Below are 111,653 nucleotides of genomic sequence, written 5' to 3' on the forward strand. Positions count from 1 at the left end.
GCGCCCGCCCCGCCCTCCGGCCGCACCCGCCCCCTCCCTCTCCGCACCCGTGCCCACGCCCACCGGAAGGACCCCCGGCCATGGCAGCCCACACCCTCCTCGTCCTCGCCCACCCCCGCGCCGACTCCCTCACCGCCCAGGTGGCCGCCCGGCTGCACGCCCGTCTGAAGGAGGAGGGCGGCACCGTCGACGTACTCGACCTGTACGCCGAGGGGTTCGACCCGGCGCTCCGCCCGGCGGACGAGCCGGACTGGGAGGACCGCGAGAAGGCCTACTCCCCCGAGGTCCGCGCCCACATGGACCGGATCCTGGCCGCCGACGACATCCTGGTCGTCTTCCCGGTGTGGTGGTTCACCCCGCCGGCCGTCCTCAAGGGCTGGATCGACCGGGTCTGGAACTACGGCTTCGCGTACGGCCGCAGCCGCCCCCGGCTGGCGGGGAAGCGGCTGCTCTGGCTGGCCCTGATGGGCGGCACGCCCGAGGAGATCGAACGGCTCGGCATGACGGACGCCCTCCCCCTGATGCTGGTGACCGGCGTCTCCGCCTTCTGCGGCCTTCCGGACGCCTCCCTGCGCGTCCTGCACGGCACCGAACTGTCCGGCGTACCCGCCGAGTTGCGCGGCGCCCGGGTCGCCGAACTGCTCGATGAGGCCGAGCGGACCCTGGCCGAGGAACTCCCCGGCACGACCACCCCCTCACCGCCCACCGCGCACGAGGAGCCGGCCCGATGAACACGACCCTCGCGGAGAACACCGCGACCCCGCCCCGGGCAGGAGTCCGCCAGTGGATCGGCCTCGCCGTCCTCCTCCTGCCCGTCACCCTGATGACCGCCGACCTCGGCGTCCTGTGGCTGGCCACCCCGTACCTCTCGGCCGACCTCCGGCCCAGCGGCGCCCAGCTGCTCTGGATCACGGACATCTACGGCTTCCTCACCGCCGCCACCCTCGTGATCATGGGCACGCTCGGCGACCGGCTCGGCCGGCGCAGGCTCCTCATGGCCGGTTCCGCCGGGTTCCTGCTCGCCTCGCTCCTCGCCGCGTACGCCCCGAACGCGGGGACGCTGATCGCGGCCCGGGCCCTCCTCGGCATCGCCGGGGCGGCCGTCCTGCCCTCCACGCTCGCCCTGATCAGCCACATGTTCGCGGACGCCCGGCAGCGGGCCACGGCCATCGCGATGTGGGTGACCGCCCTCTCGGTCGGGCTGGCGGTCGGACCGGTCGTCGGCGGCGTGCTGCTCGCCTCCTGGTGGTGGGGCTCGGTCTTCCTGATGGGCCTGCCGGTCATGGTGATCGCCCTGGTCACGGCCCCGCTGCTGCTCCCCGAGTACCGCGATCCCGCCCCCGGGCGCCTCGACCCGGCGAGCGTGCTGCTCTTCCTCCTCGCGGTGCTGCCCCTGGTGTACGGCGTCAAGTCGCTCGCCGCGCACGGCACGACGGCCGAGGCGGGGGTCGCGTTCGCTCTGGGGCTGTCCTTCACCGTTCTGTTCGTCCGCCGCCAGAACCGCCTGGAGACCCCTCTCCTCGATCTCCGGCTCTTCAGGAACAGGGCCTTCACCGGGGCGCTGCTCACCCTGCTGCTGGGCATGACCGCGCTGAACGGGGTGGAGTACCTGGTCCCGCAGTACCTCCAGGCGGTCGCCGGACTGCCGCCGCTGGAGGCCGGGCTGTGGCTGCTGCCGGGAGCGGCGGGGCTGATCGCCGGTTCGCAGCTGACCCCCTTCGCGGCACGGCGGGTCCGCCCGGCGTACGTGCTGGCCGGCGGACTCCTGTTCTCGCTGGCCGGGTACGCGGTGATCGCCCTGGCCGAAGGGGTGGTCCCGGCCGCGCTGGGTCTCGCGGTCGTCATGTTCGGCGCGGCCCCGATCAGCGTCCTGGGGACGGCCCTCGCGGTCGGCTCCGCCCCGGCGGAGAAGGCGGGTGCGGCGGCCGCGACCGGCCAGACCGCCTACGACCTGGGGCTGGCCCTGGGCATCGCGGTCACCGGCAGCGTGGCGGTCGCCGTCTACCGGGGCGGGATCCCCGGGGGCGCCCCGGCCGCCGCCCACGAGAGCGTCGGCGCGGCCCTGGCCCTGCCGGACGAGGGGCTGCGGGAGACGGCCCGGGAGGCGTTCACGACGGCGCTCCACTCGGCGTCGGCGCTGAGTGCGGTGTTCGCCCTGGTCACGGCGGCGGTGGTGCTGACTCTGCTCCGCAAGGTCCCCCGGTCCTGAGCCGGGAGCTCGGCTTCGTGAGGCCCCCCGCCCCTGAACCTCCGGGCCCGGGCCTCGCCTCCGCGGGTCTCCCCGGTCCCGGGGCCGCCGGGCCGGGAGACTCAGCCGCAGGTGCCCAGGTCGCCCGGGTCGACTCCGTCGAGACGGGCGGCCAGGGCGTCCAGCCGCTCCCGGAGGTCGCGGATGTCGGCGAGGCCGAGGCCCGTCGCGGCGGCGATCCGGCGTGGCACGTCGCGGGCCCGCTCCTTGAGCGCGGCCCCCTCGGGGGTGGGGCGGACGGTGACGGACCGCTCGTCCTCGGGGCTGCGGCGCCGCTCGACGTAGCCGGCCGCCTCCAGGCGCTTGAGCAGCGGGGACAGGGTGCCGGAGTCGAGCCGGAGGCGCTCCCCGATCCCCTTCACGGGCAGCTCGCCGTGCTCCCAGAGCACCAGCATCGCGAGGTACTGGGGGTAGGTGAGCCCCAGCTCCTTGAGCGCCTCGCGGTAGACGCCGTTGAACGCGCGGGTCGCCGCGTGCAGCGAGAAGCAGATCTGGTGGTCGAGCCGGAGGAAGTCCTCGTCCGGGACGGTGTCGAGCGTCTCCATGGCTCCAGGATACGCGAGGACACCTCATACGCGATTGAGTTGTGCACAACTGAATAGTGCGCTACTAATAGAGGGCCACCGCAGCACACCGCCTCCCGAGGACAGGAACGGACACCATGGACGCGATCTACACCGCCGTCGCCACCGCCAACGGCCGCGAGGGCCGCGCCGTCAGCTCCGACGGCCACATCGACCTCCCCCTCGCCCACCCCCAGGCCCTCGGCGGCAACGGTCAGGGCACCAACCCCGAGCAGCTCTTCGCCGCCGGGTACGCGGCCTGCTTCGCCAGCGCGATGAACCTGGTCGCCCGCCAGGAGAAGATCGACATCTCCGAGGCCTCCATCACCGCCGAGGTCTCCATCGGCAAGGACGCCGCGGACGGCGGCTTCGGCCTCGCCGTCGTGATGCGCGCCGAGTTCCCCGACCACCTCCAGGGCGAGGCCGGCGCGGCCCTCCTCGAGAAGACCCACGCCTTCTGCCCGTACTCCAAGGCGACTCGCGGCAACATCACGGTCGACCTCGTCGTCGAGTAGGTTCCTGTCGCTTCCTGTACGCCCCTGACGGTTCTCCGACCGCCGGGGGCGTTCGCTTGTGAGCTCTTCCGTTGGAGCACGGGGGATTCGTCTGCCGTACGACGGGCAGTCATGGAACGGCCCCCGGGCGGTGGTTCACGGGCGCTCTCCTGTGGGGCGCCCGTCGGCCGGTCCGCCGGGCCGCCGCACGCGCACCCCCACCCGTGCCCCGTACCGACCCGGAGGAGTACTCCCCCATGGCCGACCTCGACCGCCGCCGGTTCCTTCAACTCGCGGGCGGCGCCGCCGCGCTGACCATGCTCTCGGACAGCATCGCGCGCGCCGCCGCCATCCCGGCGCAGGGTTCCACCGGAACGATCCAGGACATCGAGCACATCGTCGTCCTGATGCAGGAGAATCGTTCCTTCGATCACTATTTCGGGGCGATGAAGGGCGTACGTGGCTTCGGCGACCCCCGCCCCGTCACCCTGCCCAGCGGGAAGTCGGTCTGGAACCAGTCGGACGGCGGCAAGGTCACCCTGCCCTTCCGTCCGGAGAGCGCGAAGCTCGGCATGGAGTTCCTCCAGGGCCTCAACCACGACTGGGCGGGCGGCCAGAGCGCCTTCAACAAGGGCAGGTACGACAACTGGGTACCGGCCAAGACCAAGGCCACCATGGCGTACCTCACCCGCGAGGACATCCCCTTCCACTACGCGCTCGCCGACGCGTTCACGATCTGCGACGCCTACCACTGTTCGTTCATCGGCTCGACCGACCCGAACCGCTACTACCTGTGGACCGGCCACACCGGCAACGACGGCACCGGCGGCGGCCCGGTCCTCAACAACGCCGAGGCCGGCTACGGCTGGAAGACCTACCCGGAGCGCCTGGAGGCGGCCGGGGTGTCCTGGAAGATCTACCAGGACATCGGCGACGGGCTGAACGCCGCCGGTTCCTGGGGCTGGATCAACGACGCCTACCGCGGCAACTACGGCGACAACTCGCTCCTGTACTTCCACACCTACCGCAACGCCCAGGCCGGCGACCCGCTGTTCGAGAAGGCCCGCACGGGCACGAACGCCAAGGCCGGCGACGGCCTCTTCGACCGGCTGCGCGCCGACGTCCAGGGCGGCCGGCTGCCGAAGATCTCCTGGATAGCCGCCCCGGAGGCCTTCTCCGAGCACTCCAACTGGCCCGCCAACTACGGCGCCTGGTACATCTCGCAGGTCCTCGACGCGCTGACCTCGAACCCCGACGTGTGGGCCCGTACCGCCCTGTTCATCACCTACGACGAGAACGACGGCTTCTTCGACCACGTCGTCCCGCCCTACGTCCCCGGCTCCGCCGCGCAGGGCCTCTCCACCGTCGCGACCGGCCTCGACCACTTCCCCGGCAAGACCGGCTACGTGGCCGGCCCCTACGGCCTCGGCCCGCGCGTCCCCATGCTGGTCGTCTCGCCCTGGTCCAAGGGCGGCTACACCTGCTCCGAGACCTTCGACCACACCTCGGTCATCCGCTTCATGGAGCAGCGCTTCGGCGTCCGCGAACCCCAGATCTCGCCCTGGCGGCGGACCGTCTGCGGCGACCTGACCTCCGCCTTCGACTTCTCCCGCACGGACCCCTCGGCCGCCGCGCTGCCGCCGACGTCCGGCTACTTCCCGCCGGACAGGAACCGCCACCCCGACTTCCTCGCCACCGCACCGGCGACCGGCACCATGCCCCGCCAGGAACGCGGCGCCAAGCCCACCCGCCCGCTGAAGTACGCCCCGTTCGTGGACGGCGCCGCCGACACCGCGGCCGGCAGGTTCCGCCTCACCTTCGGCGGCGGGCCCTCGGCGGGCGCGCAGTTCTACGTGACCTCGGCCAACCGCACCGACGCGCCCTGGACCTACACGACCGAGGCCGGCAAGACGATCGCGGACACCTGGAACACCACGTACTCGAAGGGCGTCACGGACCTCACGGTCCACGGCCCCAACGGCTTCGTCCGCCGCTTCCGCTCCCCCGGCAAGACGGCCGTCCCCGAGGTCACGGCCCGCCACAACGCCACCGCGGGCACGCTGGACCTGACGTTCACCAACACGGGCGCGACCGCGACGGTGACCCTCGTCAACGCCTACGGCGGCGCCGGGAAGACGCTCTCCGTCGCGAAGGGCGCCACGGTCACCCACAGCGTCGCCGTCTCCGCCGCCCACCACTGGTACGACGTCACCGTCACCTCGTCCGCGAGCACGGACTACGTCCGCCGGCTCGCGGGCCACGTCGAGACCGGCGCGGCGAGCGTCTCGGACCCGGCCATCCTCACGTACTGACGCCCCGGCGGAACCCCCGGCGGCCCGGACGCGCCCCCGCGGCGCGCACGGTCCCCGGGGCCTTCCGGCGGACGGATCCGGTCACCGAGCAGGCCGCCGCACCCGCCCTGATAATCGGAGGTGGGCGATCCCGGCCCGGCCGCCGAGCAGGCCCCGGCGGTCCGCAGGCCCGGGTCCGTCCGGCCGGGAACCGCACGCTGCGAGGTGACTGCCATGAGCCAGCACACACCCACCGGGGGGCGGGGGGACGCCGGTGCCGCACCGGGGAAGGCGCACCGCCACGGAGGGGGCGTCGCCGGCGGCGGCACGGTGTTCGCCGCGGTCCTCCTCACCCTCGCGGGCATCCTCGCCGTCCTCCAGGGCATCGCGGCCATCGCCGAGGACGACGTCTACGCCCGCGTCGGCAGCTACGTCTTCGCGTTCGACCTGACCTCCTGGGGCTGGATCCACCTGATCCTCGGCATCCTCGTCACCCTGACCGGCGTGGGCCTCTTCCAGGGCGCGAACTGGGCCCGGGCGGCGGGCGTCTTCCTGGCCGGCCTCAGCATGATCGCCAACTTCCTCTGGCTGCCGTACCAGCCCTGGTGGGCGATCACCCTCCTGGCGATCGACGTGTTCGTCATCTGGGCCCTGTGCTCCAGCTGGTCGCACAGCGCCGCCGACTGACCGGCCCGGCCCCGCGAGGCGGTCGCGGCACCCCGGGGGGAGCGAGCAGAAAGGGTTCCGATGCCCCGGAAAGCCACCACGGCGCTGCGCGCTGCGCGCGGTGCGACACCTGAGGAGCGCGCGGCGCTCGGCAGGAAGGCGCGGCGCCGCTCGCCGCGGTCCGGCCACGCCGAGTACCGGCCGCCCGCCGACCGGCCCGACCCGCTGACCATCCTGGAGGCGCAGTCGGCGACCCGGGTCCCCGAGCTCGTCCCGATCCGCTACGGCCGCATGATCGAGTCGCCGTTCCGCTTCTACCGCGGCGCGGCCGCGATCATGGCGTCCGACCTGTCCCTCACCCCGCGCTCGGGGCTCACCGCCCAACTCTGCGGGGACGCGCACATGCTGAACTTCCGTCTCCTCGCCTCGCCCGAACGCCAGCTGATGTTCGACATCAACGACTTCGACGAGACGCTCCCGGGCCCCTGGGAGTGGGACGTCAAGCGGCTGTCGGCGAGCTTCGTCATCGCCGCCCGCGCGAACGGCTTCGGCGAGGCCGAACGGGCCCGCATCGTCCGGGACACCGTCCGGTCCTACCGCGAGGCGATGACCCGGTTCGCGGGCATGCGCACCCTCGACGTCTGGTACTCGAAGATCGACTCCGACCGCCTCCAAGCCCTGGGCTCGACCCTGCTCGGCAGGCGCGGCCGGAAGAACCTGGCCCGCGCCATGGCGAAGGCCCGCGGCCGGGACAGCCTCCAGGCCTTCGACCGGCTCACCGAGACGGTGGAGGGGCGGCCCGTGATCGCGGCCGACCCCCCGCTGCTCGTGCCCATGGGCGACCTCCTCCCCGACCTCCAGCGGGCCGCTCTCACCCAGCGGTTCCACGACCTGGTCGGGGAGTACGGCACCACCCTGACCTCGGACCGGCGCACGCTCCTGGCGGACTACCGGCTGACCGACATCGCCCGCAAGGTGGTCGGTGTCGGCAGCGTCGGAACCCGCTGCTGGATCTTCCTGCTCCTCGGCCGGGACGACGAGGACCCGCTCTTCCTCCAGGCCAAGGAGGCGGACACCTCCGTGCTCGCCCCGTACGTGGGCGCGAGCGCGTACCGCAACCAGGGCGAGCGCGTCGTCTCCGGCCAGCGCCTGATGCAGGCCACCAGCGACATCTTCCTGGGCTGGCAGCGCGTCGACGGGATCGACGGGCGCAAGCGCGACTTCTACGTGCGGCAGCTGCGCGACTGGAAGGGCATCGCCGTCCCCGAGCGGATGGGCCCCGGGGACATGCGGGCCTTCGGCGACCTGTGCGGGCTGACGCTGGCACGCGCGCACGCGCGGTCCGGCGACCGCATCGCGATCGCCTCCTACCTGGGCCGCGGCGACTCGTTCGACCGGGCCCTCGCGAGCTTCGCGGAGGCGTACGCCGACCAGAACGAGCGCGACCACCGGGCCCTGGTCGACGCCGTGCGGGCGGGCCGGCTGCCCGCCGAGGAGACCTCCTGACCGAGGCCGGCCGGGATCACGGCGGGGCGGGCGGGCCGCCCCGCTCCCCGCCCCCCGCCTCCAGCCCCCGCAGGCGCCGGCCCTCCTGGACCGCGCCCAGCAGGAACCGGGCCGCGACGCCGATCAGCAGGAAGTTGGCGGTCATCTGTCCGGTGGTCAGCAGCCGGGCGAGCTCGGTGCGCGGGCTGATGTCGCCGAAGCCGACCGTGCTGAACACCGTCATCGTGAAGTAGAGGGCGTCGGTCCGGGTCAGCGTCTCGGTGAAACTCGCGGGCTCGCTGCGCCCCAGCAGGTAGTAGGTGGCGGCGAAGAGGAGCACGAAGAAGGGCAGCGTCGCGGCGACCGCGGCAACGGCCCGGAGACCCGGCCGGGCCGAGTGCATGATGGTGCGCACCTGCCAGGCGATGAGCAGGCCCACCAGGGCGACACCGCCGGCGAGCACCGCCACGGTGGCGGTGCTGAAGGACGAGTCCAGCGGCAGCAGGTAGTAGGCGGCCAGCACCGCCGTCAGCGACAGGACCGCCTGCACGGCGGTCAGCACGGCCGACCGCCGGTCCCCCGGATTGCCGTCCACGTTTCCCCTCTCGGTCGCTCGGAACCCCGTGGCCGTGCCGGACCCGGCCGGCCGGGCGGTGACTGTCCCAGGCGCTCCCGGCCGGGCGCGGCAGGCGCACCGGAGGATCACCGGTCCGGCGGCATCCTCCCCGGCGTGCGGTGGGCCCCGGAGCGGCGCACGCTGGAGGCAGTTCGTCCCGCCGGACCGCGGCCTCACCGAACAGGCGGCAGCGGCCGGTCACGATCGGCAGGAGAGCGGCCATGAAGGACTCCGTGGTGAACCTGGCGGTGGACTATCCGCTGCTGAACATGTTCTGGACCATGCTGATCCTCTTCCTGTGGATCCTCTGGTTCATGCTGCTCTTCCGGGTCATCGCCGACATCTTCCGCGACGACGGGCTCGGCGGCTGGGGCAAGGCGGGATGGACCGCCTTCGTCATCCTGCTGCCGTTCCTGGGCGTGTTCGTGTACCTGATCGCCCGCGGGCGGTCGATGGGCGAGCGCGAGCTGAACCGGGTCCGGCAGAACGAGGAGCAGTTCCGCTCGTACGTACGCGAGACCGCCGGCGGCGGCTCGGGCCATGCGGACGAACTGGCCCGGCTGGCCGACCTGAAGAGCAGCGGCGCGATCACGGAGGCCGAGTTCGCGCAGGCCAAGGCCAAGGTCCTGGCGAGCTGACGGACCGCCGGAGTACGCCGCGGGCCCCGCGCCCGCGGCGTACTCCCGTGCAGGGGGCCGGCGGGCGGGCCGACGTCCCATGGGCCGCCCGGCCGGGGAGCGAGTCCACGCGGCCGACCGCGCGGCGCCGGCGGGCGCCGGCGGCGGCACGGCACCGAGGAGGGCCGTCCATGGCGGAGAACGACGTCCACCCCGCGGACCGCGACGGCGGCGAGCGGCAGCAGCCCCTGGAGGCGGACCGGCTGCGCGACCTGCTCCTCGCCCCGGGCTATCTCAAGGCCCTGGTCTTCTCCGCCGCCATCGGCGTGCCGGTGTCGCTGGTGGCGTTCTGGTTCCTGGTCGCCCTGCACGAGCTGGAGCACCTCATGTGGGCCGACCTGCCCCGGGACCTGGGCTGGGACACCCCGCCGTGGTGGTGGCCGCTGCCGCTGTTCCTGGTCGCGGGGCTCCTCGTCGGGCTGATCGCCCGGCACCTGCCCGGCGGCGGCGGGCAGGTGCCCGCCTCGGGCCTCCACGCCGGCGGGACCTCGCCCGCGATGCTGCCGGGGGTCCTGCTCGCGGCGGCGGTGAGCCTGCCGCTCGGTGCCGTGCTGGGCCCGGAGGCGCCCCTGATCGCGCTGGGCGGCGGTCTCGCCCTGGTGTTCCGGGACCTCGCGCGCGTTCCGGCGACCCCTAAGAGCACCGCGCTGCTCGCCGCGGCCGGTGCCGCGGCCGCGGTCGCGGCGATCTTCGGCAATCCGCTGGTCGCCGCCGTGCTCCTGATGGAGGTGGTGGGGGCCGGCGGTCCGCAGCTGTTCGCCGTGATGCTGCCCGCCCTGCTGTCCAGCGGCGTCGGGGCCCTGGTCTTCACCGGCATCGGGCACTGGACCGGTCTGGAGACGGGGAGCCTGAGCCTCCGGCTGCCGATGCCGTTCCCCCGGCTGGACGTGGCGGACGTGCTCTGGGCGGTGCCCTTCGCGCTCGCCGTCGCCCTCCTGCTGCACCCGGCGCTCGGGGCCGCCCGCCGGGTCGCCTCCTTCGTCTCCGCGGGGGTGGCGACGCGGACCGCGCTGTGCGCCGTGGCGGCCGCGGCCTGCGCGGCGCTCTACACCCTGGCGACCGGCCGCTCCCCGGCGGAGGTGGCGCTGTCGGGCCAGGCGACCCTGGGTCAGCTGGCCACCGATCCGCACGCCTGGGGCGTGGGGGCGCTGATCGCCGTCCTGGCCTTCAAGGGGACCGCGTACGCCCTCTGCCTGGGCAGTCTGCGCGGCGGTCTCGTCTTCCCCGCCCTCTTCCTGGGGGCCGCCGCCGGGGTCCTGCTGGCCCCGCTGCCCGGTCTGGGCCTGGTGCCGGCCATGGCGGCGGGCATGGGGGCCGCCGCGGCCGCGACCCTCCGGCTGCCGGTCAGCAGCGTCGTCCTGGTCTCCCTGCTGCTGGGCGGGACGGAGATGATCCCGGTCGTGATCCTGGCGGCCGTGATCGCCTTCGTCGCCACGGAGCTGCTGCCGAGGCACGAGCCGGCCGGGTGAGGGCGCCGAGGAGGTCCTCCCGGGTGCGGGTGGGCCGGACGCCTGGGCCGTCGAGCCCGCTCCCGCCCCGGCGACCGGCCGCGGCATTCGATGGGGCAAGCAGGTGGTTCATGCGACTCGCTCGACATCGCTCCGACACTTGAGCGTTTTCATCCTATTTCATTCCCACTTGTCCGTAAGGTCGATCGCGTGGCCGAAGGCCGGGTAGGAATGGTGTCCGTTGAGTCGTGGAGGAGTCGGAGCGGCCGTGGTGCTGGGCACCCGGCCCGAAGTGGTGAAGCTGGCCGGGGTGATTCGCGGCCTCGGCACCGACGCACAGGTGGTGCACACCGGACAGCACTACGACGACTCCCTGTCGGGCGGGATCTTCCGCGGCATGGGTCTTCCGGAACCGCACGTGAGGACCGCTCGGGCCGGTGGTCTGCCGCGCGTCGAGCAGATGAGCTCGATGATCGGCCGACTGGGCGAGGTCTTCGCGTGCGCCCGTCCCTCGGTCGTGGTGGTGCAGGGGGACACCAACTCCGCTTCGGCCGGGGCGCAGGCAGCCCACTACCTGGGCATCCAGGTGGTGCACGTGGAGGCCGGACTCCGCTCGTACGACCGGACCATGCCGGAGGAGATCAATCGCCGGGTCATCGGTGTGCTCGCCGACGTGCACTGCGCACCGACCGAAGGCGCCGCGGCGCATCTGCGCGCGGAAGGCGTCGAACCGGACCGCATCCACCTCACCGGGAACACGGTGATCGAGGCCGTCCTCGCCTCGCTGCCCGGCCCCGCCGCCAGGGCCGCGGTGCTGCGGAGGTACGGACTGGGGCCCGGCGGTTTCGTCCTCGCCACCGTCCACCGGCCGGAGAACACCGACGATCCCGAACGGCTCGGCGCGATCCTCGCCGAGCTGGCCGGGCTGGACCTGCCCGTGCTGCTGCCGATGCATCCCCGGACCGGGACCCGGACCTGGCAGTACGGGCTGGAACCGCTCCTGGCGGGGCTGCGCGTCGTCGAGCCGGTCGACCATGCCACCTTCCTCGCACTCGCGCACGAAGCCCGCCTGCTGGTCTCCGACTCCGGCGGGGTCCAGGAGGAGTGCACCGTCCTCAAGAAGCCCCTCGTCGTCGTCCGCAACAACACCGAACGCCCGGAGGCGATCGCCCACGGCTTCGCCGTACTGGCAGCGCCCGGGCCGGAACTCGGCGAGCGTGCCCGCGCGATGCTGAGGGACTCCGGTCTGGCGGCCCGGCTCGCGGCCCGCCCCTCCCCCTTCGGCGACGGGCGGGCCAGCGACCGCATCGTCGCCCTCACCCGCGCCCTCGCCGAACGAGCGGTGCCCCGTACACGCCGGGATTCGGAGCACCCCGCAGTGGCGGCTCCCGGCGTCCGTCCCGCCACTCTGCCCTCGCCGGCCACCGTACCGGCCGGCCCGACTCCCTCTGGAGGAGACCCGTGTACCGACCACCCCACGCAGCAGGTGTCGCCGGTGGAGGCGTCCTCGCCGCCACCGGCAGCAGCGGCGATGCCACTCTCTTCCTCGCCGCACTGAGCGTCCTCGCCCTGGTCCTCGTCGCATCCGGGATCTGGATGGTCCGCGCGGCGAGGAACCGCACGGCGGGCGTCTGACCGCCGAGCGGGCGACAGCCCGTCGCGGGTGGGAGGCGGCCCGGTCCCGCCGGTCCGCCTCCCACCTCCGCGAGACCTCGGCCGCGACCGTGTCCGAAGCCCGCCCCTCAGGGCGCGGCCCCCCAGGAGGGACCCAGGAGATGGGTGATTCCCCGAGCGTCGTGGTCGCCTCCACGACGACGCTCTTCCTCGTGCTCGCCGTCGCGTCCGTCGGCTACCTGGTGGCACTCGTCGTCCCGTTCCTCCGCGGCCGACCGCGGCCGGCGGGGGACGCCTCGCGCTTCGACTGGCACGTCATCGTGCCCTGCCTGAACGAGGCCGCGGTCATCGGCGAGACCCTGACCCGGCTGCGCGAGCTCTTCCCCGGCGCTCACCTGTGGATCGTGGACGACGCCTCCGACGACGACACCGCCTCACTCGTCGCCCGGCACCGGCGGAGCGACCGCCGGATCCATCTCGTCCGCCGCGAACTGCCCGGCGCCCGGACCGGCAAGGGCGACGCGCTGAACGCCGCCTACCGCGCGCTCGTCGCCTCGCTTCCCGCGGGCACGTCCCACGACCGGGTCGTGATCGGGGTCTTCGACGCCGACGGCATCCCCGCGCCCGGATGCCTGGACGTGGTCGCGTCACCCCACCTCCTCGGCGACCCGTCCGTGGACGCGGTCCAGATCGAGGTGCGGATGCGCAACCGGGACGAACGGCGCCCGCTGGCCGACTCGGGCCGCTTCCGGAACCTGATCGCCCGCAGCCTGGTCAGGATGCAGGACATCGAGTTCCGGGCCGCCGTCCCGGCCATCCAGGCCGGCCGCTCCTTCACCGGGACCGTGTCCCTGGGAGGCAACGGCCAGTTCGTACGGCTCGCCGCGCTCCAGGCGCTCGACGACGCACCCGAGCGGGGCGGCCCCTGGCACAACTCGCTGCTCGACGACTACGAACTCGCCCTGCACCTGGCACTCGCCGGCCGCACCGTGGCCTTCACCCGCGACACCTGGGTCGAGCAGGAGGGCCTGTGGAGCGCGCGCCGGCTGCTCGTCCAGCGGACCCGGTGGAGTCAGGGCACGATGCAGTGCGGCCGCCATCTGCGTACCGTGTGGCGGTCACGGCGACTCTCCGTGCCGGGCAGGATGGAGATCACCTACTCCCTTCTCCAGCCCTGGCTACAGCTCCTCGTCAGCCTGGTCTGTCCCGCGCTCCTGGTCGTCGCCGTGGGTCACCTGGCCGGCCGGTCCGGCGGGTCCCTGATCGGAGGGGGGACGACACGAGGGGGACTCCTGCTCGGCTACCTCCTCCTGGCCGTCGTCCAGTTCGGCATGTGGGGACCTCTGTACCGGGCGAAGTGCGAGCAGGGCCAGGGTTTCTGGCGCAGCGCCGGATGGGGTTTCGCCTACACGGCGTACGTCTGGTGCTACTCGCTCGCGACCTGGCGCGCCCTGGGCCGCCACCTGCGGGGACACGGGACGTGGTCCAAGACCCGGCGCAACGCGGAGATCGCCCCTCCCCGGGCGCGCACCACGGCTCCGGACCCCGCCCGGGCCCGCTGACCCGGGCCTCGGCCCGCGCCGGCGGCCGGAGCGACGGCGTCCGTGTCCGCCGGGGCGTCATCGGCGCCGCCCGCCGGGTCCGGCCCGTCGGCCCCCGCACGGCGGCGGGCCGGTGGACCGGCCTCGCTCGCCGCCCCGGCCGCCGGCACCGCGACGGCCATGACCACGGTGAGTCCACCGGCCAGGACGGCGAACACCAGGTGCTTGGTGTTCTCGATCGCCTCACCGTAGACCGCCGTCAGGAACTGCGCCCAGGTCAGCGTCGCCGCGCACAGCACGGTCGCCACGAACGCCCGACGCCGCGGGTCGGCACGACGCCGCCACCACGGAACCGCGACGGCGCCCAGCACCGTGACCAGCGCCAGCATCAGCCCGCCGCCGATGTCGCGCACCAGCGCGCTGAAGAGGGCGAGGCGCGACTCCTGCGCCCCCGGGGGCAGCCCGGCCTCCGGGGGGTACGAGCCGAGGTAGTCCGGGCGTGCGGCTCCGAGGTCGTCGAGGGCGTCGTACGCCACGCGCGCGGTCACGGCCGGATGCGTGACGAGGAAGGACGCGATGGTCCCGTACGTCATCCGGTCCTCGTACGCGGCCCAGCGCGGGTCGCTCTGCGGGGGTTGTGCCACCCACCAGCTCCTGCCCTCGTACCGGGCGAAGTCCGCCGGAAGGCCCAGGTCGACGGCGGCCTCACGGGGGTCGTCGCTGCGCGGAAGGAGACCGACGAAGACCATCTCCGTGGGGTTGATCCTCCGGAACTGCCCGGGCTGCGCCGCGATCTCCCCCACGGCCGCACCGACGATCACCACCGCGGCCAGCGCCGGCGCGATCCGGCCGCGCCATCCGGCCCGCCACCGCCCCAGCGGGACACGGGCGAGCGCGAGGAGGAGCACGAAGGGCACCGCCATGGTCGCCGACTGGGTCTTGGACGCCACCGCGACGACCGCTCCGGCCGTACAGGCGAGGAGGCCGACCAGGCGTGCGGCCGGCTCCCCACCGAGATGGACCGCCCCCGCGAGCGCCCAGACCATCCCCGTCAGCCCCGCCAGCTCACCGTACGGCGACGCCGCGTACCCGGCGAACGTGCTGTCCGCCACCACCAGGAACAGCAGCGCGCACACCACGGACCTCCGCAGGACGCTTCCGCGCAGGGCGGCCGCGAACAGCGCGAAGGCACCCGCGATCAGGACGCAGAACAGCACCGCCAGCGCCCGCAGGTCGAGGACTCCGGGGAGGCCGAGCACGTCGCTCAGCACCTCGGCGGCGCGGAGGAGCCAGTTGCCGCTGCCGGGGTACACCTGGGCGGGGTCGCAACCGTCCCGCGGCGCCCGGGTGTACGTGAAGTGGGCGAACTTCAGCCACTGCTCCACTCCGGGCGGGACGAGCGTCACGACATCCAGGGAGCACATCCTGCGGAACCCGTCGCCGTTGTCGGCCATGCCGACCGGGGAGGGCACGAACAGCCGCACCGCCATCAGCCCGCCCGCGGCGGCACCGGCGCAGAGCGCGAACCGATGACGGAACCCGGGCCGATCACACGCTTTCGTCATGCGGACACTTCAACGGCCGCCGCTGCGGCCTACAAGGACGACACCCCGGACCGGGAAAGTCATACAGAGGCCGGTGGTCGTCGAGGGCCGGGGCAGGGCGGTGGACACCGCGCGGGTGGACCGCGCACGTGCGCGTGGTTCCTGCCGCCGAGGAGGAGGCGTCGCGTCCGCCTGTCCGACGAAGGAGGGGGACGTCACTCATCCCGAGGGCGGAGGCCGCGCGTCCCGAGCTTGCCTAGCCTGACCAGTACCGCGCGAACAGGCCTGTGCAGCCCACTATGCGACACGAGGAGAGCGATCACCATGGCGTCCCCCACCAAGAACTTCGCCGAAGGCGCCGTCCTGTTCGGCATCGGACTCGCACTCCGCCTGTTCACCGAGGATGTCGAGATCCCCGTCCTCACCCTCACCAAGGTGGGTGTCGTGCTGATGGTCGTGGGCGGCATCGAGATCCTCTACGGCGTGTACCGGACCGCGAGCAGCAGGAGCGGGCAGTCCGGCCGCTGACAGCCCCTCGCACGCCGAGCTTCCTTCCCGACCTGGCGACGACGAGGCACTGCCCGGGCGGGGCCCCGGGGGGGTCACTCCGCGAGTCGGATCCGAATGCCCACCGTGCGGTGCTCCGAGCCCTTCAGTCGGCTGCCCAGCAGCCCGACCCGCGCGAGGAGACCGTACTTGCGCTTCATCAGGTCGAGGTAGTGAGCGGTGTCCTGGCCGGCGGGCACGTCGGCGTCACCCGGCACAGCCTCCCCCTTGGGGTTCCCCCGCCAGTCGCAGGGGGCGACGGTCACCCGACCGCTGTTGCGGATGCGTTTGACCTTGCCCGCGTCGGCTGCGCTCCACACGGCCAGGCAGTCCCCGTCCCGCATCACCCACACCGGAGTGGGCACGGCCCGCCCGTCCCGGCGGAACGTCGTGAGGAGTACGTACCTGGATGCCGCCAGCCGCTCAACCAGGCTGCCCGGTAAGGATGCTGAGGAGGATGATGAGGTCGTCACGGGGATAGAGTAACTGGTTAGTCAACTCTGCCGCCGCGAGCCGACGTGGCGTCCGCCCCCACGACGAGGAGCGATACGTGCTGAACTTCGCCTGGGCCGTGCTCGCCGGATTCACCCTGGGCACCCCGGCCGTACCCTTAGGCCTCTCGATCTCCCTCGCCCCGCCCGTCGCGCTCATCGCCGTTCTCCTCGGCGCGGCCGGATGCCTGCTGTCCGCCGTCTTCGCGGCCGGTCGGCTGCGCACCCGATGGCTGATCCGGCGCGCGAGGAGGCGGCCCGACACCGCCGCGCCGCCTGCCGGGAATCGCCGGAACCGGCTCGACGGCCCCGCGGGCCGACGGGCCCGGCGCGTGGTGGACCGGTACGGGGTCATCGGCTTCGGCATCATCGGGCCGGCACTCTTCGGCACCTGGGGATCGGCCCTGCTCGGCACGGCGCTGGGCCTGCCCCGGTGGCCGCTGATCGGCTGGCTCATGGCAGGCGTCACCCTGTGGTGCACCGTCATGCTGCTCGCCTCGGAGGCACTGATCGACGCCCTCGGACTGAGGTGACGACACCCGCCGCGCACCCACCCCGTCCCGGGCCGGGCCGGTCCCGACGCCCCCGCCCCGCCGCGCGAGGAACGCGCGCGGCTTCCGGACGCCAGGCCCCGGGGAGGCCCATGAGGCGCTGTTAGCATGACCCCCATGTCCCGAGCCGAGGCCACGAAGGCACGCATCCTCCGCGCGGCGACCGAGGAGTTCGCGGCGTACGGGATCGCCGGGGCACGCGTCGACCGGATCGCCAAGGCGGCGTCGGCGAACAAGAACCTCATCTACGTCTACTTCTGCAACAAGGACGGGCTCTTCGACGCCGTCTTCGAGGCACACCTCGGGCGGGGCCTCGACGCGGTGCCCTTCACACCCGACGACCTGCCGGACTACGCCGCACGCCTGTTCGACTTCTTCCAGGAGCGCCCCGAGGTGCTCCGCCTGGCGACCTGGCACCGGCTGGAACGCGGGACTGCCGCGGAACGGGACCCCGCCGTCGCCGAGCCGAGCCGCAACGCCAAGCTCGCCTCGCTGGAGGCGGTCCAGAAGGACCGCGGGGACGCACCGGGCTTCGCCCCGGCCACGCTTCTCACCCTCGTCCTGGCCATCGCCTCCGCCTGGAGCCCGACGAACGCCACGAGCATGCCGGCGACGACCGCTGCGACGTCGGACCCGGCGGAGTGCCGGAGAGCGATCGCGGAGGCAGTGCGACGCCTCCTGTGACGGAGGGCCCGCGCGCCGCCCGCAGCGCCCGACGGCCGGTGAGCCGAACGCCGCCGACGAGGACGTGGAAATCGGGCACCGTGTGCGGCGTGTCACACCCAGGGGCCGGGAGATCGCCGTGGGATCATCGAATCGACTTCACATCCGCTTTCCACCCGGACCCCGGCCCCAGCGGGTCCGGATCCGGCGAGGCGCCGGGAACGATCGTCTCGCCCTGCCGGTGTCCGTCGCCCAGCCCAGGCGGAAACACCCCTCCAGGGGGCGTTTCCGCAGGTAAGAACGTTTTTCTTCGGTGGGGCGGGTGGGACTCGAACCCACGGCCGACGGATTATGAGTCCGCTGCTCTAACCGGCTGAGCTACCGCCCCGTTCGGTGAGGCGCGTACATGTGTGCGCGCCGTCTGCCGCAGCATAGCCGCTCATACGATCTCCTGCTCCGGAAGATCGGCTCTGCTCGACCATGAAGACTGCGCCGCGCGCCGCATGGTTCCCCGAGACGCGAAAAAGGACCCCGAAGGGTCCTCTTCCGTTCCGCTCCCCCGACTGGACTCGAACCAGTAACCCTCCGGTTAACAGCCGAATGCTCTGCCAATTGAGCTACAGGGGATCGCGCTCCCCCGACTGGACTCGAACCAGTAACCTGCCGGTTAACAGCCGGCTGCTCTGCCAATTGAGCTACAGGGGATTGCTGCGTTGCACCGAACGTACCCACTCCGGATGCTCCGGGCGGGCGGTTGCTCGCTGCGACACATACATTAGCGCAAGCAGGGGGGTGCTCCGCCAATCGGTATCGCCGCGGCGCCACCAGGGCACCAGCCATGCATCAGCGAAGCTCTCCAGGGAAGGTGGTGGCCATGCGATACAAGCTGACGTTCGTCGTAGGACTCGCCCTCGGTTACGTGGTCGGCACGCGGGCCGGTCGCGAACGCTACGAGCAGATGAAGAAGTCCGCGAAGGAGTTCACGCGGAACCCGGCCGTGCGCAACGCCGCCGAGTCCGCCGCCCAGACCGGGCGGCAGGTCGCGGGCAAGGCGGCGCACGTCGTGGGCGACAAGGTGGGCGACCGGCTGCCGTCCTCGGTGACCGACCGGTTCCACGCGCTCTCCGGGCGCGGCGGGGCCAACGGGAAGGTCGAGGACGACGACTGGGGCACCAGCAACACCTGAACCGCCCCGCGTGCGGCAGAATCAAGTGTCATGGGGATAGTCGCCGGACTCGACAGCTCAGCGGAGTTCACACGCATCGTCGTCTGTGACACGGACACGGGTGCCGTACTGCGGCAGGGATACGCCCCTCACCCGGGCGAACCCAAGGCCGTCGACGTCGACCCGCAGACCTGGCTGCTCTCCCTCGGGGAGGCCGCCGGCGGCGGCATCCTGGAGGGCGTGCAGGCCATCGGGGTCTCCGCGCAGCAGCACGGGCTCGTGCCGCTCGACGCGCAGGGCGGCCTGGTGCGGCCCGCGCTCGTCCGGAACGACAAGCGGGCCCAGGTCGCGGCCGCCGACCTCGTCGAGTCGCTCGGCGGCCGCCAGGCCTGGGCCGAGGCCGTCGGCTCCGTGCCCGGCGCGGGGCAGCCGGTGGCCAAGCTGCGCTGGCTGGCCCGCACCGAACCCGAGCACGCCCGGCGGGTCGCCATGGTCCTCCAGCCGCACGACTGGCTGGTCTGGCAGCTGCTCGGCCGGCCCGCCCGGCGCACCACCGACCGCGGCGCCGCCTCCGGCACCGGCTACTGGTCGGCCCGCACCGGCACCTACCGGCCCGATCTCGTCGAACTGGCCCTCGGCCACCAGGCCGTGCTCCCCGAGGTCCTCGGCCCGGCCGAGGCCGCCGGCACCACGCCCGAAGGGCTCCTCATCTCCGCCGGTACGGGCGAGACGATGGCCGCCGCGCTGGGCCTGGGGCTCGGCGTCGGCGACGCCGTGGTCTCGCTCGGCGCCTCCGGCTCCGTGATGGCCGTCCACCACGAGGCCCTCGCCGACCCCAGCGGCATGATCACCTCCTTCGCGGACGCCACCGGCATGCACCTGCCCGTCGTCCACACCTCCAACGCGGTCCGGGCCCTGCGCGGCACCGCGGAGATGCTCGGCACCGACTCCCTCGACGAGCTGTCCGCGCTCGCCCTGAAGTCGACCCCCGGCGCCTCAGGGCTCGTCCTGCTGCCCTACCTGGAGGGCGAGCGGACCCCGAACCTGCCGAACACCGCGGGCACCCTCAGCGGGCTGCGGCGCGAGTCGATGAAGCCCGAGCACCTGGCGCGGGCGGCGTTCGAGGGCATGCTGTGCGCCCTCACCGACGCCATGGACGTGCTGCGCGGACGCGGGGTCGAGGTGCGCAGGGTGTTCCTGCTCGGCGCCGCCGCCGCGCTTCCGGCGGTGCAGGCGCTCGCGCCCGCGCTGTTCGGCGCGCAGGTCGTCGTCCCCCAGCCCGCCGACTACGCGGCGCTCGGCGCGGCCCGGCAGGCCGCCTGGGCCCTCGGGGTGGCGCGGGGCACCCTGTCGCCGTCCGCTCCTCCGGCCTGGCAGGGCGCCGCCGCGCAGATCCTGGAACCGGGCGACGACCTGCCCGCGGGCCGGGCCGTGCGGCAGCAGTACGTGGCGACCCGGGACCAGCTCCACCCGGGGGCGTTCGGGGCCTGAGACCGGCCGCGGGGCCCGGGCCCCGTTCGTAAAGTCTTCCCCAGGGCTCTCCCCGCACCCCGAAACGGAGTCGTAACGCCCCGGGCGTGCGGGCGATAGTGGAGCCGTGCTCATAAGACTTCTCCGAACCCACCTCGGGCCCTATCGAAAACCCATCACCCTGCTCGTCCTGCTGCAGTTCCTGCAGACCTGCGCGAGCCTCTACCTGCCGACCCTGAACGCGGACATCATCGACAACGGTGTCGTGACCGGGGACACCGGATACATCCTGCGCTTCGGCGCCCTGATGGTCGGCGTCTCCGTCGTCCAGGTCGTCTGCAACATCGGGGCCGTGTTCTACGGCGCGCGCACCGCCTCCGCGCTGGGCCGGGACGTGCGGGCCGCGGTCTTCGACCGCGTGCAGTCGTTCTCCGCCCGGGAGCTGGGGCACTTCGGCGCTCCCTCGCTGATCACCCGGACGACCAACGACGTGCAGCAGATCCAGATGCTGGTCCTCATGGCGTTCACCCTGATGGTCTCCGCGCCGATCATGTGCGTCGGCGGCATCGTGATGGCCCTGGGACAGGACGTGCCGCTCTCCGGCGTCCTGCTCGCCGTGGTGCCCGTCCTCGCGGTCTCGGTCTCCCTGATCGTCCGGCGGATGCGGCCGCTCTTCCGGACGATGCAGGAGCGTCTCGACACGGTGAACCGGGTGCTGCGCGAGCAGATCACCGGCAACCGGGTGATCCGGGCGTTCGTGAAGGACGACTACGAGGAGGAGCGGTTCCGCGGCGCCAACGCCGAGCTGACCGACGTGTCGATGGCGACCGGCCGGCTGATGGCGCTGATGTTCCCGGTCGTCATGACCGTCGTGAACATCTCCAGCGTGGCGGTCGTCTGGTTCGGCGCCCACCGCATCGACAGCGGCGGGATGCAGATCGGCGCGCTGACCGCGTTCCTCGCCTATCTGATGCAGATCGTGATGGCGGTCATGATGGCCACCTTCATGTTCATGATGGTGCCCCGGGCCGAGGTCTGCGCCGAGCGCATCGAGGAGGTCCTCGCGACCGAGTCCAGCGTGGTGCCGCCGGTGAAGCCGGTGACCGTGCTCGACCGGCGGGGGCACCTGGAGGTCCGGAGCGCCGACTTCCGGTACCCCGGCGCGGAGGAGTCCGTCCTCAGGGACGTCCGGCTGGAGGCCCGGCCCGGCGAGACCACCGCGATCATCGGCTCGACCGGCAGCGGCAAGTCCACCCTCCTCGGACTCGTCCCCCGCCTCTTCGACGCCACCGGCGGCGAGGTCCTCGTCGACGGCGTCGACGTCCGCCACCTCGACCCCGACCTCATGGCCCGCACCGTCGGACTCGTCCCCCAGAAGCCCTACCTCTTCTCCGGCACCGTCGCCACCAACCTCCGCTACGGCAAGCCCGACGCCACCGACGAGGAACTCTGGCACGCCCTCGACGTCGCCCAGGCCGCCGACTTCGTGCGGAACCTGGAGGCCGGCCTGAACGCGCCGATCGCCCAGGGCGGCACCAACGTCTCCGGCGGACAGCGCCAGCGGCTCGCCATCGCGCGGACGCTGGTGCAGCGGCCGGAGATCTACCTGTTCGACGACTCGTTCTCCGCGCTCGACTACGAGACGGACGCCCTGCTGCGCGCGGCGCTCGCCCGGGAGACGGCCGACTCGACCGTCGTGATCGTCGCCCAGCGGGTCTCCACGATCCGGGACGCCGACCGGATCGTCGTCCTGGACGAGGGCCGGGTCGTCGGCACCGGACGGCACCGGGAGCTGATGGCGGACAACGAGACGTACCGGGAGATCGTGCTCTCCCAGCTCACCGAGGCGGAGGCAGCCTGATGGCCGGTCCTGGCGGACGCATGATGGCCGGTGGCGGCCCCGACCAGCGGTCGATGGACTTCAAGGGCTCCGGCAAGCGGCTGCTGAGGCAGCTGGCGCCCGAGCGCGGCACGCTCTGGGTGATGCTCCTCGCGGGTGTGCTGTCGGTGGCGGCCTCCGTGGTCGGCCCGAAGATCCTCGGCAGGGCGACCGACCTCGTCTTCGCGGGCGTCGTCGGGCGGCAGATCGAGGGCGGCACCAAGGCGGAGGCCGTCGAGAGGCTGCGGGCCTCGGGCGACTCCGGCATGGCGGACATGCTGAGCGGGGTGGACTTCACGCCGGGGCAGGGGATCGACTTCTCCGCCGTCGGCGAGGTGCTCCTCGTGGTCCTCGGCGTGTACGTGGCGGCGGGCCTGCTGATGCTGGTCTCCACCCGGATGTCGATCAAGGTGATCAACCGGACGGTCTACCGGATGCGGGAGGACGTCCAGACGAAGCTGGCGCGGCTCCCCCTGTCGTACTTCGACAAGGCCAAGCGCGGCGAGGTCCTGTCGCGGGCGACCAACGACATCGACAACATCTCGCAGACCCTCCAGCAGTCGATGGGCCAGCTGATCAACTCGCTGCTCACGATCGTCGGCGTGCTCGCGATGATGTTCTGGATCTCGCCGCTGCTCGCGCTCGTGGCGCTCGTCACGGTGCCGGTGTCGGTCTTCGTCGCGGCGAGGATCGGCAAGCGCTCGCAGCCGCACTTCGTGCAGCAGTGGAAGTCCACCGGCACGCTCAACGCGCACGTGGAGGAGATGTACAGCGGCCACGCCCTGGTGAAGGTGTTCGGCCGGCAGGAGGAGTCCGCGAAGGACTTCCGCGAGCAGAACGAGGCGCTGTACGAGGCCGGGTTCAAGGCGCAGTTCAACAGCGGTGTGATGCAGCCGGTGATGTTCTTCATCTCGAACATCAACTACGTCCTGGTGGCCGTGGTCGGCGGTCTGCGGGTGGCGAGCGGCACGCTCTCCATCGGCGACGTGCAGGCCTTCATCCAGTACTCGCGCCAGTTCTCGATGCCGCTGACGCAGGTCGCGTCGATGGCGAACCTGGTGCAATCCGGTGTGGCCTCCGCCGAGCGGATCTTCGAGCTGCTCGACGCGGAGGAGCAGGAGCCGGACGCGCCGGCCGACCAGCCGGGGACATTCCCGGACCGGGAGACGGCCGATCTCAAGGGGAAGGTCGCCCTGGAGGGCGTCTCCTTCCGCTACGAGGCCGACAAGCCGCTCATCGAGGACCTGTCGCTCACGGTGGAGCCGGGCCAGACGGTCGCGATCGTCGGCCCGACCGGCGCCGGCAAGACGACCCTGGTGAACCTGCTGATGCGGTTCTACGAGGTCACCGGCGGACGGATCACCCTCGACGGGGTGGACATCGCCGGGATGTCCCGGGAGCGGCTGCGGGCCGGGATCGGCATGGTCCTCCAGGACACCTGGCTGTTCGGCGGCACCATCGCGGACAACATCGCCTACGGCGCCACGCGCGCGGTGACCCGGGCGGAGATCGAGGAGGCGGCGCGGGCCGCGCACGCCGACCGCTTCGTCCGCACCCTGCCCGAGGGGTACGACACGGTCATCGACGACGACGGGGCGGGGGTCAGCGCGGGCGAGAAGCAGCTGATCACCATCGCGCGGGCGTTCCTGTCCGATCCGGTGATCCTCGTCCTCGACGAGGCCACCAGCTCGGTCGACACCCGGACCGAGGTCCTCATCCAGAAGGCGATGGCCCGACTGGCCCACGGGCGCACCTCGTTCGTCATCGCGCACCGGCTCTCCACGATCCGGGACGCCGACGTGATCCTGGTGATGGAGAACGGCTCGATCGTCGAACAGGGCACCCACGAGGAGCTGTTGTCGTCCGGCGGGGCGTACGCCCGGCTGTACGCGGCTCAGTTCGCGCAGGCGGTGGCGGAGGTCGACTGAACGGGACGGTGACCCGCGCCGCGTGAGGTGCGGCACGGGTCACGCCCGTCAGGGGGCTCGGCTAGTCAAGGTATCCCCGCAGCTGGTCCGCGTACGCGTGGTCGCGGAGTTTGTTGAGGGTCTTGGACTCGATCTGGCGGATGCGTTCGCGCGTCACGCCGAAGATGCGGCCGATCTCCTCCAGGGTGCGGGGGCGGCCGTCGTCGAGGCCGTAGCGGAGCTGCACGACCTTCCGTTCGCGTTCGCCGAGGGTGGAGAGCACGTCCTCCAGGTGGCGGCGGAGCAGCAGGAAGGCGGCGGACTCCACGGGTGAGGCGGCGTCGCCGTCCTCGATGAGGTCGCCGAGGGCGACGTCGTCCTCCTCGCCGACGGGGGCGTGGAGGGACACGGGCTCCTGGGCCAGGCGGAGCACCTCGCCGACCCGCTCGGGGGGTACGTCCAGCTGGGCGGCGACCTCCTCGGCGGTGGGCTCGTAGCCGCGCTCCTGGAGCATGCGGCGCTGGACGCGGATGACGCGGTTGATGAGTTCGACGACGTGCACGGGGACGCGTATGGTCCGGGCCTGGTCGGCCAGGGCCCGGGACATCGCCTGGCGGATCCACCAGGTGGCGTACGTGGAGAACTTGTAGCCGCGCGCGTAGTCGAACTTCTCGACGGCCCTGATGAGGCCGAGGTTGCCCTCCTGGACGAGGTCCAGCATGGTGAGGCCGCGGCCAACGTACCGCTTGGCGACGGAGACGACGAGGCGGAGGTTGGCCTCGATGAGCTTGCGCTTGGCGATCCTGCCCAGGACGACGATCCGGTCCAGGTCGCCCGCCAACCGGGTGTCCAGGTCCGGGGTGTTGGCGAGTTTCTCCTCGGCGAACAGGCCCGCCTCGACGCGGCGGGCGAGTTCGACCTCCTCCTCGGCGGTGAGGAGCGGGATGCGGCCGATCTCGCGGAGGTACTGGCGGAAGAGGTCGGAGGAGGGCCCGTTGCCGCCGGGATCGGGGCGGCGGCTCTGGGGTGGTGTCTCCGGCTGCTCGTCCGGTGCGGCGGCGGGCGGTTCCTGGGACACGATCCGGGTCTGCACGGCGGGCGACCTCCAGGGGGGTGATCGCTGCCGGTCCGGGGGCGTAAGGCAGCGCGACGACACCGTCACCCAGTGTGGGGTACGACACAGTGAGCCCACGAGGGGCGTGCGGTGACTTTTTGAGACCGTGGCGTGACTGACCGTGCGTCAGAGGGCGGCGGCGCCGTTGTTCCGGAGGGACTGGCCGTACTGGGTGAGGACCCAGAGTTCGTTCTGGACGGCGCCGACCTGCTCGGGGTCGCCCTGGGGGCCGAGGCGGGCCAGGGTGCCCTGGACCTCGCGGATGCGCCGGTCGACGGCGCGGAGCCGGACGGTGACCAGCTGGTCGCCGGCGTAGGCCTCGTCGACGTTCTTGGCGAAGATCGTCTCGACGGCGAGTTCGGTGACGAGGGCACGGACGGTGTCGTTGGGTGCGGCCTCGCGGACGGTGTCGAGGTAGTCGGAGGGGGCTCCGGTGGCGCCGCCGGCGTCCTGGACGCACTGGCGGACGGCCGCGTAGGGCGGGGCGGTGAACTCGTCGACCCCGTAGGCGTCGAAGGCCGGGGAGACGAGTTCGGGGCGCTGGAGCGCGAGCTTGAGGAGTTCGCGCTCGGTGCGGTGGGCGGGGCTGCGCAGGTTGAGCGCGGGTCCGGAGGAGACGGGGGCCCCGGTCGGGGCGGCGGTGTCGTAGCCGCGCTGCGGGGTCTGCTGGGGTGCGGGGTTCTTGCCGCCGCGGTCGCGGGCCCAGCGGGCGAGCTGGGCGACCCGCTTGACGACGAACTGGGTGTCGAGGATGCCGAGCATGCCGGCGAGCTGGACGGCGACCTCGTGCTGGGCACCGATGTTCTTGATGCGGGCGACGACGGGCGCGGCCTCGTCGAGGGCGGCGGCCCGGCCGGCCGGGGTCTCCAGGTCGTAGCGCCGCACGATCTGGCGGAGCGCGAACTCGAACAGCGGGGTGCGGGGCTGGACGAGGTCGGCGACGGCCTCGTCGCCCTTGGCGAGGCGCAGGTCGCAGGGGTCCATGCCGTCGGGGGCGATGGCGATGTACGTCTCGGCGGCGAACTTCTGGTCGTCCTCGAAGGCGCGCAGGGCGGCCTTCTGGCCGGCCGCGTCGCCGTCGAAGGTGAAGATGACGCGGGCCGATCCGTTGTCCATGAGGAGCCGGCGGAGGATCTTGATGTGGTCGCCGCCGAAGGCGGTGCCGCAGGTGGCGATGGCGGTGGTGACGCCGGCGAGGTGGCAGGCCATGACGTCGGTGTAGCCCTCGACGACGACGGCGCGGCTGACCTTGGCGATGTCCTTCTTGGCCAGGTCGATGCCGTAGAGCACCTGGGACTTCTTGTAGATCGGCGTCTCGGGCGTGTTGAGGTACTTGGGGCCGTTGTCGTCGTCGCGGAGCTTGCGCGCGCCGAAGCCGACGATCTCCCCGCCGACGTCCTTGATCGGCCACATCAGACGGCCGCGGAAGCGGTCGATGGGGCCGCGGCGGCCGTCCTGGGAGAGGCCGGAGAGGATCAGCTCCTTGTCGGAGAAGCCCTTGCCGCGGAGGTAGCGGGTGAGGTGGTCCCAGCCGGCCGGGGAGTAGCCGACGCCGAAGTGGGCGGCGGCGGCCTGGTCGAAGCCGCGCTCGGCGAGGAACTTCCGGCCGATCTCGGCTTCGGGCGAGTCGAGTTGCCCGACGTAGAACTGGGCGGCGACCTTGTGCGCCTCGATCAGGCGGATCCGCTCCCCGCGCTGGTGGCCGGGGTTGTAGCCGCCCTCCTCGTACCGCAGGGTGATGCCCGCCTTGGCGGCGAGGCGCTCGACCGTCTCCGAGAAGGAGAGGTGGTCGATCTTCATCACGAAGGCGATGGTGTCGCCGCCCTCCTGGCAGCCGAAGCAGTGGAAGAGTCCCTTGCTGGGGCTGACCTGGAAGGAGGGCGACTTCTCGTCGTGGAAGGGGCAGAGGCCCTTGAGGTTCCCGCCGCCCGCGTTGCGGAGCTGGAGGTACTCGGACACGACGGCGTCGATCGGGACCGCGTCCCGGACCGCCTTCACGTCGTCATCGTTGATCCTGCCTGCCACGCATGAAGTGTACGGGGGTCCGGGGGCGGTCCTCGGAGGGATCCGGGGCCGCCCGGGCGGCGGCGGTCAGACCAGGCTCTCCAGGGGGACGGAGGGGTCGGCCAGGGCCTCGGGATCGACGGCGGTGCGGGCCCGGATGAGCTGCTGGATCGGGTCTGTGACGTCCCACACGTTCACGTTCATCCCGGCGAGGACCCGGCCCTCCTTGAGCCAGAAGGCGATGAACTCGCGCTTGCCGGTGTCGCCGCGGACCACGACCTGGTCGTACGTGCCGGGGGGCGCCCAGCCGGAGTACTCCATGCCCAGGTCGTACTGGTCGGAGAAGAAGTAGGGGACGCGGTCGTAGGAGACGTGCTGCCCGAGCATGGCGCGGGCGGCGGCGGGGCCGCCGTTGAGGGCGTTGGCCCAGTGCTCGACGCGGAGCCGGGTGTGGAGCATCGGGTGGTGGGCGGCGGCCACGTCGCCGGCGGCGAAGACGTCGGGGTCGGAGGTGCGCAGGGACTCGTCGACGGCGATGCCGCCGCCGTCGGCCCGGTCGACCAGGGCGAGCCCGGAGTTCTCGGCGAGGACGGTGCGGGGGGCGGCGCCGATGGCGGCGAGCACCGCGTGGGCCGGGTGCTCCTCGCCGTCGTCGGTGCGGACGGCGAGGACCATGCCGTCCTGGCCGACGATCTCGGTGAGCCGGGCGCCGAAGTGGAAGCGGACGCCGTGGTCGGTGTGCAGGTCGGCGAAGAGCTGGCCCAGCTCGGGGCCGAGGACCCGGTGCAGCGGAGTCGGGTCGGACTCGACGACGGTGACCTCGGCTCCGTAGCCGCGGGCGGCGGCGGCGACCTCCAGGCCGATCCAGCCGGCCCCGGCGATGACCAGGTGGCCGTTGTCGCGGCCGAGGGAGGCGAGGACCTGGCGGAGCCGGTCGGCGTGGGCGAGCCGGCGCAGGTGGTGGACGCCGGCCAGTTCGGTGCCGGGGACGTCGAGGCGGCGGGGCTCGGCGCCGGTGGCGAGGAGCAGTTTGTCGTAGCGGATGACGGTGCCGTCGCCGAGGCGCACGGTGCGGGCCTCCCGGTCGACGGCGGTGACGGCCTGCCCGAGGTGCAGTTCGATGTCGTGGCCCGCGTACCAGGCGGCCTCGTGGACGAAGACGCCGCCGCGTTCCTTCGCGCCGGTCAGGTACCCCTTGGACAGCGGTGGCCGCTCGTAGGGGTGGTCGCGTTCGTCGCCGATGAGGATCACCCGGCCGTTGAACCCCTCGGCTCGCAGGGTCTCCGCCGCTTTGGCCCCTGCCAGGCCCCCGCCGACGATGACAAAGGTCTGATCTGCGTCGACCACGTCGTTTCCTCCTCTTTGCGACCGGTTCCAACCTACGCCCCCGGGCGTTCGTCGGGCCGTACCGCCTCGGGCCGTGCATGCGAGCGTCCCGCACGGACGGTGGTGACGGAAGAGGGCCGACTCCGAGGGGGCCCCGCGCGGGGTCAGCCGTGGTGCGGGTGGAGACGGGCGTGCAGGGCGCGGGCGGAGGCGTCGGTGAGGGAGGCGATCTGGTCGACGATGACGCGTTTGCGCGCCCGGTCGTCGCCCGCCTGGTCGAACAGGGAACGGAACTGCGGTTCGAGTCCGTCGGGGGCGCGGGCGACGAGGGCCTCGGCGAGCTCGGCGACGACGACGCGCTGGTCGGCGCGGAGGGCCTCCTGCTCGGCGCGCTGCATCACGTACCGGTCGGCGACGGCCTTGAGCACCGCGCACTCGTTGCGGGTCGCCCGGGGGACGACCAGTTCGGCGGCGTAGCGGGTGAGGCGGCCGGAGCCGTAGGCCTGGCGGGTGGCGCCCTCGGCGGCGAGCGCGAACCGGCCGATGAGCTGGCTGGTGGCGTCCTTGAGGCGGGCCTGGGCGACGGCCGAGCCGTCGTAGCCGTGCGGCCACCAGTCCTGGTCGACGAGCCGGTCGAGCGCCTCGGCGAGCTCCTGCGGGTCGGTGTCCTCGGGGACGTAGCGGCCGATGGCGACGGCGGCGATGTCGGCGCGCTCGGGCTCGGCGAGGAGGAGGTTGGGGTCGATGTGCCCGGCGTGCAGGCCGTCCTCGAAGTCGTGCACCGAGTAGGCCACGTCGTCGGACCAGTCCATGACCTGGGCCTCGAAGCACTTGCGGTGGCCGGGGGCGCCCTGCCGGATCCAGGCGAAGACGGGCAGGTCGTCCTCGTAGACGCCGAACTTGGACGAGCCGGGGTCGTCGGGGTGCCCGCCGCGGCCCCAGGGGTACTTGGTGGCGGCGTCGAGGGCGGCGCGGGTGAGGTTCAGCCCGACGCTGACGGGCTCTCCGTCGGCGCCCTGCACGAAGCGCTTGGGTTCGATGCGGGTGAGGAGGCGGAGCGATTGGGCGTTGCCCTCGAAGCCGCCGCAGTCCTTGGCCACGTCGTTGAGCGCCTGCTCGCCGTTGTGCCCGAAGGGCGGGTGGCCCATGTCGTGGGAGAGGCAGGCGGCCTCGACGAGGTCGGGGTCGCAGCCGAGGGCGGCCCCGAGCTCCCGGCCGACCTGGGCGCACTCCAGGGAGTGGGTGAGCCGGGTGCGGGGGCTGGCGTCCCAGGCGTGGCCGCGGGTGCCGGGGGTGACGACCTGGGTCTTGCCGGCGAGCCTGCGGAGCGCGGCGGAGTGCAGCACGCGGGCGCGGTCGCGCTGGAAGGCGGTGCGTCCGGGCTGTTTGTCGGACTCGGCCACCCAGCGGTCGGTCGCCGCGGCGTCGTATCCGGGGGTGCCGGGGGTCTCGGCGGTGCCTGCGCGGTCGGTGGGGTCCGGGCTGCCCTCGGTCGCTGTGCTGTGTGCGATGCCTTCCATGCATCGAAGGTAACCGGAGGGGCCGACAGAATCGCTCAGACGGTGGCGAGTTCCCGCTCCCGGGTGGCCGCGCACAGAGCCCGGTCGTAGCGGTGCAGCACCAGGCGGGCGAGGGCCGGGTGGGCGCCGAGGGGTTCGGAGGCGATCCAGGGGGCGTGGGCGGCGGCGCGGCTCGCGAAGAGGCCGGGGGCGGTGAAGCAGGAGGCGACGGCGACCCGGTGGCGGCCCCGGGCGGCGAGGGCGCGGACGGCCTCGGGCACGGTCGGCGCGGCGGCGGAGGCGTACGCGGGGACGACGGGGACGCCGCCGAGGCGCTCGCCGAGGAGGGCGGCGATCCGGCGGAGCTCGGCTCCGGAGCGGGGGTCGCGGGATCCGGCGGAGGCGAGGACGACCCCGGCGGTCCGCGAGGCGCCGTCCTCGGGGGTCCATCCGGCGTGCGCGAGCCGGTCGGCGAGGGCCTCGACGAGCAGCGGGTGGGCGCCGAGCGGCCCGGCCACGCGGGCGCGGAGTCCGGGTGCGGCGGCGAGGGCGGCGGGCAGGTCGTGGCCGACATGGTGGCCGGGCGCGAGGAGCAGGGGGACGAGGACGGCGTCCCGGTCCTCGGCGGCGAGCTCCGCGAGGGCGGTGTCGAGGAGCGGGGTGTTCAGTTCGATGTGCGCGAGGCGGACGTCGAGGCCCGGGCGGAGTTCGCCGACCCGTTCGAGGAGGCGGGCGAGGGTGGCGCGGGCGCGGGGGTCCCGGCTGCCGTGGCCGACGGCGACGAGGACGGGCGCGGCCGGGGCCGTCCCTCCGGGGGCGTGCCGGAGCGGGGCGGCGGCACCGCGGGCGGGCTCGGCGCCGGGTGTGGTGCGGGGCGGCGCGGCTCCGCCGGCGAGCTCCGGGGCGGCACCGCGTACCGTGTCGGCGGGGCGGCCGCGGGTGGGCTGCCGGGTGGCACCGCGGATGGTGCGGGGCGGGGTGGTCATGGATGGGGTCGTCATGGGTGGGGGCACCTCCTGCTCGTCCTTCCGCGGTCGCCGGCCGTACGGACGCACGTGGCCGAGCTGGAGTCCGAGCTGCTCGGTGATGCCGCCGAGCAGCGCGGCGGCGTTGGCGAGGGTGCTGTCCGGCTCCGTCATGCGGCGATCCTGCGGGGTGCAGGTTGCCTGCCCGTTGCACGGGGGTCACGACTGCTCTCCCCGCCCTCACGTCCGCGTTTCGGCGTCCTCACGCGCGCGGTGGGGCGACTGTCAGGTCCGTGCCGCGGCGGTGTTCCGGACGGGTCGCGCCGCGCCCGGTCCGGCGGTCGGCACGGGTCGGCCACACCTACCCCTGCCCCCTTTTCGGATTCCGAATCACGGAATATCTTTTCCGCTATGAGAATGTCCCCGCCCGCTCTCCCCCGGCGCGCCGCCGCCGAGTTCATCGGCACCTGCGCCCTCGTCGCCGTCATCGTCGGCTCCGGGATCCGCGCCGACACCCTGAGCCAGGACACCGGCGTCCGGCTGCTCGCGAACGCCGCCGCCTCCGCCATCGGCCTCGGGCTGCTGATCGCCCTCATCGGTCCGCTCTCCGGCGCCCACTTCAACCCCGTCGTCACCCTCTCCGAGTGGTGGTCGCGGCGCCGCGAGGGGAAGGGCCACGAGGTCCTCGCCTACATCGGCGCCCAGCTCGCCGGGGCCGTGACCGGCGCGCTGCTCGCCGAGACGATGTTCGGGCGGGTGCCCGGCGCCTGGGCCACCGAGTCGCGCTCGGCGCTCCATCTGCTGGTCGGCGAGGCCGTCGCCACCGCCGGGCTGGTCCTCGTCGTCCGGGGCCTGAGCCACATCGGCCGCCCCGGGCTCGCCCCGGTCGCGGTCGCCGGCTACATCGGCGCGGCGATCTGGTTCACCTCCTCCGGGTCCTTCGCCAATCCGGCCGCCACCGTCGGCCGCGCGTTCTCCGACTCCTTCACCGGGATCGCGCCCGGCTCGGTGCCCGCCTTCGCCGCCGCCCAACTGCTCGGCATGCTCCTCGGCATGCTCCTGGCCGGTGTGTTGTACGGAACACAAGGGGCCGCCGCCGAACCGAACGCCCCCGAAGCGCGTCGGACGGTGTGACAGAGCGACACCGAGAACACCCGCCACGGAGGCCCGCATGCCGGCACGGCTCACCCGGTTGATCCCGCGCACCACCCGGGCCCGCCGCCGCACCGTGCAGGCCCTGATGCTGGGCGCCGTCCTCGCCCTGACCCCCGTCACCTGGATGCACACCGCGGCCGCCGGGAAGCTCCGCACCACCGCCGACGTGCCCGCCCGGGACGTCGCCGTCGTCTTCGGCGCCGGACTGTGGAAGGGCCGCCCCACCCCGTACCTCGCACACCGGCTCGACGCGGCCGCCGAGCTGTACCGGACGGGGAAGGTCAGGGTCCTGCTCGTCACCGGCGACAACAGCAGGACCGCGTACGACGAGCCCAGCGCCATGCGCGCGTACCTCACCGAGCGCGGGGTGCCGGACGGCCGGATCGTCAGCGACTACGCGGGCTTCGACACCTGGGACTCCTGTGTCCGGGCCAGGAAGGTCTTCGGCGTCGACCGGGCCGTGCTCGTCACCCAGGACTTCCACATCAAGCGGGCCGTCGCGCTGTGCGGGCGGGCGGGCGTCGACGCGTACGGCGTCGGGGTCCCCGAACCCCACGACGCCACCTGGTACTACGGCACCACCCGGGAGGTGTTCGCCGCCGCCAAGGCCTCCCTCGACGCCGCGCTCCGCCCCGACCCGCACTTCCTCGGGCCCGAGGAGAACGGCGTCACCGAGGCGCTGGCCTCACCGCGGGAGCCGTAGCCGGCGGAGCGCATGGCACCGCGCCCGTAATCGGGGGCGCCGCCCCGCGTAACACGGCCGACCCAGGCTGTCCCCATGTCCGAGGCCACCGCCGTACCCACCCACTGCCCCTACTGCGCCCTCCAGTGCGGCATGTCGCTCCGCGCCACCGGCGCCCCGGAGCGGCCCGCCGAGGTGGTCGACCGGACCGACTTCCCCGTCAACCGGGGGGCGCTCTGCGGCAAGGGCCGCACCGCCCCCGCCGTGCTCTCCACCCGGGTCCGGCTCACCGGGCCGCTGGTCCGCCGCCCCGGCACCGGGGCGCTGGAGCCCGCATCCTGGGAGGAGGCCCTCGCCGCCGTCGCCGACGGGCTGCGCCGGACCCGCGCCGACCACGGTCCCGATGCCGTGGGGGTCTTCGGCGGCGGCGGCCTCACCAACGAGAAGGCCTACACCCTGGGCAAGTTCGCCCGGCTGGTCCTCGGCACCTCGCAGATCGACTACAACGGGCGCTTCTGCATGTCGTCGGCGGCCGCCGCGCACGGCAGGGCGTTCGGGCTCGACCGGGGGCTCCCCTTCCCACTGGAGGACGTCCCGAGGACCGGCTGCGTGATCCTCGTCGGCTCGAACCTGGCCGAGACCATGCCGCCGGCCCTCCGCTACCTCACCGAGCTGAGGGAGAACGGCGGGAAGCTGATCGTCGTCGATCCGCGCCGCACCCGCACCGCCGAGCAGGCCGACCTCCACCTCGCCCCGCGCCCCGGCACCGACCTGGCCCTCGCCCTCGGCCTGCTGCACCTGGTGGTGGCCGGGGGACACGTCGACGAGGAGTTCGTCGCGGCCCGCACCACCGGCTGGGCGGAGGCCCGCGCCGGGGCCATGGCCCACTGGCCCGAGCAGGTCGAACGCCTCACCGGCGTCCCGGTGCCGCTCCTCCGCGAGGCCGTCGCGCTGTTCTGCGACGCGCCCACCGGCATGGTCCTGACCGCGCGCGGCCCCGAGCAGCAGTCCAAGGGCACCGACACCGTCGGCGCCTGGATCAACCTCTGCCTGGCCACCGGCAGGGCCGGCCGGCCGCTCAGCGGCTACGGCTGCCTCACCGGCCAGGGCAACGGCCAGGGCGGCCGCGAGCACGGCCAGAAGGCCGACCAGCTCCCCGGCTACCGCAAGCTCGACGACCCGGCCGCCCGGGCGCACGTCGCCGGGGTCTGGGGCGTGGACCCCGCGACGCTGCCGGGACCGGGGCGGAGCGCGTACGAACTCCTCGACGCCCTCGGCACCGACGTACGGGCCCTGCTCCTGATGGGCTCCAACCCGGTCGTCTCCGCGCCCCGCGCCGCGCACGTCGAGGGGCGGCTGCGCTCGCTCGACTTCCTCGCCGTCGCCGACGTGGTGCTCTCCGAGACCGCGGCCCTCGCCGACGTCGTCCTGCCCGTCACCCAGTGGGCGGAGGAGACCGGCACCATGACCAACCTGGAGGGGCGGGTCCTGCTCCGCCGGCGCGCCCTCACCCCGCCCGCGGGGGTCCGCAGCGACCTGGAGGTGCTGCACGCGCTCGCCGGTCTCCTCGGCTGGGAGAAGGGCTTCCCCGCCGAGCCCGAGGAGGTCTTCGAGGAGCTGCGCCGGGCCTCGGCCGGCGGCCCCGCCGACTACTCGGGCATCAGCTACCGCCGGATCGAGGAGGAGCAGGGCGTCTTCTGGCCCTGCCCGGAGACCGGCCCGGACGGGGGCGGCCACCCGGGCACCCCGCGCCTCTTCCTGGACCGCTTCGCGACTCCCGACGGGCGGGCCCGGTTCGTCCCGGTGGTGCACCGGGCGGCGGCCGAGGAGACGGACGCCGAGTACCCCGTCGTCCTCACCACCGGCCGGGTCGTGTCCCAGTACCAGTCGGGTGCGCAGACCCGGCGGGTCGACGAGCTGAACGCGGCGGCGCCCGGCCCCTTCGTGGAGCTCCACCCCCGGGTCGCCGAGCGGCTCGGCGTGACCGAGGGCGAGCGGGTCGCGGTGGTCTCGCGGCGCGGCCGGGCCGTCGCACCCGCCCGGATCACCACCGCGATCCGGCCGGACACCGTCTTCATGCCGTTCCACTGGGCGGGCGAGGGCCGGGCCAACACCCTGGTGAACCCGGCGCTCGACCCGGTCTCGCGGATGCCCGAGTTCAAGGTCTGCGCGGTCCGGCTCGAACCGCTCTCCCCCGGGGACGCTACGACCGGTCGAACCAGTCGCCGCTCTCGATGACCTCGCCGAGGGGCGCGTCCGGCGCCGCCAGGAACACCCACGCGGACACGCTCGCGCTGTCCCGCGTCCGGACGACGTCCATCGCCACCCGCTCGTACCCGGCGGGCAGCTCCAGCCGGTCGAGCAGGCCGAACAGCTCGCCGTACGCGTCGGGCGCGGGCGTGAGCAGGGTGCCGACCACCCGGCCCCCGGTCGCCGGGACGACGTAGGGGTAGCCGGGTCCGTCGTGCAGGACCGCCCCGTGCAGCACGGCGTCCGCCTCGGTGCCGATCCGGCCGGCGAGGAACCGGTCGTGGTTGTACGCGCCGGGGCGCAGCGTGCCGTACACGAAGAACGGCCGCTCGTCGTGGGCGGGGGCCTCGGGCTCCGCGGCCCCGGAGGTCTCCCGCTCGACCCAGCGCGCGTACCCCTCGCCGGCCCGGGTCACCCGGGTGGCGAGGATCTCGGGGGTCTCGTAGTCGTGCGCGGCGACGAGGTGCGACTCCAGGGCCGGGTAGCGGGCCTCGGTGGTCTTGAACACCACCTCCCACTCCTCGGTGGTCTCGATCGCGCCCCGCCAGTGGTAGACGGAGGTGACGGGCCCGGAGATCTGCGCGCAGGCCGCCAGCCGGGCCTCGACGGCGCCGCGCGCCAGGGCGTCCGCCTTGGCGCGCGCGTCGGTGGTGGTGCGGACGGTGACGATCACGTCTCCACCGTACGGGCGAACTGGGCCGCGTGCAGCCGGGCGTAGGCCCCGCCCGCGGCGAGGAGTTCCTCGTGGCCGCCCTGCTCGGCGATCGAGCCGCCGTCCATCACCAGGATGGTGTCGGCGTCCCGGATCGTGGAGAGCCGGTGGGCGACGACGAAGCTGGTGCGGCCCGCCCGGAGCGAGGCCATCGCCTCCTGCACGAGGCGCTCGGTCCGGGTGTCGACGGAGCTGGTGGCCTCGTCGAGCACGAGGATCGCCGGGTCGGAGAGGAAGGCGCGGGCGAGGGTGACCAGCTGCTTCTCCCCGGCGCTGAGGCCGCCGCCGTCCTCGTCGAGGACGGTGTCGTACCCGGCGGGCAGGGTCCGCACGAACCGGTCGGCGTGCGCGGCCCGGGCCGCCTCGACGATCCGCTCGCGCGAGACCTCGCCGGGCACCCCGTACGCGATGTTGTCGGCGATGGTGCCGCCGAACAGCCAGGTGTCCTGGAGCACCATGCCGATGCCGGAGCGCAGCTCCTCGCGGGTCATGGCGGCGGTGTCGACGCCGTCCACGGTGATCCGGCCGCCGGTCACCTCGTGGAAGCGGAGGAGCAGGTTGACCAGGGTCGTCTTGCCCGCGCCGGTGGGGCCGACGATGGCGACGGTCCGGCCCGGCTCCACGGTGAGGGACAGGTCCTCGATGAGCGGCCTGCCGGGCTCGTAGCGGAAGGCCGCCTTCTCGAAGGAGACCCGGCCCCGGCGCTCCGCGGGCCGCTGCGGCGCGGCCGGGTCCGGGTCCTCCTCCTCGGCGTCGAGGAGGTCGAAGACCCGCTCGGCCGAGGCCACTCCGGACTGGAGGAGGTTGGCCATCGCGGCGACCTGGGTGATGGGGCCGTTGAAGTCGTAGGAGTACTGGATGAAGGCCTGCACGTCCCCGACGGAGAGCGAGCCGCCCGCCACCCGCAGGCCGCCGGCCACGACGATGACCACGTAGTTCAGATTGCCGACGAGGGTCAGCGCGGGCTGGATGAACCCGGACACGAACTGCGCCCGGAAGCTCGCCCGGTACAGCTCCTCGCCCAGCTCGTCGAAGCGGCGCACGGCCTCCTCGCGGCGGCCGAAGACGACGACCTCGGTGTGACCCGTGATCATCTCCTCGACGTGGCCGCCGAGCCGGCCGGTGACGGCCCACTGCTTCACGAACTGCGGCTGCGCGCGCCGCCCCACGAAGCCGGCGACGGCGATCGAGACGGGCATGGTGGCGAGGGCGACGAGGGCCAGGACCGGGGAGACCCAGAACATCATCGCGAGGACGCCGACCAGGGTGAGGAGCGCGCGGCTCATCTGGCTGAAGGCCTGCTGGAGGGTCTGCGTGACGTTGTCGATGTCGTTGGTGGTGCGGGAGAGGACCTCGCCGCGCGGCTGCCGGTCGAAGTAGCCGAGGGGCAGCCTCGCCAGCTTGTGCTGGGCCTCCTCGCGGAGCCGGTGGCCGGCCCGCTGGACGACGGTGGTGGCGATCCGCAGCTGGACCCAGGTGAAGAAGGAGGATCCGGCGACGACCACGGTCGAGAGGGCCAGGAGCCGGCCGACGGCCGGGAAGTCGACCCCGGCGGGGCCGGTGGCCCCGGTGATGACGAGGTCGGTGGCGCGCCCGAGGAGCAGGGGGTTGAGGACGGTGAGGAGGACGCCCGTGGCGCCGGCGGCGAACAGGCCGACGAGGCGGGCGCGGTCGGGGGCGAGGGTGCGGAGCAGGCGGAGCCCGGAGGAGCGGAAGGAGAGGGAGCGTTCGAGGCCGGGCGAGGCGGGCAGACCGGGGCCGCGCTGCGGGGCGGCGGGGCCGACGCGGGCGGGTGCGGCGCCGGCGGTCGTGTTCTTCGTGGGGCGGCTCTCCGTGGCGGTGCTCATGCGGCTTCCTCCTCGGTGAGCTGGGAGAGGACGATCTCCCGGTAGACGGGGTCGTCCCGCATCAGGGACGTGTGGGTGCCGGTGCCGACGGTCCGGCCGCGGTCGAGGACGACGATCCGGTCGGCGTCCCGGATGGTGGAGACCCGCTGGGCGACGATCACGACGGTGGCGTCCGCCGTCTCCGCGCGCAGGGCGGCGCGGAGGCGGGCGTCGGTGCCGGGGTCGAGGGCGGAGAACGAGTCGTCGAAGAGGTAGAGGCGGGGGCGGGCGACGAGGACGCGGGCGATGGCGAGCCGCTGGCGCTGTCCGCCGGAGAAGTTGGTGCCGCCCTGGGCGACGGGTGCGTCGAGCCCGTCGTCGAGCCCGCGGACGAAGTCGGCGGCCTGGGCGACGTCGAGGGCGTGCCAGAGTTCCTCGTCGGTGGCGTCGGGCTTGCCGTAGCGGAGGTTGGTGGCGACGGTGCCGGAGAAGAGGTAGGGCTTCTGGGGGACGAGTCCGACGGTGCGGGCCATGAGGTCGGGGTCGAGGTGGCGGACGTCGACGCCGTCGACGAGGACCTCGCCGCCGGTGGCGTCGAAGAGGCGGGGGACGAGTCCGAGGAGGGTGGACTTGCCGCTGCCGGTCGAGCCGATGATCGCGGTGGTCTCGCCGGGCCGGGCCTCCAGCCGGACGTCCCTGAGGACGGAATCCTCCGCGCCCGGGTACCGGAAGTCGGCGCCCCGGACATCCAGGTGGCCGCGGGCGTCCGGGGTCCGCACCGGGAAGGCCGGGGCGAGGACGGACGGGCGGGTGTCCAGCACCTCGCGGATGCGGACGGCGCCCGCCTCCGCCCGGGGCATGTGCATGAACATGAAGGTGGCCATCATGACGGACATCGAGGTCTGGAGCAGATAGCCGAGGAAGGCCACGAGGCCGCCCGGCTGGAGGGCTCCGGACTCGATGCGGTGGGCGCCCGCGTACACGAGGGCGACGGTGGTCAGCTCCCAGACGATCAGGACCGTCGGGAACATCAGGGCCTGGAGCCGGCCGGCCCGCAGGCCGACGGAGCGGAGTTCGTCGTTGGCGGCGGCGAAGCGTTCCCGCTCGTACCGGTCGCGGACGAAGGCGCGAACCACCCGGACGCCGGTGATCTGCTCGCGCAGCACCCGGTTGACGTGGTCCACGCGCTCCTGCATGCCGGTGAAGAGAGGCCGCATCCGCAGGACGACGCTGCCCACCGCCACGGTCATGACCGGCACGAAGAGCACCAGTACCAGGGCGAGGGGCACGTCCTGGCGCAGCGCCATGGTGATGCCGCCGAAGCAGAGGAGCGGGGCGGCGACCAGCATGGTGAGGACGAGGACGGTGAACGTCTGGACCTGCTGGACGTCGTTGGTCGTCCGGGTGATGAGGGAGGCGGCGCCGAAGCGGCCGCGCTCCCGTGCCGAGAACTCCTGGACGCGGCGGAAGACTTCGGAGCGGAGGTCGCGGGCGACGCCCATGGCGATCCGCGCCCCGGTGTAGGTGGCGGCGGCCGCGGCCGCCGCCTGGACGAGGGTGACGGCGACCATCACGGCGCCGCCGTCGAGGACGCGTCCGGTGTCGCCCTTCAGGACGCCCTCGTCGATGACCCCGGCGTTGAGCGCGGGCAGGGTGAGGGAGGCCAGGGACTGGACGAGCTGGAGGGCGACGAGGAGGACGAGGAGGGCCCGGTAGGGCCTGAGGCGGGGCGCGAGAAGTCCCAGCAGCATGACGGTGTCCCCTCACGAGCCGTACGGGCGGACGGACTTGGCGTCCTTGAGGGCGCGGCCCCACCAGCCGAGCTGGTCGAGGAGGGCCTTGGCCGCGCCCTCGGCGGCGACGGGGTCCTTGTGCCGTCCGTCGGCGTCGAACAGTCCGTGGGCGTGGTGGAAGGAGACGGTGTCGCGGACGGTGACCGCGTGCATCTCGGCGTAGACCTGGCGGAGTTGCTCGACGGCCCGCAGGCCGCCGGAGATGCCGCCGTAGGAGACGAAACCGACGGGCTTGGCCTGCCACTCGGTGTAGTGCCGGTCGATCAGGTTCTTGAGGGAGGCGGGGAAGGAGTGGTTGTACTCGGGGGTGACGACCACGTAGGCGTCGGCGGCCTCCAGCACCGGGGTGACCTTGGCCAGTTCGGCGCGGACGGCCGGGGACGGGTCGTGCGAGAGGGAGGTGGGGAGGTCGACCTCGGCGAGGTCGACGACGGTGACGGTGAAGTCCTCGCGCTCGGCGAGGCGGGAGCGGAACCAGTCGGTGACGACGGGGGCGAAGCGGCCTTCGCGGTCGCTGGCGACGACCAGGGCGAGGGTGAGGGGGGCCGGGGCGGCGGCCGCGCGGGAGGAGGAGTCGGTGGCCGTGGAGGCGTTCGTGATGTCCATGTCGATGATCGTGGTACCTCAAGTTTGGTTGAGGTCAAGTGCCGTTCTGCGGGACTTTCCCAAGGCCGTTGGCGCGGACGTACGGTGAGGTCATGACGACTCCGACCCCGCACGTCGAGATCGACGGCGTCCCCGCCGCCGACCCCGGGCTGCTCGCCGCTCTCATGACCGGCTTCGGCCACTTCACGGCGATGCAGGTGCGGGGCGGGCGTGTGAAGGGGCTCGACCTGCACCTCGACCGGCTCGACCGCTCGACCCGGGAGCTCTTCGGCCGCGAGCTGGACGGCAAGCGGGTCCGGTCCCTGGTCGCGGGCGCGCTGGAGACCTCCGGGCGGCGGGACGCCTCGGTGCGCGTGTACGTCTACCCCGACGTCCGGATCGCGGTGACCGTCGCCGACCCCGCCCCGGACGGGCCCGGGGCCCCGCAGCGCCTCGCGACCGTCGAGTACTGGCGGCCCGCGCCGCACATCAAGCACCTGGGCGGCTTCGGCCAGGCCTACCACCGGGAGGCCGCCCGGCGCGCCGGCTACGACGACGCCGTGCTGACCTCCCCGTACGGCGAGATCGCCGAGGGCGCGATCACCAACATCGGCTTCTGGGACGGCACGTCGGTGGTCTGGCCGGCGGCGCCCTGCCTCCACGGGATCGCGATGGCCCTCCTGGAACCGCGCCTGGAGTCGGTCCGGCGCCCGGTGACACTGGCCGACCTGCCGGGCTACCGGGCCGCGTTCGTCACCAACTCCCGTTCCCTCGCCCCCGTGACGTCGATCGACGAGGTGGTGTTCCCGGGGGACGAGGAGCTCATGGCACGGGTGTACGCGGCGTACGACGCGGTGGAGTGGGACGAGCTGTAGAGCGGTAGAAGGCGTAGGGGGCCGGACCCGGCCCCGCGGGCCGTACGGGGGGAGTGGTCGGCGTGGTCGCGAGGTACGTCGTCTCGCCGCGCGGCGGCCGCCGTGCCCACCGGGACATCGGTGCGGCCCTCCGCGCGGCGGGCGCGCGGGGCGGGCCGGCCCTGATCGAGATCGCGCCCGGCCGGTACGAGGAGGCGCTCACCGTGCGGGGCGACGTCCGGCTGGTGGCCGCCCGGGGGCCCGGCACCGTCGAGGTCGGGCTGCCGCGGAGCACCGTCCTCGACGCCTCGGGCGCGGTCCTGGTGCACGGCCTCACCCTGGTCGGCCGCGAGGCGGACGTCGTCGCCTGCCACGCGGGCACCCTCACCCTGGAGCACTCCTGCGTCCGGGCCCACAGCGGCGTCGCCGTGCACGCACGCCCGCACTCCACCGTCACCCTGCGGGACACCGTGGTCACCCACGGCCGGATGCTCTTCTCCGGTGGCACGGGGCTGATCGAGCGCTGCCGGTTCACCGACGCCGCCGACAACGCCATCGCCGTCCTCGAGGGGGCCCGGGTGGCCGTCCGGGGCAGCCGGATCGAGGGGAGCCGGATCCACGGCCTGCGGGTGAGCGACGCGCACGCCGAGGTCGTCGGCTGCGAACTGACCGGCACCGGGCAGGCGGCCCTCACGGCGGACGCCCGGGCGCGGCTCGTCGTGGCGGACTGCGTGATCACCGATGTGCACGGCGAGGGGATCATGTTCACCGAGCAGTCCCGGGGCTCCGTCGACGGCACCCGCGTCACCGGCGCACGGCACGGCATCGGCGCGGCGAGCGGCGCCGACCCGGTGGTGCGCGGCTGCGTCCTCGCCGACTGCCACGACACCGGCATCAACGTGCAGACGGACGCCCGGGGCCGGTTCGAGGACTGCCGGGTGCTCGGCTCGGGCAACGTCGCCGTCTTCTCGACCAGGGGCGGCGCGCCGGAGGTGTTCGGCGGCCGCGTCTCCGGGGGCAACGTCGGGATCGCGGTCACCGAGGGCGCCCGGGGCCGCTTCACCGGGGTCGTGGTCGAGGACCTGACGAACACCGCGCTGCGGGTCTTCGACGACTCCGGGGCCTCCTTCGCCCGCGTACGGGTGGAGCGCTGCCAGTCCGGGCTGGAGACCCGGGGCGACGGCGGGACGACCGCCGAGGTGGCGGACACGGTGTTCCGCGACTGCGAGATGGCCGCCGTGGCCATCGGCGGCCGGTCCCGCGTCACCCTCCGGAACGTGACGGCGGAGGGCGGCGTCCTGGGCTTCGGCGTGTCCGACGAGGCCCAGCTCCGGGTGACCGACAGCCGCGTCACGGCGGTGAGCGGCGCCGGCGCCGGGGCCCTCGGCAGCGGCCGGCTCATCGCCCGGAACCTCGCCGTGGACGGCTCGGGGGCGCTCGGGATCTACGGGACGGGCTCCGCCTATCTGGACGTCGCGCGGAGCGAGTTCACCGACTGCGCGAACGCCGGCGCGAGTTTCGACGAGGAGGCCGGCGGGCAGCTCGTGGACTGCGCGGTGAACGGCGCCCGCGGGGTGGCCGTCGTCGGCAACGGCCGGGTAGAGACGGTCCGGCTCCGCACCTCGCTCCGGGTCCTCCGGCACGCGGAGAAGCCGGCCGGACCGCCTCAGCAGATCATCAACATCTTCAACGGGCCGGTCTTCCACGGGCCGGTCCGGGACATCCAGGTGGCCTGGGGCAACGAGCACGTCACCCAGCACCAGGGACGCGCCGAGGACGACCGGAGCACGGAGACGGAAGGGGACGGTTCCCGCTCATGACCGACCGCTCGCACGAGAACGGACCACCGCAGGTCAACCACTTCAACGGGCCGGTGTTCCACGGCTCCGTGTCGCAGGGCCAGTTCGCCTGGGACAACGCGACCGCCACTCAGAACCAGCAGAACGTCGGCACGCCCGGCCCGGTCGCACCCGGGTACGAGGCGCTCGCCGAGCGGGTGGCGGAGCTGCTCCGGCAGCTGCCCGGCGCCGGTCTCGCCGAGGAGGACCGGCGGAACACCGAGGAGGCGGCGGCGGAGGTCCTGGAGGTGATCGGCCAGGAGGAGCCGGTCGAGGAGGGCCGGGTGCGCCGGGCGCTCAACCAGCTCAGGGGCGCGCTCGCCCCGGTGGCCACGGGGGTCGCGGCCGGCGCGACGATGGGGGCCCAGGAGTGGGCGCTGGCGGCGATCGGGGGCCTGACCGGGGGCTGACGGGCGCCCGGAGCGGGTTCCGCCGGGCGGGCCGGCAGCCGGGGCGGGTGGCGGCCCCGGGGGCGGTCACCCGTTCGGCACGGGACGTCAGCCGACTCCATGTAAACCGTCCTGACCTGCATGAACTCCGGAAATCCAGGCGACACACCGTATCGAACGGCCCAATCCTGATGCCTCATCAGGAGGCGGGGTGCGCGCGGCGGCTCTTATCTCGGTCACAGAAGGCCCTTCCGGGAAGTCCCTCCCGGAGGCCGTCCCGCTCGACCGCTCGCGCGCCCCGGAGGCCCCCATGCGCACCACTGTCCGCCTGTTCACCGGTACCGCGCTGACGGTCGCCGCGATCGGAGCCCTCGCCGTCCCGCCGGCGTTCGCCGGCGACTCCGGGTGGCTGGAGATCTTCCCGTCCGAGGCCGCCCCGGGGGAGAGCGTCACCGTGAACACCCTCGCCTGCGGCAAGCACGGCCGCGGCGTCGGGGACGCGAACTCGCTGGGCGCGGGCGAGTTCCAGCTGCGTCCGAGCACGCACAAGGAGGTCGTGGTCGGACAGTTCCACGTACCGGAGCACGCCAAGGCCGGTACGTACGGCATCAGCGTGGCCTGCGACAACGGAAAGACGGCCCGGGGCGACCTGACCGTCAAGCACCGTCGTCCCAGCGGCCACGTCCAGACCGGTGTCGGGGGCAGCGTCGGCCCCGACACCGCCCAGGTCACGGCAGGCGCGGCGGTGCTGGCCGCAGCTGCCGTGGGCGGGGTCCTGCTCCTGCGCCGCCGGGCGAGCGGCGCGCGGGGGCACTGAGGGACCACCGCCTGTCCTGCCCCCGCCGGAGCGCCCGAACACGGCCCGGCGGGGGCAGGGCCACATCACGGATCCCGGGGCGGCTCGCCCGACGTCCCGTGGGCCGCGTCGCCCGCGGCGGCGCCCGTCGCACCACGAACCGACCGAGGGAACCCAGGTGAGCAACAGGAGCAAGGGCTGGGGCATAGCCGCTGCCGCCTGCGTCGGGCTCTGGCTCGTCCAGAACGGCTCTGAGCAGGTCACCCCGCCCGTACCGTCGGCGGCCCAGGCCTTCGCGGCCGGGCCGAGCGTGCACACCGACGCCGCCGCCGACCCGCTGCCGCCCTCGGCGCCGGTTCGGCTGCGCATCCCCGAGACCGACGTGGACACCCCGATGATGCGGCTCGGTCTGGCCGGGGACGGCTCGCTCGACGTCCCGCCGGCCGGGAACCGGAACCTGGCTGGCTGGTACGGGGACGGCACCGCGCCGGGCGCCAAGGGCACGGCGATCGTCGCGGGCCACGTCGACAACGCCGACGGACCCGCCGTCTTCTACACGCTCGGCGCCCTGAAGAAGGGTCACCGGATCGAGGTGGACCGGCAGGACGGGCGGACCGCCGTGTTCACGGTGGACGCGGTCGAGGTCTACGAGAACGAGGACTTTCCGGACCGGAAGGTGTACGACGAGGCGAACCGGGCGGAGATCCGGGTGATCACCTGCGGCGGCGGCTTCTCGAAGAAGAACGGCTACCGGGGGAACGTGGTCGCCTTCGGCCACCTCATCGGGGTGCGGTAGTCCCGCCCCGCGGGTTCAGGCCCACTGGTCGAAGGCGAGCTTCGCGACCAGGGAGAGGACGACCACGAGCAGCACCCCGCGGACGAACTCGGCTCCCCTGCTGAGCGCCATCCGCGCCCCGACCGTCCCGCCGGCCAGGTTGAAGACGGCCATGACGGCGGCGAGCTGCCAGTACACGCTGCCCTGGTACGCGAACATCGCGAGCGCGCCCGCGTTGGTGCAGACGTTGACGATCTTGGCGGTCGCCGAGGCCGTCACCAGGTCCAGGTGGAGCACGGCGGTCAGCGCGAGGACCAGGAACGTCCCGGTGCCGGGGCCGAACAGGCCGTCGTAGAAGCCGATGCCGCCGCCGACCACGACGATCGCGGTGACGATCCGGGCCCGGGTCAGCGGTGCCCGGTCCTCCCCCGCGACCCGCGCGCCGAACGACGGCCGCAGCAGCACGAAGGCGGCCACCGCGAGCAGCACGACCATGATCACCGGCCGGAGGACGTCGCTGCTGATGCCCGCCGCGAAGAAGGCGCCGGCCATGGAGCCCGTCAGGGCGGCCAGGCCGATGCGCACCGCGGTCCACACCTGGACGGGTGCCTTGCGGACATAGGTGACCGCCGCCCCGGTGGTGCCGACGATCGCGACGGCCTTGTTCGTCCCGAGGATGTGCGCGGCCGGGACCTGGGGCAGTCCGAGCAGCAGGGCCGGCAGCAGGAGCAGCCCGCCGCCGCCGACCACCGCGTCGATCCAGCCGGCCACGAGCGCGGCGAGGCACAGCAGGACGAGGGTGGTCAGCGAGATCTCGGGCATGTCCGAGAGCCTAGGGAGGAGATCGTTGCCCCGTCCATCAATCCCTGGAGAGTTGAGCTACGTCTGAGCTTGCGGTGCCCGGGAGGCGGTCGGGGGCCGGGGGCGCCGCCGGGGAGACGGCGGCCGTGAGCAGGGTCCCGGCGAGCGCTCCCGCCCCGAGGAGGGCGGCGGCGAGCCGGCGTCCGGCCCGGTGCGCGCCGGGGACGGGGCGCGGGGCCGCGTGCCGGGACCTGTGGGGTTCACGCATGGTCGAAGTCCTCGCTGTGGATGCGGGAGGCCGGCACTCCGGCCCTGATCAGGTTGGCGGTGGCGGCGCGGGCCATGGCGGGCGGCCCGCACAGGTAGACGTCGTGGGCGGCGAGGTCCGGCACCAGATGGCGCAGGGCGCGCGGCGCGAGGGGGTCGAAGGAGTCGTCGGAGCGGCCGAGGAGGAAGTGGAGCGCGGCCTGCCGCTCGCGGGCGATGCCCTCCAGTTCCTCGCGGAGGACGAGTCCGGCGGCGTCGGAGGCCCGGTAGAGCAGGGTCACGTCGCCGGGACCGCCGGGCAGCGTCTCGAAGAGCGCGCGCAGCGGGGTGATGCCGACGCCGCCCGCGAGCAGCAGCACCTTGCGGCGCGTGCGGCGGTGGGCGGTGAGGGCGCCGAACGGTCCGGCGGCGAGGACCCGGACGCCGGGGCGGAGCCGGCGGATGCGGCGGGTGTGGTCGCCGAGCGCCTTGACGGTGATGCGCAGGGTGTCGTCGCGGACGGGCGCGGAGAGGGAGAAGGGCAGGGCGGTCGCCCAGAGTCCGCGCCGCAGGAAGCGCCAGCGGAAGAACTGGCCGGGCTCGGCGCGCAGTCGGGCCACTCCCCTGCCGCGGATCAGCACCGAGACGACCCCGGGGCCCTCGTCGCGGACCTCCACGACCCGCAGGTCGTGCCGGAGGGCGGCGCGGACGGGGACGACGAGCCGGTACCAGAGCAGGAGGACGGCGACGGTGCCGTGGGCCATCGCCCAGAGCCAGCGGACGAGGGGGCTCTCGGCGATGTCGGGGCCGGCGAGCTGGTGCACGAAGCCGAGGGCGGCGGCGAGCAGCCCGCCGAGGTGGACGGCCCGCCAGGTCTCGTGCCGGAGCCGGTTCCGCACGGCCCGGGCGGAGGTGACGCCGACCGCGACGAAGAGGGCGGTGCCGAGGGTGGCGGCGGCGATCGCGCCGTACGCCATGAGGTCCCCGGTGGCGGTGAGCAGGTCGGTCCGGGTGTGCACGGCGTACCCGCAGAGCGCGAGGAGCGCGTGCGCGCCGATGAGGCCGAGCACGTACCGGCCTCCGAGGGCGTGCCAGCGGGCCAGCCGGTCGGCGCCGACGCCGTGCTCGATGCCGGGGACGCGGGCCATGAGCAGCAGCAGGACGAGCACGCCGTAGCCGGCGAGCAGGCCGGTGAGGTGGGCGCCGGACGCGAAGAGGGCGTCGAGGCGGGCGGAGGGCCGGGCCTGGACGCCCCAGAGCAGGGCGACGGCCCCGGCGCCGCCGAGGATCGCGGTGCGCAGCCGGTCGGGGGCGAACCGCAGGAGGGGATGGGGCGGGGCGGGGGTCGGCGGGGCGGAGGGCGGCGCGGCGGGGGCCGGTGCGGCGGGGAGGGGTACGTAGAGAGGGTGGCTGGCCTCGGTGGTCACATCCGGCACAGTAGGTCCGCCCGTATACGGGAATCCGCAGCTCAGCCCGCTTCCGCCGATCTTTAAGCCTGGCTTGAGCCGAGCCTGACCACGGGTTAACCCGGGCGGTCCCCCGGTCCGGCCTCACAGCGGGCCGGGGTGGGGACGGAGATCAGCGTTCCGTACGGGAAACAGCCGGGATGCCGCCGGGAAACACCGGCCGCGCACGCTTCCCGGTATGAGTACACGGATCGTGGTGGTCGGGGGCGGAACGGCGGGCGCCCGGCTCGCCCAGCGCCTGCCGGTCACCCTCCTCGGCGAGGAGCCGCACGCCCCGTACAACAGGGTGCTGCTCGCCGACGTCCTCGCCGGGCGGTACGCCCCCGAGGTCATCGCCCTGCCGGGCACCCGCGAGCCGGTGCGGCTCGGGGTGCGGGCGGTGCGGATCGACCGGGCGGCGCGGACGGTGGAGTGCGCGGACGGCTCCCTCGTCGGCTACGACCGCCTGGTCCTGGCGACGGGCTCCAACCCGGTGCTCCCGCCGCTGCGCGGACTGCGCGGGCCGGCCGGGGCGGAGCCGCCGGAGGGCGTCCACGCCTTCCGCACGCTCGACGACTGCCTGGCGCTGCGCGACCGGGTGCGGCCCGGGACGCGGGCGGTGGTGATCGGCGGCGGGCTCCTCGGGGTCTCGGCGGCGCGGGCGCTCGCGGCGGTGGGCGCGGAGGTGGTGCTCACCCAGCAGGGCGAGCGCCTGATGGAGCGCCAGCTGGACGCGTCGGCCTCGGAGCTGCTGCGGGAGCACGTCGAGGCCCTCGGGGTCGAGGTGCACACCGAGTGCCGGGTGAGCGGGCTGCGGCAGCGGGACGGCGGGGTCACGGCCGTCGAGCTGGCCGACGGCTTCGTCCTCGACGCGCAGGTCGTGGTCCTGGCGTGCGGGGTCCGCCCGAGGGTGGCCCTGGCGCGGGAGGCGGGCCTCGCGGTCGCCACCGGCATCGTCGTCGACGACGAGCTCCGGACGTCCGATCCGTACGTCCACGCGATCGGCGACTGCGCGGAACACGCGGGCCGGGTCTACGGGCTGGCGGGCCCGGCGCTGGAGCAGGCGGACGCCCTGGCGGAGGTCCTGCTGGCCTCGGCGGCCGCCCCGGCCCCGCCGGGACCGCCGGGACCGCCGGCTCAGGGGGCGGGCGCCGCGGCAACGGCGTCCGCTCCCGGGGCGGCTGCCGCGGGAACGGCGTCCACTCCCCGGGCGGACGCCGCGGGAACGGACCGCGGCCCCTCGGCCGCGGGAGCGGACGGTGCCTCCTCCGTCGCGGGAGCGGACCGCGCCCCCTCCGCCGCCTACACCGGCACCCGCGCCCTCACCCGGCTCACCCTGGGCGGCGCGCAGCCGCTCGACCTCGCCGCCTTCGGGGAGACCACCGCCCTCCCCGGCGACGACGTCGTCCAGCTCACCGACGCCACCCGCCGCGCCTACCGCAAGGTCGTCGTCCGCGGGGACCGCCTCGTCGGCGGCGTCCTCCTCGGCGACCTGGCCGCCGTCGGCACGCTCGCCCGGGCCTGGGAGGGCGACGAGGCCCTGCCCGAAGAGGCCCCCCTGCTGCACCTGCTCACCCACGACGGAGGCTCCTCATGACCACCCCCACCATCGTCCTGGTCGGCCACGGAATGGTCGGCCAGCGGTTCCTGGAGTCGCTCGCCGACCGCGGTGTCACCGAGCGGGCCAGGATCGTCGTCCTCTGCGAGGAGCCGCGCCCGGCCTACGACCGCGTCCAGCTGACCTCGTACTTCTCGGGGAAGACCCCGGACGACCTGTCGATGGTCGAGGCCGGCTTCATGGAGAAGCACGGCATCGAGCTGTACGTGGGCGACGCGGCGGAGTCGGTGGACCGCGACGCCCGCACGGTCACCGCCCGCTCCGGACGGGTCTTCGCCTACGACACGCTGGTCCTCGCCACCGGCTCGTACCCCTTCGTGCCGCCGGTGCCCGGCAAGGACGCCCGGGGCTGCTTCGTCTACCGGACGATCGAGGACCTCCTGGCCATCGAGGAGTACGCGGGGACGGCGAGGACCGGCGCGGTCGTCGGCGGCGGTCTGCTGGGCCTGGAGGCGGCCGGGGCGCTCAAGGGCCTCGGACTCGACACGCACGTGGTGGAGTTCGCCCCGCGGCTGATGCCGGTGCAGGTCGACGAGGGCGGCGGCGCCGCGCTGCTGCGCACCATCGAGCGGATGGGCCTGACCGTGCACACCGGGACGGGGACGCAGGAGGTCGTGACGGCGGACGGCGCCGTGACGGGGATGAGGCTGTCGGACGGTTCCGAACTGGCCGTGGACATGGTCGTGTTCTCCGCCGGCGTCCGGCCCCGGGACCAGCTGGCCCGCGACTGCGGCCTGGCCGTGGGGGAGCGTGGCGGCATCGCGGTCGACGAGCGGTGCCGCACCTCGGACCCGGCGGTGTTCGCGATCGGCGAGTGCGCGCTGGCCTCCGACGGGCGGGTGTACGGCCTGGTGGCGCCGGGCTACGAGATGGCCCAGACGGTGGCGGCGACCCTCGCGGAGGAGGCGGGCGAGGACGACGGCTTCACCGGCGCCGACCTGTCGACGAAGCTGAAGCTGCTCGGCGTGGACGTCGCGTCCTTCGGCGACGCGCACGGCACGGCCGAGGGCTGCCTCGACGTCGTCTACTCCGACTCCCGCTCGGGCGTCTACAAGAAGCTGGTGGTGAGCGGCGACGGCGTCCTCCTGGGCGGTGTCCTGGTCGGCGACGCCGAGCAGTACGGCCTGCTGCGCCCGCTCACCGGGACGGTCCCGCCGGTCTCCCCCGAGCAGCTGGTCCTCCCGGCGGGCGCGGGCGCCCCGGTCACCCTCGGGCCCTCGGCGCTGCCGGACGACGCGGTGATCTGCTCCTGCCACAACGTGACGAAGCACGCGATCGGCCAGTGCGCCTCGCTCGCCGAGGTGAAGAAGTGCACCAAGGCCGGGACGGGCTGCGGCAGTTGCGTGAAGGTCATCGAGAAGCTGCTGCCCGCCCCGGCCGAGCGGGGTCTGTGCCGCTGCTTCTCGTACACCCGCAGCGAGCTGTACGAGATCGCCCGCACCCTGCGGGTGACCTCCTTCGCGGCGCTGCTCGACTCCCACGGACGGGAGGAGGCGCGCGGCGGGGAGGGCTGCGAGGTCTGCAAGCCGACCGTCGGCTCGATCCTGGCCTCCCTCAACAACGGCTACATCCTGGACGGCGAGCAGGCCTCCCTCCAGGACACCAACGACCACTTCCTCGCCAACATGCAGCGCAACGGCTCCTACTCGGTCGTGCCGCGCATCCCCGGCGGCGAGATCACCCCGGACAGGCTCATCGTGATCGGCGAGGTGGCCCGCGACTTCGGCCTCTACACCAAGATCACCGGCGGTCAGCGGATCGACCTCTTCGGCGCCCGGGTGGACCAGCTCCCGGCGATCTGGACCCGCCTGGTCGACGCGGGCTTCGAGTCCGGGCACGCGTACGGCAAGGCGCTGCGCACGGTCAAGTCCTGCGTGGGGCAGACCTGGTGCCGGTACGGCGTGCAGGACTCGGTGCGGATGGCGATCGGACTGGAGCTGCGCTACCGGGGCCTGCGGGCCCCGCACAAGCTGAAGTCGGCCGTCTCCGGGTGCGCCCGCGAGTGCGCCGAGGCGCAGTCGAAGGACTTCGGGATCATCGCCACGGCGAGCGGCTGGAACCTGTACGTCGGCGGGAACGGCGGCGCGACCCCGCGCCACGCCGACCTGCTCGCCCAGGACCTCTCGGACGCCGAACTGGTGCGCCTGATCGACCGGTTCCTGATGTTCTACATCCGGACGGCGGACCGCCTGGAGCGGACGTCGACCTGGCTGGAGCGGCTGGAGGGCGGGCTCGACCACCTCAGGGACGTGGTGGTGCACGACTCGCTCGGGCTCTGCGACGAGCTGGAGGCCCTGATGGCGGCGCACGTCGCCGACTACCGGGACGAGTGGGCCGAGACCCTCGACGACCCGGAGCGGCTGCGGCGCTTCGTCTCCTTCGTGAACGCCCCGGAGGCGCCGGACCCCTCGGTCCGCTTCGTGCCGGAGCGCGACCAGATCAAGCCGGATCTCACGTTCCTCACCCTGGAAGGGGTCACCTCCCGATGACGCATCCGACGACGCTCGACGCCACGCCGCCCGCCCCGTCCCCGGCGTCCGGGACGCCGACCCTCGAACTGTCCCCGTCACCCGACGCCTGGATGGCGGTCTGCGAGGAGGGCCGGCTGACACCCGGCCGGGGAGTGGCGGCGCTGCTGCCGGACGGCCGGCAGGCGGCGGTCTTCCGGGACCGGACCGGGCGGGCGTACGCGATCGACAACCGCGACCCGTTCACCGGGGCGCAGGTGCTCTCCCGGGGGCTCGTCGGCACGGCGGACGGCCGGCCGTTCGTCGCCTCACCGCTGCTGAAGCAGCGCTTCGACCTGGAGACGGGCCGGTGCCTGGACGACGACGAGGTCGCGGTGGCGGTGTTTCCGGTACGCCTCAGGTAACTTGACCGATCGTTCCAGAGAGTCGTACGGTCCTCCCGTGGCCAGGACCAAGGAATTCGATCCCGACGCCGCGCTCCAGGCCGCCCTCGAGCTGTTCTGGGCGCGCGGCTACGAGGCGACGACGATGTCGGACCTCGTGGAGCGGCTCGGCATCGGCCGGGCCAGCATCTACGCGACCTTCGGGAACAAGCACACGCTGTACCTCAGGGCGCTGGACCGCTACCTGGAGACCCGCGACCCGCGGATCGTCGAGGAGCTGTCCGCGCCGGGCCCGGCCCTGCCGGCGGTCCGCGCGCTGGTCCGCCGGTTCGCCGCCGAGGCGTCGGCCGACGGGGAGCGGGCGAACGGCTGCTTCGTCACCAACTCGGCGGCGGAGCTGGGTCCGCACGACACGGCGGTGGCCCGCCGGGTCGAACTCAGCTGGGAGCAGATCGAGACGCTCCTGTACGCGGCGCTCACCCGGGCCCGCGCCGGGGGCGAACTCCCGGCCGACCGGGACCCGCGCGCCCTGGCGCGCATGCTGCTGGTCCTGCTCCAGGGCATCCGGGTCGTCGGCAAGGCGTCGAGCGAGCCGGCCCGGGTGCGGGACGCGGCGGAGCAGGCCCTGGCCCTGCTGGACTGAGGTCACCGGACCGGAGGAAGGGCGCCCACGGGGGGCGCCCTTTCTTAGGAGCTCATTATGGAACGTACGGTCAAATAAGGGGGAGGGGAATGTCGTCGACGAAGGTGGGGGAACCCGGCGGAGCCACCGAGGGCGGACGCTGCGGGGAGGGATCCGGAGCGGCGCGGGGCCCGGCGCACGAAGCCCCCGGGCGCGGGGGCCCTGCGCACGAAGCGCCCGGGCGCGGGGGCCGGACGCACGAAGCGCCCGGATGTGGGGGCCCGGCGCACGAAGCGCCCAGGCGCGGGGGCTCGGCGCCCGAGACCCCGGCGCGCCAGACCCCGGCGCACGAAGCCCCCGAGCCCGAAGGCTCTGCGCCCGAAGCGCCCGCGCCCGAAGCCCCGGGGCACGAGGACCCGGCGCCCCGGGGCCGTCGCGCCCGTGGCGGCTTCGTCCTCCTCGCGGCCGTCCAGATGACCCTGATCTTCACGCTCGCCTCCCTCGCCGTGCCCCTCCCCCGCATCGGCGTCGAGTTCCGGCTCGACCGCGCCCAGCTGATCCTGCTGAGCGCCGCCTACGGCCTCACCTTCGCCGGGCTGCTCCTCTTCGGCGGCCGGCTCGCCGACCGCTTCGGCGGACGCCGGGCCCTCACCGCGGGACTGCTGGTCTTCGCCGCCGCCTCCGCCCTCGCGCCGCTCACCCCGGGGTACGAGGCCCTGCTCGCCGCCCGGTTCGGACAGGGCGTCGGCGCGGCGCTCGTCGCACCGGCCGCGATGGCGGTCCTCCGGGCCCTGTTCCCCGACCCGGGCGCGTACAGCGGGGCGATGGCGACCTGGGGCGGCCTCTCGGTGCTGGGCGCGACGGCGGGGAACCTGCTCTCCGGGGTGATCGCGGCGGCCACGTCCTGGCGCGGGACGTTCGCGGTGCCGGTGGCGGTGGCCGTCGCGGCCCTGCTCCTGGCACCGCGCGCGCTGCCGCGGACCCCACCGGGCCGCGACCGGGGCGGCCGGTCCCTGGACCTCCCCGGCGCGCTCCTGGCCACCGCCGGGATCACCCTCGCCAGCCTCGGGCTCGTCCTCACCGACGCGCACGCCTGGGGCTCCGCCCCCGTCCTCGTCCCGCTGTCGGCCGGTCTCGTCCTCCTCGCCGCCTTCGGGGCCGTGGAACGGCGCACCGCCGACCCCCTGCTGCCCCCGGACTTCCTGCGCGACCGCCGCCGGGGACTCGGCCTCGCGGCGATCGGCCTCACGGCGACCGGCATGGCCTCCGTCTTCGTCCTGCTCTCGCTGTCGTTCCAGCAGCAGCGCGGCTGGAACGAGCTGCGCGCCTCCGCGGCGTTCGTGCCCTTCGCGCTCGCCCTGCTGGGTGCGGGCCGGGCGACGGGGCCGCTGATCGGGCGGTACGGCCCCGGGCGGGTGACCGCCGCCGGGCTCGGGACGGCGGCCGCGGGGCTCGGCCTGCTCGCCGCCACCGGCTTCACGCCCTCGGTGCCGTACGCGTACGGCCTGCTCCCCGGTCTGCTCCTGTTGCCGGTGGGCGGCGCCCTGTCCTTCGCGGCCGCCGCCGTGCTGGCCACCGAGGGCGTCCCGGCGCACCGGGCGGGCCTCGCGGGCGGCGTCCTCAACACGGCGATGGAGCTCGGCCCGACCGTGGTCTTCGCCGCCCTGCTCGCCCTCGGCGGGGACGCGGTGTCGCTGACGGCGGCCGCCGCGCTGTTCGCCGTGCTCGCCGCCGCCGCGTCCCGCCTCAGGTAGGCACGCGCCCCCACACCCCCGGACCACACCGCACGGAAACGCACACCGCGCACCACACACCACACACCACACGGGAGTCGACTCACATGAACGCACGCTTCACCGACCGCGTCGTCCTCGTCACCGGCGCCGGTTCCGGTCTCGGCCGGGCCATCGCGCTCGCCTTCGCCGCCGAGGGCGCGAAGGTCGTCGTCGCCGGCCGCACCGCCGAGCCCCTGGCGGGGACGGTGGGCCTGATCGAGGCCGCCGGGGGCACCGCCGCGGCCGTCACGGCCGACGTGACCGACGCCGGGTCCGTACGGGAGCTGGTCCGGCGCACGGTCGAGATCCACGGCGGTCTCGACGTGGCCGTGAACAACGCGGGGGTGTTCCGCGGCGGCGGCCGGAGCGCCGCCGACCTCCCGCTGGACGACTGGCGGATGCTGCTCGACGTCAACGTCACCGGGGTGCTGCACGCCCTGCAGGCCGAGGTGGCCCACATGCGGGCGCACGGCGGCGGGGCCATCGTGAACATCGCGTCGAACCTGGGCCCGCACGTCCGCAAGCCGGGCCTCTTCGGCTACCAGGTCTCCAAGGCCGCCGTGTCGGCGCTCACCCGGGCCGCGGCCCTGGACCACATCGCCGACGGGGTCCGGATCAACGCGGTCAGCCCCGGTGCCGCGGAGTCCTCGATGTCGCTGCTGCCCGGCGAGACGGAGGCCGGACGGGAGGTCCGGATGAAGCGGGAGTCCCCGCTGGGGCGGATCTCCTCCGCCGCCGAGGTGGCGGCGGCGGTGCTGTACCTGGCGTCGGACGCGGCGGGCTCCGCCGTCGGCACGGACCTGGTGATCGACGGCGGCGTCTCCGCCTGACGCACGGGGCTCAGCCCTGGGCGGCCGCCGGGTCCATCCAGAAGACCTCCCAGTGGTGGCCGTCCAGGTCCGTGAAGGAGCGGCCGTACATGAAGCCCAGGTCCATCGCGTCCTTCGCCGGGGTGCCGCCGGCGGCGAGGGCCGCGTCGGCCAGCTCGTCGCACCTCTCGCGGCTCTCGGCGCTCAGGGTGACCAGGACCTCGGTCGCCTTGGTGGCGTCGGAGAGCTCCTTGCCGGGCGCCATGAACGACCTGAACTTCTCCTCTTCGAGGAGCATCGCGAAGATCGTGTCGCTGAAGACCACGCAGGTCGTGGACTCGTCGCTGAACTGCGGGTTGTGGGAGAAGCCGAGCTTCTCGAAGAAGGCCCTGCTGGCGTCGACACTCTTGACGGGCAGGTTCACGAAGATCATCTGCGGGGCCATGATGCGCTCTCTTCCCTTGCGGTCGCTCCGGTCGCTTCGGTCGCTCCGGCGCTTTCAAGAGGTAGGACGGGCGTCCCGCCCGTAACTCATCGCTCTCCCGAGGATTCTTTTTCGTTCAGGCGGCGGAGCGCAGCTCGAGGGCGGCCAACGGTACGAATCCACCGCCCGCGCCCGCGGTGCCGGCCCCGGTGCCGGCGAGCCGGCGGAGCATCGCGACGGCGATCCGCTCGCCCTGGCCCTTGGCCCGCTCGGCGCGCGGCCCGGTGTGCAGGCCGTCGACGGCGGCCCGCCAGAGCTGCACCCAGCGCCCGAAGTGGGCGGCGGTGAGGGGCCGGGCGGAGTGGAGGGCGGCGTGCGGCGCGAAGGCGTCGCGGCCGTAGCCGGCGGTACGGAAGAGGGCGCGCTCCCAGAAGTCGGTGATGCGCGGCAGGTGCGCTTCGAGGTCGGTGCCGGCGATCTCGGTGAAGTACGGCCCGATGAGGGGGTCGGCGAAGGCGGCGGTGTAGAACCGCCGCAGCAGCACGTCGAGGTCGTCTCGGCCCCTGATGTCCCGGGTGGCACGCATGCCCTCCAGTGTCCCCGGGGGACCGGATCCGTCCAAGTGCCGAAGGTCCCGGCGGGGCGGGCCCCGGCCGGGCGGGTCCCGGCCGGGCGGGGTCCCGGCCGGGCGGGGTCCCGGCCGGGCGGGGTCCCGGCCGGGCGGGGTCCCGGCCGGGCGGGGTCCCGGCCGGGCGGGGCCCCGGGCGGGCGCGGGCCCGCCCGCCCGACAGGGACCCGCCGCCTCCCCGTCACCGCTTGTTGATGCACCGTCAACTCCGTACTCCTAGGTTCCGGAAACGCGCGACCCCGTCGCCGACCGGCCTGACGGGGCGGTTCACCACCCTTCCCAGGAGTGACACGTGGAGCGACGCAGTTTTCTGCGCGGAGCGGTCATCGGCACGTCGGCGGCGGCCTTCGGCGGCACCCTGATGCACGGCGCCGCCTACGCGGCCCCCGCGCAGCCCGGAGCAGGCCCGTACGGCGCCCTCGGCGCGGCGGACGCCAACGGCATCCTGCTGCCCGCCGGCTTCACCAGCCGGGTCGTCGCACGGTCGGGGCAGACGGTGCCCGGCACCTCGTACACCTGGCACAGCGCCCCCGACGGCGGCGCCTGCTTCGCCGACGGCACCGGCTGGATCTACGTGTCCAACTCGGAGATCAACCCGAGCGGCGGCGCGAGCGCGCTGCGGTTCGGCTCGACCGGCGCCGTCACCGGCGCGTACCGCGTGCTGTCCGGCACCCGGCAGAACTGCGCCGGCGGCCGGACCCCGTGGAACACCTGGCTCTCCTGCGAGGAGGTCAGCCTCGGGTACGTCTACGAGACCGACCCGTACGGGGTGAACGCGGCCGTCCGACGGGACGCCATGGGCCGCTTCAAGCACGAGGCCGCCGCGGCGGACCCGGTCCGCAAGGTCGTCTACCTGACCGAGGACGAGACGAACGGCTGCTTCTACCGCTTCATCCCCTCCACCTGGGGCAACCTCTCCTCCGGCACCCTCCAGGTGCTGGTCGCGGGCACCGCCGCGAGCGGCTCCTTCACCTGGCAGAACGTCCCCGACCCGGACGGCTCCCCGACCGCGACCCGCAGCCAGGTCTCGGGCGCGAAGAAGTTCAACGGCGGCGAGGGCTGCCACTACGCCAACGACACCGTCTGGTTCACCACCAAGGGCGACAACCGGCTCTGGCAGCTGAACCTCGCGTCCGGCACCTACGAGCTGGCCTACGACGACTCGCTCGTGCCGGGCGGCGCCGCCCCGCTGACCGGCGTCGACAACGTCACCGGCTCCTCCTCCGGCGACCTGTTCATCGCCGAGGACGGCGGCACCATGGAGATCTGCGTCATCACCCCGGACGACGTCGTCGCGCCGTTCCTGCGGATCAACGGCCAGTCCTCCTCGGAGATCACCGGCCCCGCCTTCTCCCCCAACGGCCGGCGCCTCTACTTCTCCAGCCAGCGCGGCACCAGCGGCAGCTCCTCCGGCGGCATCACCTACGAGGTGACGGGCCCGTTCCGCGCCTGACGCCGCGCGGCGGACGGGCCCCGCTCCCCCTACGAGCCGGCCGACCCGTTCCGTGCGTAGCACCGCAGGTCCACCGTCCGTTGGGCGCCGCCGAGCAGGGCGGCGCCCAGCGGCGTCAGGGTGTGCAGGACCGCGTTCCCGTGCCGCAGGGTCGCGATGAGCCCCGCCTCGCGGAGCACCCCCGCGTGCTGGCTCGCCGAGGCCAGCGAGACCCCGGCCCGGCGGGCGAGCTCGCTCGTCGTGCCGCCGTCGCCGATGGCGTGCAGCACGGCCGAGCGGGTCTGGCCGACCAGCTTGGCGAGCGAGGAGCCGCCCGGCGCCCGTACGGTCGGCGCCTCGCCGTGGGTGACCGGGTAGACGAGAACCGGGGGCAGCGCGGGGTCGCGCAGCACCACGGGGGTCCCCCGGCAGAAGTACGAGGGCTGGAGCAGCAGCCCCCGCCCGTCGAGGTGGACGTCCCGGTCGACCGGATAGTCGGCCTCCAGGACGGGCGCGCGCCAGCGCAGCATCGGCGGCAGCGAGGCCAGGAGTTCGTCCGCGCCGCCGTCCAGGAGCGCGCGGCCGCGCCGCGCCCGGTCGGCCTCGACACGGGCCCTGATGTGCGGCCAGTACGGCTCCACGGCGGCGCGGTGGTAGCTCCGCAGCGCCCCCAGGAGGCGGCCGAAGGGCCCCGCGCCGCCGTCGGCGAGGGCGCGCAGCGAATGCGGCACCGTGCGCCCGCCGGAGCGGTCGGCGGCGAGGAGGGAGAGCTCGCCGCGCAGTCGTCCGGGGTCGGTGCCGCGGACCGCCTCCAGGCCCTCGTCGAGCCCGTGGACGCCCTCGGCGGGCGTCAGGAAGTCGGGAAAATAGCCGCGGCTCGGAACCAGCGCCGCGAGGAGCCTCGTCTCACCGCTGAGCCGCATCCGGGTTTCGGAGCGCCATTCCCCGAAGACGACGGGGCCGCGCCGGTCCCTTAAACGGTGAAAGCTGAGAATCGTTTCCCACAGAACATCGGGCCGGGCGGCGGTCCGTACCCCCGCCAGATCGTTTCCGGTGAAATGAATCCGCAGCATGACGTCCCCACCTGTGCACTCGCAACCACCCCCGACGACGAGTATGCACAGCATCACTGCACGTTACCAGGGTGTTTCAGCCACAGTTGAAAAGCATCGCGGCAATGGGGGCGGAACCGAAAAGCTGTACGGGTCGGGCAGGAAACCTTCTGGACCGAGGTGACGTGGTGAAGACCGTGGGGGGCTTTGCCCGTCCGGCGGCGGTCGGCGAGGGTTGCGGCTCACCTGCCCGGCAGCGGTAAAGGGCGCGGCCTCCGGGTGGGGATCCGGGGGTCGCGCCCGCCTCATTCTTTGCGGTGGATCCTTTGCGGAGGACGAGAAAGTTCAATGGCCAATAATTCAATCAGGCGCAATTGAACAACTCCTCACATCCGCTCAACAAACAAACGACGGGACGGACACCTCCGCACAAAGGTGTCCGTCCCGTCGCCGTGATTCCGGGGCCGCCGCCCGCCGGTGAGGGTGGTGGAGTGACCGGCGGCGCCCCCGGTCGTACCGGAGTGGTTCGGTGATTCCCGCTGCTGAACGGGGGTTCAGGAGGGCCCGACCGCCGCTCCTGACCCCCTGTTCAGCAGGACTCAGCGGCTGTCGCTGCCCTTCGACTCGGCCGCCGCGCGGCCGGCCTCCAGACGCGCCACCGGGATCCGGAAGGGCGAGCAGGAGACGTAGTCCAGACCGACCTCGTGGAAGAAGTGCACCGACTCCGGGTCGCCGCCGTGCTCGCCGCAGACACCGAGCTTGATGTCGGGGCGGGTGGCGCGGCCGGCCTGGACGGCGCTGCGCACGAGCGCGCCGACGCCGTCCTTGTCGATGGTCTCGAAGGGGCTGACCCCGAAGATGCCCTTCTCCAGGTACGCCGTGAAGAACGAGGCCTCCACGTCGTCGCGGGAGAAGCCCCAGACCGTCTGCGTCAGGTCGTTGGTGCCGAAGGAGAAGAACTCCGCGGCCTCGGCGATCTGACCGGCGGTCACGGCGGCGCGCGGCAGCTCGATCATGGTGCCGAGGGCGAGCCTGAGCTCGACGCCGGTGCGGGCCTGGACCTCCGCGATGACCTGCTCGGCCTCCTCGCGGACGATCTCCAGCTCCTGGACGGTGCCGACGAGCGGGATCATGATCTCGACCCGCGGGTCGCCCTTGGCGTCGAGGCGCTGGGCGGCGGCCTCGGCGATCGCCCGGACCTGCATGGTGAACAGGCCGGGGATGACCAGGCCGAGGCGGACACCGCGCAGACCCAGCATCGGGTTCTGCTCGTGCAGCCGGTGCACGGCCTGGAGCAGGCGCAGGTCGTTCTCGTGCGGCTCCTTGCGGGACTCGGCGAGGGCGACGCGCACCGACAGCTCGGTGATGTCGGGCAGGAACTCGTGCAGCGGCGGGTCGAGCAGGCGGACCGTGACGGGCAGCCCGTCCATGGCCTCGAAGAGCTCGACGAAGTCCGTCTGCTGAAGCGGCAGGAGGGCTTCCAGGGCCTCGTCGCGCTCGGCGTCGGTGTCGGCCAGGATGAGCCGCTCCACGAACTGGCGGCGCTCGCCGAGGAACATGTGCTCGGTACGGCAGAGGCCGATGCCCTGGGCGCCGAAGCGGCGGGCGCGGTTGGCGTCCTCGGCGTTGTCGGCGTTGGCGCGGACGCGCAGCCGGCGGACGCGGTCGGCGTAGGCCATGATCCGGTGGACGGCCTGGACGAGCTCGTCGGCGTCGTCGGCGCCGGCGTGCATGCGGCCCTCGAAGTACTCGACGACCGGAGACGGTACGACGGGTACCTCGCCGAGGTAGACCTTGCCGGTGGAGCCGTCGATGGAGACGACGTCGCCCTCCTCGACGACCTGGCCGTCGGCCGTGGTCATCCGGCGGCGCTTGGTGTCGACCTCCAGCTCCTCGGCGCCGCAGACACAGGTCTTGCCCATGCCGCGGGCGACGACGGCGGCGTGCGAGGTCTTGCCGCCCCGGGAGGTGAGGATGCCCTCGGCGGCGATCATGCCGTCCAGGTCGTCCGGGTTGGTCTCGCGGCGGATCAGGATGACCTTCTCGCCCGAGCGGGACCACTTGACGGCGGTGTACGAGTCGAAGACGGCCTTGCCGACGGCCGCGCCCGGGGAGGCGGCGATGCCGCGCCCGATCTGCTCGACCTTCGCGGCCTCGTCGAACTTGGGGAACATCAGCTGGGCGAGCTGGGCGCCGGTGACGCGCTGAAGCGCCTCGGCCTCGTCGATCAGGCCCTGGTCCACGAGCTGCGTGGCGATGCGGAAGGCGGCACCGGCGGTGCGCTTGCCGACACGGGTCTGGAGCATCCAGAGCTGGCCGCGCTCGATGGTGAACTCGATGTCGCAGAGATCCTTGTAGTGGGTCTCCAGCGTGTTCATGATCTCCATGAGCTGGTCGTACGAGGTCTTGTCGATGCCCTCGAGGTCGGCCAGCGGCACGGTGTTGCGGATGCCGGCGACGACGTCCTCGCCCTGCGCGTTCTGCAGGTAGTCGCCGTAGACGCCCTCGTGGCCGGAGGCGGGGTCGCGGGTGAAGGCGACGCCGGTGCCGGAGTCCGGGCCGAGGTTGCCGAAGACCATCGAGCAGACGTTGACCGCGGTGCCGAGGTCGCCCGGGATGCGCTCCTGGCGGCGGTACAGCTTGGCGCGGTCGGTGTTCCAGGAGTTGAAGACGGCCTCGATGGCGAGGTCCATCTGCTCCCGCGGGTCCTGGGGGAAGTCGCGGCCGGTCTCGGCCTTGACGATCCTCTTGAAGTGCTCGACGACCCGCTGGAGGTCGGCGGCGTCGAGGTCGGTGTCGCTGGCGACCTTCTTCGCGGACTTCGCCTCGTCCAGCGCGTCCTCGAAGAGCTCGCCCTCGACGCCGAGGACGGTCTTGCCGAACATCTGGATGAGCCGGCGGTACGAGTCCCACGCGAAGCGCTCGTTGTCCGCCTGGCGGGCGAGGCCGACGACGGAGGCGTCGGAGAGGCCGATGTTGAGGACGGTGTCCATCATGCCCGGCATGGAGAACTTCGCCCCGGAGCGCACCGAGACCAGCAGCGGGTCGTCGGCCTGGCCGAGCTTCTTCCCCATGCGCTGCTCCAGCGCGTCGAGGTGGGCGCTCACCTCGTCGCGGAGCGCGACGGGCTCCGAGCCGCTCTCGAGGTAGACCTTGCACGCCTCGGTGGTGATCGTGAACCCGGGGGGGACCGGCAGACCGAGGTTGGTCATCTCGGCCAGGTTCGCGCCCTTGCCACCGAGCAGGTCCTTCAGGTCCCTGTTGCCCTCGGTGAAGTCGTACACGAACTTCTGATCATTGTTTTCCGACACGGGTCCCGACTCCTCGATGACTCGGTTGGCTGCCCTGACGGCGAGGAACATACCCAGATCGAAGGCTTCTGGGGAGGTACGCCTAGCGGTCACGTGGCCTTAACCACCCGTCCGCCAGCACATCGAAAGTAACCGAGAAGTAGCTTCCGTTTTCAGACCCCGAAGACGCCATGACCGAAACCAGAGGGAAAACGCTCACATGAGCGCCCATCGCAGCACTTGTGTTCAAGTCTTGAACGCAAAAAGGGTGGCACCCGGTGCCACCCTTCAGGCGGTGCAGCCGTTCGTAACCTGCTCATCTGAGCACCAACCCCCTCAAGGGTGGCGAGGATCACTCCCCCGGAACGGCCGATTCACGGCCGAATCTCAGCCGCCGGACGTGTCCAGCTCGGCGTCCTCGCTCACGCCTGAGCAGTCGTAGGGGTCCTTCAACCAGCCGTCCGGCAGGACAACCCGGTTGTTTCCGGACGTACGCCCCCGAGGGCCGTCGGCGCCCGTCGGCCACGACTGGTCGAGGTCGAGCTCGCTCAACTGAGCGCTCAGTTCGTCCAGCGACGAGGTGATCGCCAGCTTCTTGCGCATCTCGGACCCCACCGAGAAGCCCTTCAGGTACCAGGCCACATGCTTGCGGAAGTCGATGACACCGCGTGCCTCGTCACCGATCCACTCGCCGAGCAGCCGGGCGTGTCGCACCATCGCCTCCGCGACCACCCGCAGACCCGGCGCCGCGTAGGCCCCGGTCCCCTCGAAGGCCGCCACGAGATCCGCGAAGAGCCACGGCCGCCCCAGGCAGCCGCGCCCGACGACCACGCCGTCGCAGCCCGTCTCCCGCATCATCCGCAGCGCGTCGTCGGCGGACCAGATGTCGCCGTTGCCCAGGACCGGGATCTCCGGCACGTGCTCCTTGAGCCGTGCGATCGCGTCCCAGTCCGCCGTGCCGCCGTAGTGCTGCGCGGCCGTCCGCCCGTGCAGCGCGATCGCGGTGACACCCTCCTCGACCGCGATCCGGCCCGCGTCCAGGTAGGTGATGTGGTCGTCGTCGATGCCCTTGCGCATCTTCATCGTCACCGGCAGGTCGCCCGCGTTGCCGACGGCCTCGTTGAGGATCGCCCGCAGCAGCGGCCGCTTGTAGGGCAGGGCGGAGCCGCCGCCCTTCCGGGTCACCTTGGGGACCGGGCAGCCGAAGTTCAGGTCGATGTGGTCGGCGAGGTCCTCGTCGACGATCATGCGCACGGCCTTGCCGACCGTCACCGGGTCCACCCCGTACAGCTGGATGGAGCGCGGCTGCTCGGTCGCGTCGAAGCGGATGAGCTGCATCGTCTTCTCGTTGCGCTCGACCAGGGCCCGCGTCGTGATCATCTCGCTCACGAACAGCCCCTTGCCGCCGCTGAACTCGCGGCAGAGGGTGCGGAAGGGGGCGTTGGTGATGCCGGCCATCGGGGCGAGCACCACCGGCGGCTGCACGATGTGCGGGCCGATGGCAAGAGGGGAGAACGCGGTCATCGGACCATTGTCGCGCACTGCGCCAGTCATTAGTTAGCCGTACTATCCGAACATGCCAGAGCTCACACGCGCGGAGCTCCCCCGGCGCCGGCAACTCGTCGTCCTGGCGATCTGCTGCACGAGCCTGCTGATCGTCAGCCTGGACAACACCGCGCTCAACGTCGCCCTGCCCTCGCTCCGCGACGACCTCGACGCCTCCGTCTCCGGCATGCAGTGGGTCATCGACGCCTACACCCTCGTCCTGGCCTCCCTGCTCATGCTCGCCGGCTCCACCGCCGACCGGATCGGCCGCCGCCGGGTCTTCGTGACCGGCCTCGTCGTCTTCGCCCTGGGCTCGCTGCTCTGCTCCCTGGCGCCGAACCTGGAGGCGCTGATCGCCTTCCGCGCGGTGCAGGCGGTCGGCGGCTCGATGCTCAACCCGGTCGCCATGTCGATCATCACCAACACCTTCACCGAACCCGCCGCACGCGCGCGTGCCATCGGCGTCTGGGGCGCTGTCGTCGGCATCTCCCTGGCCCTGGGTCCGCTGGTGGGCGGCGTGCTGGTCGAGTCGGTCGGCTGGCGGGCGATCTTCTGGGTCAACCTGCCGGTCGCCCTCGGGGCCCTGCTCCTGACCCTGCGGTACGTCCCCGAGTCCCGCGCGCCCCGCCCCCGCCGCCCCGACCCGGTCGGACAGCTCCTGGTGGCCGCGTTCCTCGGCTCCCTCACGTACGCGATCATCGAGACCGACCCGCTGTTCGCCGGGATCGCGGTGGCGGCGCTCGCCGGCGTCCTGGTGTACGAGCCGAGGCGCCGTGAACCCCTGATCGACCTGCGGTTCTTCCGCAGCGCCCCGTTCAGCGGCGCCACCGTCGTCGCGGTCTGCGCCTTCTCGGGCTTCGCCGGCTTCCTGTTCCTGAACACCCTGTACCTCCAGGAGGTGCGCGGCCTCTCCCCGCTGGAGGCCGGCCTGTACGTGCTGCCGATGGCGGGCATGACCTTCGTCTTCGCCCCGCTGTCGGGCCGCCTCACGGGCGCGCGTGGACCCCGCCTCCCGCTGCTCCTGGCGGGCACGGCGATGGCGGCGGGGGCGCTGCTCTTCGCGGCCTTCGAGGCGGAGACCCGTGATCCGCTGCTCTTCACCGGGTACGTGGCCTTCGGCATCGGCTTCGGCCTGGTGAACGCCCCGATCACCAACACGGCCGTCTCGGGGATGCCCCGCGCGCAGGCGGGGGTGGCGGCGGCGGTGGCCTCGACGAGCCGCCAGGTCGGGCAGACGCTCGGGGTCGCGGTCGTCGGCACGGTGCTCGCGACCGGGGTGGACGCCGGGACGTCACCGGAGGACTTCGTGGCGGCGGCGCGGCCCGGCTACTGGGTGGTGACGGCCTGCGGCCTCGCCGTCCTCGTGGTCGGCGCGCTGACCAGCGGGACCTGGGCCCGCCGCACGGCGGAGCGGACGGCCCGCTGCCTGGCGGACGAGGGGACGCGTCCGGCGGACGGGGCCGGCCTCCCGCTCAGACCGCGGTGAGGGACCGGTCCCGCGCGCCGTCCCGGCCCCCGCCGGCCCGCCGGTCCTCGTCCACGGGCCGGTTCCGCGGCGCGCCGTGGGCCGCCGGGGCCCCTCCGGCCTCCTCGCGGACGGCGAGCTCCAGCAGCCGTTCGAGCCGGGCCCGGGACTCCTCGTCGATCGGGACGTACGTGCCGAGGCGCGGACCGGCGGCCGGGCCGAGCCAGAGGTTGGTGTGCTCCAGGTGCAGCACGCCGACCTCGGCGTTGCGGATGACCTTGGCGCGACCGGCGAGGTCGGCGACGTCGCGGCGCTCCCACAGCTCGCGGAACTCCGGGGAGGCGTCCTGGAGGCGCTGGACCAGCGCCTTCCAGGCCGGTTCGGCCAGGTGCTCGGCCATCGAGGCGCGGAGCTTGCCGACCATCGCGCGCAGGACCTCGGGGAGGTCGCCGAAGGCGGCCCGGAAGCGCTCGTCGGTGAAGGCGAGCCAGAGGGTGTTGCGGTCCTCGCGGGGCAGCGCGTCGAGATCGCGGTAGAGCCGTCCGAAGGTGCGGTTGTAGGCGAGGAAGTCGTACCGGCTGTTCTGGACGCAGGCGGGGACGGGCTCCAGCTGGCGGAGCAGGGCGCGCAGTGCGGGGGTGACGGCCGGGCAGGCCGTCTCGGGGTGCGGGTCGCTCTGCGCGGCGAGGGCGAAGAGGTGGCTGCGCTCGGTGGGGTCGAGCAGCAGGGCTCCCGCGAGGGCGTCGAGGACCTGCGGGGAGACCTGGATGTCCCGGGCCTGTTCGAGCCAGGTGTACCAGGTGACGCCGACGGCGGAGAGCTGGGCGACCTCCTCGCGGCGCAGACCGGGGGTGCGGCGGCGGCGTCCCCGGGGCAGGCCGACCTGCTCGGGGGTGATGCGCTCGCGCCGGCTGCGCAGGAAGGCGGCGAGCTCGTGCCGCCGCGTGCCGGGTTCCGCCGTCGTCATCGTCACGCTCCCAGGGTGCCGGGCCGGTCAGCCCTGTGCCAGGTACTGCTTCTACCAGGATAAAGACACTCTGGTACCAGGCTGAGGGTGGGCGGATCGTCTGATGCGTGACTACGACCTCCGCTTCCCCCCGCTCCCAGGGGCCCCAGGGTTCTCCGGCCCCCGTCCCGGGCGGCACCCCGCCCGGGACCGGCGCCGTCGTCCACGGCCGGCCGGCGCTGGGCCCGCTCGGCCTGTTCACCGTGCTGCTCGGCGCGGCCCTGCCGCTGATCGACTTCTTCATCGTCAACGTCGCCCTGCCCTCGATCGACCAGGACCTGGCGGCGGGCCCGGCGCTCCTGGAACTCGTCGTCGCCGGGTACGGGCTGTCGTACGCCGTCCTGCTCGTCCTCGGCGGGCGGCTGGGCGACCTCTTCGGGCGCCAGCGGCTCTTCCTCGCCGGCATGGCGGCCTTCGGCCTGACGTCGCTGGCCTGCGGTCTCGCCCCGGACGCCTGGACGCTCGTCGGGGCGCGGGTGGCGCAGGGCGCCGCGGCGGCGCTGATGCTGCCGCAGGTCCTCGCGACCATCCACTCCTCGACGGAGGGGGCCCGCCGGGCCCGGGCGCTGAGCCTGTACGGGGCGACCGCGGGGCTCTCCATGGTGGCCGGGCAGATCCTCGGCGGCGTCCTGGTGGCGGCCGACCTCGCGGGCTCGGGCTGGCGCGCGGTCTTCCTGGTGAACGTGCCGGTGGCGGTGGTCGGCCTGGTCCTGGCCTTCCGCACGGTCCCGGAGACCCGCTCGGACCGCCCGGCGCCGGTGGACGTGCCGGGCACCCTGCTGCTGGGCCTCACGCTGACCACGCTGCTCGCTCCGCTCACGGAGGGCCGGGCGGCGGGCTGGCCGGTGTGGACGTGGGTGTCGCTGGCCGTGTTCCCGTTCGCGGCGGTGGCGTTCTGGCGGGTGGAGCGGCGGACGGACCGCCGGGGCGGCATGCCGCTGGTCCCGCCGAGCCTGCTGGGTCTGGTGTCGCTGCGGCGCGGGCTGGTGCTGCTGCTGCCGCTGTGCATGGGCTTCGGCGGCTTCATGTTCGTGATCGCGGTCGCGCTCCAGCAGGGGCTCGGTCTGGGGGCGGTCGCCTCGGGGCTGGCCCTGGTGCCGATGGCCCTGGCGTTCTTCGGCGCCTCGCTGGCGGGTCCCCGGCTGGTACGGCGCTGGGGCACGCGCGTGGTGACGGCCGGCGGCCTCCTCCAGGGGGTCGGCATCGCACTGCTCGCGGTGACGGTATGGCGCGCCTGGCCGGACCTGTCGGTGGCGGTCCTGCTCCCCGGCATGGCGATCGCGGGACTCGGCCAGGGCCTTCAGCTGCCGGTGCTCTTCCGCGTGATCCTCTCGGAGGTCCCCGGGGAGCGCGCGGGGGTGGGGAGCGGGGTGATGGTGACGACCCAGCAGTCGGCCCTGGCCCTCGGGGTGGCCACGCTGGGCTCCCTCTACCTGGGCCTGGCGGCCTCGCCCGCGGGGGCGGGCACCGCCCTGACGACGACCCTCGTGGTCCAGCTGGCCATGGTGGCGCTCACGGTGGCCCTGTCCGCCCGCCTGCCGAGACACGCGGGCTAGGGGCGCGGCGGGTACGGGGGCGGCGCGGAGCGGGGGGGGAAGGGCAACGGGGCGAGGGCCTGGGCGGGGTGGAGTGGGACAAGGGCGGGGTGGGGCACGGGCGGGGTGGGGCACGGGCGGGGTGGGGCACGGATCGACGGAAGGGCCCGGGGCGCGACGGCGCTCCGGGCCCTTCCTCGTGCGGTGGTGCCTACTCCTGGCCGGTGGCCTCGGCCTCGCCGGCCTCCCGGGTGCGCTCGCGCATCCGCTTCAGGAGGTCCTGCTTGCGGTCGTCGGCGGACGGCCGGGCCGCGCCGCGGCTCCGCTCGTCGCCGTGCCGGTCGGCGCGGGACAGCTTCTTGCGCTGCCCTCCGACGCCGAGGAGGTTGTTGCGGCTCTTCGCCACGGTGTTCTCCCGTCGGTGAGGTGGTCACTGGTCTGACTCGGGCTGCCCCTGCGGGAGCTCACTCGTAGATCTGGAAGAACGGGGAGAAGGAGGACATGGGGCCGACGCTACCCCCGCCCCGCGGGGCCCGGCACCCGGTTTTCCCGCGCCACGGCGCCCCTCTTCCAGCCACCACGGCGAGCCCGGCCGACCCGACACACCCGAAGGAATGACAGATGTTGAAATCTGTCATCAGTCATGTCATGGTTGTCCTGTCCGACCGATCCACCGCTTTCCGGACTCCGAGGAGACCGCCATGACCACCACCAGCCGCCCCGTCCCCACCCGCCGCCTCGGCGCCACCGGCCCCGAGGTCTCCGCCCTCGGCCTCGGCTGCATGGGCATGTCCGCGCTGTACGGCGAGAGCGACCGCGCCGAGTCGATCGCGACGATCCACGCCGCCCTGGACGCGGGGGTGACCCTGCTCGACACGGGCGACTTCTACGGCATGGGGCACAACGAGCTGCTGATCGAGGAGGCGCTGCGCACGGCCCCCGCGGCCGCCCGCGAGCAGGCCCTGACCAGCGTGAAGTTCGGCGCCCTGCGCACCGTCGAGGGCGGCTTCACCGGATACGACGGGCGGCCGGCCGCCGTGAAGAACTTCGCGGCCTACTCGCTCCAGCGGCTCGGCACCGGCCACATCGACATCTACCGGATCGCCCGCGTCGACCCCGACGTGCCGATCGAGGAGACCGTCGGCGCCATCGCCGAACTCGTCGAGGCGGGCCACGTCCGGCACATCGGGCTCTCCGAGGTGGGCGCCGACACCCTGCGCCGGGCGGCGGCCGTCGCCCCGATCGCGGACCTCCAGATCGAGTACTCCCTGATCTCCCGGTCGATCGAGGAGAAGATCCTGCCCACCGCCCGGGAGCTGGGCATCGGCGTCACGGCGTACGGAGTCCTATCACGCGGACTGATCAGCGGCCACTTCACCCGGGACCGCGAGCTGACGGCGGGCGACTTCCGCGGCATGAGCCCGCGCTTCCAGGGCGAGAACCTCCAGCGGAACCTGGACCTCGTGGAGCGGCTGCGCGCCCTCGCCGAGGCAAAGGGCGTGACCGTGGCGCAGACCGCGATCGCCTGGGTCCTCGCCCAGGCCGAGCGGCAGGGCGCGGACATCGTCCCGCTGGTGGGCGCCCGCCGCTCGGACCGGCTGGCGGAGGCGCTGGGCGCCCTGGACGTCTCGCTCGACGCCGCGGACCTGGCGGCGATCGAGGAGGCCGTCCCGGCGGGCTCCGCCGCGGGCGAGCGCTACCCGGCGGCGCAGATGGCGCATCTGGACAGCGAGCACTGACAGGTACTGTCCTTCCATGGCCGCCACCGAGACCCTGACCGCCGAGCGCATCCTCGAAGCCACCGAGGAGGTGCTGCGCCGCTACGGACCGGCGAAGGCGACCGTCGTGGACGTGGCCCGGGTCCTCGGCGTCAGCCACGGCAGCGTCTACCGCCACTTCCGCACCAAGGCGGCCCTGCGCGAGGCGGTGACGGAGCGGTGGCTCTCGCGCACCGAGACCGCCCTCGCCGAGCTGACGGCGGCCCCCGGCCTGGCGGCGCCGGACAAGCTCCACGAATGGTTCGCGCGCCTCTTCGAGGCCAAGCGGCACAAGGCGGGCGACGACCCGGAGCTGTTCGCCACGTACAACGTGCTGATCGACGAGAACAGCGGAGTGGTCGACCAGCACATCGACGTCCTGATCGGCCAGGTCCGGTCGATCGTCGAAGAAGGGGCCCGGGAGGCGGAGTTCGCCGCGCCCGACCCCGAGGCGACGGCCCGCGCGCTCTTCCACGCGACCGCCCGCTTCCACGACCCGGGCTACGCCCCGGAGTGGCGGCGCCCCGCGATCGAGACCGAGTTCGAGTCCGTGGTGGGCCTGCTGCTGCGCGGCCTCCGCGCCTGAGCCCCCTGACGGCCCCGCCCGAGTTCGCGGCCCCCTTACGGCCCCGCCCGAGGGCGCGGCCCCTCCTGACGGCCCCGCCCGAGGGTGCCGCCCGACGAGCCCGGCCGCACCGGACGACCGCTCGTCCGGGCCCTCCCCTCCCCCGGCGCCAGGTCGTGCCGGGCGCCCGACGCCACGGGAAAGCCCCCGGTTCCGCGGAGGAACCGGGGGCTTCGCCGTGCGCGGGGAGCGGACTCAGCAGCCGAGCAGGCGGCTGCCCAGGTAGCCCTGGATCTGGTCGAGGGAGACACGCTCCTGCTTCATGGTGTCGCGCTCGCGCACCGTCACCGCGTTGTCCTCGAGGGTGTCGAAGTCGACGGTCACGCAGAACGGGGTGCCGATCTCGTCCTGACGACGGTAGCGGCGGCCGATGGCGCCGGCGTCGTCGAACTCGATGTTCCAGTTCTGACGCAGGTCCGCCGCCAGGCCCTTGGCCTTCGGGGAGAGCTGCGCGTTGCGGGAGAGCGGCAGGACCGCGGCCTTGACCGGGGCCAGGCGGTGGTCGAGGCGCAGCACGACGCGCTTCTCCATGACGCCCTTGGCGTTGGGGGCCTCGTCCTCGTTGTACGCGTCGAGGAGGAAGGCCAGCATCGCGCGGCCGACACCGGCGGCGGGCTCGATGACGTACGGCGTGTACGCCTCGCCGGACTCCTGGTCCAGGTAGGTCAGGTTGGCGCCGGAGGCCTTGGCGTGCGCGTTCAGGTCGTAGTCGGTGCGGTTGGCGACGCCCTCCAGCTCGCCCCACTCGTTGCCGCCGAACTGGAAGCGGTACTCGATGTCGGCGGTGCGCTTCGAGTAGTGGGAGAGCTTCTCCTTGGGGTGCTCGTACCAGCGCATGTTCTCCTCACGGAGACCCAGGCCCGTGTACCAGTTCCAGCGCTGCTCCATCCAGTATTCCTGCCACTGCTCGTCCTCGCCCGGCTTGACGAAGAACTCCATCTCCATCTGCTCGAACTCGCGGGTGCGGAAGATGAAGTTGCCCGGAGTGATCTCGTTCCGGAAGGACTTGCCCATCTGACCGATGCCGAACGGGGGCTTCTTGCGCGAGGTGGTCTTCACCTGGGCGAAGTTGGTGAAGATGCCCTGCGCGGTCTCGGGACGCAAATACGCGACGGAGCCGGTGTCCTGGGTCGGGCCGAGGTGCGTGGAGAGCAGGCCGGAGAACTGCTTGGGCTCGGTGAAGGTGCCCTTGTTGCCGCAGTTCGGGCAGTTGAGGTCGGCGAAGCCGTTCTCGGGGAGGCGGCCGTGCTTCTCCTCGTACGCCTCCTCCAGGTGGTCGGCGCGGAAGCGCTTGTGGCAGGAGGTGCACTCGGTCAGCGGGTCGGTGAAGGTGGCGACGTGACCGGAGGCCTCCCAGACCTCGGTGGCCAGGATGACCGACGAGTCGATGCCGACGACGTCCTCACGCGAGGTGACCATGTAACGCCACCACTGGCGCTTCAGGTTCTCCTTGAGTTCGACACCCAGCGGTCCGTAGTCCCAGGCGGCACGCTGGCCGCCGTAGATCTCGCTGCACGGGTAGACGAAGCCACGGCGCTTGCTCAGGCTGACGATGGTGTCGATCTTGTCGGCGGCCACGGTGCTCTCTTCATTACGACGACGAAGTGCGAATGCCTCAGGTTACCGGCGCCCGCACCCCCCGTATCAAATCGGTTCTACGAGCGGCTCCCGCCGCGGCCCTCCCGGGTCCCACGTGGGGGGAGCCACACGTACGACAATTGACAATCGTTTCCAGTTTTGTTGAAAATGAGTGTCATGAACGTACGTCGCCTCATACCCGCCACCGCCGTCGCCGGAGCCGTCACGCTCGGCATCGTCACCCTCTCCGCCTGCGGCGGAACGTCCGACGCGGCCGACAAGGGAAGCGGCGGCAAGCTGGACGTGGTGGCGTCGTTCTACCCCATGCAGTACCTGGCCGAGCAGATAGGCGGCGGCCACGTCACCGTCGACACCCTCACCAAGCCCGGCGTCGAACCCCACGACCTGGAGCTCAAGCCGCGGCAGATCGGCGAACTCGGCGAGGCCGACGTCGTCCTGTACCTCAAGGGCATCCAGCCCGCCGTCGACGACGCGATCGCCCAGGCCGGCGTGAAGAACACCGTCGACGCCGCCACCCTCACCAAGCTGGAGGCCCACGGCACCGAGGTCGGCCACGAGGGCCACGACCACGCCGAGGGCGAGCACGCGGAGGAGGAGGCCGGGCACGACCACGGCTCCGAGGCCGGCGCCGACCCGCACGTCTGGCTCGACCCCGTGAAGTACGCCGAGGTCGCCAAGGGCGTCGGAAGCGCCCTGGAGAAGGCCGACCCGGCGAACGCCGCCGACTACCGGAAGAACACCGACGCCCTCGTCAAGAAGCTCGGCGACCTGAACACCGCCTTCGCCGACGGCCTGAAGAACACCACGACGAAGACCTTCATCACCACCCACTCCGCCTTCGGCTACCTCGCCGAGCGCTACGGCCTCGACCAGGAGGGCATCTCCGGCATCGACCCCGAGTCCGAGCCGAGCCCCGCCCGGATCAAGGAACTCCAGGACATCGCGAAGAAGGACGGGGTCACCACCGTCTTCTTCGAGACCCTCGCGAGCGACAAGACCGCGAAGACCCTCGCCGGCGACGCCGGCCTCAGGACCGACGTGCTCGACCCGCTGGAGGGAATCACGGACACGTCCAAGGGCGATGACTACATCGAGGTCATGCGCTCCAACCTCGCCGCGCTGCAGAAGGCCCTCGGCGCGAAGTGATCACCGCACAGCAGGAGGTACGAGCCATGGCAGCCCCGACACGTGAACGGGAAGCCGTCATCTCCGTCCGCGGAGCCACCGCGGCCCTCGGCGCCCGGCCCGTCCTCCGCGGCGTCGACCTCACCGTCCGGCGCGGTGAGGTCGTCGCCCTGCTCGGCGCCAACGGCTCCGGCAAGTCCACCGCGGTCCGCTCCGTCATCGGCCAGGTGCCGCTGACCGGCGGCACGATCGAGCTGTTCGGCACGGAGCGGAAGCGGTTCCGCGACTGGGCCCGGATCGGCTACGTGCCTCAGCGGACCACCGCCGCGAGCGGCGTCCCCGCCACCATCCGCGAGGTCGTCTCCTCCGGCCGCCTCTCCCGCCGCAGGTTCGGCTGGCTGACCAAGGCCGACAAGGCCGCCGTCGAGCGGGCCATCGACCTCGTCGGACTCGCCGACCGCGCCAGGGACTCCGTCTCCGCGCTCTCCGGAGGGCAGCACCAGCGGGTGCTGATCGCCCGCGCGCTCGCCGCCGAGCCGGAGCTCCTGATCATGGACGAGCCGATGGCGGGCGTGGACCTCGCGAGCCAGGAGATCCTCGCCTCGACCCTGCGCGAGCAGGTCGCCGACGGCACCTCCGTCCTCCTCGTCCTGCACGAGCTGGGCCCCCTGGAGCCGCTGATCGACCGCGCGGTCGTGCTCCGCGACGGCTGCGTCGTCCACGACGGCCCGCCCCCGGAGGCCCTCGGCCAGCACGCGCTGCCGGGCCACGACCACGTCCATCCGCATGCGGCCGGGGAGCCGCTCCGCACGGGTCTGCTGACCTGAGGAAGCTGACCTGATCATGGAAATGCTCGATCTCGCCTTCATGCAGCGCGCGCTCCTCGCGGCCGTGCTCGTCGGCATCACCGCCCCCGCCGTGGGCATCTACCTGGTCCAGCGCCGGCAGGCGCTGATGGGCGACGGCATCGGCCACGTGGCCATGACCGGCGTCGGCCTCGGCTTCCTGCTGAACTCCAGCCCGGTCTGGATGGCGACCCTCGTCGCCGTCGTCGGCTCGGTCGGCATGGAGCTGATCCGGGCGTACGGCAAGACCCGCGGCGACCTCGCGCTCGCGCTGCTCTTCTACGGCGGCATGGCCGGCGGCGTCCTGCTGATCAACCTCTCGCCGACCGGCTCCAACGCCAACCTCAGCTCCTACCTCTTCGGCTCGCTCTCCACGGTCTCCGAGGAGGACCTCACCGCGATCGGCGTCCTGGCGGCCTTCGTCGTGCTGGTCACCGTCGGACTGCGCCGGCAGCTCTTCGCGGTCAGCCAGGACGAGGAGTTCGCCCGGGTCACCGGCCTCCCCGTGCGCGCCCTGAACCTGCTGATCGCGGTCACGGCCGCGGTGACCGTCACGGTCGCCATGCGGGTCGTCGGCCTGCTCCTGGTCAGCGCGCTCATGGTGGTGCCGGTCGCGGCGGCCCAGCAGCTGTCGAAGTCCTTCCGCGCGACCTTCGTCCTCGCGGTGGTGACGGGCATCACGGTCACCCTGGCGGGCACGGTCACCTCGTACTACCAGGACGTGCCGCCCGGCGCGACGATCGTCCTGTACGCGATCGGCGTCTTCGTCCTGCTCACCCTGCTCGCCACGCCGCTCGCCAAGCGCCGGGCGAGGGCGGCCGAGGCGGGTGCGGAGACCTGCGACGCACCGGTTCCGGCGACCCGGCGGCCCGCGGACGACGTGAAGGTCTGATCCGGCCCGGACGCGGGGCCGCGGGAGGCTGGCAGAATGGCGGGGGCAGACAAGGATTCAAGGAGGCCCCCGTGGTGACGGCAGGACCCCCCGTACGAGGCCGCTCGACCAAGCAGCGTGCCGCCGTCTCCGCGGCGCTGAACGAGGTGGACGAGTTCCGCAGCGCCCAGGAGCTGCACGACATGCTCAAGCACCGCGGCGACTCGGTCGGCCTCACCACCGTCTACCGCACGCTCCAGTCCCTCGCGGACGCGGGCGAGGTCGACGCGCTGCGCACGAGCGAGGGCGAGACGGTGTACCGCCGCTGCTCGACCGGCGACCACCACCACCATCTGGTGTGCCGGGTCTGCGGCAAGGCCGTGGAGGTGGAGGGCCCGATGGTGGAGCAGTGGGCCGAGGCGATCGCCTCGGAGCACGGCTTCGTGAACGTGGCGCACACCGTGGAGATCTTCGGCACCTGTGCCGACTGCGCCGGGAAGTGACCCGGCCGGCACCGACCTGACATACGAGAGGGCCCGTACCCCCGGGGGTGCGGGCCCTCTCGCGTACCGCTCAGCCCTTGTCGAGGACCGCCAGGTCGGCCGGGTCGACGCCGCCGAAGCGGCGGTCGCGCTGGGCGTACTCGATGCAGGCGCGCCAGAGGTCGCGGCGGTCGAAGTCGGGCCAGAGGACGTCCTGGAAGACCATCTCGGCGTAGGCGCTCTGCCAGATCAGGTAGTTGGAGGTGCGCTGCTCGCCGCTGGGCCGCAGGAAGAGGTCCACGTCCGGCATGTCCGGGTAGTAGAGGTACTTCTGGATGGTCTTCTCGGTGATCTTCGCCGGGTCGAGCCGGCCGGCCCTCACGTCCTCGGCGAGGGCCTGCGCCGCGTCCGTCAGCTCGGCGCGGCCGCCGTAGTTCATGCAGAAGTACAGCGTGAGCCTGGTGTTGTCCTTGGTCTGCTCCTGCGCGACCTGGAGCTCCTTCGCGACCGACTTCCACAGCTTGGGCATCCGGCCGACCCAGCGCACCCGCACGCCGAGGGCGTCGAGCTGGTCGCGGGACTTGCGGATGAAGTCGCGGTTGAAGTTCATCAGGAAGCGCACCTCCTCGGGGGAGCGCTTCCAGTTCTCGGTGGAGAAGGCGTAGAGCGAGATCGAGCCCACGCCCATCTCGATCGCGCCCTGGAGCACGTCGAGCACCTGCTCGGCGCCGACCTTGTGGCCCTCGGTGCGGGGCAGGCCGCGCTCCTTGGCCCAGCGGCCGTTGCCGTCCATGACGATCGCGACGTGCTCCGGGACGAGCTCGGACTGGAGCTTCGGCGGGCGGGTGCCCGACGGGTGCGGCTCGGGGGTGCTGTACTCCCGGCGCTGTCGACCGAGCAGTCGTGCGATGGCCATGACGTGGTCTCTCCTACCTAGCTTTTCTCTACGTACCGCAGTGAGCGCAGGCCGCGCTCCAGGTGCCAGTGCAGATAGGCGGACACGAGTCCGCTGCCCTCCCTGACGTGACGCGGCTCGCACGCGTCCGCCGTCGCCCAGTCGCCGGTGAGCAGCGCGCTGAGCAGGCCGATGGCCTCCGCCGAGGGTACGACGCTTCCGGCGACCCGGCAGTCGCCGCATATGACGCCGCCCGCCGCGACCGAGAAGAACCGGTTGGGGCCGTGGATGCCGCACTTGGCGCAGTCCTCGAAGCTCGGCGCGTAGCCGTTCACGGCGAGGGAGCGGAGGAGGAAGGCGTCCAGGATGAGGTGGGGGGCGTGCTCGCCCCGGGCGAGCGTCCGCAGTGCGCCGACGAGCAGCAGGTACTGCTGCACGGCGGGCTCGCCCTCGTGGTCGGTGAACCGTTCGGCCGTCTCCAGCATGGCGGTGCCGGCGGTGTAGCGGGCGTAGTCGGTGACGATGCCGCCGCCGTACGCGGCGATGGTCTCGCTCTGGGTGCAGAGCGGCAGCCCGCGCCCGACCAGCTCGCTGCCGCGGGCGAAGAACTGCACGTCCACGTGGGAGAACGGTTCGAGCCGCGCCCCGAACTTCGACTTGGTCCGCCGGACCCCGCGGGCGACGGCCCGCACCCGGCCGTGGCCGCGGGTGAGGAGGGTGATGATGCGGTCCGCTTCCCCCAGCTTCTGGGTGCGCAGCACGATGCCGTCGTCGCGGAACAGACTCATGCGGCCATTCTCGCGCACGCCGGAGGCGGCCCGGGCCGGAGTCGGGAGGCCCGCCGGGCGGGCCGGGGGCGCGCGCCCGCGCGGGAGGCCGAGAGTTCACCTCCCGTCCACCCCGGCGTGGGGGTGCCGGGGCCTACGATCCGGGCGTGGACATACCCGTCGCGTTCCGCTGGGTGCTCGCGGCCCTGCTGGTCCTCCAGCTCATCGCCCTCGTTCCCGTCGTGCGCCGGATGCGGCGTCCCGATCCCGCGGTCAGGACCGACGCCCGGCTCGACCTGGTCGACGCCGTGAGTTCGCTGACGCTCCTGGCCGGCCTCGCCCTGAACCAGAGCGCGCTGCTGCTCGCGGGGTGCGTCCTCCTCGGCGCGGTCATCGTGGTGAAAGGGGTCCGGGCGCTCCGGGTCCGGCGGGAGGTCTGATCCGGCGTACGGCGAACGCCCGGCCGGGAGGGGCTCCCGGCCGGGCGTTCCGTGTCGCGTGTCCCGGGGAGTCAGGGCACCTCGCCGCGGCTCCGCGCGTTCACGTGCGCCGTGGCGGCGCTCAGCCGCTCGGCCGAGGTCGCCTCGCGGACCCCGTCGGGCTCCACGTCCCACTCCCGTCCGCCGCCCAGCGGTCGGATCTGGACGTAGGGCCCTTCGTGGCCCATGACCCTCCCGACCCGTCCGGTGCGGATCTCGACGACGTACGACCCGATGGGCAGTGTCATGACCGGTTCTCCTCCCCCGGCGGAACGGCGTCGGCGGGCAGCCGGGCCGAGTCCGCCGTGCGGCTTCCCAGGGCGACGGGCGGCCACGGCGGACCGGCGGCGAGGGCGACGGCTCCGGGCCCGGGTGAAGGACGCCGGATTCCGACGACCGCGAGCGGCTCGCTCAATTCCGTCACCACCTCGTGTGCGACTTCGATGGCCCCCGTGGTCCTCTTCATGATGTCTTCCTCACCAACGTATGCCTTTCTGAATCCATTTCCGGCTTCGCCTCACCAGAGGGGCGCTCGATCCGTAGGATCGAGGGATCCGCGGTGCGTGCAACTGGCGCACGCGATGGACGAGTTAACCCCTGGCCGCAGGCGTGCGGCGGGATGCGGGAGGCTTTGCCCGGAAGGGCATTCGGTTATCACGGAGAGGCCGCGGGGCCGAATGGAACACGCCGGGCGGACTGGTGTTCGCCGAGGGCGCACACATCTTCCCGTTCGAATCGGGAAATACGAATGGCGAGTCCTGAAGCGGCCTCGATAATCGACGGTGTCCCGCAATGCGACGGCATCGCCGAACGGGTGCGCCGCGCCCTCCCGCCGCGCCCCCGCGAGGCCCCCGGACGCCCCACGGCCGCCGCACGGGCCTACGATCGCGGCCGTACCGGCCCCGCCGTCCGCCCCGGCCCGGCCGCACGCGAACGGACCTCCCCAGCGGCTCTTATGGAAGTCATAAGTCCGCCTTATGGGCTCATAGACCGGGGGCGGGTACCCGTTCGGCTCGCGCATTATTTAGGGTGACCTAAGTGTCGGCGGCCTCGCCGCCACGTCGCTTGCGAAGGGAACCCAGTCATGCCCCGCCCCCTCCGGGTCGCGATCGTCGGCGCCGGCCCCGCCGGAATCTACGCCGCCGATGCGCTGCTGAAGTCCGAGGCCGCCGCCGAGCCGGGTGTGTCCATCGACCTCTTCGAGCGGATGCCCGCCCCCTTCGGCCTCATCCGCTACGGCGTCGCCCCCGACCACCCGCGTATCAAGGGCATCGTCAACGCCCTCCACCAGGTCCTCGACAAGCCGCAGGTCCGGCTCTTCGGCAACATCGACTACGGCACCGACATCCACCTCGACGACCTGCGCGCCTTCTACGACGCCGTGGTCTTCTCGACCGGCGCCATGGCCGACCGCCCGCTGGACATCCCGGGCGTCGAGCTCGACGGTTCGTACGGCGCCGCCGACTTCGCCTCCTGGTACGACGGCCACCCGGACGTCCCGCGCACCTGGCCGCTCGACGCGGAGAAGGTCGCCGTCCTCGGCGTCGGCAACGTGGCCCTCGACATCGCGCGCATCCTCGCCAAGACCGGCGACGAGCTGCTGCCGACCGAGATCCCGGCCAACGTCTACGACGGCCTCAAGGCCAACAAGGCCGTCGAGATCCACGTCTTCGGACGCCGCGGACCGGCCCAGGCCAAGTTCAGCCCGATGGAGCTGCGCGAGCTGGACCACTCCCCCACCATCGAGGTCATCGTCAACCCCGAGGACATCGACTACGACGAGGGCTCGATCGCCGAGCGGCGCAAGAACAAGCAGACCGACATGGTCGCCAAGACCCTGGAGAACTGGGCGATCCGCGACGTCGGCGACCGGCCGCACAAGCTCTTCCTGCACTTCTTCGAGTCGCCCGTCGAGATCCTCGGCGAGGACGGCAGCGTCGTCGGCCTGCGCACCGAGCGCACCGAACTGGACGGCACGGGCAACGTGAAGGGCACCGGCGCGACGACGGACTGGGACGTCCAGGCCGTCTACCGCGCCGTCGGCTACCTCTCCGACGAGCTGCCCAAGCTCCCCTGGGACGCCGCCAGCGGCACCGTCCCGGACGAGGGCGGCCGGGTCGTCGAGGAGACCGGCGAGCACATGGCCTCCACGTACTGCACCGGCTGGATCCGCCGCGGCCCCGTGGGCCTCATCGGCCACACCAAGGGCGACGCCAACGAGACCGTGGCGAACCTCCTCGACGATTTCGCGAACGGCCGCCTGCTGACCCCGGACAACCCGGAGACGGACGCCGTCGTGTCCTTCCTGGAGGCCAAGGGGCTCACGTACACCACGTGGGAGGGCTGGTACGCCCTGGACGCCGCCGAGAAGGCGCTCGGCGAGCCGCAGGGCCGCGAGCGCATCAAGATCGTCGAGCGCGAGGACATGCTGCGCGCGAGCGGCGCCATCGAGTAGGACCGCGCAGGCCCTCGCCCCTTCCCCGGCCTACCCTGAGAGGACCGGGAAGGGGCGAGAGCCATGTCCGTACCCACCACGACCGACCCGGTCGACCGGGCCAGGAGCGCGGCGGCCCGCGAGTCCTGGGCCGAGGCCTACGCGCTGCTCCACGCCCACGACCGGCACCCCTCGCGCGGCCTGACCGCCGACGACCTCTCCGTCCTCGCCGACGCCGCCTGGTGGTCCGGGCACGTCGACGAGTCCGTGGCCGCCCTCCTCCGGGCGCACGCCGCCTCCCTCGCGGCCGACGACCACCGGGGCGCCGGCCTCGCCTCCTGGCGGCTGTACGACGAGTACACCGGCCTCGGACGCCCCGCGGCCGCCGCCGGCTGGCTCCACCGGGCCCGGCACCACCTGGAGGACCTGCCGGACTGCCCCGAGCGGTGCCTCCTGGAGATGACGGCCGCCGAGGAGGCCTCGGACCGCGGCGACCACCGCTCCGCCCTCGCCGCGACCCGCCGCATGACCGCCCTGGCCCTCGCCTCCGGCAGCCCCGACCTCCTCGCCCTCAGCCGCCACGCCGGATCCCGCGCCCTCCTCGCGGCCGGCCGCAGGACCGAGGGCCTCGCCCTCCTCGACGACGCGATGAGCGCGGTGGCCGCGGGCGAACTCAGCGGCATGGTGACCGGCCGGCTCTACTGCCTGGCCCTGACCCGGTGCGGGGAGGCCGCCGACTTCGCACGGGCCGTCGAGTGGACGAACGCGGCGATGGAGTGGTGCGCCCCGCCGTGGACCGGCCGCCCCCCGGACCGGGGCACCGGCACGGCGGCGGAGCCGGAGACACCCCCGGACGCGACGCACCCGCCGGCGGCCCCGGGCCCGCTCCCCATGACCGTCCCCTCGGGCGAGAACCCCTTCCGCGGCGTCCTCCGGGCGCACCGCGTCGCCGTCCTCGACCTCCTCGGGGCCTGGGCGCTCGCCGAGGCGGAGGCCCGGCAGGCCTGCCGCGAGGTGCCGGTGGACCGCCTGGAGTCGGCGGCCGCCGCGTACTACGCCGCCGGGGACGTCCAGCGCCGCCAGGGCCGTCTCGAAGCGGCCGCCGTCTCCTACGGCCACGCCCACGAGCTGGGCCGGCTCCCCCAGCCGGGCCTCGCGCTGCTGCGTCTCGCGCAGGGCCGGGCCGACGCGGCCGTGGCCGGTGTCGACCTGGCCCTGGCCTGCCGGAACGACCCCGACCACGACCTCCTGGGCCGGGCCCGCCTGCTGGCCGCCCGGACCGAGGTGGCGCGCGCCGTCCGCGACCTCCCCGGCGCGGCGCGGGCGGCGGAGGACCTCGACGCCCTCGCGGGGACCGGCGGCGCGGGCGCTCCTCCCGCCGGGGACCGTGCCGCGGGCGTGCGGCCCGAGGGCGTCCCCCTGCTGCGGGCCCTGGCCGACACCGCCCTCGGCGCGGTGGCGCTCGCCGAGAGGCGCCCCGGCGCCCTCCCGGCCCTCCGCCGGGCCCTGGGCGGATGGCTGGGGCTGCGCGTGCCGTACGAGGCCGCACGGGTGCGGATGCTGCTCGCGGCCGCCTGCCGGGCCGCGGGCGACGAGGAGGCGGCCCGTCTGGAGCTCGGTACAGCGCGGGTGGTCTTCGAGCGGCTCGGGGCCGTCCCGGACGCCCGGCGCGCGGCCGCGCTGCTCGCCGGGGGATCACGCCGGCGGCTCCCGGGCGGGCTCACCGCGCGGGAGGCGGAGGTGCTGCGGCTGGTCGCCTCGGGCGGCACGAACGAGGACATCGCCCGCGCCCTGGAGATCGGCGAGCAGACCGTCGCCCGGCACCTGAACCACGTCTTCGCCACCCTGGGCGTCGGTTCCCGCGCCTCCGCCACGGCCTACGCGTACGCGCACGGCCTGGTCTGAACGGCCGGTCCGGGGACCTGCGGACCCGGAGCGCGGCATCGTCCGCCGGGTGCGTCCGCGCGCCCGGGCGGGGAGCCGCTACGCGACCGTACGGGCCGAGTCCAGCAGCCGCGCGACGTCCTCCGGGGCGAGGGCCAGCGCGTTGCCGACGGTTCCCAGGACCTCGTGCTCGGCCGGGCTGTAGACCCCGTCGGCGAGGGCGATCCGGGCGGCCTGGAGCAGGATCGACTCCCGCCCGGAGGCCGCCAGGTGCGGCGTGAGGGGCTCCAGGGCCTCGTGCAGCTCGATGGCGAGGAGCGCGCCCTCGGGGTTCACCTCGGGCATGAAGCGGCCGGTGTCGGCCTCCAGGGCCTCGACGAGGTCGACGAGCTGGACGGCGGTGCACTCGGCGAAGCCGGCGGAACGGACGGCGCTCACGGCCCGGTCGAGGACCGCGCGGGAGCCGGTGCCGCCGGCCGCGAGCACGGCGAGGGCGACGGTGTGCACGGCGTCCCGCAGCATCGCGGAGAAGCGGCTGGTCGTGGGGTGGTCGAGCACCTCGGTGCCGAAGTGGGTGTGGCAGGCCGCGCACTCGACGACGGGCCCCGTACAGCCCCGGGGCAGCACCGGGACCCCGAGGACGGCGAACCTGCGGCGTCCGGTGCGGCGCCGGTAGTTCCGGTCGCCCCCGCACTCCTCGCAGAAGAACTCGCCGTCTCCGACCGTGTTCCAGGAGGTGCGGATTCCGCAGACGCCCACTTTCCCACCACGTGAATTCCGGGCAGACCGCACACGCACCTCCTCAACGGCCCGGCTGCACTGCCGGCGTTGGCGTGATGTTAGCCACATCCTTGATGTGGCGTCAGCACCCCGTCACGACTTCACCGCGGAGTTGGCCGAGACACGTCATTCTCCGGGCGGCGCGCCGGCGGGGCTTTGCTCAGGCCAGAAAGGCTCCGCCGGGCCCCCGGGCGGGCTCCACCGGGACGGCCGTGCGGGGCGCGATGGCCGAAGCGGTCCTCGCGAGATCACCCTCCGGGGTGGCGGCGGCCCGCGAAACGTCACCCGGCCCGGACGCGGGACGGCCCCCGCCCCCGCTGAGGGGGTGGGGGCCGTCCGTGGCACGCCGGTTCAGCGGGCGGAGCGGTTGACCGCCGAGACGACCGCCTTGAGCGAGGCGCGGGTCGTGTTGGCGTCGATGCCGATGCCCCACAGGACCTTGCCGTCGATGGCGCACTCGATGTACGAGGCGGCCTGCGCGGAGGCGCCCTCGCTCATGGTGTGCTCCTGGTAGTCCAGCAGGCGGGCGTCCACGCCGATCTCCTGCAGGGCGGCGAAGAAAGCGGAGATCGGGCCGTTGCCGGAGCCGGACAGCACGGTCTCGGCGCCGTCGACGACCGCCTCGACGGTCAGCGTGTCCGTGCCGTCGGTGTCGGAGGTCGACTGGCCGGAGCGCAGCTGGATGCGGCCCCAGCGAGCCGCGGCGCCGTCGGGGCTGGGCAGGTACTCGTCCTGGAAGACGGACCAGATCGCGGCCGGCGTGACCTCGCCGCCCTCGGTGTCGGTCTTCTGCTGGATGATCTTCGAGAACTCGATCTGCATCCGGCGGGGCAGGTCCAGCTTGTGGTCGTTCTTCAGGACGTACGCGATGCCGCCCTTGCCGGACTGCGAGTTGACCCGGATGACGGCCTCGTAGGAGCGGCCGACGTCCTTCGGGTCGATCGGCAGGTAGGGGACCGCCCACTCGATGTCGTCGACGGTGACGCCCCGGGCGGCCGCGTCGGCCTCCATCGCGTCGAAGCCCTTCTTGATGGCGTCCTGGTGGGAGCCGGAGAAGGCCGTGTAGACCAGGTCGCCCGCGTAGGGGTGGCGCGGGTGGACCTCCATCTGGTTGCAGTACTCGCTCGTGCGGCGGATCTCGTCGATCTGCGAGAAGTCGATCTGCGGGTCGACGCCCTGGCTGAACAGGTTCATGCCCAGGGTCACCAGGTCGACGTTGCCGGTCCGCTCGCCCTGGCCGAACAGGCAGCCCTCGATGCGGTCGGCGCCCGCCATGATGGCCAGCTCGGCCGCCGCGACGGCCGTGCCGCGGTCGTTGTGCGGGTGGACCGAGACGCAGATGTGCTCGCGGCGGGTCAGGTTGCGGGACATCCACTCGAAGCGGTCCGCGTGCGTGGAGGGCGTCGAGCGCTCGACGGTGGCGGGCAGGTTCAGGATGATCTCGCGGTCCGGGCCCGGCTGCCAGACGTCGCAGACCGCCTCGCAGACCTCCAGGGCGAAGTCCAGCTCGGTGTCGGTGAAGATCTCGGGGCTGTACTGGTAGCCGAAGGTCGTCTCCGGGCCCAGCAGCTTCTCCGCGTACTCCATGACCAGCCGGGTGCCGTCCACGGCGATCTGCTTGATCTGCTCCTTCGAGCCGCGGAAGACGACCCGGCGGAAGGTGGGCGCGGTCGCGTTGTACAGGTGGACGGTGGCGCGCTTCGCGCCGACCAGGGACTCCACGGTCCGCTCGATCAGGTCCTCGCGGGCCTGGGTCAGTACGGAGATGGTGACGTCGTCCGGGATCGCGCCCTCTTCGATGATGGAGCGCACGAACGCGAAGTCGGTCTCGCCGGAGGAGGGGAACCCGACCTCGATCTCCTTGTAGCCCATGCGGACCAGCAGGTCGAACATCTCGCGCTTGCGGGCCGGGGACATCGGGTCGATCAGGGCCTGGTTGCCGTCGCGCAGGTCGGTCGACAGCCAGCGCGGGGCCTTGGTGATGCGCTGCTCGGGCCAGGTGCGGTCGGGGATCCGCACGGCCTCGTACGGCGCGTACTTGTGGATCGGCATCCCGGACGGCTTCTGCAGCTGCGTCGCGTTGGTGATCGGCGTGGGGCGGCTGACGAACGGTGACTGGGACATGTGCGTTGGGCTCCTCGGGTCCGGCAAGAAGGACGGCCGACTGTCGAACGCAACACCAGGTCCCGCGGGGAGGGGGTCGGCCTACGACTACAGGCCCTCGCCGCGGCAGCTAAGGAGAAGCAGCCCGAAACGCATGATGTGCCGCAGCTTAGCCCAGGGACGCCGCACGCGGACGTCCTGTATCAGTATGCGGGACGACCCCCACGTCAAGCCCGAACAGTGACGCATCACTCCATTTCGCCAATCCTCGTCTCAGCCGGTGACAGGGCGCTCACGCAGTGCCACATTGCGAGCATGAACCCCCAGACGCCCGTCTTCTGCTCGATCGTCCCCCCGCACCTCCTGGAGCACCTGGCGCATTCCGCGAACCCGGCCGTCGCCCGGGCCGCGCGCCGCACCCTCATCGCGGACGCCTCGGCCCGTACGTTCCGGATCCTGCCGCTGCCGGGCACCGCGCCCACGCTCGGCCCCGCCGAGGCCGGCCGCCCCCACCGCACGATCTACGACTGCGAGCGCGGCACCGACCTGCCCGGGACGAAGGTCCGCGGCGAGGGCGACGAGGCGACCGGGGACGCCGCCGTCAACCGGGCGTACGCCGGCCTGGGCGCCACCTTCGACCTGTTCCTGAACGCCTTCGGGCACCACTCGATCGACGGCGCGGGCCTGCCGCTGCTCGCCTCCGTCCACTACGACGAGAAGTACGGCAACGCCTTCTGGAACGGCGAGCAGATGGTGTTCGGCGACGGCGACGACGAGGTCTTCCTCGACTTCACCCTCCCGGTGGACGTCATCGGCCACGAACTGGCCCACGGCTTCACCCAGTACTCGGCGAACCTGGAGTACTTCAGCCAGTCCGGCGCCCTCAACGAGTCCGTCTCCGACGTCTTCGGCTCCCTGGTCAAGCAGTACACGCTCGGCCAGTCCGCGGACCGGGCGGACTGGCTCATCGGCGAGGGCCTCTTCCACCCGAACGTGGAGGGGACGGCGCTGCGGTCCATGAAGGCCCCGGGCACGGCCTACGACGACGACGTCCTGGGCAAGGACCCGCAGCCCGGCCACATGGACGACTACGTCCGCACCGGCCGGGACAACGGCGGCGTCCACATCAACTCCGGCATCCCCAACCACGCCTTCTACCTGGCGGCGACTGAGCTGGGCGGCAACGCCTGGGAGCGGGCCGGGCAGATCTGGTACGACGTGATGACCGGCGGGACCCTCACCCCCGAGGCCCGCTTCTCCGAGTTCGCGGCGGCCACGGTCGCGGCGGCGCGGTCGCGCTACGGCGACAGGGAGGAGATCCAGGCCGTCCTCAAGGCCTGGTCCGCGGTGGGCGTACCGACCGACTGACCGGGCTGGTAGACAGGTCCCATGCGGATTCGAGTGCGGCGAACGGGCGGCTTCGCGGGCATCGAGCGGTCGGCGGAGGTGGACACCTCCGGCCGGCCGGACGCCGCCGAGTGGCACGCCCTGGCGGGCGCGGTCCTCGCCGACGGCGACGACCGCGCCGAGGGGGTGCCGGACGGCTTCCGGTACGAGATCACCGTCGACGCCGACACGGTCCACTGCGGCGACCCGCGCCTGACGGAGGCCCAGAGGACCCTCGTGTCGAGGGTCCTCAAGGAGGGCGCCTGACCCCCGTGCGCCCGCCGTAGGCCCCGCGCGGGGCCTGCGGCGCGCCTAGAAGCCGAGCTTGCGCAGCTGCTTCGGGTCGCGCTGCCAGTCCTTCGCGACCTTGACGTGGAGGTCCAGGAAGACCGGGGTGCCGAGGAGGGCCTCGATGTGCTTGCGGGACTTCATGCCGACCTCCTTGAGGCGGCTGCCCTTCGGGCCGATGATGATGCCCTTCTGGCTGGGGCGCTCGATGTACACGTTGGCGTGGATGTCGAGCAGCGGCCGGTCCGCCGGGCGGTTCTCGCGCGGGATCATCTCCTCGACGACCACCGCGATCGAGTGCGGCAGCTCGTCCCGCACGCCTTCGAGCGCGGCCTCGCGGATCAGCTCCGCGACCATGACCTGCTCGGGCTCGTCCGTGAGGTCGCCCTCCGGATAGAGCGGCGGGGACTCCGGGAGGAGCGGGATCAGCAGGTCGGCGACGAGCTGCACCTGCTTGTTGCCGACGGCCGAGACCGGCACGATCTGCGCCCACTCGAAGCCCAGCTCCTTGCCGAGCCGGTCGATCGCGATGAGCTGCTCGGCGAGCGTCTTGGAGTCGACCAGGTCGGTCTTGGTGATGATGGCGACCTTGGGGGTCTTCTTGATCCCGGCGAGTTCCTTGGCGATGAACTTGTCGCCGGGGCCGAGCTTCTGGTCGGCGGGCAGGCAGAAGCCGATCACGTCGACCTCGGCCCAGGTGGTGCGCACGACGTCGTTGAGCCGCTCGCCGAGGAGGGTGCGCGGCTTGTGGAGGCCCGGGGTGTCCACGAGGATGAGCTGCGCCTCGGGGCGGTGCACGATGCCGCGGACGGTGTGCCGGGTGGTCTGCGGCCGGTTCGAGGTGATGGCCACCTTCTGGCCGACCAGAGCGTTCGTGAGGGTGGACTTGCCCGCGTTGGGGCGGCCGACGAAGCAGGCGAAGCCGGCCCGGTGGACGGCTTCGGTTTCTTGGTTGCGAGCGCTCATGGGGGCCATTGTCCCCGATGAGCGGCCGCCTCACGTACTCACGTGCGCCCGCGGCTCCGCGCGGGCCGCCCGGTGGCGCCGGATCCGCAGCCCGAAGGCGCCCGCGGCGCCTCCGGCGAGCAGGATCGCGGCGGCGAGCCAGGGCAGGGCGAGGAAGGAGGCCGTGCCGGTCTCCCGGACGTCCTTCGCGGTGGCGGTGAGGGTGATGTCGCCCCAGTCGAGCTGCGGGGAGCCGGCCCACCGCTCGGTGAGCCGGATCCGCTGCCGGGGCAGCAGCTCGGACGGCACCTTCGCGAGGTCGCGGTCGAGCAGGGTGCGGCCGAAGAGCCCCTCCACCCGCAGGGCGACCTTGGGGTTGAGGGTGACGTTGCCCCGGTTGTGCAGGGTGTACGAGACGAGCGCGCTGCTCGTGCCGGTGCCGGGGACCAGCGGCCGGTCCTGGTCGACGGTGACGTCCTCGACGCCGAGGGCGGGGACGGTCGGCCCGTTGACCCGGAGGTAGAGGCGGGCGGCGACGGCGCGCTGGACGCCGACGGCGACGGCGCCCCGCCCGCCGGGGCTGATCCGCTCGTCGAGGGCGACGAGGGCCCCGGGGTGGTCGCCGGGATCGGCGTCGGCGGGGACGGCCAGCGTGTACCGGACGGTGACGGCGGAGCGCGGCGGGACGGTGATCCGGGTCCGCTCGGGCCTGATCCAGGCGCCGGCGCCGGTCTGCCGCTCCCGCTGGGTGCGGACGGCGAAGCCGCCGTCCCGGTCGGTGTTGTAGGCGTCGGCGCCGTAGAGCCGGAAGGTCAGGGGGGCGGCGGTCTTGTTGGCGACGGTGACCCGGTCGGTGAGGGTGGAGCCCGGGTCGGCGGTCAGGAAGAAGTAGGGGCGGCTGCCCGGCCGGGCGGCCGCCGGGTAGACGGCCCATTCGCCGTTCTCGGCGGCACCGGCCTGCGGGGCGGGGGCCAGGAGCAGCAGCAGGACGCTCAGGAGGAGGACGAAGGGCGTGCGCACGAGTCGGAACCCCCGGGGTGCGGAGCGGGCCGGCCGGGTGCGCGCCCGGCCCGCACGGTGGTCAGGACAGGGTGAGCGTGAGGACGCCCGCGTACGAGCCCGGCGCGGTGAAGGCCGGCACGTCGAGGGAGAGCCCCGCGTCGATCGTGAACTCGCCGCCCGTGAGGGCGCCGTTCGGCGTGGAGGCGAGGGTGGCGCCGCCGCTGCCCACCGGGCCCGGCGAGCCCGCCGCGCAGGCGCTGGGGCTGCCGGCCTTGGCGGTGCAGGCCGGGGTCCAGCTGAGGTTGCCGGCGCCGAGGGAGCCGCCGGTGCCGGTGAAGTCGGTGACCTTGCCGGTGAGGGACCAGCCCGCGGGGCCTCCGCGGAAGTCCTTCACGGTGACGGTCCTGAGGTCGCCGGTGGCCGCGCCGCCCTGGCCGAAGTCGACGGAGGTCAGTTCGACCGCGTCGCCCGCCTGGGTCATGGACAGCTCCCCGGCGGTGACCGCCGCGGTGATCGTCTGGCTGTTCGGCGGCGCCGGGACGACGACCTTGTACGCGGCGGGGCCCGCGCCCTTGTCGGGGTCCCAGGCCGCACCCTCGTAGGCCACGATCCCGGTGGTCGCGACGTCGTTGACCTTCAGGCGGGCGGCGAAGGCGCCCTCACTGTCGGTCGTGACGGTCATCCGGTCGGCGGTCTCGGCCGCTCCGGCGCGGCCGACGACGGTGACCTCGGTGAGCGGGGTGAACCGGGAGCCGTTGACGGTGACCCGGACGCCCGGGTCGCCGGACGCGGTGTCGAGCGACAGCGCCCGGGTGTTGGGGTTGGTGACGGGGCCCGCGACGACCGTCTCGGAGACCGGGGCGGGCGGGTTCAGCACCGTACAGGGGGTGTCCAGCTCCATGAGGTAGCTGGTGTGGATGTTGTAGTCGCCGGGCGAGAGGGTGATCGACCCGGCCTGGGTGACCGTGAAGGTGCCGGTCATCGAGAAGGCCGGGAAGGAGCCCTTGCCGGGGACCGGGGGGTTCTTCTTGGGGCCGTTCACGGTGACCGCGCCGCTCTGCGCCCCGCCGAGGACGACCTTGCCGCTGGGCGTCATGATGTCGGCCGGCAGCGCGAGGTCGACCGGGTTGGACGCGGCGGGCTTGGTGACGGTGTACGTGACCGTGACGGTCTCGCCGACCTTGGGGCTGGACTTGTCGACGGTGATCTCGGCGGTGGTGGTGCCCGTGATGGGCGGGATGCCGGCGATCGGCGGGGGGACGCAGCGGGTCTGGAATTCCACCGGCTGCGAGGTGGTGGTCGCGCCGGCCGGGGCCGCGAGCGCGCCTCCTGCGACCGCGAGGGCGGTGGCGCCGAGGACGGCGGTCCAGCGCCGTCTTCGGGCCGCCGCCCGGGATCGGGTGAGTGCCATGGGGTGCCCCCTCCTGAGGGTTGGGTGGGCGCCATTGACGGCCGCGTGCGGAGAGAAGTCAATGCACGCGGGAGACATCGACTGATGACCCATCAGATAATGTCAAGATCCCCGAATCGGAGGCGTTTCAGCAGGTCAGGCCAGCCTCCGGGAGGCCGGAACACGACGGAGACCGGTGCCGCCCAGGGCGGCACCGGTCCGGTCGGTACAGGGCTCAGCTGAAGACGAACGGCCCCGGCGACTGCGAGGTCACGGCGTCGCAGTTCACCGTGACCCCGAAGATCACCATCTTGAGGGCGACACCCGCGAAGTACGAGTTGAGGCTGTCGCCGGAGGCCACGGTCCCGCTCAGCGGGCCGATGACCACGGACCCGCCGGCGGGGAGCGCGGGGTTCTTCTTGCCGGTGAAGACCCGCGTGCCGCCGCCGCCCTTCGCCAGGGTGAGCGTGGCGTTGATCTGGTTGGCGCCGACCGCGATCGGCGTCGTCACGGCGGAGGTGACGGTGACGGTCGCGGCCGTGCCGCTCTGCGTGGCGACGAGGGTGGCGCCGCCGCCGCCCCACGAGCCGCAGTCGTACGTCGCCGTCGCCGTGCCCGGCGTGACGGCGGCGGCGGTCGGCGCGAAGGCGAGCGAGGCGGCGGCGAGGCCTCCGGCGAGGACCGCGACGGTCCCTAAGGTGCTTCTGGTTCTCATGGCGAGTTCGAACCCCTTCCGATGGCGAACGCAGGGGTGCGGACACTGCGTGAACGGTGAAGATCTGACGGCCCGTCGGACGAACCGCAGTTCATTGAGACGCAGACGGCATGGGAAGGCAAGAGAAGATGCGGTGATCCTTCACAAGGACACAAGGACACAAGGACGCGAGGACGCGAGGCACACCAGGGCGGGCGGGCAGGGACGCGACGGGGCGCGGGGGCCCGGCGTGGTCGCCGGGCCCCCGCGCCCCGTCGCGTCGCCGCTCCCCGAGGGGGTGGCCGCCTCGTTCAGCCCGCCGTGACCGCCACGCGGAGCTGTCCGTCCGGACCGGCCAGCAGGACCGGGGTCTCCGGGCCGCCGAGGTCCCGTACCGCCGCGCGGTCCTCGTCCGACGCGGACGCCGCGCTCGACACGACGGCCGCCGCCTCCAGGGACCGGGCGCCGCTGGCCACGGCCATCGCGACCGCGGTCCGCAGCGCGCTCAGCTTGAGCGACTCCAGCTCCACGGTCCCCGCCACGTACGTGCGACCGGTCTCGTCCCGAACGGCCGCCCCCTCGGGCACGCCGTTGCGGGCGCGGGCGCTGCGCGCCAGCGTGATGATCTTGAGGTCCTCGGCGCCGAGGTCGCCGTGCTCGCTGCTGAGTGTCATGCCCCTGAGCATAGGTGCGGCCGGCGGCCCGGTCCGCGACGCCCCCGCGACGTCAGCCCGCGACGGGGTACATCGCCCCGCGGCGCCCCCCGGGCGACACCAGCCACTCCAGCTTCTCCGCCGTGGCCCCTTCGGGCAGCGGGGTGTGGAGCACGATCACCAGGTCCGGGCGGGCCGGGACCCGGAGCTGCGTCGCCTCGACGTACAGCGTGCCGACCAGCGGATGCTCCAGCTCCTTGCGGTTCTGCCCGCCGGGCAGGATGTCCCGCCGCTCCCACAGCTCCGCGAACTCCGGGCTCAGCCCCCTGAGCTCCTCCACGACGCGCCGGAAGCCCTCGTCCTCGGGGCTCTCCGAGCACGCCGAGCGGAACTGGGCGACGACCCGGGGCGCCATCTCCTCCCAGTGCCCGATGCGGGTGCGGTACAGCGGGTCGGTGAAGAAGGTGACCAGGCAGTTCGGCGCGCTGTCGGGGCTCATGCCGAGCACGATGGCCGCCGCGTCGTTGTACAGGACGGTGTTCCAGTACGCGTCCATGATGTGCGCGGGGAACGGCATCCAGGCGTCGATGAGCCGCCGCAGACCCGCGCACATGTCCCGGTCCTCGGGAGCCGTCTCCGGCGCCGGCGGGTTCAGCGCCGCCAGGACGTACAGATGGCGCCGCTCCGCCGGGCTCAGCCGCAGCACCCGCGCCACCGCGTCGAGCACCTGCGGCGAGACCGTGATGTCGCGGCCCTGCTCCAGCCACTGGTACCAGGAGACCCCGACGCCCGCGAGGACCGCGACCTCCTCCCGGCGCAGCCCGGGCGTCCGGCGGCGCCGGCCGCCGTCCGGGAGACCGGCCTCCGCCGGACTGACCCGGGCCCGACGGCTCATCAGGAACTCGCGCAGCTCCGCGAGTCGGTGCTGCTTCGCCGTGGTGCTCTCGAGCGCGGTGGCCACGTGTGCTTCCTCCCCCTGGACGCCTGGTGGTACGACCAACAGGATAAGTACCCGCTCCCCAGCCTTGTTCCCGGACGCCGAGGGTGGGGGCATGCCAACCCTGACCTCCCCGCCCACCGGCACCGACCCCGACCACACCACCGCCGCCGCCCCCGCCGACGGACCGGTCCTCACCGGCCGCACCCGGCTCATCCTCTTCGTGCTGTGCGCCGCCCAGTTCATGGTCGCGCTCGACTTCTCCGTGCTGAACGTGGCGCTGCCCGTCCTCGGCGCCGATCTCGGGCTCGGCCGGTCGGCCCTCCAGTGGGCGGTCACCGCCTTCGCGCTGCCCTCCGGCGGCTTCCTGCTGCTCTTCGGGCGCGTCGGCGACCTCTACGGCCGCCGGCGGCTGTTCCTCGCCGGGCTCGCCCTCTTCGGCCTCGCCTCGCTGCTCGCCACCTTCGCCTGGAACCCGGCCTCGTTCCTCACCGCACGCGCCCTCCAGGGCATCGGCGCCGCCGCGATCGTGCCCACCGGCATGTCCCTGCTGACCACGACCTTCCCCGAGGGACCCCTGCGCGACAAGGCGCTGGGCATCTCCGGCACCCTGCTCTCGCTCGGCTTCACCGTCGGCATGGTCCTCGGCGGTGTGATGACGGACGCCCTCGGCTGGCGCTCGACCATGGGCCTGCTCGCCCTCTTCGCGGTCGTGGTGCTGCCGCTGGCGCCCGGCCTGCTCCCCGAGTCCCGCACTCCCGAGCGGCCCCGGCTGGACGTGCCCGGCGCGGTGACCGTCACCGGCGGTCTGCTCTCCCTGATCTACGCCCTGTCGACGGCGGCGGAGCGCGGCTTCGGCGGCGCGGACGTGCTGGTCACGCTGGTGGCGGGGCTCGTGCTGCTCGTGGTGTTCGTGCGGGTCGAGTCCCGGCACGCGGCGCCGCTGGTGTCGCTGCCGATGCTGCGGCGCGGCACGGTCGCCTTCGGGAACCTGGGCGGTCTGGTCACCTTCTCGATGATGTCGACCGTCGTCTTCGTCCTCACCCTCTACCTGCAGGAGACCCTGGACCTGTCGGCCTTCGCGACCGGGCTGGTCTTCGGCGTGCAGGGCGTGGTGTCGGTGCTGGCCGGCATGCTCGCGCCGAAGGTGATCGGCCGCTTCGGGGCCCGCGCCACCCTGGTGGGCTCGCTGGCCGGCCAGGGCGTGCTGACGGCCGCGCTGCTCGGTCTGGGCGAGGAGTCGGGCGTGGTCCTGGCGACCGTCGCCGTCTCGCTGGCCTCAATGTGCCACCTCGGCGCGATCATCTCGTACGGGCTGACCGTCACCTCGGGCGTCCCGGACGAGGAGCAGGGCCTGGCGACGGGCCTGGTGACGACCACCCAGCAGGTCGGCATCACGATCGGCATCCCGCTGCTCGGGGTGCTCGCCACCACCGGCGGCGACCTCTACGGGGGCGTGCGCACGGTCCTCGTCCTGGACGCGGCGATCGTCCTCGGGACGGCGCTCCTGGTCGGCCTCGGCCTGCGGCGCAGGTCCTGAGCCGGCCGAGGGGCGGCGGCCGCCGGGGCCGCCGCCGCCGAAGGCCGGGAGCTACGGCCGGTCGAGGCGGAGCCGTACCGCCTTCGGCAGGCCCGCGACCACCAGGTCGTAGGAGTCCTCGACGAGCTCCCGGACCATGCGGTCGGGGAGTTCCCCGACGGTCACCGTGTTCCAGTGCCGCTTGCTCATGTGGTAGCCGGGCGCGATGGCCGGGTGCTCCTCGCGGAGGCGCACCGCCTCGTCCGGATCGCACTTCAGGTTGACCCGCAGCGGGTCGGAGTCCAGCGCCGACAGCGCGAAGAGCTTGCCCGCGACCTTGAAGACGGAGGTCTCCGGTCCGAAGGGGAACTCCTCCGACGCGTCGTTGAACTCCAGGCAGAAGGCGCGCAACTCGTCCGGGGTCATGCCTGCTCCTCCTCGCGTTCCAGCGGTTCCACGAGCACGGTGACGATCTTGTTGCGGCGGCCGGCCGGGGATTCGGCCGTGAGCCGGAGCGAGCGCCCGTCCGGCAGTTCCACGACGGCCTCCGCGCCGGCGATGGGGACGCGGCCGAGGGCCTTCGCGAGCAGTCCGCCGACCGTCTCCACGTCCTCGTCGTCGTACTCGTCGGGCCCCAGGCCGTACAGCTCGCCGAGGTCGCCGATGTCGAGGCGGGCGGTGACCCGGTGGCGGTCCCCGCCGAGCTCCTGGACCGGCGGGAGCTCCCGGTCGTACTCGTCGGTGATCTCGCCGACGATCTCCTCCAGGATGTCCTCGATGGTGACGATGCCGGCGGTGCCGCCGTACTCGTCGATGACGACGGCGACGTGGTTGCGCTCCTGCTGCATCTCGCGCAGCAGGTCGCCGGCGTTCTTGGTGTCGGGCACGAAGGTCGCGGACCGCATCGCCGTCGACACCAGGTCCGCCTCGGAGTCGCGGTTGATGTGCGTCTTGCGGACCAGGTCCTTCAGGTACACCATGCCGACGATGTCGTCCTCGTTCTCCCCGGTGACGGGGATCCGGGAGAAACCGGAGCGCAGCGCGAGGGTGAGGGCCTGACGGATCGTCTTGTACCGCTCGATGCTGACGAGGTCCGTGCGCGGCACCATCACCTCGCGCACGAGGGTGTCGCCCAGCTCGAAGACGGAGTGCACCATGCGGCGCTCCTCGTCCTCGATCAGCGACTCCTGCTCGGCGAGGTCGACCATGGCGCGCAGCTCGGCCTCGGAGGCGAAGGGGCCCTTGCGGAAGCCCTTGCCGGGGGTCAGCGCGTTGCCGATGAGGATCAGCAGCTGCGGGATCGGGCCCATGATCCGGGCCAGCGGCAGCAGGACGTACGCGGCGGCGGTGGCCGTGTTCAGCGGGTGCTGGCGGCCGATGGTGCGCGGCGAGACGCCGACGGCCACGTACGAGACGAGGACCATGACGGCGATGGCGACGAGCAGCGCCTCCCAGGTCTCCGGGAAGGCTTCGAGGCAGGCGTACGTGACGAGGACGCCGGCCGCCATCTCGCAGGCGACGCGCACGAGCAGGGCCACGTTGAGGTAGCGGGTGGGGTCGGAGGCGACCTGGGCGAGCTTCTCGGCCCCGCGCCGGCCGGACCGTACGGCCTCGGCGGCGCGGAAGCTGGAGACCCGCGCGAGACCCGCCTCGGCGCAGGCGGCGAGCCAGGCCACGACGACCAGGGCGACCGCCCCGAGGATCAGCGAGACGTCCATCGGGGTCAGGAGACGGTCGGCGCCGGGGACGGGCCGGTGAGGCCCTTCTCCTCGCGCCAGCCGTCGACGATCGCCGCCTGGAGACCGAACATCTCGGCCTTCTCGTCGGGCTCCTCGTGGTCGTACCCGAGGAGGTGGAGCACGCCGTGGACGGTGAGCAGCTGCAGCTCCTCGTCCATGGAGTGCTCCGTCGGCGCGTCCTTGCCCTGCTGGGTGGCGACCTCGGGGCAGAGCACGATGTCGCCGAGGAGCCCCTGCGGGGGCTCCGCGTCGTCCTTCGCCGGCGGGCGCAGCTCGTCCATCGGGAAGGACATGACGTCCGTCGGACCCGGCAGGTCCATCCACTGGATGTGGAGCTGCTCCATCGCCTCCGCGTCCACGACGATCACCGAGAGTTCGGAGAGCGGGTGGATGCGCATGCGCGCGAGCGCGTAGCGGGCGATGTCGAGGATCGCCTGCTCGTCGACCTCGGTACCGGACTCGTTGTTGACGTCGATCGACATGGTGCGTGTGTACTTCTCTCGTTAAGTCGTCACAGCCCGTTGCGGCCGTTGCGGCTGTCGTACTGCTCGTACGCGTCGACGATACGGCCGACGAGCTTGTGCCGGACGACATCCTGCGACGTGAGCGACGAGAAGTGGACGTCCTGGACCCCTTCCAGGATGTCGCGAACCTGCCGCAGACCGCTCTTCGTCCCGTTCGGCAGGTCGACCTGGGTGATGTCGCCGGTGATGACGATCTTCGAGTCGAAGCCGAGGCGGGTGAGGAACATCTTCATCTGCTCGGGGTTCGTGTTCTGCGCCTCGTCCAGGATGATGAACGCGTCATTCAGGCTGCGACCCCTCATGTAGGCCAGCGGCGCGACCTCGATCGTCCCGCTCGCCATCAGCTTGGGGATGGAGTCGGGGTCGAGCATGTCGTGCAGCGCGTCGTAGAGCGGGCGCAGGTAGGGGTCGATCTTCTCGTAGAGCGTGCCGGGCAGGAAGCCGAGGCGCTCGCCCGCCTCGACGGCCGGGCGGGTCAGGATGATCCGGGTGACCTGCTTGGACTGCAGGGCCTGGACCGCCTTGGCCATGGCCAGGTAGGTCTTGCCCGTGCCGGCGGGGCCGATGCCGAAGACGATGGTGTGTTTGTCGATCGCGTCGACGTATCGCTTCTGGTTGAGGGTCTTGGGACGGATGGTGCGCCCGCGGTTGGAGAGGATGTTCTGGGTGAGCACCTCGGCGGGGGTCTCCTCGCCGCCCTCCGAGCCGTTCTCGCTCGCCCTGAGCATGGCGATCGAGCGTTCCACCGCGTCCTCCGTCATCGGCTGTCCGGTGCGGAGCACCAGCATCATCTCGTCGAACAGGCGCTGGATCAGCGCGACGTCGGCCGCGTCGCCGACCGCGCTGATCTGGTTGCCCCGGACGTGGATGTCGGCCCGCGGGAACGACCGCTCGATCACGCGGAGCAGCGCGTCCCCGGAGCCGAGCAGGCTGACCATCGGGTGCTTGGCGGGGACCGTGAACTGGGCGCGGGCCTCGCCGGGCGCGCCGTTGTGGGATGTGGGCGTCTGAGTCATGGGCCGGCACTGTGGCCTGCACACACCTCCCGATGCAGGGCTGTCGCCGCTCGACCGCCGCTGGGCTACCAAGCCTACGACCAGGCGCCGACAAGCCCGTAGCGGTTTACGGTGCGGCCGTGGGTGGCGGATCCTCCGTGTGGTCTAGGTGTGGGCCGCGCGGAAGCCGATGGTGGGGACGGCCCGGCGCAGCGGCCAGGGGCGGGCGGGGGCGGGCAGGAGCCGCTCCAGGAAGGCGTAGCGGTCGCGGAGCGCCTCGGGGTCCTGGCTCTCGTGGCCCTGGACGCGCTGCCACCAGGCGGCGATCTCGCCCCAGGTGGGGGCGGACAGGGAGCCGCCGAACTCCTGGACGGAGAGGGCGGCGGTGAGGCCGGCGAAGGCGAGGCGGTCGGCGAGCGGCCAGTCGGCGAGGGTGCCGGTGACGAAACCGGCGACGAAGACGTCCCCGGCTCCGGTGGGGTCGAGGGCGGAGACCTGGATGGCGGGGACCTCGGCGGTCTCGCCGGTGCCGCCGTCGACGGCGTAGGCGCCCTCGGCGCCGAGGGTGACGACGGCGTAGCGGACCTTGTCGGCGAGGGCGCGGGCGGCGGCCCGGGGGCAGTCGGTCCGGGTGTAGCGCATCGCCTCGGCGGCGTTGGGCAGGAAGGCCTCGCAGTGCGCGAGGTCGGCGAGGCCGGCCAGGTCCCAGCGGCCGGTGTCGTCCCAGCCGACGTCGGCGAAGACCTTGGCGCCGCCGCGGGCGGCCTGGGCGACCCAGTCCTCCTCGCGGCCGGGGGCGAGGGAGGCGACGGCCGCGCGGGCGTGCGGCGGATAGGCGGGCAGGGCGCCGTCGGACGGGGGCGCCTCGTGTCCGTGGGAGACCATCGTGCGCTCGCCCTCGTAGGCCATGGAGACCGTGACCGGGGAGTGCCAGCCGGGGACGGTGCGGGAGAGCGTCAGGTCGATGCCCTCGCCCTGTTCGAGGGCGTCCCAGCAGTACTCGCCGTAGTGGTCGTCGCCGAAGGCGGCGGCGAGGGAGGTGCGGAGCCCGAGGCGGGCGAGGGCGGTGGCCATGTTGGCGACGCCGCCGGGGCTGGAGCCCATGCCGCGGGCCCAGGACTCGGTGCCGCGGACGGGGGCGGAGTCGAGGCCGGTGAAGATGATGTCGAGGAAGACCGTGCCGGTCAGGAAGACGTCGCAGGCGGGGTCGGTGGGCTCCCGCAGGCACACCAACGGGTCGACCCCGGCGTCCTGTTGCGGCTGGTCTCCCCTTGCTGTGGTCACGGCGGACTCCCCGGTCGTGGTGCGCGGCCCGGCACCGCGGTGCCGGTCTGGACAGTGTGCCCGATGGGGCTGGAGAGACGGGGGCGACGCCGCACGACGCTCGCGCGGTACCCGCCTCATCCACCCTCAAACCAATTGTGACCCGTATCACTGGCCGAATCGGGGGATTCCACCTTCTCCGCTCACTCGGATGCTTGATACACATGGTGCCGCGACCCCGTGGCTCACCGGGCGCCGTCTCACTTCCCTGTTCAGTTCCTGGAACGCCCATGTCGTCGCGCCCGCGCGTCCCGGGGGCCCTGGTCGCCCTCGTCTCCCTCTTCACCGCCGGCTACCTCGCCCCGTACCTGCTGCCGACCGTCGTCGGCAGGCTCTCGGCCGGACTCGGCCTCACCCCGACCCAGGCGGGCCTGGTGGGATCCGTCCTGCTCCTCGGCTCCTCCACCGCCGGCTTCACGCTCGCCGCCCGCGGCGAGCGGATCGGGCCCCGCCGGGCGGCCCGCGCCGGCCTGCTCGCGATGGCGGTGGGATACGGCTCCGCGGCCGCGACCGGCGCCGTGCCCCTGGTGGTCGCCGGCGCGGTCCTCGGCGGCCTCGGGTCGGGCACCGCGACCGCGGTGGCCGCGGCCGGGATCGCCGGGCAGCGGGACCCGCACCGGGCCTCGACCCTCGGTCTGCTGTCCGTCTCCGCCACCGCGGGCGCGCTCTACCTGACGCTCCCGCACCTGTCCGGCGGGCACGCGCCGCCGCTGCTCGCGATCGCCTGCGCGGCGACCCTGGTCTGGCCGCTCACGGGCAGGCTGCCGGGCACGGTCCGGGACACCCGCGGGCCCGCCCCGACCGGCCCGCTCCCCCACCGCGCCGCGGGCGCGGTCCTGGCGGGCTGCATCCTCCTCTGGTCGCTCTCCCAGAACGCCCTGTGGGGCGTCAGCGGCCGCATCGGCCTGACCCAGGCCGGCCTCTCCGAGGTCACGGTCGGCGCGGTCTTCGCGGCGGCGCTCGGCGCCGGGCTCCTGGGTGTCACCGCGGCGGGGGCGCTCGGTTCCCGCCTGGGCCGGGCCGTACCGATCGGCGTGGGCACCGTCCTCATCGCGGGCTGTGTGCTGCTGAGCTCGGCGGCCGGGGGCCTGGTCTCCTTCGCGACCGGCGAGATCCTGTGGAACGCCTGCTATCCGGTGGTCCTCTCCTACCTCCTGGGCCTGGCCGCCTCGCTCGACCCCCGGGGCCGCTGGGCGGTCCTGGTCGGCGCGGCCTCGTCGCTGGGCGTGGCCTGCGGCCCGCTGGCGGGCAGCCTGCTGTCGGAGGGCGCCGGGTATCCGGGCATGGGCGCGGTCCTGTGCGCGCTGCTGCTCCTGGTCGCGGTCCCCATGACGGCGGTGGCCCGGCACGTCTCGGGCCGCCCGCTGGTCCCGGGCTCGGTGCGGCGCAGGGGCGGCGCGGCGGGCGCGGTCCTGGCGGGCACGGCGGCGGCGACACCGCCGACCGTCCCGCAGATGGGCGCCCCCGAGCAGGAGATCGCCCCGGTGCGGGTCCCGGCGGGCCGCCGCCTGGCCAAGTCGGCGTACCGGCTGGCACGGCCGAGCGACCGGGGGTAGCGCCGCAGCGCCGCCGGGGCGCCCGGCCGCCCCGGCTACTCCCCGGCGAACTCGTACGCCTCGACCTCGGCCAGGTACCGTGCGCGGCGTGGCTCGTCGTCCTCCAGGAAGGACGCCTCGAAGGAGTTCCGCGCCAGCTCGCGCAGCTGCTCGGGCGTCAGCCCCAGGGCGTCCCGCACGCCGTCGAAGTTGTCGCCGGCGTAGCCGCCGAAGTACGCGGGGTCGTCGGAGTTCACGGTGACGAGCAGCCCTGCCGCCATCATCGACCGCAGCGGGTGGTCGGCCAGCGCGTCGACGGCCCGCAGCCGCACGTTCGACAGCGGGCAGAGCGTGAGCGGCACCCGCTCCCGCACGAGCCGGTCGACGAGGTCCGGGTCCTCCATGCAGCGCAGCCCGTGGTCGATCCGCTCCACGCCGAGGACGTCGAGCGCCTCGCGGACGTAGGCCGCCGGGCCCTCCTCGCCGGCGTGGGCGACGCGGCGCAGCCCGAGCGCCGCGGCGGCCTCGTACACCTCGCGGAACTTGGCCGGCGGGTGGCCGACCTCCGCCGAGTCCAGGCCGACCCCGGTGATCCGGTCCAGGTACGGCTTCGCCGCGTCCAGGGTCGCGAGCGCCGACTCGGCCGGCTCGTCGCGCAGGAAGCACATGATGAGCCGGGTGGAGACCCCGTACCGCTCCTCGGAGCGCTCCAGGGACGCGCCGATGCCCTCGATCACCGTGCCGATGGGGACGCCGCGGGCGGTGTGCGCCTGCGGGTCGAAGAAGATCTCGGCGTGCCGGACGCCCTGGGCGGCGGCCCGCTCCAGATAGGCGTCGGTGAGCGCGGTGAAGTCCTCGGCGGTGCGCAGGACCGCCATCAGACCGTAGTAGAGGTCGAGGAAGGACTGGAGGTCGCTGAAGCGGTACGCCTCGCGCAGGGCGGCGGTGTCCGCGTACGGCAGGGTGACGCCGTTGCGCGCGGCGAGCGCGAAGGCCAGCTCGGGTTCGAGGGTGCCTTCGATGTGGAGGTGCAGTTCGGCCTTGGGGAGAGCCGCGGGGAGGGGCATGGGTGGTGCTCTATCTCTTCGGTACGGGGACCCTCATGAGGTCCTGGGCAATGCTCAGTTCGCCGTCGAACCCGGCCGCCCGTGCCTGCCGCTCGAACGCGGCCGGGTCGGAGTAGCGCTGCGAGAAGTGGGTGAGGACGAGGTGGCGCACCCCCGCGTCCCGGGCGACGGCGGCGGCCTGTCCGGCCGTCAGATGGCCGTGGTCGGTGGCGAGGCGGACGTCCTCGTCGAGGAAGGTCGACTCGATGACGAGCAGGTCGGCCCCCTCGGCGAGCGCGTGCACGCCGTCGCAGAGCCGGGTGTCCATGACGAAGGCGAACCGCTGCCCGCGCCGGATCTCGCTGACCTGGTCGAGCGTGACGCCGTCCAGCACGCCGTCGCGCTGGATCCGGCCCACGTCCGGCCCCTTGATGCCGTGCGCAGCGAGCCGCTCGGGCAGGATGCGGCGCCCGTCGGGCTCGGTGAGCCGGTAGCCGTACGACTCGACGGGGTGCGAGAGCAGGCGCGCGTCGAGGGTGTAGGCGTCGGTGACCGCCAGCGGCCCGTCGGCGGAGACGGGCGCCTCGGTCAGCCGCACGGTCTCGCGGTACGCCGTGGCGTACCGCAGGCGCTCGAAGAAGTGCTGCCCGCTCGCCGGGTAGTGCGCGGTGACCGGGTGCGGGACCTGGTCGAGGTTGATCCGCTGGATCACCCCGGCCAGGCCGAGCGAGTGGTCGCCGTGGAAGTGCGTCACGCAGATCCGGTCGATGTCGTGCGCGGCGACCCCGGCGCGCAGCATCTGGCGCTGGGTGCCCTCACCGGGGTCGAAGAGGAGGCCCTGTCCGTCCCAGCGCAGCAGGTAGCCGTTGTGGTTGCGGTGCCGGGTCGGGACCTGGCTTGCGGTCCCGAGCACGACGAGTTCCCGTACGGACACGGCGGACCGGGGCCTAGCCGGGAGGCCAGTTGAGGCCGCGGCCGCCGAGCACGTGGGCGTGCGCGTGGAAGACGGTCTGGCCCGCGCCGACGCCGGTGTTGAAGACGATCCTGAAGCCGCTGCCCTCGGTCTTCTCCTGGGCGGCGACCTCGCCGGCCTCGCGCAGCACGTCGGCGGCGACGTCCGGGGCGGCGGCGGCCAGCGACGGGGCGTCCGGGTAGTGGAGGCGCGGGATCACGAGGACGTGGCTGGGCGCCTGCGGGTTGATGTCGCGGAACGCGAGCGTCGTCTCCGTCTCGCGCACGATCGTCGCGGGCACGTCCCCCGCCACGATCTTGCAGAACAGGCAGTCGCTCTGCGGCTCTCCGGCCATGGCCCTGGGCCTCCTCGCTCGTCGGTCGCTACACGCGCATGCTATCCGCCGCCGGGTGGGCCGCCGGGTGCCAGGTCAGTCCTTGGGCGCGCGCCGGTTGAGGGCCGAGCGGCTCACCCAGTACGTGACGATCACGGCCCAGAACAGCGGCGTGCCGAGCCCGCCGACCACCCCGGCGTCGAAGGACCAGAGGGCCATCGACACCACCGAGTAGAGCGCGAGCAGCCCCACGGCGGCGGCCATCGCGACCACGGGCCGGCAGGAGCGCGCCACCAGGAGCATCGGACGGCGCAGCCGGGGCGGCACCCGGCGGCTCATCCACAGCACCCACCCGCCCCAGGCGCCGACGATCACGGCGGCGCCGATCAGGAACGGCACGACGGCGGCGGCGCCGGTCTCCCCGTTGCGGGCGGGGGCCGCGCCGAACGTCGAGGCGATGAAGCCGAGCAGGGCGACCCAGCGCGCCCCCGCCACGGTGTTCCAGGCCATGGCCTCCAGGTTGTAGCGGGCCTTGCGGTCCTGGAGGTCCAGCGCGGCCGAGGCGACGAAGCCCTCGGCGGCCTGCGTCCAGGCCCCGCGCCGGAAGCGGCGCCGCCGCAGCTTCACCAGCGACAGGTTGTTGTGTGCCTCGCTGCTCTGCGGGTTGAGCCGGAGGGCGGCCTCGTACGCCCGCTGCGCGGTGGTGTGGTCGCCGCGGCGCTGCGCGGTGAGTCCCACCAGGAAGTGGGCGGCGTCCTCCTCGGGGGCGAGGCTGACGGCGGCCCGCGCGGCCTCGTACGCCTCGACGGTGCGCGCGGGCGTCCGCGCGTGCTCGGCGAACTGTGCGAGGGCGGTGCCGAGGGCGTAGTGCGTGCCCCAGTACTGCGGGGCGAGCCGTACGGAGTACCGGGCGGCGGTCTCGGCCTCGGGGAACCGCCGCAGTTCCAGGAGGATCTGGACGCGCATCAGCCAGGCCGAGAGCAGCTCCGGCTCGGCGCGCAGCGCGCCGTCCACGGCCGCCAGGGCGGCCTGGTGCTCCTCGGCGCGGTGGTGGCAGCGGGCGAGGAGGACGAGCGCCCCGGCGTCCTCCGGTTCGCTCGCCAGGTGCTGGGCCACGAGCTCCCCGGCCTGCGCGAACCGCCCCGTGTCGTAGAGGGCTTCGGCGCGCAGGAGCGCCGTCGGCGTGGTCACAGCTTACGCTTCCGCTTGAGGTGGGCGAGGAGGTCGTCGTACAGGCCGCCCTCGTTGGCGAACATGGCGACGTTCCGTGCGGCCGCGAACCACGGTTCGGTCGACGGCTTGAGCTGCTTGGCCGCGCCCAGCAGGTCCTTGGTGGTGATCAGCCGGACGGAGCCGCTGCGCGCGGAGTCGAGGAGCGCGGTCTCGGCGGCGGTCTCGCAGACGTGGGCGAGGTCGGCGCCGGAGAAGTCCTCGGTGGCCTTGACGAGCCTGCCGAGGTCGACGGCCTCGATGGGGCGCTCCCGCAGGTGGTAGCGGAGGATCGCCTCGCGTGCGGTGGCGTCGGGCGGCAGCACGAGGAGGGTGCGGTCGAGCCGGCCGGGGCGGCGCAGCGCGATGTCCACGTCCCAGGGGACGTTGGTGGCGGCGAGCACGAAGACGCCCTCGTTCCCGGCGCCGCCGGCGATGCCGTCGAGCTCGGTGAGGAGCTGGTTGACGACGTTCCGCAGCCCGCTGTGGTGGGTGCGGGAGCGCTTGGCGCCGAGGGCGTCGAGCTCGTCGAGGAAGACGACGCAGGGGGCCTGGCGGCGGGCCGTCTCGAAGATGTCGTGGATGTTCTTCTCGGACGCCCCGATCCACATGTCGAGGACGTCGGAGAGCGAGACGGTGAGGAAGTTGGCGCCCAGCTCACCCGCGACGGCCCGGGCGATGAACGTCTTGCCGCAGCCGGGGGGCCCGTAGAGGAGCAGGCCGCCGCGCAGCGACTTGCCGTACAGCCTGCGCAGTTCGGGGTTGCGCATGGGCGCGAGGAAGGCGGCCTCCAGGCGGTCCTTGACCTCCTCCATGCCGCCGACGTCGGCGAGGCGTACGGCTCCGGGCGCGTCGACGTCCCAGGCGTCGGCGTCCCCGCCGGCACCGGCGCCCTCGGCGGCCTGCGGGTCCTCCAGGAAGCGGGGGCCGACGACGTCCTGGACCTGCTGCTCGGCGGCGTCCCAGTCGAAGCCGGAACCGGCGGGGGCCTCGCCCCCGGCTGCGGCGGCGGGCCCGGCGGGCGGCTCCCCGTCCGTGCCCGGCCCGGTCGGCTCCCCCGGCCTCGCCGGTGCGGCGGGACCGGCGGCGGCGGGTCCGGTCGGCCCGGCGGCCGGGGGCAGCCCCATGGCCCGCACCATCAGCGCCCGCGCGTCCGCGTCCCCCGGCGCGTGCTGGAGCGCGACGGCCGCCTCCGCCACGGCCTCGTCGGTCCGCCCCTCGGCGAGGAGGAGTTCGGCGAAGTGGAGGCGCAGGGGCACGTCACCGGGCGCGGCGGCCACGGCGGCGCGCAGACTGCGGATCAAGGGGGACTCGTCGGCCATGCGGTCAGCCTAAGGAGGGCGCGGGGCCCGCCGTCCACCGGGTGCGCCCCGGTGCCCCTCCGTACACTTCGCCGGATGAGACGGGACCGCGTGCCGCGCAGACTGACGGTCGGCTCCGAGGTGTGGCTGTGGACGGTCGGGCACCGGCACTCACCGGGCTGCCTGACCTTCCTCACCCTGCGGCGCGCGGCGGACCGCCACGCCCAGCTCCGCCTGGTCTTCCGGGACGGCCCCGGGCGCATCGTGTCCGGCTACCCCTTCGGCGCCGGCGACATCGCCTCGACGGGCCCCGGCGCCGTCCTCAACCTGAACGAACCGGGGGTCGCCCGCCGCTTCCTCGACGAGGCCGCGGCCCGCGGTCTGCTCCCGACCGCCCACGGCATCCGCGACGAGGACGGCTGGCCCCTCTACGACGCCCTCGCGGCGCCGTCCCCGCCCGCGACCGCCTGACGTCGGCATCGGCCCGGAAGGGCCTGAGCCGGGCGCGTCCCGCCGGAGTGCCGCTCAGCTCCAGCGGCCCGTGCGGCCCAGGACGAGGGCCGTCGCCGCCGTACCCGCCGTCGAGGTCCGCAGCACGCTCCGGCCGAGCCGGTACGGCTTCGCCCCGGCCGCCTCGAACGCGGCGAGCTCCTCCGGGGACACCCCGCCCTCGGGCCCGACGACCAGCACGACCGAGCCCTTCTCCGGGAGTTCGGCGGTGGCGAGCGCGCCGCTGGGGTGCTCGCGGTCCTCGTGCAGCACCGCCGCGAAGTCCGCGCCGACGAGCAGGGCGGCGACCTGCTTGGTGGTCATGGCGTCCGCGACCTCGGGGAACCGGGACCGGCGCGACTGCTTCCCGGCCTCGCGCGCGGTGGACCGCCACTTGGCGAGCGCCTTGAGGCCCCGGTCGCCCTTCCACTGGGTGATGCAGCGGGAGGCGGCCCACGGCACGATCGCGTCCACCCCGGTCTCCGTCATGGTCTCCACGGCGAGTTCGCCGCGGTCGCCCTTGGGGAGCGCCTGGACGACGGTGATCCGGGGCTCCTCCTCCGGGTCCTCGTGGACCTCGTCGACCCGCACGGTGAGCTGGTCCCTGCCCTCGGCGGCGAGCACCGCGCAGGCGGCCCAGCGGCCCCGGCCGTCGGCGAGGACGAGTTCCTCGCCGGCCCGCAGCCGCTTCACCGAGACGGCGTGGCGGCCCTCGGGTCCGTCGAGGAGGAAGGTCCCGGGGCCGGGGACGGCGTCGACGACGAAGACGGGTGCGGTCATGAGGCGCTCCTGTGGGGCAGCTCGGAGAGAGCGGTGTCGAGTTCGGCGGCCAGTACCTCGACCAGCTGCCCGGCGGGGAGATCGCGGGCGAGCCGATGGCCCTGACCGGCCCACAGTGCCATGCCCTGGGCGTCGCCCGCGGCGGCGGCGGCCTTGCGGAGGGGGGCGGTGAGGTGGTGGATCTCGGGATAGGCGGCGGGGGCGTACGGCCCGTGCTCCCGGACGAAGCGGTTCACGAGGCCCCGCGCGGGTCTTCCGGTGAAGGCCCGGGTGAGGACGGTCCGGGTGTACAGCGGGTCGGTCAGGGCCCGCTTGTGCAGGGCGTGGGCTCCCGACTCGGGGCAGCGGAGGAAGGCGGTGCCGAGCTGGGCCGCGTCCGCCCCGGCGGCGAGGACGGCGGCGATCTGCGCGCCGCGCATGATGCCGCCGGCCGCGACGACCGGCAGGGAGACGCTCTCGCGGACCAGGCCGAGCAGGGTGAGCAGCCCGGTGCCCGGGGCGTCCTCGGCGGGGTCGTCGCGGAAGCCGCCCTGGTGTCCGCCGGCCTCGGCGCCCTGCACGCAGACGGCGTCCGCCCCGGCCTGCTGGGCGGCGAGGGCCTCGTCGGCGGAGGTGACGGTCACGATCGTGAACGTCCCGACCCGCGCGAAGGAGGCCAGGACCTCGGGCGTGGGGCAGCCGAAGGTGAAGGAGACGACCCGGACCGGGTCCTCCAGAAGGATCGCCAGCTTCGCGTCGTACGCGTCGTCGCGGTGGTCGTCGGTCTCACCGAGCGGGGTGTCGTACCAGGTGGCCTCGCCCGCGAGCTGGTGCCGGTAGACCTCGACGGCGGCGGGGTCGGCGGGCCGTCCGGAGTCCGGCAGGAAGAGGTTCACGCCGAAGGGGCGCGCGGTGAGTCCGCGCAGCTGCTTGATCTCCTGGTAGAGGCCGCCGGCCGTCTTGTACCCGCCGGCCAGGAACCCGAGCGCCCCGGCCGCGGACACGGCTCCGACCAGCTCGGGGGAGGAGGCGCCACCCGCCATGGGGGCCTGCACGATCGGGAACCGAGAGAGATCGTTCAGTGCGGTGGTGGACATATGGGCATCGTGCCATGCGCCTGCTTCCGGGCCGAATCCGTCCGTCAGGTCACGGAGGCCCGGCTCCGGCGGCCCGCGGCGGGCGTCCGACCCGTGCCCGGGTCGGCGGAAGGGGCGGTCGCCGCGATCCGCGGCCACCGCCCCTTCCGTCCGGAGATTCTCCGGCCTAGCGCCCGTTGAACGCGTCCTTCAACCGCGAGAACAGTCCCTGCTGCCCCGGCTGGAACTGCCCGGTGGGCCGTTCCTCGCCGCGGAGCTTGGCCAGTTCGCGCAGGAGGCGCTCCTGCTCGGCGTCCAGCTTGCCCGGGGTCTGCACCTCGACGTGCACGATCAGGTCGCCCCGGCCGTTCCCGCGCAGATGCGTGACGCCGCGGCCGTGCAGCGGGATCGACTGGCCGGACTGGGTGCCCGGCCGGATGTCGATCTCCTCGACGCCGTCGAGGGTCTGCAGCGGCACCTTCGTGCCGAGCGCGCCCGCGGTCATCGGGATGGTCACCGTGCAGTGCAGGTCGTCACCGCGCCGCTGGAAGGTCTCGTGCGGCGTCTCGTGGATCTCGACGTACAGGTCGCCGGCGGGGCCGCCGCCGGGGCCGACCTCGCCCTCGCCCGCGAGCTGGATCCGGGTGCCGTTGTCGACACCGGCCGGGATCTTGACCGTGAGGGTGCGGCGGGACCGGACCCGGCCGTCGCCCGCGCACTCGGGGCACGGGGTCGGGACGACGGTGCCGAAGCCCTGGCACTGCGGGCAGGGACGGGAGGTCATGACCTGGCCCAGGAAGGACCGGGTGACCTGGGAGACCTCACCGCGGCCGCGGCACATGTCGCAGGTCTGCGCGGAGGTGCCGGGCGCGGCTCCCTCGCCGGAGCAGGTCGTGCAGACGACCGCCGTGTCGACCTGGATGTCCTTGGTGGTGCCGAAGGCCGCCTCGTTGAGGTCGATCTCCAGCCGGATCATGGCGTCCTGGCCGCGGCGGGTCCGCGAGCGCGGGCCGCGCTGCTGGGACGTGCCGAAGAAGGCGTCCATGATGTCGGAGAAGTTGCCGAAGCCACCGGCCCCGAAGCCGCCCGCGCCGCCTCCGCCGGAGGCCGACAGCGGGTCGCCGCCCAGGTCGTAGACCTGCTTCTTCTGCGGGTCCGAGAGGACCTCGTAGGCGGCGTTGATCTCCTTGAAGCGTTCCTGCGTCTTGGGATCGGGATTGACGTCCGGGTGCAGCTCGCGCGCGAGCCTCCGGAACGCCTTCTTGATCTCGTCCTGGGACGCGTCGCGGCGCACGCCGAGTACGGCGTAGTAGTCCGTGGCCACTTACGACTCCGCCAGGATCTGTCCGACGTAACGTGCCACTGCGCGTACCGCTCCCATCGTTCCGGGGTAGTCCATGCGGGTCGGTCCGACCACGCCGAGTTTGGCGACTGCCTCGCCGCCCGAACCGTAGCCGACCGAGACGACGGACGTGGAGCTCAGCCCCTCGTGGGCGTTCTCGTGCCCGATCCGTACGGTCATGCCCGATTCCTTGGCCTCGCCGAGCAGCTTGAGGAGCACGACCTGCTCCTCCAGTGCTTCGAGCACGGGCCTGATCATCAGGGGGAAGTCGGGGCCGAAGCGGGTGAGATTGGCGGTACCGCCGATCATCAGCCGTTCCTCGTGCTCCTCGACCAGGGTCTCCAGGAGGGTCGCGAGCACGGACGAGACCGTGGCGCGGTCCTCGATCTCCTCGAAGGACTCGGGAAGGTCCTGCACCAGCTGCGGCACGTCGGCGAACCGGCGGCCGACGACCCGGCTGTTGAGCCGGGCCCGCAGGTCGGCCAGCGAGGTCTCGCCGAACGGCGCGGGGCAGTCCACGACCCGCTGCTCGACGCGTCCGGTGTCCGTGATGAGCACCAGCATCAGGCGGGCCGGGGCCAGCGAGAGCAGCTCCACGTGCCGGACCGTCGAACGGGTCAGCGAGGGGTACTGGACGACGGCGACCTGCCGGGTCAGCTGCGCGAGCAGCCGGACCGTGCGGCCGACGACGTCGTCCAGGTCCACCGCGCCGTCGAGGAAGTTGTGGATGGCCCGGCGCTCGGGCGTCGACAGCGGCTTGACGCCGGCGAGCCGGTCGACGAAGAGGCGGTACCCCTTGTCGGTCGGAATGCGGCCGGCGCTGGTGTGGGGCTGGGCGATGAAGCCCTCTTCCTCCAGGACGGCCATGTCGTTGCGCACGGTGGCGGGCGAGACGCCGAGCTTGTGGCGCTCGGTGAGCGCCTTGGAGCCGACGGGCTCCTCCGTCCCGACGTAGTCCTGGACGATGGCGCGCAGTACCTCGAGCCTGCGTTCGCTGAGCATCGCGCGCACCTCCAGCTGTCGACGTCGTTCCGGTTGCTCCGCTTTTGGCACTCGCCCTGTCCGAGTGCCAGCGATCCCCCGGCCAGTGTACGGCGGCGGGCGTCGCTCCTGGCAAGGTGGCGGCGCCCGCACCCGTTAGCGTCGCCCCATGGACATCGATTGGGAAGCGCACGGATGGGAGCGGCTCGCCGACGGGGTGGGGCGGCGACGGCTGCCCGGTTGGGACGCCACCGTGGGTCTGGCCCTGGGCACACGGGCGGTGCTGCTGTACGACACGGGGTCCTCGCTCGCGGAGGGGGCCGAGCTGCGGGCGCAGATCGCCGCGCTCACCGGCGGCCGAAAGGTGACGCACATCGCACTCAGCCACCCCCACTTCGACCACGTGCTCGGCACGGCCGTCTTCGCGGGCGCCGAGGTCTTCGGCGCGGTGGGCGCGGACGACCTGCTGGGCGGGGCGCGGGCCCGGGAGGAGATGCGCGCGGACGCGGTCGCGCAGGGCATGGACGCGGAGGCCGCGGAGGCGGCGGCGGACGTCCTGGTCGCCCCGCGGCACGTGGTCTCCGGCGAGTGGACGCTCGACCTGGGCGGCCGGCAGGTCCTACTGGCCAACGTCGGCCCCGGCCACACGGGCCACGACCTGGTGCTCCTGGTGCCGGGCGAGCGGGAGGTGGTCTTCTGCGGCGACCTGGTCGAGGAGTCGGGCGAGCCGCAGGCGGGCCCGGACGCGATCCCCGCCCGCTGGCCGGACGCGCTCGACCGGCTGCTGCGGCTCGGCGGCGAGGACGCGGTGTACGTCCCGGGGCACGGCGCGGTGGTGGACGCCGCGTTCGTACGACTCCAGCGGGAGGAACTGGCAACGCGCTTCTCCGTCGCATAACGTCGCCCGAATGCGCAGCTACAACCCGGATCTGACACCCCCTTGACCGCACCTCCCGGGGGACGACCCCCGGACCCCCGGCAGCACCCCTGACACCGCGCCGCCCCGGACAGGAACGAGCCCATGCGCAGCTACAACCCGGATCTGACACCCCCTTGGAAGCGCTCGGCGCCCGTTCCCGAGGTGCCGGCCGACCGCGACCTGGTGGTCGAGGAGGTCACCACCGGCTTCTGCGGGGCGGTGATCGGCTGCGAGGCGGGGACGGTGACCCTGGAGGACCGCTTCGGCAAGCACCGCGTGTTCCCGCTGGACCCGCGGGGCTTCCTCCTGGAGGGCCGGGTCGTGACCCTGGTCCGTCCGTCGGCCGGGCCCGTCCGTCCCAGCCGGACGGCCTCGGGCTCGGTGGCCGTCCCCGGGGCGCGGGCCCGCGTGGCGCGCGCCGGCCGGATCTACGTGGAGGGCCGGCACGACGCCGAGCTGGTGGAACGCGTCTGGGGCGACGACCTCCGCATCGAGGGCGTCGTCGTGGAGTACCTGGAGGGCGTCGACGACCTTCCGTCGATCGTCGCGGAGTTCGACCCCGCGCCGGACGCCCGCCTGGGCGTCCTGGTCGACCACCTGGTCCCGGGTTCGAAGGAGTCGCGGATCGCCGCCCGGGTGACCTCGCCGGACGTGCTGGTCGTGGGCCACCCGTACATCGACGTCTGGGAGGCGGTGAAGCCGGCGTCGGTGGGCATCCGGGCCTGGCCTCGCGTCCCCAGGGGCCAGGACTGGAAGACGGGCGTGTGCGAGGCCCTGGGCTGGCCCGCGAACACCGGCGCCGCCTGGCAGCACATCCTGTCGCGGGTGACCTCGTACAAGGATCTGGAGCCGGAGCTGCTGGGCCGGGTGGAGGAGCTGATCGACTTCGTGACGGCGCCGTAGGGATCCGCGGGAGCCGGCCCGGCGGGGTGGAGTCCGGGCCACCGGAACGGGCGCGTCCCGGCGGGCCGGGGTCGGGTGGCGCGCCCGCCACGTCGAGCCCCGAGTCGGACGGGTCGGGGGCCGGGGAGGGCCGGACCGGGCCACGCCGCCGCGGACCCGGCGCGCTCGCCGGAACGGCTCTAGTCGACGAGGTCCCGCACCACGGCGTCGGCGAGCAGGCGCCCGCGCAGGGTCAGCACCGCCCGGCCCGCCGCGTAGGGGCCGGCGTCCAGGAGCCCGTCGGCGAGGGCCCTGCGGGAGGCTTCGAGGCCCGCCGGCTTGAGGAGGGACAGCTCGACGCCCTCCTTGAGCCGCAGTTCGAGGAGGACGCGCTCGACCCTCCGGTCCTCCTCGGAGAGCAGCTCCCGTCCGGCCCCCGGGGTCTTCCCCGCGGCCAGCGCGGCGGCGTACGCGCCGGGGTGCTTGACGTTCCACCAGCGGACGCCGCCGACGTGGCTGTGGGCGCCGGGGCCCGCGCCCCACCAGTCGGCCCCGCGCCAGTACAGCTCGTTGTGGAGGCAGCGGCCGGCCTCGGAGGTGGCCCAGTTGGAGACCTCGTACCAGGCGAAGCCGGCCGCGGAGAGGACGTCCTCGGCGATCAGGTACCGGTCGGCGTGGACGTCGTCGTCGGTCATGGGGACCTCGCCGCGCCGGATGCGGCGGGCGAGCTGCGTGCCCTCCTCGACGATCAGCGCGTAGGCGCTGATGTGGTCGGGTCCGGCGCCGAGGGCCGCGTCGAGGGAGGCCCGCCAGTCGTCGTCGGTCTCGCCCGGGGTGCCGTAGATCAGGTCGAGGTTGACGTGCTCGAAGCCGGCGGCCCTCGCCTCCCCGACGCAGGCCTCGGGGCGGCCCGGGGTGTGCGTGCGGTCGAGGATCTTCAGGACGTGCTGCTTGGCGCTCTGCATGCCGAAGGAGATCCGGTTGAACCCGCCGGCGCGCAGCTCCGCCAGGTAGGCCGGGTCCACGGAGTCGGGGTTCGCCTCGGTCGTCACCTCGGCGTCGTCGGCGAGCCCGAACTCCTCGCGGACGGCCCCCAGCATCCGTACGAGGTCGCCGGCGGCGAGCAGCGTGGGCGTGCCGCCGCCCACGAAGACGGTCCGGACCGGCCGGGGGTCGTCCCCGAGGACCTTGCGGGCGAGCCGGACCTCCTCGACGACCTGGTCGGCGTAGTTGTCCCGGGAGGCGAGCACGCCGCCGGTCCCCCGCAGCTCGCCGGCCGTGTAGGTGTTGAAGTCGCAGTACCCGCAGCGCGTCGCGCAGTAGGGCACGTGCAGATAGAACCCGAGCGGACGCTCCTCCGCCCCTTCAAGGGCGTGCGGGGGCAGCGCCCCGTCGTCGGGGACGGACTCACCATCGGGCAGTACGGAAGGCATGAGCCCCATTGTCCCGTACTGCCCGGGGTGGACGTTCGGCCTGTGGACAACCTCTCCGCAGGGGGCGGGTCAGGCCCCGCGCGGGCGGGGTCAGGACTCCCGCGAGCCCGCGTACATCTCCTCGATGAGCGCCTTGTACTCGCGCTCCACCACCGGCCGCTTCAGCTTCAGCGACGGGGTGAGCTCGCCGTGCTCGATGTCGAGGTCGCGCGGCAGCAGCCGGAACTTCTTGATCGTCTGCCAGCGCTGGAGGCCCTCGTTGAGGCGGTCGACGTAGCCCTGGACCATCTCGACGGTCTTCGGATCGGCGACGACCTCGGCGTACGACGCGCCGCCCAGGCCGTGGTCGGCGGCCCAGCCGAGGAGGGTGGGCTCGTCGAGGGCGATC

The 111,653-nt window shown here is 73.4% G+C and carries 101 protein-coding genes and 3 tRNA genes (1 of these 104 cut by a window edge); 50 read left to right on the forward strand and 54 right to left on the reverse strand.

Going from position 1 to position 111,653, the window contains the following annotated elements; genetic code table 11:
• Positions 1–80 precede the first annotated feature (80 nt).
• Entirely contained in the window at positions 81–731 is a 651-nt protein-coding gene (locus tag ACF09E_RS05895; protein WP_392204062.1) for an NAD(P)H oxidoreductase, read from the forward strand.
• Positions 728–2,209, forward strand: coding sequence for an MFS transporter (locus ACF09E_RS05900; protein WP_392204063.1), 1,482 nt, complete (start codon positions 728–730; stop codon positions 2,207–2,209). The genes ACF09E_RS05895 and ACF09E_RS05900 overlap by 4 nt, the downstream gene beginning before the upstream one ends.
• A 101-nt stretch (positions 2,210–2,310) precedes the next feature.
• Here the strand turns inward: ACF09E_RS05900 and ACF09E_RS05905 are convergent, their stop codons facing one another.
• Positions 2,311–2,793, reverse strand: a complete 483-nt coding sequence (locus ACF09E_RS05905; RefSeq protein ID WP_392204064.1) for a MarR family winged helix-turn-helix transcriptional regulator — start codon at positions 2,791–2,793, stop codon at positions 2,311–2,313.
• A 116-nt stretch (positions 2,794–2,909) separates the two neighbouring features.
• Between ACF09E_RS05905 and ACF09E_RS05910 the strand changes: the two genes are divergently transcribed.
• The 4 genes from ACF09E_RS05910 (at position 2,910) to ACF09E_RS05925 (ending at position 7,768) form a co-directional block, all read left to right on the forward strand.
• Positions 2,910–3,326 carry an organic hydroperoxide resistance protein gene (locus tag ACF09E_RS05910; RefSeq protein ID WP_361859714.1) on the forward strand — a complete coding sequence of 139 codons (417 nt, stop codon included), beginning with the start codon at positions 2,910–2,912 and terminating at the stop codon, positions 3,324–3,326.
• A 236-nt stretch (positions 3,327–3,562) separates the two neighbouring features.
• Entirely contained in the window at positions 3,563–5,617 is a 2,055-nt protein-coding gene (locus ACF09E_RS05915) for a phosphocholine-specific phospholipase C (protein WP_392204065.1), read from the forward strand.
• A 213-nt stretch (positions 5,618–5,830) separates the two neighbouring features.
• Entirely contained in the window at positions 5,831–6,283 is a 453-nt protein-coding gene (locus ACF09E_RS05920) for a hypothetical protein (protein WP_392204066.1), read from the forward strand.
• Positions 6,284–6,343: 60 nt separating this feature from the next.
• Positions 6,344–7,768 carry a DUF2252 domain-containing protein gene (locus ACF09E_RS05925; protein WP_392204067.1) on the forward strand — a complete coding sequence of 475 codons (1,425 nt, stop codon included), beginning with the start codon at positions 6,344–6,346 and terminating at the stop codon, positions 7,766–7,768.
• A gap of 16 nt (positions 7,769–7,784) precedes the next feature.
• Here ACF09E_RS05925 and ACF09E_RS05930 read toward each other — a convergent pair whose 3' ends face one another.
• The gene (locus ACF09E_RS05930) at positions 7,785–8,342 is read right to left on the reverse strand and encodes a potassium channel family protein (RefSeq protein ID WP_392204068.1); all 558 of its coding nucleotides are present in this window, start codon (positions 8,340–8,342) and stop codon (positions 7,785–7,787) included.
• Positions 8,343–8,584: 242 nt separating this feature from the next.
• On the opposite strand from ACF09E_RS05930, the gene ACF09E_RS05935 reads away from it, so the two are divergent.
• From ACF09E_RS05935 to ACF09E_RS05955, 5 genes are all read left to right on the forward strand, one after another.
• Entirely contained in the window at positions 8,585–9,001 is a 417-nt protein-coding gene (locus ACF09E_RS05935; RefSeq protein ID WP_361859701.1) for an SHOCT domain-containing protein, read from the forward strand.
• A gap of 170 nt (positions 9,002–9,171) precedes the next feature.
• Positions 9,172–10,509 (forward strand): chloride channel protein, encoded by a 1,338-nt coding sequence (locus ACF09E_RS05940; protein WP_392204069.1) that lies wholly within the window; start codon positions 9,172–9,174, stop codon positions 10,507–10,509.
• 247 nt (positions 10,510–10,756) lie between these two features.
• Positions 10,757–12,046, forward strand: a complete 1,290-nt coding sequence (wecB, locus tag ACF09E_RS05945) for a non-hydrolyzing UDP-N-acetylglucosamine 2-epimerase (protein WP_392204070.1) — start codon at positions 10,757–10,759, stop codon at positions 12,044–12,046.
• A 217-nt stretch (positions 12,047–12,263) separates the two neighbouring features.
• Positions 12,264–13,664, forward strand: coding sequence for a glycosyltransferase (locus tag ACF09E_RS05950; protein ID WP_392204071.1), 1,401 nt, complete (start codon positions 12,264–12,266; stop codon positions 13,662–13,664).
• Positions 13,665–15,511: 1,847 nt separating this feature from the next.
• Complete coding sequence (locus ACF09E_RS05955) at positions 15,512–15,715, forward strand: DUF5708 family protein (RefSeq protein WP_392204072.1); 204 nt, start codon at positions 15,512–15,514, stop codon at positions 15,713–15,715.
• Positions 15,716–15,789: 74 nt separating this feature from the next.
• Here ACF09E_RS05955 and ACF09E_RS05960 read toward each other — a convergent pair whose 3' ends face one another.
• Positions 15,790–16,206 carry a PPOX class F420-dependent oxidoreductase gene (locus ACF09E_RS05960; protein ID WP_392204073.1) on the reverse strand — a complete coding sequence of 139 codons (417 nt, stop codon included), beginning with the start codon at positions 16,204–16,206 and terminating at the stop codon, positions 15,790–15,792.
• A 77-nt stretch (positions 16,207–16,283) separates the two neighbouring features.
• Here ACF09E_RS05960 and ACF09E_RS05965 point away from each other — a divergent pair, with 77 nt between their 5' ends.
• Together ACF09E_RS05965 and ACF09E_RS05970 are read left to right on the forward strand one after the other, a co-directional pair.
• On the forward strand, positions 16,284–16,757 hold the full coding sequence (locus ACF09E_RS05965; protein ID WP_392204074.1) for a hypothetical protein: 474 nt from the start codon (positions 16,284–16,286) through the stop codon (positions 16,755–16,757).
• Positions 16,758–16,892: 135 nt separating this feature from the next.
• Complete coding sequence (locus tag ACF09E_RS05970; protein ID WP_392204075.1) at positions 16,893–17,459, forward strand: TetR family transcriptional regulator; 567 nt, start codon at positions 16,893–16,895, stop codon at positions 17,457–17,459.
• A gap of 293 nt (positions 17,460–17,752) precedes the next feature.
• Here the strand turns inward: ACF09E_RS05970 and ACF09E_RS05975 are convergent.
• From ACF09E_RS05975 to ACF09E_RS05985, 3 genes are all read right to left on the reverse strand, one after another.
• Positions 17,753–17,826 (reverse strand) — tRNA-Ile (locus tag ACF09E_RS05975).
• A 166-nt stretch (positions 17,827–17,992) separates the two neighbouring features.
• Positions 17,993–18,065, reverse strand: a tRNA-Asn gene (locus ACF09E_RS05980).
• A 5-nt stretch (positions 18,066–18,070) separates the two neighbouring features.
• Positions 18,071–18,143 (reverse strand) — tRNA-Asn (locus ACF09E_RS05985).
• 169 nt (positions 18,144–18,312) lie between these two features.
• Between ACF09E_RS05985 and ACF09E_RS05990 the strand changes: the two genes are divergently transcribed.
• From ACF09E_RS05990 to ACF09E_RS06005, 4 genes are all read left to right on the forward strand, one after another.
• The gene (locus tag ACF09E_RS05990) at positions 18,313–18,624 is read left to right on the forward strand and encodes a YtxH domain-containing protein (protein ID WP_361856994.1); all 312 of its coding nucleotides are present in this window, start codon (positions 18,313–18,315) and stop codon (positions 18,622–18,624) included.
• 30 nt (positions 18,625–18,654) lie between these two features.
• The gene (locus ACF09E_RS05995; RefSeq protein WP_392204076.1) at positions 18,655–20,094 is read left to right on the forward strand and encodes an FGGY family carbohydrate kinase; all 1,440 of its coding nucleotides are present in this window, start codon (positions 18,655–18,657) and stop codon (positions 20,092–20,094) included.
• 106 nt (positions 20,095–20,200) lie between these two features.
• Positions 20,201–21,934 (forward strand): ABC transporter ATP-binding protein, encoded by a 1,734-nt coding sequence (locus ACF09E_RS06000; RefSeq protein WP_392204077.1) that lies wholly within the window; start codon positions 20,201–20,203, stop codon positions 21,932–21,934.
• Positions 21,934–23,880: an ABC transporter ATP-binding protein gene (locus ACF09E_RS06005; protein ID WP_392204078.1), complete on the forward strand. Its 1,947-nt coding sequence runs from the start codon at positions 21,934–21,936 to the stop codon at positions 23,878–23,880. Before ACF09E_RS06000 ends, ACF09E_RS06005 begins: the two co-directional genes overlap by 1 nt.
• Positions 23,881–23,941: 61 nt before the next feature.
• Here ACF09E_RS06005 and ACF09E_RS06010 read toward each other — a convergent pair whose 3' ends face one another.
• The 5 genes from ACF09E_RS06010 to ACF09E_RS06030 all read right to left on the reverse strand — a co-directional run bounded on the left by ACF09E_RS06010 (position 23,942) and on the right by ACF09E_RS06030 (position 30,803).
• The gene (locus ACF09E_RS06010; protein ID WP_361856982.1) at positions 23,942–24,952 is read right to left on the reverse strand and encodes an RNA polymerase sigma factor; all 1,011 of its coding nucleotides are present in this window, start codon (positions 24,950–24,952) and stop codon (positions 23,942–23,944) included.
• 147 nt (positions 24,953–25,099) lie between these two features.
• Entirely contained in the window at positions 25,100–26,998 is a 1,899-nt protein-coding gene (dnaG, locus tag ACF09E_RS06015) for a DNA primase (RefSeq protein WP_392204079.1), read from the reverse strand.
• 66 nt (positions 26,999–27,064) lie between these two features.
• Positions 27,065–28,324: an NAD(P)/FAD-dependent oxidoreductase gene (locus ACF09E_RS06020; protein ID WP_392204080.1), complete on the reverse strand. Its 1,260-nt coding sequence runs from the start codon at positions 28,322–28,324 to the stop codon at positions 27,065–27,067.
• A gap of 143 nt (positions 28,325–28,467) precedes the next feature.
• Positions 28,468–29,823 (reverse strand): deoxyguanosinetriphosphate triphosphohydrolase, encoded by a 1,356-nt coding sequence (locus tag ACF09E_RS06025; protein WP_392204081.1) that lies wholly within the window; start codon positions 29,821–29,823, stop codon positions 28,468–28,470.
• Positions 29,824–29,858: 35 nt separating this feature from the next.
• Entirely contained in the window at positions 29,859–30,803 is a 945-nt protein-coding gene (locus ACF09E_RS06030) for a sirohydrochlorin chelatase (RefSeq protein ID WP_392204430.1), read from the reverse strand.
• A gap of 375 nt (positions 30,804–31,178) precedes the next feature.
• Between ACF09E_RS06030 and ACF09E_RS06035 the strand changes: the two genes are divergently transcribed.
• From ACF09E_RS06035 to ACF09E_RS06045, 3 genes are all read left to right on the forward strand, one after another.
• Positions 31,179–31,901, forward strand: a complete 723-nt coding sequence (locus ACF09E_RS06035) for an aquaporin (RefSeq protein ID WP_392042827.1) — start codon at positions 31,179–31,181, stop codon at positions 31,899–31,901.
• 37 nt (positions 31,902–31,938) lie between these two features.
• The gene (locus ACF09E_RS06040; protein ID WP_392204082.1) at positions 31,939–32,625 is read left to right on the forward strand and encodes a vancomycin high temperature exclusion protein; all 687 of its coding nucleotides are present in this window, start codon (positions 31,939–31,941) and stop codon (positions 32,623–32,625) included.
• A 75-nt stretch (positions 32,626–32,700) separates the two neighbouring features.
• Positions 32,701–34,842 carry a molybdopterin oxidoreductase family protein gene (locus ACF09E_RS06045; RefSeq protein ID WP_392204083.1) on the forward strand — a complete coding sequence of 714 codons (2,142 nt, stop codon included), beginning with the start codon at positions 32,701–32,703 and terminating at the stop codon, positions 34,840–34,842.
• Here ACF09E_RS06045 and cutA read toward each other — a convergent pair.
• The 4 genes from cutA to ACF09E_RS06065 are packed head-to-tail and all read right to left on the reverse strand — an operon-like array spanning position 34,808 to position 39,791.
• Positions 34,808–35,527, reverse strand: coding sequence for a divalent cation tolerance protein CutA (gene cutA / locus ACF09E_RS06050; RefSeq protein WP_392204084.1), 720 nt, complete (start codon positions 35,525–35,527; stop codon positions 34,808–34,810). The two genes, ACF09E_RS06045 and cutA, sit on opposite strands and share 35 nt — an antisense overlap.
• Complete coding sequence (locus tag ACF09E_RS06055) at positions 35,524–37,413, reverse strand: ABC transporter ATP-binding protein (protein ID WP_392204085.1); 1,890 nt, start codon at positions 37,411–37,413, stop codon at positions 35,524–35,526. Before ACF09E_RS06055 ends, cutA begins: the two co-directional genes overlap by 4 nt.
• Positions 37,410–39,143 carry an ABC transporter ATP-binding protein gene (locus ACF09E_RS06060; protein ID WP_392204086.1) on the reverse strand — a complete coding sequence of 578 codons (1,734 nt, stop codon included), beginning with the start codon at positions 39,141–39,143 and terminating at the stop codon, positions 37,410–37,412. The genes ACF09E_RS06055 and ACF09E_RS06060 overlap by 4 nt, the downstream gene beginning before the upstream one ends.
• Before the next feature lie 12 nt (positions 39,144–39,155).
• Positions 39,156–39,791: an NADPH-dependent FMN reductase gene (locus ACF09E_RS06065; protein ID WP_392204087.1), complete on the reverse strand. Its 636-nt coding sequence runs from the start codon at positions 39,789–39,791 to the stop codon at positions 39,156–39,158.
• Between the two features lie 92 nt (positions 39,792–39,883).
• Here ACF09E_RS06065 and ACF09E_RS06070 point away from each other — a divergent pair, with 92 nt between their 5' ends.
• The 5 genes from ACF09E_RS06070 to ACF09E_RS06090 all read left to right on the forward strand — a co-directional run bounded on the left by ACF09E_RS06070 (position 39,884) and on the right by ACF09E_RS06090 (position 44,443).
• The gene (locus ACF09E_RS06070; protein WP_392204088.1) at positions 39,884–40,645 is read left to right on the forward strand and encodes an aminotransferase class IV; all 762 of its coding nucleotides are present in this window, start codon (positions 39,884–39,886) and stop codon (positions 40,643–40,645) included.
• 62 nt (positions 40,646–40,707) lie between these two features.
• The gene (locus ACF09E_RS06075; protein ID WP_392204089.1) at positions 40,708–42,444 is read left to right on the forward strand and encodes a right-handed parallel beta-helix repeat-containing protein; all 1,737 of its coding nucleotides are present in this window, start codon (positions 40,708–40,710) and stop codon (positions 42,442–42,444) included.
• The gene (locus ACF09E_RS06080; RefSeq protein ID WP_392204090.1) at positions 42,441–42,872 is read left to right on the forward strand and encodes a hypothetical protein; all 432 of its coding nucleotides are present in this window, start codon (positions 42,441–42,443) and stop codon (positions 42,870–42,872) included. The genes ACF09E_RS06075 and ACF09E_RS06080 overlap by 4 nt, the downstream gene beginning before the upstream one ends.
• Before the next feature lie 289 nt (positions 42,873–43,161).
• Positions 43,162–43,668 carry a hypothetical protein gene (locus tag ACF09E_RS06085; RefSeq protein ID WP_392204091.1) on the forward strand — a complete coding sequence of 169 codons (507 nt, stop codon included), beginning with the start codon at positions 43,162–43,164 and terminating at the stop codon, positions 43,666–43,668.
• Positions 43,669–43,825: 157 nt separating this feature from the next.
• The gene (locus ACF09E_RS06090; RefSeq protein ID WP_392204092.1) at positions 43,826–44,443 is read left to right on the forward strand and encodes a class F sortase; all 618 of its coding nucleotides are present in this window, start codon (positions 43,826–43,828) and stop codon (positions 44,441–44,443) included.
• 15 nt (positions 44,444–44,458) lie between these two features.
• Here the strand turns inward: ACF09E_RS06090 and ACF09E_RS06095 are convergent, their stop codons facing one another.
• Genes ACF09E_RS06095 through ACF09E_RS06105 form a run of 3 tightly spaced genes read right to left on the reverse strand, consistent with a single transcriptional unit; the run spans position 44,459 to position 46,791 of the window.
• Entirely contained in the window at positions 44,459–45,244 is a 786-nt protein-coding gene (locus ACF09E_RS06095; RefSeq protein WP_392204093.1) for a sulfite exporter TauE/SafE family protein, read from the reverse strand.
• Positions 45,245–45,281: 37 nt separating this feature from the next.
• Positions 45,282–45,491, reverse strand: coding sequence for a hypothetical protein (locus ACF09E_RS06100; RefSeq protein ID WP_361849759.1), 210 nt, complete (start codon positions 45,489–45,491; stop codon positions 45,282–45,284).
• A complete protein-coding gene (locus ACF09E_RS06105; protein ID WP_392204431.1) occupies positions 45,484–46,791 on the reverse strand; it encodes a ferric reductase-like transmembrane domain-containing protein in 1,308 nt (435 codons plus the stop codon). The genes ACF09E_RS06100 and ACF09E_RS06105 overlap by 8 nt, the downstream gene beginning before the upstream one ends.
• A 322-nt stretch (positions 46,792–47,113) precedes the next feature.
• Here ACF09E_RS06105 and ACF09E_RS06110 point away from each other — a divergent pair, with 322 nt between their 5' ends.
• The 6 genes from ACF09E_RS06110 (at position 47,114) to ACF09E_RS06135 (ending at position 54,610) form a co-directional block, all read left to right on the forward strand.
• Complete coding sequence (locus ACF09E_RS06110; protein WP_392204094.1) at positions 47,114–48,511, forward strand: NAD(P)/FAD-dependent oxidoreductase; 1,398 nt, start codon at positions 47,114–47,116, stop codon at positions 48,509–48,511.
• A complete protein-coding gene (gene nirB, locus ACF09E_RS06115) occupies positions 48,508–51,021 on the forward strand; it encodes a nitrite reductase large subunit NirB (protein WP_392204095.1) in 2,514 nt (837 codons plus the stop codon). The genes ACF09E_RS06110 and nirB overlap by 4 nt, the downstream gene beginning before the upstream one ends.
• Entirely contained in the window at positions 51,018–51,404 is a 387-nt protein-coding gene (nirD, locus tag ACF09E_RS06120) for a nitrite reductase small subunit NirD (protein WP_392204096.1), read from the forward strand. The genes nirB and nirD overlap by 4 nt, the downstream gene beginning before the upstream one ends.
• 37 nt (positions 51,405–51,441) lie before the next feature.
• A complete protein-coding gene (locus tag ACF09E_RS06125; RefSeq protein WP_392204097.1) occupies positions 51,442–52,026 on the forward strand; it encodes a TetR/AcrR family transcriptional regulator in 585 nt (194 codons plus the stop codon).
• A gap of 452 nt (positions 52,027–52,478) precedes the next feature.
• The gene (locus tag ACF09E_RS06130) at positions 52,479–53,759 is read left to right on the forward strand and encodes an MFS transporter (protein WP_392204098.1); all 1,281 of its coding nucleotides are present in this window, start codon (positions 52,479–52,481) and stop codon (positions 53,757–53,759) included.
• An 86-nt stretch (positions 53,760–53,845) separates the two neighbouring features.
• Entirely contained in the window at positions 53,846–54,610 is a 765-nt protein-coding gene (locus ACF09E_RS06135) for an SDR family NAD(P)-dependent oxidoreductase (protein WP_392204099.1), read from the forward strand.
• Between the two features lie 10 nt (positions 54,611–54,620).
• Here ACF09E_RS06135 and ACF09E_RS06140 read toward each other — a convergent pair whose 3' ends face one another.
• A complete protein-coding gene (locus tag ACF09E_RS06140; protein WP_392204100.1) occupies positions 54,621–55,034 on the reverse strand; it encodes a VOC family protein in 414 nt (137 codons plus the stop codon).
• A gap of 115 nt (positions 55,035–55,149) precedes the next feature.
• A complete protein-coding gene (locus ACF09E_RS06145) occupies positions 55,150–55,599 on the reverse strand; it encodes a group III truncated hemoglobin (protein ID WP_392204101.1) in 450 nt (149 codons plus the stop codon).
• Positions 55,600–55,933: 334 nt separating this feature from the next.
• On the opposite strand from ACF09E_RS06145, the gene ACF09E_RS06150 reads away from it, so the two are divergent.
• On the forward strand, positions 55,934–57,094 hold the full coding sequence (locus ACF09E_RS06150; RefSeq protein ID WP_392204102.1) for an alkaline phosphatase PhoX: 1,161 nt from the start codon (positions 55,934–55,936) through the stop codon (positions 57,092–57,094).
• Positions 57,095–57,123: 29 nt separating this feature from the next.
• On the opposite strand, the gene ACF09E_RS06155 is transcribed toward ACF09E_RS06150, so the two are convergent.
• The 3 genes from ACF09E_RS06155 to dusB all read right to left on the reverse strand — a co-directional run bounded on the left by ACF09E_RS06155 (position 57,124) and on the right by dusB (position 62,939).
• Positions 57,124–58,146 (reverse strand): helix-turn-helix domain-containing protein, encoded by a 1,023-nt coding sequence (locus ACF09E_RS06155; protein ID WP_392204103.1) that lies wholly within the window; start codon positions 58,144–58,146, stop codon positions 57,124–57,126.
• A gap of 578 nt (positions 58,147–58,724) precedes the next feature.
• A complete protein-coding gene (gene ppdK / locus ACF09E_RS06160; RefSeq protein WP_392204104.1) occupies positions 58,725–61,436 on the reverse strand; it encodes a pyruvate, phosphate dikinase in 2,712 nt (903 codons plus the stop codon).
• A gap of 366 nt (positions 61,437–61,802) precedes the next feature.
• Positions 61,803–62,939, reverse strand: a complete 1,137-nt coding sequence (gene dusB, locus ACF09E_RS06165; protein WP_392204105.1) for a tRNA dihydrouridine synthase DusB — start codon at positions 62,937–62,939, stop codon at positions 61,803–61,805.
• Positions 62,940–62,991: 52 nt separating this feature from the next.
• Here dusB and ACF09E_RS06170 point away from each other — a divergent pair, with 52 nt between their 5' ends.
• Positions 62,992–64,446 (forward strand): MFS transporter, encoded by a 1,455-nt coding sequence (locus ACF09E_RS06170; RefSeq protein ID WP_392204106.1) that lies wholly within the window; start codon positions 62,992–62,994, stop codon positions 64,444–64,446.
• Here the strand turns inward: ACF09E_RS06170 and ACF09E_RS06175 are convergent.
• Positions 64,433–65,392, reverse strand: a complete 960-nt coding sequence (locus ACF09E_RS06175) for a helix-turn-helix domain-containing protein (RefSeq protein ID WP_392204432.1) — start codon at positions 65,390–65,392, stop codon at positions 64,433–64,435. The genes ACF09E_RS06170 and ACF09E_RS06175 overlap by 14 nt on opposite strands.
• A 107-nt stretch (positions 65,393–65,499) precedes the next feature.
• Between ACF09E_RS06175 and ACF09E_RS06180 the strand changes: the two genes are divergently transcribed.
• Entirely contained in the window at positions 65,500–66,987 is a 1,488-nt protein-coding gene (locus tag ACF09E_RS06180; RefSeq protein WP_392204107.1) for an MFS transporter, read from the forward strand.
• Between the two features lie 190 nt (positions 66,988–67,177).
• Here ACF09E_RS06180 and ACF09E_RS06185 read toward each other — a convergent pair whose 3' ends face one another.
• Complete coding sequence (locus ACF09E_RS06185; protein ID WP_361850443.1) at positions 67,178–67,372, reverse strand: DUF6243 family protein; 195 nt, start codon at positions 67,370–67,372, stop codon at positions 67,178–67,180.
• 295 nt (positions 67,373–67,667) lie between these two features.
• Here ACF09E_RS06185 and ACF09E_RS06190 point away from each other — a divergent pair, with 295 nt between their 5' ends.
• Complete coding sequence (locus tag ACF09E_RS06190; RefSeq protein ID WP_392204108.1) at positions 67,668–68,705, forward strand: aldo/keto reductase; 1,038 nt, start codon at positions 67,668–67,670, stop codon at positions 68,703–68,705.
• 16 nt (positions 68,706–68,721) lie between these two features.
• Positions 68,722–69,309: a TetR family transcriptional regulator gene (locus tag ACF09E_RS06195; protein ID WP_392204109.1), complete on the forward strand. Its 588-nt coding sequence runs from the start codon at positions 68,722–68,724 to the stop codon at positions 69,307–69,309.
• A 234-nt stretch (positions 69,310–69,543) separates the two neighbouring features.
• On the opposite strand, the gene ACF09E_RS06200 is transcribed toward ACF09E_RS06195, so the two are convergent.
• Complete coding sequence (locus ACF09E_RS06200; RefSeq protein ID WP_392204110.1) at positions 69,544–70,926, reverse strand: glycine--tRNA ligase; 1,383 nt, start codon at positions 70,924–70,926, stop codon at positions 69,544–69,546.
• 177 nt (positions 70,927–71,103) lie between these two features.
• Between ACF09E_RS06200 and ACF09E_RS06205 the strand changes: the two genes are divergently transcribed.
• The 4 genes from ACF09E_RS06205 (at position 71,104) to ACF09E_RS06220 (ending at position 74,291) form a co-directional block, all read left to right on the forward strand.
• Positions 71,104–72,093: a metal ABC transporter solute-binding protein, Zn/Mn family gene (locus tag ACF09E_RS06205; protein WP_392204111.1), complete on the forward strand. Its 990-nt coding sequence runs from the start codon at positions 71,104–71,106 to the stop codon at positions 72,091–72,093.
• Positions 72,094–72,119: 26 nt separating this feature from the next.
• Entirely contained in the window at positions 72,120–72,899 is a 780-nt protein-coding gene (locus tag ACF09E_RS06210; protein ID WP_392204112.1) for a metal ABC transporter ATP-binding protein, read from the forward strand.
• Positions 72,900–72,915: 16 nt separating this feature from the next.
• Entirely contained in the window at positions 72,916–73,809 is an 894-nt protein-coding gene (locus ACF09E_RS06215; protein WP_392204113.1) for a metal ABC transporter permease, read from the forward strand.
• Positions 73,810–73,880: 71 nt separating this feature from the next.
• Positions 73,881–74,291 carry a Fur family transcriptional regulator gene (locus tag ACF09E_RS06220; protein WP_148004192.1) on the forward strand — a complete coding sequence of 137 codons (411 nt, stop codon included), beginning with the start codon at positions 73,881–73,883 and terminating at the stop codon, positions 74,289–74,291.
• 70 nt (positions 74,292–74,361) lie between these two features.
• Here ACF09E_RS06220 and ACF09E_RS06225 read toward each other — a convergent pair whose 3' ends face one another.
• Both ACF09E_RS06225 and recO read right to left on the reverse strand, forming a co-directional pair.
• Positions 74,362–75,186 (reverse strand): isoprenyl transferase, encoded by an 825-nt coding sequence (locus tag ACF09E_RS06225; RefSeq protein WP_392204114.1) that lies wholly within the window; start codon positions 75,184–75,186, stop codon positions 74,362–74,364.
• Between the two features lie 17 nt (positions 75,187–75,203).
• Complete coding sequence (gene recO, locus ACF09E_RS06230; RefSeq protein ID WP_361850459.1) at positions 75,204–75,953, reverse strand: DNA repair protein RecO; 750 nt, start codon at positions 75,951–75,953, stop codon at positions 75,204–75,206.
• Positions 75,954–76,099: 146 nt separating this feature from the next.
• Here recO and ACF09E_RS06235 point away from each other — a divergent pair, with 146 nt between their 5' ends.
• Positions 76,100–76,372, forward strand: a complete 273-nt coding sequence (locus ACF09E_RS06235) for a hypothetical protein (protein WP_392204115.1) — start codon at positions 76,100–76,102, stop codon at positions 76,370–76,372.
• Positions 76,373–76,443: 71 nt separating this feature from the next.
• On the opposite strand, the gene ACF09E_RS06240 is transcribed toward ACF09E_RS06235, so the two are convergent.
• Together ACF09E_RS06240 and ACF09E_RS06245 are read right to left on the reverse strand one after the other, a co-directional pair.
• Positions 76,444–76,659, reverse strand: a complete 216-nt coding sequence (locus tag ACF09E_RS06240; protein WP_015033506.1) for a hypothetical protein — start codon at positions 76,657–76,659, stop codon at positions 76,444–76,446.
• Entirely contained in the window at positions 76,656–76,877 is a 222-nt protein-coding gene (locus ACF09E_RS06245) for a hypothetical protein (protein WP_392204116.1), read from the reverse strand. Before ACF09E_RS06245 ends, ACF09E_RS06240 begins: the two co-directional genes overlap by 4 nt.
• Positions 76,878–77,495: 618 nt before the next feature.
• Here ACF09E_RS06245 and ACF09E_RS06250 point away from each other — a divergent pair.
• Positions 77,496–78,866, forward strand: a complete 1,371-nt coding sequence (locus ACF09E_RS06250) for an FAD-dependent oxidoreductase (RefSeq protein WP_392204117.1) — start codon at positions 77,496–77,498, stop codon at positions 78,864–78,866.
• 63 nt (positions 78,867–78,929) lie between these two features.
• Positions 78,930–80,750 carry a LuxR C-terminal-related transcriptional regulator gene (locus ACF09E_RS06255; RefSeq protein ID WP_392204118.1) on the forward strand — a complete coding sequence of 607 codons (1,821 nt, stop codon included), beginning with the start codon at positions 78,930–78,932 and terminating at the stop codon, positions 80,748–80,750.
• A gap of 78 nt (positions 80,751–80,828) precedes the next feature.
• Here ACF09E_RS06255 and ACF09E_RS06260 read toward each other — a convergent pair whose 3' ends face one another.
• Both ACF09E_RS06260 and leuA read right to left on the reverse strand, forming a co-directional pair.
• Positions 80,829–81,521, reverse strand: a complete 693-nt coding sequence (locus ACF09E_RS06260) for a TerB family tellurite resistance protein (protein WP_392204119.1) — start codon at positions 81,519–81,521, stop codon at positions 80,829–80,831.
• A 339-nt stretch (positions 81,522–81,860) separates the two neighbouring features.
• Positions 81,861–83,633 carry a 2-isopropylmalate synthase gene (gene leuA / locus ACF09E_RS06265; RefSeq protein ID WP_392204120.1) on the reverse strand — a complete coding sequence of 591 codons (1,773 nt, stop codon included), beginning with the start codon at positions 83,631–83,633 and terminating at the stop codon, positions 81,861–81,863.
• 294 nt (positions 83,634–83,927) lie between these two features.
• Here leuA and ACF09E_RS06270 point away from each other — a divergent pair, with 294 nt between their 5' ends.
• Together ACF09E_RS06270 and ACF09E_RS06275 are read left to right on the forward strand one after the other, a co-directional pair.
• A complete protein-coding gene (locus ACF09E_RS06270) occupies positions 83,928–84,980 on the forward strand; it encodes a M4 family metallopeptidase (protein ID WP_392204121.1) in 1,053 nt (350 codons plus the stop codon).
• A gap of 21 nt (positions 84,981–85,001) precedes the next feature.
• Positions 85,002–85,265 carry a protealysin inhibitor emfourin gene (locus ACF09E_RS06275; protein WP_392042902.1) on the forward strand — a complete coding sequence of 88 codons (264 nt, stop codon included), beginning with the start codon at positions 85,002–85,004 and terminating at the stop codon, positions 85,263–85,265.
• 45 nt (positions 85,266–85,310) lie between these two features.
• Here ACF09E_RS06275 and era read toward each other — a convergent pair whose 3' ends face one another.
• From era to ACF09E_RS06305, 6 genes are all read right to left on the reverse strand, one after another.
• Complete coding sequence (gene era, locus ACF09E_RS06280; RefSeq protein WP_392204122.1) at positions 85,311–86,261, reverse strand: GTPase Era; 951 nt, start codon at positions 86,259–86,261, stop codon at positions 85,311–85,313.
• 21 nt (positions 86,262–86,282) lie between these two features.
• Positions 86,283–87,251 carry a DUF916 domain-containing protein gene (locus tag ACF09E_RS06285; protein WP_392204123.1) on the reverse strand — a complete coding sequence of 323 codons (969 nt, stop codon included), beginning with the start codon at positions 87,249–87,251 and terminating at the stop codon, positions 86,283–86,285.
• A gap of 61 nt (positions 87,252–87,312) precedes the next feature.
• Entirely contained in the window at positions 87,313–88,644 is a 1,332-nt protein-coding gene (locus tag ACF09E_RS06290; protein WP_392204124.1) for a beta-xylosidase, read from the reverse strand.
• 214 nt (positions 88,645–88,858) lie between these two features.
• Entirely contained in the window at positions 88,859–89,338 is a 480-nt protein-coding gene (locus ACF09E_RS06295) for a hypothetical protein (RefSeq protein WP_388798958.1), read from the reverse strand.
• Between the two features lie 290 nt (positions 89,339–89,628).
• The gene (locus ACF09E_RS06300; RefSeq protein ID WP_361850483.1) at positions 89,629–89,991 is read right to left on the reverse strand and encodes a cytidine deaminase; all 363 of its coding nucleotides are present in this window, start codon (positions 89,989–89,991) and stop codon (positions 89,629–89,631) included.
• A gap of 52 nt (positions 89,992–90,043) precedes the next feature.
• The gene (locus tag ACF09E_RS06305) at positions 90,044–90,931 is read right to left on the reverse strand and encodes a helix-turn-helix transcriptional regulator (protein WP_392204125.1); all 888 of its coding nucleotides are present in this window, start codon (positions 90,929–90,931) and stop codon (positions 90,044–90,046) included.
• A 91-nt stretch (positions 90,932–91,022) separates the two neighbouring features.
• On the opposite strand from ACF09E_RS06305, the gene ACF09E_RS06310 reads away from it, so the two are divergent.
• Positions 91,023–92,447 (forward strand): MFS transporter, encoded by a 1,425-nt coding sequence (locus ACF09E_RS06310; protein ID WP_392204126.1) that lies wholly within the window; start codon positions 91,023–91,025, stop codon positions 92,445–92,447.
• A 51-nt stretch (positions 92,448–92,498) separates the two neighbouring features.
• On the opposite strand, the gene ACF09E_RS06315 is transcribed toward ACF09E_RS06310, so the two are convergent.
• The 5 genes from ACF09E_RS06315 to ACF09E_RS06335 all read right to left on the reverse strand — a co-directional run bounded on the left by ACF09E_RS06315 (position 92,499) and on the right by ACF09E_RS06335 (position 96,968).
• A complete protein-coding gene (locus tag ACF09E_RS06315; RefSeq protein WP_361850489.1) occupies positions 92,499–92,852 on the reverse strand; it encodes an MmcQ/YjbR family DNA-binding protein in 354 nt (117 codons plus the stop codon).
• Complete coding sequence (locus tag ACF09E_RS06320; RefSeq protein ID WP_361850491.1) at positions 92,849–94,144, reverse strand: hemolysin family protein; 1,296 nt, start codon at positions 94,142–94,144, stop codon at positions 92,849–92,851. Before ACF09E_RS06320 ends, ACF09E_RS06315 begins: the two co-directional genes overlap by 4 nt.
• Positions 94,145–94,149: 5 nt before the next feature.
• Positions 94,150–94,647, reverse strand: a complete 498-nt coding sequence (gene ybeY / locus ACF09E_RS06325; RefSeq protein ID WP_148004175.1) for an rRNA maturation RNase YbeY — start codon at positions 94,645–94,647, stop codon at positions 94,150–94,152.
• Positions 94,648–94,676: 29 nt separating this feature from the next.
• Entirely contained in the window at positions 94,677–95,705 is a 1,029-nt protein-coding gene (locus tag ACF09E_RS06330; RefSeq protein ID WP_392204127.1) for a PhoH family protein, read from the reverse strand.
• Positions 95,706–95,849: 144 nt separating this feature from the next.
• A complete protein-coding gene (locus ACF09E_RS06335) occupies positions 95,850–96,968 on the reverse strand; it encodes a carbohydrate kinase family protein (RefSeq protein ID WP_392204128.1) in 1,119 nt (372 codons plus the stop codon).
• Positions 96,969–97,237: 269 nt separating this feature from the next.
• Here ACF09E_RS06335 and ACF09E_RS06340 point away from each other — a divergent pair, with 269 nt between their 5' ends.
• Positions 97,238–98,563 (forward strand): MFS transporter, encoded by a 1,326-nt coding sequence (locus ACF09E_RS06340; RefSeq protein ID WP_392204129.1) that lies wholly within the window; start codon positions 97,238–97,240, stop codon positions 98,561–98,563.
• A 35-nt stretch (positions 98,564–98,598) separates the two neighbouring features.
• Here ACF09E_RS06340 and ACF09E_RS06345 read toward each other — a convergent pair whose 3' ends face one another.
• The 5 genes from ACF09E_RS06345 to ACF09E_RS06365 all read right to left on the reverse strand — a co-directional run bounded on the left by ACF09E_RS06345 (position 98,599) and on the right by ACF09E_RS06365 (position 103,405).
• Positions 98,599–99,609 (reverse strand): adenosine deaminase, encoded by a 1,011-nt coding sequence (locus tag ACF09E_RS06345; RefSeq protein ID WP_392204130.1) that lies wholly within the window; start codon positions 99,607–99,609, stop codon positions 98,599–98,601.
• 10 nt (positions 99,610–99,619) lie between these two features.
• A complete protein-coding gene (locus tag ACF09E_RS06350; protein WP_392204131.1) occupies positions 99,620–100,522 on the reverse strand; it encodes a ribonuclease Z in 903 nt (300 codons plus the stop codon).
• Between the two features lie 13 nt (positions 100,523–100,535).
• On the reverse strand, positions 100,536–100,895 hold the full coding sequence (locus ACF09E_RS06355) for a histidine triad nucleotide-binding protein (RefSeq protein ID WP_392204132.1): 360 nt from the start codon (positions 100,893–100,895) through the stop codon (positions 100,536–100,538).
• A 75-nt stretch (positions 100,896–100,970) separates the two neighbouring features.
• Positions 100,971–102,065, reverse strand: a complete 1,095-nt coding sequence (locus ACF09E_RS06360; RefSeq protein ID WP_388798933.1) for a tetratricopeptide repeat protein — start codon at positions 102,063–102,065, stop codon at positions 100,971–100,973.
• On the reverse strand, positions 102,062–103,405 hold the full coding sequence (locus ACF09E_RS06365) for an ATP-binding protein (RefSeq protein WP_392204133.1): 1,344 nt from the start codon (positions 103,403–103,405) through the stop codon (positions 102,062–102,064). Before ACF09E_RS06365 ends, ACF09E_RS06360 begins: the two co-directional genes overlap by 4 nt.
• A 75-nt stretch (positions 103,406–103,480) precedes the next feature.
• On the opposite strand from ACF09E_RS06365, the gene ACF09E_RS06370 reads away from it, so the two are divergent.
• Positions 103,481–103,855, forward strand: coding sequence for a hypothetical protein (locus tag ACF09E_RS06370; protein ID WP_392204134.1), 375 nt, complete (start codon positions 103,481–103,483; stop codon positions 103,853–103,855).
• Positions 103,856–103,909: 54 nt separating this feature from the next.
• Here the strand turns inward: ACF09E_RS06370 and ACF09E_RS06375 are convergent, their stop codons facing one another.
• The 4 genes from ACF09E_RS06375 to hrcA form a co-directional block, all read right to left on the reverse strand.
• Positions 103,910–104,653 (reverse strand): 16S rRNA (uracil(1498)-N(3))-methyltransferase, encoded by a 744-nt coding sequence (locus tag ACF09E_RS06375; RefSeq protein ID WP_392204135.1) that lies wholly within the window; start codon positions 104,651–104,653, stop codon positions 103,910–103,912.
• On the reverse strand, positions 104,650–105,729 hold the full coding sequence (locus ACF09E_RS06380) for a nitronate monooxygenase (protein WP_392204136.1): 1,080 nt from the start codon (positions 105,727–105,729) through the stop codon (positions 104,650–104,652). The genes ACF09E_RS06375 and ACF09E_RS06380 overlap by 4 nt, the downstream gene beginning before the upstream one ends.
• A gap of 166 nt (positions 105,730–105,895) precedes the next feature.
• The gene (gene dnaJ, locus ACF09E_RS06385) at positions 105,896–107,032 is read right to left on the reverse strand and encodes a molecular chaperone DnaJ (protein ID WP_361849550.1); all 1,137 of its coding nucleotides are present in this window, start codon (positions 107,030–107,032) and stop codon (positions 105,896–105,898) included.
• Positions 107,033–108,052 (reverse strand): heat-inducible transcriptional repressor HrcA, encoded by a 1,020-nt coding sequence (gene hrcA, locus ACF09E_RS06390; RefSeq protein WP_361849548.1) that lies wholly within the window; start codon positions 108,050–108,052, stop codon positions 107,033–107,035.
• A 148-nt stretch (positions 108,053–108,200) separates the two neighbouring features.
• Between hrcA and ACF09E_RS06395 the strand changes: the two genes are divergently transcribed.
• Positions 108,201–108,929 carry an MBL fold metallo-hydrolase gene (locus ACF09E_RS06395; protein WP_392204137.1) on the forward strand — a complete coding sequence of 243 codons (729 nt, stop codon included), beginning with the start codon at positions 108,201–108,203 and terminating at the stop codon, positions 108,927–108,929.
• 123 nt (positions 108,930–109,052) lie between these two features.
• Entirely contained in the window at positions 109,053–109,853 is an 801-nt protein-coding gene (locus ACF09E_RS06400) for a DUF3097 domain-containing protein (RefSeq protein WP_392204138.1), read from the forward strand.
• A gap of 179 nt (positions 109,854–110,032) precedes the next feature.
• On the opposite strand, the gene hemW is transcribed toward ACF09E_RS06400, so the two are convergent.
• Together hemW and ACF09E_RS06410 are read right to left on the reverse strand one after the other, a co-directional pair.
• On the reverse strand, positions 110,033–111,274 hold the full coding sequence (gene hemW / locus ACF09E_RS06405) for a radical SAM family heme chaperone HemW (protein WP_392204139.1): 1,242 nt from the start codon (positions 111,272–111,274) through the stop codon (positions 110,033–110,035).
• Between the two features lie 81 nt (positions 111,275–111,355).
• On the reverse strand, positions 111,356–111,653 hold the 3' portion of the coding sequence (locus ACF09E_RS06410; RefSeq protein WP_392204140.1) for an AMP-dependent synthetase/ligase. Its footprint extends 1,580 nt past the window's final position; only the last 298 of its 1,878 coding nucleotides appear in the window; its start codon lies off the right edge, out of view; its stop codon occupies positions 111,356–111,358.

The organism is Streptomyces sp. NPDC014891 (genome assembly GCF_043081085.1).
Lineage (GTDB): Bacteria > Actinomycetota > Actinomycetes > Streptomycetales > Streptomycetaceae > Streptomyces.

What these genes read in the sequence shown, in the direction of transcription:
- ACF09E_RS05995 (WP_392204076.1), top strand. Translation starts at nt 18,655, where the DNA reads ATGGGGATAGTCGCCGGACTCGACAGCTCAGCGGAGTTCACACGCATC.
- ACF09E_RS05950 (WP_392204071.1), top strand. Translation starts at nt 12,264, where the DNA reads ATGGGTGATTCCCCGAGCGTCGTGGTCGCCTCCACGACGACGCTCTTC.
- ACF09E_RS06190 (WP_392204108.1), top strand. Translation starts at nt 67,668, where the DNA reads ATGACCACCACCAGCCGCCCCGTCCCCACCCGCCGCCTCGGCGCCACC.
- ACF09E_RS06035 (WP_392042827.1), top strand. Translation starts at nt 31,179, where the DNA reads ATGAGAATGTCCCCGCCCGCTCTCCCCCGGCGCGCCGCCGCCGAGTTC.
- ACF09E_RS05895 (WP_392204062.1), top strand. Translation starts at nt 81, where the DNA reads ATGGCAGCCCACACCCTCCTCGTCCTCGCCCACCCCCGCGCCGACTCC.
- ACF09E_RS06245 (WP_392204116.1), bottom strand. Translation starts at nt 76,877, where the DNA reads ATGAAGAGGACCACGGGGGCCATCGAAGTCGCACACGAGGTGGTGACG.
- ACF09E_RS06270 (WP_392204121.1), top strand. Translation starts at nt 83,928, where the DNA reads ATGAACCCCCAGACGCCCGTCTTCTGCTCGATCGTCCCCCCGCACCTC.
- ACF09E_RS06295 (WP_388798958.1), bottom strand. Translation starts at nt 89,338, where the DNA reads ATGAGAACCAGAAGCACCTTAGGGACCGTCGCGGTCCTCGCCGGAGGC.
- ACF09E_RS06345 (WP_392204130.1), bottom strand. Translation starts at nt 99,609, where the DNA reads ATGCCCCTCCCCGCGGCTCTCCCCAAGGCCGAACTGCACCTCCACATC.
- ACF09E_RS06255 (WP_392204118.1), top strand. Translation starts at nt 78,930, where the DNA reads ATGTCCGTACCCACCACGACCGACCCGGTCGACCGGGCCAGGAGCGCG.
- ACF09E_RS06005 (WP_392204078.1), top strand. Translation starts at nt 21,934, where the DNA reads ATGGCCGGTCCTGGCGGACGCATGATGGCCGGTGGCGGCCCCGACCAG.
- ACF09E_RS05915 (WP_392204065.1), top strand. Translation starts at nt 3,563, where the DNA reads ATGGCCGACCTCGACCGCCGCCGGTTCCTTCAACTCGCGGGCGGCGCC.
- ACF09E_RS06060 (WP_392204086.1), bottom strand. Translation starts at nt 39,143, where the DNA reads ATGCTGCTGGGACTTCTCGCGCCCCGCCTCAGGCCCTACCGGGCCCTC.
- ACF09E_RS06370 (WP_392204134.1), top strand. Translation starts at nt 103,481, where the DNA reads ATGAGACGGGACCGCGTGCCGCGCAGACTGACGGTCGGCTCCGAGGTG.
- ACF09E_RS06080 (WP_392204090.1), top strand. Translation starts at nt 42,441, where the DNA reads ATGACCGACCGCTCGCACGAGAACGGACCACCGCAGGTCAACCACTTC.
- ACF09E_RS06130 (WP_392204098.1), top strand. Translation starts at nt 52,479, where the DNA reads ATGACCCTGATCTTCACGCTCGCCTCCCTCGCCGTGCCCCTCCCCCGC.
- ACF09E_RS05905 (WP_392204064.1), bottom strand. Translation starts at nt 2,793, where the DNA reads ATGGAGACGCTCGACACCGTCCCGGACGAGGACTTCCTCCGGCTCGAC.
- ACF09E_RS06170 (WP_392204106.1), top strand. Translation starts at nt 62,992, where the DNA reads ATGCCAGAGCTCACACGCGCGGAGCTCCCCCGGCGCCGGCAACTCGTC.
- nirB (WP_392204095.1), top strand. Translation starts at nt 48,508, where the DNA reads ATGACCACCCCCACCATCGTCCTGGTCGGCCACGGAATGGTCGGCCAG.
- hemW (WP_392204139.1), bottom strand. Translation starts at nt 111,274, where the DNA reads ATGGGGCTCATGCCTTCCGTACTGCCCGATGGTGAGTCCGTCCCCGAC.
- nirD (WP_392204096.1), top strand. Translation starts at nt 51,018, where the DNA reads ATGACGCATCCGACGACGCTCGACGCCACGCCGCCCGCCCCGTCCCCG.
- ybeY (WP_148004175.1), bottom strand. Translation starts at nt 94,647, where the DNA reads ATGTCGATCGACGTCAACAACGAGTCCGGTACCGAGGTCGACGAGCAG.
- ACF09E_RS06275 (WP_392042902.1), top strand. Translation starts at nt 85,002, where the DNA reads ATGCGGATTCGAGTGCGGCGAACGGGCGGCTTCGCGGGCATCGAGCGG.
- ACF09E_RS06400 (WP_392204138.1), top strand. Translation starts at nt 109,053, where the DNA reads ATGCGCAGCTACAACCCGGATCTGACACCCCCTTGGAAGCGCTCGGCG.
- ACF09E_RS06395 (WP_392204137.1), top strand. Translation starts at nt 108,201, where the DNA reads ATGGACATCGATTGGGAAGCGCACGGATGGGAGCGGCTCGCCGACGGG.
- ACF09E_RS06145 (WP_392204101.1), bottom strand. Translation starts at nt 55,599, where the DNA reads ATGCGTGCCACCCGGGACATCAGGGGCCGAGACGACCTCGACGTGCTG.
- ACF09E_RS05990 (WP_361856994.1), top strand. Translation starts at nt 18,313, where the DNA reads ATGCGATACAAGCTGACGTTCGTCGTAGGACTCGCCCTCGGTTACGTG.
- ACF09E_RS06110 (WP_392204094.1), top strand. Translation starts at nt 47,114, where the DNA reads ATGAGTACACGGATCGTGGTGGTCGGGGGCGGAACGGCGGGCGCCCGG.
- ACF09E_RS06175 (WP_392204432.1), bottom strand. Translation starts at nt 65,392, where the DNA reads ATGACGACGGCGGAACCCGGCACGCGGCGGCACGAGCTCGCCGCCTTC.
- ACF09E_RS06365 (WP_392204133.1), bottom strand. Translation starts at nt 103,405, where the DNA reads ATGGCCGACGAGTCCCCCTTGATCCGCAGTCTGCGCGCCGCCGTGGCC.
- ACF09E_RS06085 (WP_392204091.1), top strand. Translation starts at nt 43,162, where the DNA reads ATGCGCACCACTGTCCGCCTGTTCACCGGTACCGCGCTGACGGTCGCC.
- ACF09E_RS06210 (WP_392204112.1), top strand. Translation starts at nt 72,120, where the DNA reads ATGGCAGCCCCGACACGTGAACGGGAAGCCGTCATCTCCGTCCGCGGA.
- hrcA (WP_361849548.1), bottom strand. Translation starts at nt 108,052, where the DNA reads ATGCTCAGCGAACGCAGGCTCGAGGTACTGCGCGCCATCGTCCAGGAC.
- ACF09E_RS06250 (WP_392204117.1), top strand. Translation starts at nt 77,496, where the DNA reads ATGCCCCGCCCCCTCCGGGTCGCGATCGTCGGCGCCGGCCCCGCCGGA.
- ACF09E_RS06290 (WP_392204124.1), bottom strand. Translation starts at nt 88,644, where the DNA reads ATGGCACTCACCCGATCCCGGGCGGCGGCCCGAAGACGGCGCTGGACC.
- ACF09E_RS06380 (WP_392204136.1), bottom strand. Translation starts at nt 105,729, where the DNA reads ATGTCCACCACCGCACTGAACGATCTCTCTCGGTTCCCGATCGTGCAG.
- ACF09E_RS06030 (WP_392204430.1), bottom strand. Translation starts at nt 30,803, where the DNA reads ATGACGACCCCATCCATGACCACCCCGCCCCGCACCATCCGCGGTGCC.
- ACF09E_RS06195 (WP_392204109.1), top strand. Translation starts at nt 68,722, where the DNA reads ATGGCCGCCACCGAGACCCTGACCGCCGAGCGCATCCTCGAAGCCACC.
- ACF09E_RS06025 (WP_392204081.1), bottom strand. Translation starts at nt 29,823, where the DNA reads ATGGAAGGCATCGCACACAGCACAGCGACCGAGGGCAGCCCGGACCCC.
- ACF09E_RS06070 (WP_392204088.1), top strand. Translation starts at nt 39,884, where the DNA reads ATGACGACTCCGACCCCGCACGTCGAGATCGACGGCGTCCCCGCCGCC.
- ACF09E_RS06375 (WP_392204135.1), bottom strand. Translation starts at nt 104,653, where the DNA reads ATGACCGCACCCGTCTTCGTCGTCGACGCCGTCCCCGGCCCCGGGACC.
- dusB (WP_392204105.1), bottom strand. Translation starts at nt 62,939, where the DNA reads ATGACCGCGTTCTCCCCTCTTGCCATCGGCCCGCACATCGTGCAGCCG.
- ACF09E_RS06355 (WP_392204132.1), bottom strand. Translation starts at nt 100,895, where the DNA reads ATGGCCGGAGAGCCGCAGAGCGACTGCCTGTTCTGCAAGATCGTGGCG.
- ACF09E_RS06300 (WP_361850483.1), bottom strand. Translation starts at nt 89,991, where the DNA reads ATGACACTCAGCAGCGAGCACGGCGACCTCGGCGCCGAGGACCTCAAG.
- recO (WP_361850459.1), bottom strand. Translation starts at nt 75,953, where the DNA reads ATGAGTCTGTTCCGCGACGACGGCATCGTGCTGCGCACCCAGAAGCTG.
- ACF09E_RS05935 (WP_361859701.1), top strand. Translation starts at nt 8,585, where the DNA reads ATGAAGGACTCCGTGGTGAACCTGGCGGTGGACTATCCGCTGCTGAAC.
- ACF09E_RS05920 (WP_392204066.1), top strand. Translation starts at nt 5,831, where the DNA reads ATGAGCCAGCACACACCCACCGGGGGGCGGGGGGACGCCGGTGCCGCA.
- ACF09E_RS06315 (WP_361850489.1), bottom strand. Translation starts at nt 92,852, where the DNA reads ATGACCCCGGACGAGTTGCGCGCCTTCTGCCTGGAGTTCAACGACGCG.
- ACF09E_RS05955 (WP_392204072.1), top strand. Translation starts at nt 15,512, where the DNA reads ATGGCGTCCCCCACCAAGAACTTCGCCGAAGGCGCCGTCCTGTTCGGC.
- ACF09E_RS06065 (WP_392204087.1), bottom strand. Translation starts at nt 39,791, where the DNA reads ATGGACATCACGAACGCCTCCACGGCCACCGACTCCTCCTCCCGCGCG.
- ACF09E_RS06310 (WP_392204126.1), top strand. Translation starts at nt 91,023, where the DNA reads ATGCCAACCCTGACCTCCCCGCCCACCGGCACCGACCCCGACCACACC.
- ACF09E_RS05900 (WP_392204063.1), top strand. Translation starts at nt 728, where the DNA reads ATGAACACGACCCTCGCGGAGAACACCGCGACCCCGCCCCGGGCAGGA.
- ACF09E_RS06330 (WP_392204127.1), bottom strand. Translation starts at nt 95,705, where the DNA reads ATGACTCAGACGCCCACATCCCACAACGGCGCGCCCGGCGAGGCCCGC.
- ACF09E_RS06140 (WP_392204100.1), bottom strand. Translation starts at nt 55,034, where the DNA reads ATGGCCCCGCAGATGATCTTCGTGAACCTGCCCGTCAAGAGTGTCGAC.
- ACF09E_RS06135 (WP_392204099.1), top strand. Translation starts at nt 53,846, where the DNA reads ATGAACGCACGCTTCACCGACCGCGTCGTCCTCGTCACCGGCGCCGGT.
- ACF09E_RS06225 (WP_392204114.1), bottom strand. Translation starts at nt 75,186, where the DNA reads ATGGCCATCGCACGACTGCTCGGTCGACAGCGCCGGGAGTACAGCACC.
- ACF09E_RS05925 (WP_392204067.1), top strand. Translation starts at nt 6,344, where the DNA reads ATGCCCCGGAAAGCCACCACGGCGCTGCGCGCTGCGCGCGGTGCGACA.
- ACF09E_RS05910 (WP_361859714.1), top strand. Translation starts at nt 2,910, where the DNA reads ATGGACGCGATCTACACCGCCGTCGCCACCGCCAACGGCCGCGAGGGC.
- ACF09E_RS06340 (WP_392204129.1), top strand. Translation starts at nt 97,238, where the DNA reads ATGTCGTCGCGCCCGCGCGTCCCGGGGGCCCTGGTCGCCCTCGTCTCC.
- leuA (WP_392204120.1), bottom strand. Translation starts at nt 83,633, where the DNA reads ATGTCCCAGTCACCGTTCGTCAGCCGCCCCACGCCGATCACCAACGCG.
- ACF09E_RS06040 (WP_392204082.1), top strand. Translation starts at nt 31,939, where the DNA reads ATGCCGGCACGGCTCACCCGGTTGATCCCGCGCACCACCCGGGCCCGC.
- era (WP_392204122.1), bottom strand. Translation starts at nt 86,261, where the DNA reads ATGGCCCCCATGAGCGCTCGCAACCAAGAAACCGAAGCCGTCCACCGG.
- ACF09E_RS06205 (WP_392204111.1), top strand. Translation starts at nt 71,104, where the DNA reads ATGAACGTACGTCGCCTCATACCCGCCACCGCCGTCGCCGGAGCCGTC.
- ACF09E_RS05970 (WP_392204075.1), top strand. Translation starts at nt 16,893, where the DNA reads ATGTCCCGAGCCGAGGCCACGAAGGCACGCATCCTCCGCGCGGCGACC.
- ACF09E_RS06240 (WP_015033506.1), bottom strand. Translation starts at nt 76,659, where the DNA reads ATGACACTGCCCATCGGGTCGTACGTCGTCGAGATCCGCACCGGACGG.
- ACF09E_RS06155 (WP_392204103.1), bottom strand. Translation starts at nt 58,146, where the DNA reads ATGCTGCGGATTCATTTCACCGGAAACGATCTGGCGGGGGTACGGACC.
- ACF09E_RS06055 (WP_392204085.1), bottom strand. Translation starts at nt 37,413, where the DNA reads ATGAGCACCGCCACGGAGAGCCGCCCCACGAAGAACACGACCGCCGGC.
- ACF09E_RS06045 (WP_392204083.1), top strand. Translation starts at nt 32,701, where the DNA reads ATGTCCGAGGCCACCGCCGTACCCACCCACTGCCCCTACTGCGCCCTC.
- ACF09E_RS06095 (WP_392204093.1), bottom strand. Translation starts at nt 45,244, where the DNA reads ATGCCCGAGATCTCGCTGACCACCCTCGTCCTGCTGTGCCTCGCCGCG.
- ACF09E_RS06100 (WP_361849759.1), bottom strand. Translation starts at nt 45,491, where the DNA reads ATGCGTGAACCCCACAGGTCCCGGCACGCGGCCCCGCGCCCCGTCCCC.
- ACF09E_RS05940 (WP_392204069.1), top strand. Translation starts at nt 9,172, where the DNA reads ATGGCGGAGAACGACGTCCACCCCGCGGACCGCGACGGCGGCGAGCGG.
- ACF09E_RS06320 (WP_361850491.1), bottom strand. Translation starts at nt 94,144, where the DNA reads ATGGACGTCTCGCTGATCCTCGGGGCGGTCGCCCTGGTCGTCGTGGCC.
- ACF09E_RS06215 (WP_392204113.1), top strand. Translation starts at nt 72,916, where the DNA reads ATGGAAATGCTCGATCTCGCCTTCATGCAGCGCGCGCTCCTCGCGGCC.